General features: G+C 67.7%; 112 protein-coding genes, 2 tRNA genes and 1 riboswitch (1 of these 115 running past the window's edge). Of the genes, 48 read left to right on the plus strand and 66 right to left on the minus strand.

What is annotated here, in order from left to right; translation table 11 throughout:
* Window positions 1-184, minus strand: a 184-nt coding sequence (locus GGR33_RS25750) for a hypothetical protein (protein ID WP_210302115.1), incomplete at its 3' end; no start/stop codon positions are given.
* Between the two features lie 578 nt (window positions 185-762).
* Entirely contained in the window at window positions 763-1704 is a 942-nt protein-coding gene (locus GGR33_RS19615; RefSeq protein ID WP_183508398.1) for a LysR family transcriptional regulator, read from the minus strand.
* Between the two features lie 233 nt (window positions 1705-1937).
* Between GGR33_RS19615 and GGR33_RS19620 the strand changes: the two genes are divergently transcribed.
* From GGR33_RS19620 to GGR33_RS19635, 4 genes are read left to right on the plus strand one after another with little or no spacing between them, the layout of a single operon-like run.
* Window positions 1938-3275, plus strand: coding sequence for a dicarboxylate/amino acid:cation symporter (locus tag GGR33_RS19620; protein WP_183508401.1), 1338 nt, complete (start codon window positions 1938-1940; stop codon window positions 3273-3275).
* Window positions 3276-3334: 59 nt separating this feature from the next.
* Entirely contained in the window at window positions 3335-4765 is a 1431-nt protein-coding gene (leuC, locus tag GGR33_RS19625; RefSeq protein WP_183508403.1) for a 3-isopropylmalate dehydratase large subunit, read from the plus strand.
* A 3-nt stretch (window positions 4766-4768) separates the two neighbouring features.
* Entirely contained in the window at window positions 4769-5380 is a 612-nt protein-coding gene (gene leuD / locus GGR33_RS19630; RefSeq protein ID WP_183508405.1) for a 3-isopropylmalate dehydratase small subunit, read from the plus strand.
* Between the two features lie 19 nt (window positions 5381-5399).
* Window positions 5400-6293 carry an alpha/beta fold hydrolase gene (locus tag GGR33_RS19635; RefSeq protein WP_183508900.1) on the plus strand — a complete coding sequence of 298 codons (894 nt, stop codon included), beginning with the start codon at window positions 5400-5402 and terminating at the stop codon, window positions 6291-6293.
* Window positions 6294-6451: 158 nt separating this feature from the next.
* Here the strand turns inward: GGR33_RS19635 and GGR33_RS19640 are convergent, their stop codons facing one another.
* From GGR33_RS19640 to GGR33_RS19665, 6 genes are all read right to left on the minus strand, one after another.
* Window positions 6452-7153 carry an SDR family NAD(P)-dependent oxidoreductase gene (locus tag GGR33_RS19640; protein ID WP_183508407.1) on the minus strand — a complete coding sequence of 234 codons (702 nt, stop codon included), beginning with the start codon at window positions 7151-7153 and terminating at the stop codon, window positions 6452-6454.
* Between the two features lie 43 nt (window positions 7154-7196).
* Window positions 7197-7595, minus strand: coding sequence for a DUF6634 family protein (locus tag GGR33_RS19645; protein ID WP_183508409.1), 399 nt, complete (start codon window positions 7593-7595; stop codon window positions 7197-7199).
* The gene (locus tag GGR33_RS19650) at window positions 7588-7782 is read right to left on the minus strand and encodes a hypothetical protein (RefSeq protein ID WP_183508411.1); all 195 of its coding nucleotides are present in this window, start codon (window positions 7780-7782) and stop codon (window positions 7588-7590) included. The genes GGR33_RS19645 and GGR33_RS19650 overlap by 8 nt, the downstream gene beginning before the upstream one ends.
* On the minus strand, window positions 7782-9914 hold the full coding sequence (locus tag GGR33_RS19655; RefSeq protein ID WP_183508412.1) for an AAA family ATPase: 2133 nt from the start codon (window positions 9912-9914) through the stop codon (window positions 7782-7784). The genes GGR33_RS19650 and GGR33_RS19655 overlap by 1 nt, the downstream gene beginning before the upstream one ends.
* A 696-nt stretch (window positions 9915-10610) precedes the next feature.
* Window positions 10611-10684, minus strand: a tRNA-Gln gene (locus tag GGR33_RS19660).
* Between the two features lie 192 nt (window positions 10685-10876).
* Window positions 10877-11137, minus strand: a complete 261-nt coding sequence (locus GGR33_RS19665; RefSeq protein ID WP_183508414.1) for a hypothetical protein — start codon at window positions 11135-11137, stop codon at window positions 10877-10879.
* Between the two features lie 236 nt (window positions 11138-11373).
* On the opposite strand from GGR33_RS19665, the gene GGR33_RS19670 reads away from it, so the two are divergent.
* The 3 genes from GGR33_RS19670 (at window position 11374) to GGR33_RS19680 (ending at window position 12207) form a co-directional block, all read left to right on the plus strand.
* Window positions 11374-11580 carry a hypothetical protein gene (locus tag GGR33_RS19670; protein WP_183508416.1) on the plus strand — a complete coding sequence of 69 codons (207 nt, stop codon included), beginning with the start codon at window positions 11374-11376 and terminating at the stop codon, window positions 11578-11580.
* 104 nt (window positions 11581-11684) lie between these two features.
* A complete protein-coding gene (locus GGR33_RS19675; protein WP_183508418.1) occupies window positions 11685-11876 on the plus strand; it encodes a hypothetical protein in 192 nt (63 codons plus the stop codon).
* Between the two features lie 34 nt (window positions 11877-11910).
* Window positions 11911-12207: a hypothetical protein gene (locus GGR33_RS19680; RefSeq protein WP_183508902.1), complete on the plus strand. Its 297-nt coding sequence runs from the start codon at window positions 11911-11913 to the stop codon at window positions 12205-12207.
* A gap of 92 nt (window positions 12208-12299) precedes the next feature.
* Here the strand turns inward: GGR33_RS19680 and GGR33_RS19685 are convergent, their stop codons facing one another.
* The gene (locus GGR33_RS19685; RefSeq protein ID WP_183508421.1) at window positions 12300-12716 is read right to left on the minus strand and encodes a hypothetical protein; all 417 of its coding nucleotides are present in this window, start codon (window positions 12714-12716) and stop codon (window positions 12300-12302) included.
* 211 nt (window positions 12717-12927) lie between these two features.
* Here GGR33_RS19685 and GGR33_RS19690 point away from each other — a divergent pair, with 211 nt between their 5' ends.
* On the plus strand, window positions 12928-13710 hold the full coding sequence (locus tag GGR33_RS19690) for a phosphodiester glycosidase family protein (protein WP_183508423.1): 783 nt from the start codon (window positions 12928-12930) through the stop codon (window positions 13708-13710).
* Window positions 13711-13750: 40 nt separating this feature from the next.
* Here GGR33_RS19690 and GGR33_RS19695 read toward each other — a convergent pair whose 3' ends face one another.
* The gene (locus GGR33_RS19695; protein WP_183508425.1) at window positions 13751-14125 is read right to left on the minus strand and encodes a hypothetical protein; all 375 of its coding nucleotides are present in this window, start codon (window positions 14123-14125) and stop codon (window positions 13751-13753) included.
* Window positions 14112-15230 carry an NADH:flavin oxidoreductase/NADH oxidase gene (locus tag GGR33_RS19700; protein WP_183508427.1) on the minus strand — a complete coding sequence of 373 codons (1119 nt, stop codon included), beginning with the start codon at window positions 15228-15230 and terminating at the stop codon, window positions 14112-14114. Before GGR33_RS19700 ends, GGR33_RS19695 begins: the two co-directional genes overlap by 14 nt.
* Window positions 15231-15343: 113 nt before the next feature.
* On the opposite strand from GGR33_RS19700, the gene GGR33_RS19705 reads away from it, so the two are divergent.
* Entirely contained in the window at window positions 15344-15898 is a 555-nt protein-coding gene (locus tag GGR33_RS19705; RefSeq protein ID WP_183508430.1) for a chlorite dismutase family protein, read from the plus strand.
* A 15-nt stretch (window positions 15899-15913) separates the two neighbouring features.
* On the opposite strand, the gene GGR33_RS19710 is transcribed toward GGR33_RS19705, so the two are convergent.
* Window positions 15914-17830 carry a propionyl-CoA synthetase gene (locus GGR33_RS19710; RefSeq protein ID WP_183508432.1) on the minus strand — a complete coding sequence of 639 codons (1917 nt, stop codon included), beginning with the start codon at window positions 17828-17830 and terminating at the stop codon, window positions 15914-15916.
* 163 nt (window positions 17831-17993) lie between these two features.
* Window positions 17994-18176 carry a YdcH family protein gene (locus GGR33_RS19715; RefSeq protein WP_183508434.1) on the minus strand — a complete coding sequence of 61 codons (183 nt, stop codon included), beginning with the start codon at window positions 18174-18176 and terminating at the stop codon, window positions 17994-17996.
* Window positions 18177-18448: 272 nt separating this feature from the next.
* Here GGR33_RS19715 and GGR33_RS19720 point away from each other — a divergent pair, with 272 nt between their 5' ends.
* The 5 genes from GGR33_RS19720 (at window position 18449) to GGR33_RS19740 (ending at window position 22230) form a co-directional block, all read left to right on the plus strand.
* Window positions 18449-18667 (plus strand): YdcH family protein, encoded by a 219-nt coding sequence (locus GGR33_RS19720; RefSeq protein WP_210302129.1) that lies wholly within the window; start codon window positions 18449-18451, stop codon window positions 18665-18667.
* Window positions 18668-18961: 294 nt separating this feature from the next.
* Window positions 18962-19306, plus strand: a complete 345-nt coding sequence (locus tag GGR33_RS19725) for a hypothetical protein (protein ID WP_183508438.1) — start codon at window positions 18962-18964, stop codon at window positions 19304-19306.
* A 188-nt stretch (window positions 19307-19494) separates the two neighbouring features.
* On the plus strand, window positions 19495-19992 hold the full coding sequence (purE, locus tag GGR33_RS19730) for a 5-(carboxyamino)imidazole ribonucleotide mutase (RefSeq protein WP_183508440.1): 498 nt from the start codon (window positions 19495-19497) through the stop codon (window positions 19990-19992).
* 11 nt (window positions 19993-20003) lie between these two features.
* Window positions 20004-21122: a 5-(carboxyamino)imidazole ribonucleotide synthase gene (locus GGR33_RS19735; protein WP_183508442.1), complete on the plus strand. Its 1119-nt coding sequence runs from the start codon at window positions 20004-20006 to the stop codon at window positions 21120-21122.
* 247 nt (window positions 21123-21369) lie between these two features.
* The gene (locus tag GGR33_RS19740; RefSeq protein ID WP_183508445.1) at window positions 21370-22230 is read left to right on the plus strand and encodes a tetratricopeptide repeat protein; all 861 of its coding nucleotides are present in this window, start codon (window positions 21370-21372) and stop codon (window positions 22228-22230) included.
* Window positions 22231-22398: 168 nt separating this feature from the next.
* Here GGR33_RS19740 and glpX read toward each other — a convergent pair whose 3' ends face one another.
* The 3 genes from glpX to GGR33_RS19755 form a co-directional block, all read right to left on the minus strand.
* A complete protein-coding gene (glpX, locus tag GGR33_RS19745; protein WP_183508447.1) occupies window positions 22399-23394 on the minus strand; it encodes a class II fructose-bisphosphatase in 996 nt (331 codons plus the stop codon).
* 51 nt (window positions 23395-23445) lie between these two features.
* Window positions 23446-24837, minus strand: a complete 1392-nt coding sequence (locus tag GGR33_RS19750) for a homoserine dehydrogenase (RefSeq protein WP_183508449.1) — start codon at window positions 24835-24837, stop codon at window positions 23446-23448.
* 109 nt (window positions 24838-24946) lie between these two features.
* Complete coding sequence (locus GGR33_RS19755) at window positions 24947-25426, minus strand: hypothetical protein (RefSeq protein ID WP_246413302.1); 480 nt, start codon at window positions 25424-25426, stop codon at window positions 24947-24949.
* 115 nt (window positions 25427-25541) lie between these two features.
* Between GGR33_RS19755 and GGR33_RS19760 the strand changes: the two genes are divergently transcribed.
* A complete protein-coding gene (locus tag GGR33_RS19760) occupies window positions 25542-25877 on the plus strand; it encodes a hypothetical protein (protein WP_183508453.1) in 336 nt (111 codons plus the stop codon).
* A gap of 30 nt (window positions 25878-25907) precedes the next feature.
* Here the strand turns inward: GGR33_RS19760 and GGR33_RS19765 are convergent, their stop codons facing one another.
* Window positions 25908-27290 carry an MFS transporter gene (locus GGR33_RS19765; protein ID WP_210302116.1) on the minus strand — a complete coding sequence of 461 codons (1383 nt, stop codon included), beginning with the start codon at window positions 27288-27290 and terminating at the stop codon, window positions 25908-25910.
* Window positions 27291-27610: 320 nt separating this feature from the next.
* Here GGR33_RS19765 and GGR33_RS19770 point away from each other — a divergent pair, with 320 nt between their 5' ends.
* Complete coding sequence (locus GGR33_RS19770) at window positions 27611-30241, plus strand: DNA translocase FtsK (RefSeq protein ID WP_183508457.1); 2631 nt, start codon at window positions 27611-27613, stop codon at window positions 30239-30241.
* A gap of 33 nt (window positions 30242-30274) precedes the next feature.
* On the opposite strand, the gene GGR33_RS19775 is transcribed toward GGR33_RS19770, so the two are convergent.
* From GGR33_RS19775 to GGR33_RS19825, 11 genes are all read right to left on the minus strand, one after another.
* Window positions 30275-30994 (minus strand): cytochrome c biogenesis CcdA family protein, encoded by a 720-nt coding sequence (locus GGR33_RS19775; RefSeq protein WP_183508459.1) that lies wholly within the window; start codon window positions 30992-30994, stop codon window positions 30275-30277.
* A 34-nt stretch (window positions 30995-31028) separates the two neighbouring features.
* Window positions 31029-31436 carry a thioredoxin family protein gene (locus GGR33_RS19780; protein ID WP_183508461.1) on the minus strand — a complete coding sequence of 136 codons (408 nt, stop codon included), beginning with the start codon at window positions 31434-31436 and terminating at the stop codon, window positions 31029-31031.
* A gap of 71 nt (window positions 31437-31507) precedes the next feature.
* On the minus strand, window positions 31508-32488 hold the full coding sequence (locus GGR33_RS19785; protein WP_246413303.1) for a hypothetical protein: 981 nt from the start codon (window positions 32486-32488) through the stop codon (window positions 31508-31510).
* Between the two features lie 49 nt (window positions 32489-32537).
* Window positions 32538-33323 carry an HvfC/BufC N-terminal domain-containing protein gene (locus GGR33_RS19790; RefSeq protein WP_183508463.1) on the minus strand — a complete coding sequence of 262 codons (786 nt, stop codon included), beginning with the start codon at window positions 33321-33323 and terminating at the stop codon, window positions 32538-32540.
* The gene (gene bufB, locus GGR33_RS19795; protein ID WP_246413305.1) at window positions 33320-34258 is read right to left on the minus strand and encodes an MNIO family bufferin maturase; all 939 of its coding nucleotides are present in this window, start codon (window positions 34256-34258) and stop codon (window positions 33320-33322) included. Before bufB ends, GGR33_RS19790 begins: the two co-directional genes overlap by 4 nt.
* 139 nt (window positions 34259-34397) lie before the next feature.
* Window positions 34398-34652, minus strand: coding sequence for a BufA2 family periplasmic bufferin-type metallophore (gene bufA2 / locus GGR33_RS19800; RefSeq protein ID WP_210302117.1), 255 nt, complete (start codon window positions 34650-34652; stop codon window positions 34398-34400).
* Between the two features lie 233 nt (window positions 34653-34885).
* A complete protein-coding gene (locus tag GGR33_RS19805; protein ID WP_183508465.1) occupies window positions 34886-36697 on the minus strand; it encodes a DUF255 domain-containing protein in 1812 nt (603 codons plus the stop codon).
* Between the two features lie 115 nt (window positions 36698-36812).
* A complete protein-coding gene (locus GGR33_RS19810) occupies window positions 36813-37145 on the minus strand; it encodes a hypothetical protein (RefSeq protein ID WP_246413307.1) in 333 nt (110 codons plus the stop codon).
* Window positions 37142-39451 carry an FdhF/YdeP family oxidoreductase gene (locus tag GGR33_RS19815; RefSeq protein ID WP_183508468.1) on the minus strand — a complete coding sequence of 770 codons (2310 nt, stop codon included), beginning with the start codon at window positions 39449-39451 and terminating at the stop codon, window positions 37142-37144. The genes GGR33_RS19810 and GGR33_RS19815 overlap by 4 nt, the downstream gene beginning before the upstream one ends.
* A 278-nt stretch (window positions 39452-39729) precedes the next feature.
* Window positions 39730-40809, minus strand: a complete 1080-nt coding sequence (locus GGR33_RS19820; RefSeq protein ID WP_183508469.1) for a quinone-dependent dihydroorotate dehydrogenase — start codon at window positions 40807-40809, stop codon at window positions 39730-39732.
* Entirely contained in the window at window positions 40806-41162 is a 357-nt protein-coding gene (locus GGR33_RS19825) for a DUF952 domain-containing protein (protein WP_183508472.1), read from the minus strand. Before GGR33_RS19825 ends, GGR33_RS19820 begins: the two co-directional genes overlap by 4 nt.
* Window positions 41163-41377: 215 nt before the next feature.
* Between GGR33_RS19825 and GGR33_RS19830 the strand changes: the two genes are divergently transcribed.
* The 5 genes from GGR33_RS19830 to GGR33_RS19850 all read left to right on the plus strand — a co-directional run bounded on the left by GGR33_RS19830 (window position 41378) and on the right by GGR33_RS19850 (window position 46249).
* Window positions 41378-42010 carry a S24 family peptidase gene (locus GGR33_RS19830; protein ID WP_183508474.1) on the plus strand — a complete coding sequence of 211 codons (633 nt, stop codon included), beginning with the start codon at window positions 41378-41380 and terminating at the stop codon, window positions 42008-42010.
* Window positions 42011-42121: 111 nt separating this feature from the next.
* A complete protein-coding gene (locus GGR33_RS19835; protein ID WP_183508476.1) occupies window positions 42122-43219 on the plus strand; it encodes an ATP-binding protein in 1098 nt (365 codons plus the stop codon).
* A gap of 125 nt (window positions 43220-43344) precedes the next feature.
* The gene (locus tag GGR33_RS19840) at window positions 43345-44304 is read left to right on the plus strand and encodes a TIM44-like domain-containing protein (protein ID WP_183508479.1); all 960 of its coding nucleotides are present in this window, start codon (window positions 43345-43347) and stop codon (window positions 44302-44304) included.
* 245 nt (window positions 44305-44549) lie between these two features.
* Window positions 44550-45260 (plus strand): iron-containing redox enzyme family protein, encoded by a 711-nt coding sequence (locus GGR33_RS19845; protein WP_183508482.1) that lies wholly within the window; start codon window positions 44550-44552, stop codon window positions 45258-45260.
* Between the two features lie 158 nt (window positions 45261-45418).
* Entirely contained in the window at window positions 45419-46249 is an 831-nt protein-coding gene (locus GGR33_RS19850) for a GNAT family N-acetyltransferase (RefSeq protein ID WP_183508485.1), read from the plus strand.
* Window positions 46250-46281: 32 nt separating this feature from the next.
* Here GGR33_RS19850 and GGR33_RS19855 read toward each other — a convergent pair whose 3' ends face one another.
* From GGR33_RS19855 to xth, 5 genes are all read right to left on the minus strand, one after another.
* The gene (locus GGR33_RS19855) at window positions 46282-46488 is read right to left on the minus strand and encodes a Trm112 family protein (RefSeq protein WP_183508487.1); all 207 of its coding nucleotides are present in this window, start codon (window positions 46486-46488) and stop codon (window positions 46282-46284) included.
* Window positions 46489-46560: 72 nt separating this feature from the next.
* Entirely contained in the window at window positions 46561-47229 is a 669-nt protein-coding gene (locus GGR33_RS19860; RefSeq protein WP_183508490.1) for an LON peptidase substrate-binding domain-containing protein, read from the minus strand.
* A gap of 31 nt (window positions 47230-47260) precedes the next feature.
* A complete protein-coding gene (locus GGR33_RS19865; protein WP_183508910.1) occupies window positions 47261-48178 on the minus strand; it encodes a thioredoxin family protein in 918 nt (305 codons plus the stop codon).
* Between the two features lie 106 nt (window positions 48179-48284).
* Window positions 48285-48755 (minus strand): hypothetical protein, encoded by a 471-nt coding sequence (locus GGR33_RS19870; protein ID WP_183508491.1) that lies wholly within the window; start codon window positions 48753-48755, stop codon window positions 48285-48287.
* A 61-nt stretch (window positions 48756-48816) separates the two neighbouring features.
* A complete protein-coding gene (xth, locus tag GGR33_RS19875; protein ID WP_183508912.1) occupies window positions 48817-49614 on the minus strand; it encodes an exodeoxyribonuclease III in 798 nt (265 codons plus the stop codon).
* Between the two features lie 93 nt (window positions 49615-49707).
* On the opposite strand from xth, the gene GGR33_RS19880 reads away from it, so the two are divergent.
* Entirely contained in the window at window positions 49708-50400 is a 693-nt protein-coding gene (locus GGR33_RS19880) for a ceramidase domain-containing protein (RefSeq protein ID WP_183508493.1), read from the plus strand.
* Here the strand turns inward: GGR33_RS19880 and GGR33_RS19885 are convergent, their stop codons facing one another.
* From GGR33_RS19885 to GGR33_RS19895, 3 genes are all read right to left on the minus strand, one after another.
* On the minus strand, window positions 50401-51504 hold the full coding sequence (locus GGR33_RS19885) for an acyltransferase family protein (protein WP_246413309.1): 1104 nt from the start codon (window positions 51502-51504) through the stop codon (window positions 50401-50403).
* A 101-nt stretch (window positions 51505-51605) separates the two neighbouring features.
* Window positions 51606-51971, minus strand: coding sequence for a restriction endonuclease (locus GGR33_RS19890; RefSeq protein ID WP_183508497.1), 366 nt, complete (start codon window positions 51969-51971; stop codon window positions 51606-51608).
* A complete protein-coding gene (locus GGR33_RS19895; protein ID WP_183508499.1) occupies window positions 51971-52807 on the minus strand; it encodes an alpha/beta hydrolase in 837 nt (278 codons plus the stop codon). Before GGR33_RS19895 ends, GGR33_RS19890 begins: the two co-directional genes overlap by 1 nt.
* A gap of 132 nt (window positions 52808-52939) precedes the next feature.
* Between GGR33_RS19895 and GGR33_RS19900 the strand changes: the two genes are divergently transcribed.
* The 3 genes from GGR33_RS19900 (at window position 52940) to GGR33_RS19910 (ending at window position 56365) form a co-directional block, all read left to right on the plus strand.
* Window positions 52940-53710 (plus strand): site-2 protease family protein, encoded by a 771-nt coding sequence (locus GGR33_RS19900; protein WP_183508501.1) that lies wholly within the window; start codon window positions 52940-52942, stop codon window positions 53708-53710.
* Between the two features lie 57 nt (window positions 53711-53767).
* Window positions 53768-53875, plus strand: a riboswitch (TPP riboswitch).
* A gap of 75 nt (window positions 53876-53950) precedes the next feature.
* Window positions 53951-55843, plus strand: coding sequence for a phosphomethylpyrimidine synthase ThiC (thiC, locus tag GGR33_RS19905; protein WP_210302118.1), 1893 nt, complete (start codon window positions 53951-53953; stop codon window positions 55841-55843).
* A 186-nt stretch (window positions 55844-56029) separates the two neighbouring features.
* Window positions 56030-56365 (plus strand): hypothetical protein, encoded by a 336-nt coding sequence (locus tag GGR33_RS19910; RefSeq protein ID WP_183508503.1) that lies wholly within the window; start codon window positions 56030-56032, stop codon window positions 56363-56365.
* Window positions 56366-56397: 32 nt separating this feature from the next.
* Here the strand turns inward: GGR33_RS19910 and flaF are convergent, their stop codons facing one another.
* Window positions 56398-56778: a flagellar biosynthesis regulator FlaF gene (gene flaF, locus GGR33_RS19915; RefSeq protein ID WP_183508505.1), complete on the minus strand. Its 381-nt coding sequence runs from the start codon at window positions 56776-56778 to the stop codon at window positions 56398-56400.
* Between the two features lie 170 nt (window positions 56779-56948).
* Between flaF and GGR33_RS19920 the strand changes: the two genes are divergently transcribed.
* Complete coding sequence (locus tag GGR33_RS19920; RefSeq protein WP_183508507.1) at window positions 56949-57200, plus strand: hypothetical protein; 252 nt, start codon at window positions 56949-56951, stop codon at window positions 57198-57200.
* Window positions 57201-57454: 254 nt separating this feature from the next.
* Here the strand turns inward: GGR33_RS19920 and GGR33_RS19925 are convergent, their stop codons facing one another.
* From GGR33_RS19925 to GGR33_RS19955, 7 genes are all read right to left on the minus strand, one after another.
* Window positions 57455-57769, minus strand: coding sequence for a hypothetical protein (locus GGR33_RS19925; RefSeq protein ID WP_183508509.1), 315 nt, complete (start codon window positions 57767-57769; stop codon window positions 57455-57457).
* Window positions 57770-57871: 102 nt separating this feature from the next.
* Window positions 57872-58411 carry a metallophosphoesterase family protein gene (locus GGR33_RS19930; protein ID WP_183508512.1) on the minus strand — a complete coding sequence of 180 codons (540 nt, stop codon included), beginning with the start codon at window positions 58409-58411 and terminating at the stop codon, window positions 57872-57874.
* Window positions 58412-58469: 58 nt separating this feature from the next.
* Window positions 58470-59594, minus strand: a complete 1125-nt coding sequence (locus GGR33_RS19935) for an energy transducer TonB family protein (protein WP_183508514.1) — start codon at window positions 59592-59594, stop codon at window positions 58470-58472.
* 4 nt (window positions 59595-59598) lie between these two features.
* Complete coding sequence (tolR, locus tag GGR33_RS19940; protein WP_183508516.1) at window positions 59599-60084, minus strand: protein TolR; 486 nt, start codon at window positions 60082-60084, stop codon at window positions 59599-59601.
* Between the two features lie 144 nt (window positions 60085-60228).
* Window positions 60229-60921, minus strand: a complete 693-nt coding sequence (locus GGR33_RS19945) for a MotA/TolQ/ExbB proton channel family protein (RefSeq protein WP_183508518.1) — start codon at window positions 60919-60921, stop codon at window positions 60229-60231.
* 84 nt (window positions 60922-61005) lie between these two features.
* A complete protein-coding gene (locus GGR33_RS19950; RefSeq protein WP_183508916.1) occupies window positions 61006-61470 on the minus strand; it encodes a Tat pathway signal protein in 465 nt (154 codons plus the stop codon).
* Between the two features lie 619 nt (window positions 61471-62089).
* A tRNA-Pro gene (locus tag GGR33_RS19955) sits at window positions 62090-62166 on the minus strand.
* Window positions 62167-62330: 164 nt separating this feature from the next.
* Between GGR33_RS19955 and GGR33_RS19960 the strand changes: the two genes are divergently transcribed.
* The 4 genes from GGR33_RS19960 (at window position 62331) to GGR33_RS19975 (ending at window position 68577) form a co-directional block, all read left to right on the plus strand.
* Window positions 62331-63611: a glycosyltransferase family 4 protein gene (locus tag GGR33_RS19960; RefSeq protein ID WP_183508520.1), complete on the plus strand. Its 1281-nt coding sequence runs from the start codon at window positions 62331-62333 to the stop codon at window positions 63609-63611.
* 123 nt (window positions 63612-63734) lie between these two features.
* Window positions 63735-64058, plus strand: coding sequence for a rhodanese-like domain-containing protein (locus tag GGR33_RS19965; RefSeq protein ID WP_183508522.1), 324 nt, complete (start codon window positions 63735-63737; stop codon window positions 64056-64058).
* A 140-nt stretch (window positions 64059-64198) separates the two neighbouring features.
* The gene (locus GGR33_RS19970; protein WP_183508524.1) at window positions 64199-65338 is read left to right on the plus strand and encodes an efflux RND transporter periplasmic adaptor subunit; all 1140 of its coding nucleotides are present in this window, start codon (window positions 64199-64201) and stop codon (window positions 65336-65338) included.
* 44 nt (window positions 65339-65382) lie between these two features.
* Entirely contained in the window at window positions 65383-68577 is a 3195-nt protein-coding gene (locus GGR33_RS19975) for an efflux RND transporter permease subunit (RefSeq protein WP_183508526.1), read from the plus strand.
* A gap of 94 nt (window positions 68578-68671) precedes the next feature.
* On the opposite strand, the gene GGR33_RS19980 is transcribed toward GGR33_RS19975, so the two are convergent.
* Complete coding sequence (locus GGR33_RS19980) at window positions 68672-68974, minus strand: GCG_CRPN prefix-to-repeats domain-containing protein (protein ID WP_183508528.1); 303 nt, start codon at window positions 68972-68974, stop codon at window positions 68672-68674.
* A gap of 407 nt (window positions 68975-69381) precedes the next feature.
* Here GGR33_RS19980 and GGR33_RS19985 point away from each other — a divergent pair, with 407 nt between their 5' ends.
* The gene (locus GGR33_RS19985) at window positions 69382-69798 is read left to right on the plus strand and encodes an HIT domain-containing protein (protein WP_183508530.1); all 417 of its coding nucleotides are present in this window, start codon (window positions 69382-69384) and stop codon (window positions 69796-69798) included.
* 2 nt (window positions 69799-69800) lie between these two features.
* The gene (gene nudC / locus GGR33_RS19990) at window positions 69801-70715 is read left to right on the plus strand and encodes an NAD(+) diphosphatase (RefSeq protein ID WP_183508533.1); all 915 of its coding nucleotides are present in this window, start codon (window positions 69801-69803) and stop codon (window positions 70713-70715) included.
* A gap of 27 nt (window positions 70716-70742) precedes the next feature.
* Here nudC and modC read toward each other — a convergent pair whose 3' ends face one another.
* Window positions 70743-71855, minus strand: a complete 1113-nt coding sequence (modC, locus tag GGR33_RS19995) for a molybdenum ABC transporter ATP-binding protein (RefSeq protein WP_183508535.1) — start codon at window positions 71853-71855, stop codon at window positions 70743-70745.
* Between the two features lie 53 nt (window positions 71856-71908).
* On the opposite strand from modC, the gene GGR33_RS20000 reads away from it, so the two are divergent.
* Window positions 71909-72565 carry a glutathione S-transferase family protein gene (locus tag GGR33_RS20000; RefSeq protein WP_183508537.1) on the plus strand — a complete coding sequence of 219 codons (657 nt, stop codon included), beginning with the start codon at window positions 71909-71911 and terminating at the stop codon, window positions 72563-72565.
* Between the two features lie 8 nt (window positions 72566-72573).
* Here the strand turns inward: GGR33_RS20000 and modB are convergent, their stop codons facing one another.
* Together modB and GGR33_RS20010 are read right to left on the minus strand one after the other, a co-directional pair.
* Window positions 72574-73269 carry a molybdate ABC transporter permease subunit gene (gene modB, locus GGR33_RS20005; protein WP_183508539.1) on the minus strand — a complete coding sequence of 232 codons (696 nt, stop codon included), beginning with the start codon at window positions 73267-73269 and terminating at the stop codon, window positions 72574-72576.
* A 55-nt stretch (window positions 73270-73324) separates the two neighbouring features.
* Window positions 73325-74701: a TAXI family TRAP transporter solute-binding subunit gene (locus tag GGR33_RS20010; RefSeq protein ID WP_183508541.1), complete on the minus strand. Its 1377-nt coding sequence runs from the start codon at window positions 74699-74701 to the stop codon at window positions 73325-73327.
* Window positions 74702-74887: 186 nt separating this feature from the next.
* Here GGR33_RS20010 and GGR33_RS20015 point away from each other — a divergent pair, with 186 nt between their 5' ends.
* Complete coding sequence (locus tag GGR33_RS20015) at window positions 74888-75115, plus strand: hypothetical protein (RefSeq protein ID WP_246413311.1); 228 nt, start codon at window positions 74888-74890, stop codon at window positions 75113-75115.
* A 2-nt stretch (window positions 75116-75117) separates the two neighbouring features.
* Here GGR33_RS20015 and modA read toward each other — a convergent pair whose 3' ends face one another.
* Window positions 75118-75924, minus strand: a complete 807-nt coding sequence (gene modA / locus GGR33_RS20020; protein WP_425488805.1) for a molybdate ABC transporter substrate-binding protein — start codon at window positions 75922-75924, stop codon at window positions 75118-75120.
* Between the two features lie 218 nt (window positions 75925-76142).
* On the opposite strand from modA, the gene GGR33_RS20025 reads away from it, so the two are divergent.
* From GGR33_RS20025 to GGR33_RS20035, 3 genes are all read left to right on the plus strand, one after another.
* Window positions 76143-76301 carry a hypothetical protein gene (locus GGR33_RS20025; RefSeq protein WP_183508544.1) on the plus strand — a complete coding sequence of 53 codons (159 nt, stop codon included), beginning with the start codon at window positions 76143-76145 and terminating at the stop codon, window positions 76299-76301.
* Window positions 76302-76497: 196 nt separating this feature from the next.
* Window positions 76498-77436, plus strand: coding sequence for a 50S ribosomal protein L11 methyltransferase (locus GGR33_RS20030; RefSeq protein WP_183508546.1), 939 nt, complete (start codon window positions 76498-76500; stop codon window positions 77434-77436).
* 11 nt (window positions 77437-77447) lie between these two features.
* Window positions 77448-79280 carry an aminopeptidase P family protein gene (locus GGR33_RS20035; RefSeq protein ID WP_183508547.1) on the plus strand — a complete coding sequence of 611 codons (1833 nt, stop codon included), beginning with the start codon at window positions 77448-77450 and terminating at the stop codon, window positions 79278-79280.
* On the opposite strand, the gene GGR33_RS20040 is transcribed toward GGR33_RS20035, so the two are convergent.
* The 7 genes from GGR33_RS20040 to GGR33_RS20070 all read right to left on the minus strand — a co-directional run bounded on the left by GGR33_RS20040 (window position 79277) and on the right by GGR33_RS20070 (window position 86358).
* Window positions 79277-79447, minus strand: coding sequence for a hypothetical protein (locus GGR33_RS20040; protein WP_183508981.1), 171 nt, complete (start codon window positions 79445-79447; stop codon window positions 79277-79279). The two genes, GGR33_RS20035 and GGR33_RS20040, sit on opposite strands and share 4 nt — an antisense overlap.
* 44 nt (window positions 79448-79491) lie before the next feature.
* A complete protein-coding gene (locus GGR33_RS20045) occupies window positions 79492-80400 on the minus strand; it encodes a WecB/TagA/CpsF family glycosyltransferase (protein WP_183508549.1) in 909 nt (302 codons plus the stop codon).
* A gap of 2 nt (window positions 80401-80402) precedes the next feature.
* Window positions 80403-81971, minus strand: a complete 1569-nt coding sequence (locus GGR33_RS20050) for a GumC family protein (RefSeq protein ID WP_183508551.1) — start codon at window positions 81969-81971, stop codon at window positions 80403-80405.
* A 211-nt stretch (window positions 81972-82182) separates the two neighbouring features.
* Window positions 82183-82899: a polysaccharide deacetylase family protein gene (locus GGR33_RS20055; protein ID WP_183508553.1), complete on the minus strand. Its 717-nt coding sequence runs from the start codon at window positions 82897-82899 to the stop codon at window positions 82183-82185.
* 61 nt (window positions 82900-82960) lie between these two features.
* Complete coding sequence (locus GGR33_RS20060) at window positions 82961-83767, minus strand: class I SAM-dependent methyltransferase (protein ID WP_246413313.1); 807 nt, start codon at window positions 83765-83767, stop codon at window positions 82961-82963.
* A gap of 213 nt (window positions 83768-83980) precedes the next feature.
* Complete coding sequence (locus GGR33_RS20065) at window positions 83981-84931, minus strand: DUF6492 family protein (protein ID WP_183508555.1); 951 nt, start codon at window positions 84929-84931, stop codon at window positions 83981-83983.
* Between the two features lie 83 nt (window positions 84932-85014).
* Complete coding sequence (locus tag GGR33_RS20070) at window positions 85015-86358, minus strand: lipopolysaccharide biosynthesis protein (RefSeq protein WP_183508557.1); 1344 nt, start codon at window positions 86356-86358, stop codon at window positions 85015-85017.
* Between the two features lie 174 nt (window positions 86359-86532).
* On the opposite strand from GGR33_RS20070, the gene GGR33_RS20075 reads away from it, so the two are divergent.
* Genes GGR33_RS20075 through GGR33_RS20085 form a run of 3 tightly spaced genes read left to right on the plus strand, consistent with a single transcriptional unit; the run spans window position 86533 to window position 89890 of the window.
* Complete coding sequence (locus GGR33_RS20075; protein WP_246413315.1) at window positions 86533-87585, plus strand: endo-1,4-beta-xylanase; 1053 nt, start codon at window positions 86533-86535, stop codon at window positions 87583-87585.
* Window positions 87582-88526, plus strand: a complete 945-nt coding sequence (locus GGR33_RS20080; protein WP_183508561.1) for a glycosyltransferase family 2 protein — start codon at window positions 87582-87584, stop codon at window positions 88524-88526. The genes GGR33_RS20075 and GGR33_RS20080 overlap by 4 nt, the downstream gene beginning before the upstream one ends.
* Window positions 88523-89890 (plus strand): O-antigen ligase family protein, encoded by a 1368-nt coding sequence (locus GGR33_RS20085; protein ID WP_246413317.1) that lies wholly within the window; start codon window positions 88523-88525, stop codon window positions 89888-89890. The genes GGR33_RS20080 and GGR33_RS20085 overlap by 4 nt, the downstream gene beginning before the upstream one ends.
* A 13-nt stretch (window positions 89891-89903) precedes the next feature.
* On the opposite strand, the gene GGR33_RS20090 is transcribed toward GGR33_RS20085, so the two are convergent.
* Complete coding sequence (locus GGR33_RS20090; protein WP_183508563.1) at window positions 89904-91010, minus strand: glycosyltransferase family protein; 1107 nt, start codon at window positions 91008-91010, stop codon at window positions 89904-89906.
* A 387-nt stretch (window positions 91011-91397) separates the two neighbouring features.
* Between GGR33_RS20090 and GGR33_RS20095 the strand changes: the two genes are divergently transcribed.
* Entirely contained in the window at window positions 91398-92333 is a 936-nt protein-coding gene (locus GGR33_RS20095; RefSeq protein WP_183508565.1) for a cupin domain-containing protein, read from the plus strand.
* Window positions 92330-93505 (plus strand): GNAT family N-acetyltransferase, encoded by a 1176-nt coding sequence (locus tag GGR33_RS20100; protein ID WP_183508567.1) that lies wholly within the window; start codon window positions 92330-92332, stop codon window positions 93503-93505. The genes GGR33_RS20095 and GGR33_RS20100 overlap by 4 nt, the downstream gene beginning before the upstream one ends.
* Window positions 93506-93612: 107 nt before the next feature.
* On the opposite strand, the gene GGR33_RS20105 is transcribed toward GGR33_RS20100, so the two are convergent.
* Window positions 93613-94095 (minus strand): peroxiredoxin, encoded by a 483-nt coding sequence (locus GGR33_RS20105; RefSeq protein ID WP_183508569.1) that lies wholly within the window; start codon window positions 94093-94095, stop codon window positions 93613-93615.
* 137 nt (window positions 94096-94232) lie between these two features.
* Between GGR33_RS20105 and GGR33_RS20110 the strand changes: the two genes are divergently transcribed.
* The gene (locus GGR33_RS20110; RefSeq protein ID WP_183508571.1) at window positions 94233-94865 is read left to right on the plus strand and encodes a YqgE/AlgH family protein; all 633 of its coding nucleotides are present in this window, start codon (window positions 94233-94235) and stop codon (window positions 94863-94865) included.
* A gap of 24 nt (window positions 94866-94889) precedes the next feature.
* Here GGR33_RS20110 and GGR33_RS20115 read toward each other — a convergent pair whose 3' ends face one another.
* Window positions 94890-96560, minus strand: coding sequence for a cyclic peptide export ABC transporter (locus tag GGR33_RS20115; protein WP_210302119.1), 1671 nt, complete (start codon window positions 96558-96560; stop codon window positions 94890-94892).
* 352 nt (window positions 96561-96912) lie between these two features.
* Here GGR33_RS20115 and GGR33_RS20120 point away from each other — a divergent pair, with 352 nt between their 5' ends.
* Window positions 96913-97476 (plus strand): sigma-70 family RNA polymerase sigma factor, encoded by a 564-nt coding sequence (locus GGR33_RS20120; RefSeq protein WP_246413318.1) that lies wholly within the window; start codon window positions 96913-96915, stop codon window positions 97474-97476.
* Window positions 97477-97519: 43 nt separating this feature from the next.
* The gene (locus tag GGR33_RS20125) at window positions 97520-98572 is read left to right on the plus strand and encodes a siderophore-interacting protein (protein WP_183508573.1); all 1053 of its coding nucleotides are present in this window, start codon (window positions 97520-97522) and stop codon (window positions 98570-98572) included.
* A gap of 4 nt (window positions 98573-98576) precedes the next feature.
* Here GGR33_RS20125 and fhuB read toward each other — a convergent pair whose 3' ends face one another.
* The 3 genes from fhuB to GGR33_RS20140 form a co-directional block, all read right to left on the minus strand.
* A complete protein-coding gene (gene fhuB / locus GGR33_RS20130; protein ID WP_210302120.1) occupies window positions 98577-100583 on the minus strand; it encodes a Fe(3+)-hydroxamate ABC transporter permease FhuB in 2007 nt (668 codons plus the stop codon).
* A gap of 97 nt (window positions 100584-100680) precedes the next feature.
* The gene (locus tag GGR33_RS20135; protein ID WP_183508575.1) at window positions 100681-101559 is read right to left on the minus strand and encodes an ABC transporter substrate-binding protein; all 879 of its coding nucleotides are present in this window, start codon (window positions 101557-101559) and stop codon (window positions 100681-100683) included.
* The gene (locus tag GGR33_RS20140) at window positions 101556-102332 is read right to left on the minus strand and encodes an ATP-binding cassette domain-containing protein (protein ID WP_183508577.1); all 777 of its coding nucleotides are present in this window, start codon (window positions 102330-102332) and stop codon (window positions 101556-101558) included. The genes GGR33_RS20135 and GGR33_RS20140 overlap by 4 nt, the downstream gene beginning before the upstream one ends.
* Before the next feature lie 473 nt (window positions 102333-102805).
* Here GGR33_RS20140 and GGR33_RS20145 point away from each other — a divergent pair, with 473 nt between their 5' ends.
* Window positions 102806-103279 (plus strand): copper chaperone PCu(A)C, encoded by a 474-nt coding sequence (locus tag GGR33_RS20145; protein ID WP_183508579.1) that lies wholly within the window; start codon window positions 102806-102808, stop codon window positions 103277-103279.
* 52 nt (window positions 103280-103331) lie between these two features.
* On the opposite strand, the gene GGR33_RS20150 is transcribed toward GGR33_RS20145, so the two are convergent.
* Both GGR33_RS20150 and GGR33_RS20155 read right to left on the minus strand, forming a co-directional pair.
* Window positions 103332-104483, minus strand: a complete 1152-nt coding sequence (locus tag GGR33_RS20150) for a DUF2778 domain-containing protein (protein ID WP_183508581.1) — start codon at window positions 104481-104483, stop codon at window positions 103332-103334.
* A gap of 372 nt (window positions 104484-104855) precedes the next feature.
* Window positions 104856-105668, minus strand: coding sequence for a lytic murein transglycosylase (locus GGR33_RS20155; RefSeq protein WP_183508583.1), 813 nt, complete (start codon window positions 105666-105668; stop codon window positions 104856-104858).
* Between the two features lie 406 nt (window positions 105669-106074).
* On the opposite strand from GGR33_RS20155, the gene GGR33_RS20160 reads away from it, so the two are divergent.
* Entirely contained in the window at window positions 106075-107127 is a 1053-nt protein-coding gene (locus GGR33_RS20160) for an OmpA family protein (protein WP_284211628.1), read from the plus strand.
* Between the two features lie 11 nt (window positions 107128-107138).
* Window positions 107139-107819 (plus strand): AprI/Inh family metalloprotease inhibitor, encoded by a 681-nt coding sequence (locus GGR33_RS20165; protein ID WP_183508585.1) that lies wholly within the window; start codon window positions 107139-107141, stop codon window positions 107817-107819.
* A 27-nt stretch (window positions 107820-107846) separates the two neighbouring features.
* On the opposite strand, the gene GGR33_RS20170 is transcribed toward GGR33_RS20165, so the two are convergent.
* Both GGR33_RS20170 and GGR33_RS20175 read right to left on the minus strand, forming a co-directional pair.
* Entirely contained in the window at window positions 107847-108299 is a 453-nt protein-coding gene (locus GGR33_RS20170; protein WP_183508587.1) for a peptidoglycan-binding domain-containing protein, read from the minus strand.
* Between the two features lie 132 nt (window positions 108300-108431).
* Window positions 108432-108815 carry the 3' end of a M48 family metallopeptidase gene (locus GGR33_RS20175; protein ID WP_183508588.1) on the minus strand. Its footprint extends 609 nt past the window's final position, so the window shows 384 of its 993 coding nt (coding positions 610-993); its start codon lies off the right edge, out of view — the gene reads right to left on this strand; the stop codon is at window positions 108432-108434.

Genomic DNA, 108815 nt, shown 5'->3' on the forward strand with positions numbered 1-108815 from the left:
TTTTCGAGGGATCTGGTTTTTCGAACGGTCGTTCAGGAACGTCTTGAGGATCCGGCTGAGCAACTTCCTCAGCCGGCAGCGTCTCGCAAAGATCGTGAAGCCGCTGTTTTTGCGCATCAGGCGTGATGACGTCGATTTTGGATGGCGTCGTCGGTGGAATATTGTCGTTATCCGCAATCGACATAAACTTGAATCAATCAAAGAGACAACAGACGCTCTGTGTTAACAGCGACATGTTCGCGATATCCAGCGATCACCGTCTCTAACGTGCCGCCTGATAACAGTGTGTTGGTGGCCTCAAAGCCATGTCGGTTACCACCTCGATGGGTCGGCTGAGGTCGGCATCGGTATGCCAAGGCGAGATAAGGCGGTTCAGGTCGGCCTCGACCAAGCGCGCGAGGATCGTCGGCCGCAGCGCAGGCACGGGCTGGGCCGCGATCGTCCGACGTCCGCTTCCGAGTAAAAGGGAGGCTCCTGCTCAGAACGACGGGATGTGCGCTCCGCGGCCGTAGGGCTGGCAGGTGGTCCGCTTTCGGGAGCCGCGCGATCGCGCGTGTATGTCTCGGCTGGGCGCGAAGCAGCCGGCTGGACCTGGCCGAAAGCGGAACGGCAGCTTGCGGCGGTACGAGCGAGGAGGCGGACATTGCACCGTTGGCGGCTCTCAAGCGCATCTCGTGACGCATTGAGCGAATTTCGGACGCACGCAAATAAGGGGCGTTCAAGCGCCCGCGAACGTTGGTTCATGGCTGCAACTTATTAATTTTACTGAGAAGACATATTGCCTGGACTTAAATCGCTGGTGTTGTCGAACACCAGCGTCCAGAACTTTTCGGCAGCTGGGCTCTGTCGTGTTCGCGGGCGATACAGCCTGATCTCAATCTCGACATCGGCTTGCCTGCCCAAGGCCCTGTGGAGACGTCCGCGCTCCAGATCGTCCGAAACGACGCTCAACGGCGCCCAGGCTACGCCATGGGCGTCGCGGGCCATGGCCACCAGGACCGAGGTCAGGTGAGACGCGAAGACCGGCCGCATCACCGTCTCGCTTCGCTCCATCGCCCGTGAGCTGGCGAGGATGCGGCCGAGGCCTGACTCGCCCGTATAGGTGAGCAGTGGGATCGGTGCCGCCGCGCCGCCGCCGAGGGCGAAGAGCGGCCCGGAACCGTCCGGCCGCGGCGCGCTCACGGGCAGCAGCCGGTCGACACCGAGATGGACCGAGCGGAACTGGTCCGAGGCCAGCATGTGCGTGGTGGCGGGGTGGTCGTGGCAGAGAAGGAACTGCGCCTCGCCGCGCAACATCATTTGCTCGCAAGCCGCCATATGCGCGGCCGTGAGATTAATCGTCGCCTGGATCTGCTCGAATCCCTCGATAGTCCTGATCCAGTTCGGGAAGAAGCTGACCGACAGCGTCTGCGTCGAGGCGATCCGCACGGTGGCCGCGGCCATCCGGCCGGCCTCGCGCGCCGCCTCGCGCCCCAGATAGAGCCGCCTCAGAGTTTCTTCCGCCACCGGCCTGAAGCGCTCGCCGGCGGGCGTGAGCGTGACCGGCAGCACGTCGCGGGTGAAGAGCGGGGCGCCGACCCAATCCTCCAGCGCGCGCACGCGCCGGCTGAAGGCGGGCTGGGTGATGCAGCGCTGCTCGGCCGCCCGCGAGAAATGGCCGAGATCGACCAGGGCGAGAAAGTCTTCGAGCCAGGCGGCATCCATGTCTCGACCCCTTCGGCGCGGCGAGGCCGCGTCGAAGCCCTGCTCCCTCGATCCTGGCCGAGGATGGCCGGCCCGACAGGACCGGTCAACGGCGCGCGCCGGGAGCCGGCATCACCTGATGCCGGATCGGCATTGGCTTTGTCGTGACGATTGGAGTTCTTCCAAAACAGACAACAAGAGCCCCTCGCACCGCATGGGGGAGCCAAAACAGAAACCGATCAGGGAGGTTTTCCGTGCAGGCCGTCGCCCAGGCTGAACGCAAGCCGTTCTACAGAAGTCTCTACGCCCAGGTCCTCGCCGGAATATTGGCGGGCGTCGTCCTCGGCTACGTCGACCCATCGCTCGGCGTCGACATGAAGCCGCTCGGCGACGTCTTCATCAAGATGATCAAGATGGTCATCGGACTGGTGATCTTCTGCACCGTCGTCGCCGGCATCAGCGGCATGAGCGACATGAAGAAGATGGGCCGGCTAGGCGGCAAGGCCCTGCTCTATTTCGAGGTGCTCTCGACGGCGGCCCTCGTCATCGGCGTCGTGGTCGGCAACCTCGTGCGGCCCGGCGCCGGCATGAACGCCGACCCGTCGAAGCTCGATGCCGGCGCCGTGGCGAAATATGCCGGCGCCGCCAAGGAACACGGCGCCGTCGACTTCCTGACGAGCATCGTGCCGCACACGGTCTTCGACGCGTTGGCCAAGGGCGAGATCCTGCCCGTGGTCTTCATCGCCGTGCTGTTCGGCTTCGTGCTTTCGAAGATGGGCGAGAGCGGCAAGCCGCTGCGCGACCTCGTCGATGCGGGCTCGCGCTGGGTGTTCGGCGTGATCAACGTCGTGATGCGCTTCGCGCCCTTCGGTGCCTTCGGCGCGATGGCCTACACGATCGGCAAGTTCGGCCTGGGCTCGCTCGGGCAGCTGCTCGGGCTGATCGGCACCTTCTATCTCACCGGCGCGATTTTCGTGTTCGGCATTCTCGGCCTCGTCTCCCTCTGGGGCGGCTTCAGCCTGTTCAAGCTGCTGCGCTACCTCAAGGAGGAGTTGCTGATCACGCTGGGCTCGTCCTCGTCGGATGCCGCGCTTCCTTCGCTGATGGAGAAGCTGGAGCATCTCGGCTGCTCGAAATCGGTCGTCGGCCTCGTCGTACCCACCGGCTACGTCTTCAACGCCGACGGCACCTGCATCTACATGACGCTCGCCGCCCTGTTCGTCGCCCAGGCGACCAACATCGACCTGACCCTGACCCAGCAGCTCGCCCTGTTCGGCGTGTCGCTGCTGACCTCGAAGGGCGCGAGCGGCATCACCGGCGCCGGCTTCATCGCGCTGGTCGGCACGCTCTCCGTGGTGCCGGCAATCCCGCTCGCCGGCATGGCGCTGATCCTCGGAATCGATCGCTTTATGAGCGAGGGCCGGGCCATCGTGAACATCATCGGCAATGCCGTCGCCGCCGTGGTGATGGCGAAGCTCGAAGGCGAGCTCGACATGGCCCGCATGCGCGACGTGCTCGATGGGCGCTTCGTCGAGGACTACCCGGTCGGCGGCGAAGCCGAGACCCCGACCCGCGCCGCCCTGGCCGTCTGACCATTCTTCCGAGGCGCGGCCGTCCCGCCGCGTCTCGCCTTGCCTCAGGACTCGAGACGATGTCGCCCCGCACCCTCTACGACAAGATCATCGACAGCCACGCCGTCGCGCGCCTCGACGAAAGCTCGGGTCCTGGCGCCGAGGTGCTGCTCTACATCGATCGCACCATCCTCAACGAATACACCAGCCCCCAGGCCTTCAGCGGCCTGCGCGAGGCCGGGCGCCGGGTCTGGCGGCCGGACGCGGCGTTGATGGTCGTCGACCACGTGAACCCGACTGCGCCCCAGCGGAACGCCGAGATGCCGGATGCCGGGGGCGCTAACCAGGTGCGCTACTTCGCCGAGAACAGCCGCGATTTCGGCATCGAACTGCTCGACGTGCTGCACCCGCTCCAGGGCATAGAGCACGTCGTCGCGCCCGAGCTCGGCTTCGTCCTGCCGGGAATGGTGATCGGCGCGGGCGACAGCCACACCACCACCTACGGTGCGCTGGGCTGCCTCGGGTTCGGCATCGGCACCTCGGATATCGAGCACTACCTCGCCACCTCGACGCTCCGCTATCGCCGGATGAAGACGATGCGGGTGACGCTGAACGGCGCCCTCCCGCCGGGCGTGACGGCCAAGGACGTGGTGATGGCCCTGATCCGCACGATCGGCGCTTCCGGCGCCACGGGCTACGCGATCGAATTCGCCGGCGACGGTATCGCGGCGCTCTCGGTCGAGGGCCGGATGACCATCTGCAACATGGCCGTTGAGGCGGGCGCCCGCGGGGTGATCATGGCGCCCGACCAGGCCGTGTTCGACTACCTCGCCGACAAGCCGCGGGCACCGAAGGGGGATCTCTGGGACCATGCCGTGGAGCACTGGTCGGGCCTGCGCGGCGATGCCGATGCCGTCTTCGACCGTGAGGTCCGGCTGGAGGCCTCCGAGATCGAGCCCCTGGTCACCTGGGGCATCAGCCCCGACCAGGCCGTGCCCATCGGCGAGCGGGTGCCCGACCCGTCGGCGGAGCCCGATGTGGCGCGGCGCAAGGACATGCAGCGCGCTCTCGCCTACATGGATCTCACCCCCGGCACCGCCCTGGAGGAGGTCGCGATCCAGCGGGCCTTCATCGGCTCCTGCACCAATGCGCGCCTGTCCGATCTGCGGGAAGCCGCCGCCATCGTCCGCGGCCGGCACGTCGCTGCGGGGGTGCGCGGCATGGTGGTGCCCGGCTCGTCCAGCGTGCGCCGCGCCGCCGAGGCCGAGGGGTTGGACCGCGTCTTCATCGATGCGGGCTTCGAATGGCGCCAGTCCGGCTGCTCGCTCTGCCTCGCCATGAACGACGACGTGCTGGAGCCCGGCGAGCGCTGCGCATCCAGCACCAACCGCAACTTCGAGGGGCGCCAGGGCGCGGGCGGCCGCACCCACCTGATGAGCCCGGCCATGGTCGCCGCGGCGGCCGTCGCCGGCCATCTCACCGATGTCCGCCGCCTCGCCCGGGAGATCTGAACGATGCAGCCCTTCGACACAGTCACCGGCCCGGCCGCGTCTTTGCCCGCGGCCAATGTCGATACCGACGTGATCATGCCCAAACAATTCCTGAAAGGTATCGATCGCAGCGGGCTCGCCATCGGCGCCTTCCATACCCTGCGCTTCGACGCGGCCGGCGCACCGCGTCCCGACTTCGTGCTCAACCGGCCGGAATGGGCGGAGACGCGCTTCCTCGTGGTCGGCTCCAATTTCGGTTGCGGCTCCTCCCGAGAGCATGCGGTCTGGGGGCTGCTGCAGCTCGGCATCCGCGCCATCATCGGCACGAGCTTCGCCGGTATCTTCGCCGACAACGCCGCCAATAACGGGCTGCTCCTGATCAGCCTCGATCCGGAACGGGTCGGCATGCTCGCAGGCCTCGCCGCCGATCCGGAGCGCAACCGCCTCACCATCGACCTGCCCGGCCAGGTCATCCTCGCTGGTGATGCGACGCGCATGGCCTTCGACATCCCGGCGACGCGCAAGGACGCCCTGGTACGCGGGCTCGATGCGATCGGCACCACCCTCGATCAGGCCGGCGCGATCCGCGCCTTCGAGGAGCGCTATCACGCCGCCCGCCCCTGGCTCCTGCGCTGAGAACCCGACGATGGCCGAGATGGACCGCTTCCTAGCGGGTTTCGAACTCCGCGACATCGACGCGGACGGCATCCGCATCCGGGCCGCCACCGGCGGCTCTGGGCCGCCTTTGCTGCTGCTGCACGGTCACCCGCAGACGCATGCGACCTGGCACGCCGTCGCCCCGCGGCTCGCCGAGCGTTTCAGCGTCGTGGCGATGGATCTGCGCGGCTACGGCGATTCCGAGAAGCCCGAGGGCGGCGAGCGGCACGTCAATTATTCCAAGCGCGCCATGGCGGCCGATGCCGTTGCGGCCATGCGTACCCTCGGACACGAGCGTTTCGCCCTGGTCGGCCACGATCGCGGCGGCCGCGTCGCCCACCGCCTCGTCCTCGACCACCCGGACGCCGTCAGCCGGCTCGCGGTCTTCGACATCGCGCCGACGGCGACGATGTACGCGCGCACCGACAAGGCCTTCGCCACGGCCTATTTCTGGTGGTTCTTCCTGATCCAGCCGGCGCCGCTGCCGGAGCGCCTGATCGCGGCCGATCCGGAATTCTTCCTGCGCACCCATGTCGAGGGCCAGTCGAAGACGCCGGGCTCTCCGAGTCCCGAGCTCTTCGCCGAGTATCTGCGCGTCTACAGTGACCCGGCCACGCGCCACGCCATCTGCGAGGATTACCGCGCCGCCGCGACCATCGATCTCGAGCACGATGCCGCCGATGCGGACAAGCGCATCGAGGTGCCGCTGCTGGCGCTCTGGGGCGCCAAGGGGACGGTCGGGCGCACCTACGACGTGCTTGCGACCTGGCGCGAGAAAGCGCTCGACGTACGGGGCCACGCGCTCGAATGCGGGCACACGCTGCAGGAGGAGCGCCCGGATCTCGTGCTCGCGGCGCTGGAAGGCATTCTCAGCACCGAGTTCGCCGTGTGACCATCAGAAGGACCATCGGTAGCTGATAGCTAACCCGTGCACGTCTGCTTTCGGTCTTCGTTAATAGCTCGCCAAATGTCCAGACTGGGCGCGAAGCAGCCGTTGGCCCTACGAGGCGTTTGAAGGCGGCTGGGCCGAGAGGCGAGGTGTGAAGCTCGCTAGAAGCTTTCGACCCAAGGCCTGACCTCGATCTCCCAGGACCACGCACTCCGATGCTGGCGGAGGAGATCGACATATGTTTGGGCAATCGCATCAGGATGGAGAGTGCTGTCGGGCCGGTCTACCGGATCGGCATGGCCCACCGGACGGACGCCTCCATCGACGACAACATGCGCGACATGGATGCCCTTCGGAGCCAGCTCTCGCGCTGCGCTCTGCGCCAGCCCCCGCAGGGCGAACTTGCCCATCGCGAAGGGCGATGACAATGCGAAGCCCTTCACGCCGGCGGTCGCCCCGGTCAGCAAGATCGCGCCCTTGCCGGCCGGGATCATGCGCTTAGCCGCCTGCTGGACCGAATAGAAGGCTCCGAGCGCCGAGACCCCCACGGCCCGCTCGACCTCTCCAGGATCGAGATCCGCGATGGGGCCTCGTACCCGTCCGCTGGCGTTGTAGACCACGACCTCGGGCGCACCGATCTGGGCTTCGGTCTCGGCAAAGAGCCGCTCGACCCCAGTTGCATCGCCCGCGTCGACCTCGAGGGCGATGGCCCCCGTCTCCTCGACGAGCGGTGCCAGCTTGTCGGTGTTCCGCGCGGCAATGACAACCGGCAGGCCGGCCGATCGGAGAAGGCGGGTCAGGGATCCGCTGATGCCGGACCCTGCTCCGATGATCAGGGCGCTCCGATAGGGGATGTCCGTCATGCCTTCACCGTCCGGTAGTCGAAGGAAGCCTCGCGTATTGGGACTAGCATGTGGTGCTCGGTGGCGATCCTGCGAGACGCGGAGTGCCGAGCCGATAGAGCCGCGACGTCGTGCGTGCCCATGAGAGATCGAGGGCGAGGGCTCGAAGCGCACTCGTGTGGATGTTGGCGTTGCCGAGCAACGGATGGCCCGTCACCCGGCCGAGCAGCACGAAATATCCCCAGAGGGGATGCGCGACTTGCCACCAGTCGTCGAGGAGCGGCGCGCCGGCCAGGCTTTCATGCGTGGGTTCGCGCCCTTCCGCGATCGTCTGCATCTCCGAGGCCAGCGGTCCGCTTTCCAAGGGGGAACCGGGATCGAAAAACTCTGGCTGCAGGCACTCGTCATCAATGACAAGCTTGGGGCCGATCTTGGAGGCGAGACGTGAGATAGGGTCAGGCATCGCGGCCGCCTCCCTTTTCGACCTCGCGCAGCGCTTCTTCGAAGGCGGCGCGACGCCGGACGATGTCCGCCAAGCTCTCGATGACCGCTTCGCGGTCGACATCGAGGATCTCGCAGAGACCGTCGATCGCTTCCGCGAGCGGCTGCAATTCGCCGAGTTTCGGACCTTCCGGGGGAATGGCGAACATCACCGCCCCCCTTCCGAATTCAGGGCGTCCTGGGAAGCGGCCGCAGCCAGGATCCGTTCAACCTCGGCGCCAGCCAGATAACCATCGACCAAGAGAGCGTCCGCGATTGCCTCGACCTCCTTCCAGCGCTGCGTGAGGAGGACCCGAACGCGCTCTTCCGCGGCCAGCAACCGCTTGGCCACCAGTTCCAGGATGCCGTTCGGGACCAGCAGATCCCGCCCGGACACATCGACGAGAACCGGCCCCATTCCTCCAAGCCCGAACTTCGTCTCGATATCGCGTGCGAGCTCCGTCGCCTGCTGAAGGTCCGAGCCCCCGAGACCTCCAGCGCCGATCGAAGCCTCGCCAAAGCGGATCTGCTCCGAGACGCGGCCTGCGAGACAGACCTCCAGAATGGCTTCGAGCTGGGAAAGGGTGGAGCAGCCAGTGATCTGCTGGTCCCAGGCCAGAAGCCCGCCGCCATCGTTGAGAGAGACGTCGATGACCGCGTTGGATCGGACCGCGCGGCACGCGACGGCATGACCAGCCTCGTGGATGGCGACCCGATGCCGATGGTCTGCCGACAGCGGCGTGCTTCCCTCACGGACCTCAACCATCAGATCGTCGACGACGATCTCGCGCCCGGCGCGGCGCGCCCTTCCGCGTGCACGACGGACGAAGGCCTCGACATCGGCGCCTGTTCGGCCGCGGGCGGCAAGCGCGACCGGAGCCAGTGAGACGTCCGGCAACGCCTCCGCCCCCAGGTGATGGCGGAAGATCCGACCGAGCGTGGCGACGTCGGGCTTCTTAATCATGATCTCGCGATCGAGACGCCCCGCTCTTTTAACGGCCGCGTCGATCCGATCGGCATGGTTCGTTGCGGCGACGACGACGACCCCCGGGCGCTCCTCGACGCCGGCGAGCAGCTCCAAAAACAAATTCACGATCTGGGTCCAATACTGGATGTACTCACCCCGGATCTGCGAGCGGTCAGAGATCCCATCGAGTTCGTCGATGAAGAGGATGCAGGGCGCCTGCGCTCGCGCGCGGGCGAACGCGTTCCGGATCGCTTGAAGCGTGCCGCTCATGTAGTCGGCGGAATTCCACTCTGCGACGCTGGTCGCGACGAGCGGAACGCGGGCGCTCTTCGCCAAAGCCCTGGCGAAACTCGTCTTCCCGACCCCGGGCGGTCCCGACAGAAGGAGCCCGCGATTGTCGATGTCGGACCAGTCGATCTGGCCGTTACGATAGTCGTTCAGGTCCCGTGCGAGATCCAGGCCCCAATCTCTGGCACCCCCGTAACCGTGCAACTCCTCGAGTGACGGGCCGTATTCGAGGTAGTCGGCCTTCTGTGACAGCACCCGCGCGATCGCGTCGATGCCATCGTCGGCAGAACGCACATTGCGGAGAGCGACCGGGAGATCGCCAATGTCCAGCGTCCGAAGCAGCGCGTCGTCGATCCGGCGTGTCGGGACGTCCCCCGTGACGGCTTCGACCATCAGGGCAATCGCGCCATGGTCGATCGGCGGAAGGACGAGGCGATGCTCGGTAGAGCGCAGAAGGTCCCGCGGCAGTTGACGCTTCGGGTCGGGAGCGATCCCGATGAGCGCGGCGCCCGCGTGAAGCGCGGCGCCGATGGCCGCGTTGCCGATGTCGGGAGAATGCTCTCTGCCGGACCCGTCACGAACGACGAGGCCGACCTGGTCGCGTCTGAGGTCGTGGTACTTCGAGCCGTTCAACTCCTTCACGAAAGCGCCCGTCGCGAGCGCGCATTTCTCCATCACGTATCGCGTCGCATCGATTAGCTCCGGCATGTGGGTGGCAATGGTCACGACCGGGTTCTCGCGGCGCAGCCGGCGAAGAACGTCAGGGTCAGCCTCGATGGCGCGAGCGACCAGGACGGCGGTCAGCGCCCGGCCGGGAGCCAGCGGCAGGTGCTCCGACTTCCGGTCGGGTTCGTCCAACGCGACCATCCGTTCGACCGGATCATCGTCGTCGATGAATGCAACGGAGCTCGCCATTGCCTCGTGCCGGCGGCGTTCGCGTTCGCCGAGGGCAAGTCTCTTCAGGAAGGCTTGGGCGAGGGTATCGGTTGGCGGCACCACCGGATCCGGCGCACAGGCAACGATGTCGTCGAGGTAGTCGTCGAGCATGCGGATCTCCCGCGATCGCGCATCGGCGCAATCGTCAGCTTGAGGGCTGGATCGGATGATCGACGTGGCTGGCTCGATCAGATCGAGCGCTCGGCGGACGTCGCCTTCAGGAGATCGCCTGCTTCATAGGCGATAGCGGCTAATAGAACATATCAAGAACATTGACAACGGTACGCGCCGTTTTTTTCACGCCGCCGTTCATGCGAAAGATTTCGCCTGTTCGACGACGCCAACTGATGCTGTCCCGGATTGCATATCCGATTGCTAGCGACGGGCCCGGACCCTTCCTTTACACCCGAAGCACGCCCCAGACATGGAGCCCGTGCCAAACCGGCTCAGGGTCGCGCACTGGTGTTCCAGGACCCACGTTCGGATTGAGTCGCTCTTAGGTGTGGATGCAAAGACCACGCTGCATCGGCATACCGAGCCAGATGAGTCGGTCTTAACTGCGGAGCCTCAGAAGGCCAATTTCAACGGCGAAGAGCACGTTATTACTTGCCGTTACATTGGCGCATCAGGCTGCCTCGCGCGCAACAAATATGTAGTCGCGCTACAAAAATCAATTTTTATGAGCAATCAGAGCTTCGAACCAATATAAATCTAGGTTTATACTGAGTTGTTATTATCGGATTTATTGAGTCGATGTTAGGTGTGGAATGAGTCGGTCTTAGGTGCGGCCGATAGAGGGTTTAGAAGTGGCTGGGGGACGAGGATTCGAACCTCGACTAGAGGAGTCAGAGTCCACTGTTCTACCGTTAAACTATCCCCCACCGCCGAGAGCGGATGCTGCTCTCGAAACCCACCGTCGGGCACCGGCTTCGATGAGTTCATCGTCGGCCGGTCGGCGTAGCTCGGGCCGTTTAAGGGCTTCGCTGCCGCTTGTCCAGCCCAAGCTGTCCGGGTTCGGTCCGACGCCGCGACGGCCCTGTGGGAGAAGCAGGCGACGGGGCGGTCGCGTTCGGTCAGTCCGCCATTTCGGCAGGCCGGACACCATCGGTGACGGCAGGTACGACCGACGACATGCGACGCGCATGGTCGAGCACGCGCCAGGCAGCTTTGCGCGCGTTGACGGCACGCAGTTCGGGCCGGGGCATGCCGTCGACCCGTGCAGTGCGCGCAAGCGTTCGCAGGAAGCGAGCGTCGGCTGCGGCACGTGCACGGATCGCGGCAACCGGCCCGTTGGTCACGGCGCCGGTGAGTTCGTCTGAGATGGGGGCGGTCATTGGCGGTCGTCCACAGGACCGGCAGATGCCGCGTCCCGATATGACCTCGGCTTCTGTCACGCAATTCAGTGTTCGGCAATGATTCTATTCGGGTGTTTTCTACGGACCCGGCATCAAATTTTTGCATACCCAGACAATTAAAGTATTCGGCAACGACGCCGTTAACCGTGACGAATCGAGTCGCGGGCTGCACCGACCGGGGTGCATCGCACCAGGGGACGTGGCAGAAAGCCGTCATGGTCCCCGTTCTCGGCATCGTCCTGACCGGCGTTCTTCTGCTGATGGTGCTCTGGCGCAGGCACCTCGGCTCGCTGATGCAGGTCGCCAGCCTCGTCGCGGCGTTGCTGCTGATGATCTGGCTGCAGGATAACGGTTATCTCCGTACCAAAGGCCAACCACCGTCCGCTGCGGACCGCTCCATGCCGATGAGTGCGCCGCGTTAGAGCGCGTTTCGACGACAGGCCGCCGCTTGCTCGAACGATGGCCCGCCTGTGATAGGAGGGAGCGATTGCCCTGCGGATGGGCAGACCACCTCCTTGGAGACGTCATGCGCAACCTCCTCGTTCTCTTGATCGTCCTCGGCGCGGGCTTCGTGCTCGTCGGGATGTACGTTGCTCCCAATCAGCCGCAGTTGCGCGACTGGTACCTCGCCAATGCCTGTCAGTCGCTGGACAAGGTCAGCCCGCAGATCTGCGCCCCGATCCGCAGGGCCGATACGAACGGCTCCGACAAGACCTGATCCTCGCCGCGGCGGATGGATCGGGGTGAGCGGTGTGACGAGGGCGCTGAACTGGTTCTTTCGTGATCGCGCCACGGGCGAGATCGTGATCGCTCAGTGGCCGAACCTCCCGCTCTGGATCTTCGCCGGGGCTGCGGTGTTCACTTGGATCATCGAGGCCTCGGCCTGGCAGGCTCCGCCTTGGCTCACCATCACCCTGTCACTCGTCTCGATGGCGAGCCTCGCTTGGTGGGCCATCGACGAGGTCCTGCGCGGGGTAAACCCCTGGCGGCGCTGCCTTGGAGGCACGGTTTTGCTGTTCGGGTTGCTGCGCCTGTCTCACACGCTGTGAGGTTTTCGGGCTCACGACGCCCTGATCCAAACAAGAAAAAGGGCCGCTCGAGCGACCCCTCTTCTCGTGTTCTCGAAGTGCGAAGCTTCAGCTCAGTAGCAGCGCTGCACCAAGACCCGGCGATAGCCATAGGGCGTCCAGCGCAGGCGCGGGACGGCGTAGCAGCCACCGCCACCATACCCGTAACCGTACCCGTCATAGCCGACGTTCGAGTATCCGTAGGGGTAGCCGTAGCCGTAATAGCCTCCGTAGAGCCCGCCTGCGGCGAGGCCGAGGCCGAGGCCCAGACCGCCATAGCCCAAGCCGCGACCGCGCCAGCCGTAGCCGCGATAGCCGCCACCCCAGCCGGGCCGGAAGCCGCCTCCGAAGCCTGCGCCGCGGAAGCCACCGAAGCCGCCGCCATGGAATCCACCGCCGTGGAAACCGCCGAAGCCGCGCGCTTCCGCCGTGGCCGGCAGGGCAGCGAGCGCGCCGGCCACCAGGGCCGATGCCAGAATTACCCGTTTCATGATGCCATCTCCGAGGAGTTCCTCCCCCACCAGCCCATCAAACGTGCAACCCATGAAAACGGTTCATGCGGCATGCGGTCCCGGTTGCTGCTGCCGTCGTTCTCGGTTGCAGGGGCGCGCGACGGTCTTGAAAATGGCCGCGTTTTGCGGCGAGGAAAGCGTGGCCGGATCGGGTCGAGGACTCGTCGGGGCCGGAAGCGGGACTTCAGGGATGCGCTCACGTCTTGCTGGACTAGCGATCGGCTTCTGCGGCCTGGCGACCTTGTCCGCGGCAGCGCGCGAGGGGAGCGGAGCCCCCGCCGCATCGATTGCCGCCCCGGCCGCCAAGGGGCCGTGCCGCGCGACCGTTTCCGAGAACGAGACCTACACGGTCTGCGTCGTGGATCTGAGGCGCGAGCGGGTGCGCCTGTTCTGGCTCGGTGCCGACGGCACGCCCTACGCCTCGCTGTCGGGCCTGGCGCGGCAGCAGGGGCCGGCACTGAGCTTCGCCATGAATGCCGGAATGTACGACAAGGATCAGGCTCCGGTCGGGCTCTATATCGAGGAAGGGCGCGAGCTGAAGCGCGTCTCGACCGCCAACGGGCCGGGCAATTTCCACCTCAAGCCCAACGGTATTTTCTACGTGAAGGGAGACCGCGCCGGCGTGCTCGATACGGCACGCTACCTCAAGGCGAAGCCGAAGCCCGACTTCGCGACGCAATCCGGCCCGATGCTCGTGATCGACGGCAAGATCCACCCGAAGATCTCGGAGGATGGTCCGAGCCAGAAGGTACGCAACGGCGTGGGCGTGCGCGACGACGGGCGTACGGCGATCTTCGCGATCTCGGAGCGCCCTGTCAGCTTCGGTGCGTTCGCCAGGCTGTTCAAGGACGACCTCGGCTGCCGCAACGCGCTGTTTCTCGACGGATCGGTCTCGAGCCTCTACGCACCGGGCCTCGGCCGCTCGGATCTCAGCCGCCCGCTCGGGCCGCTGGTGGGGGCAGTGCCACGCTGAGCTCGGCATTGCCTCACTCACCACGGCGGGGCGGTGCACGTCATGCCTCCCGGACGCGATCTCCGAAGGCCTTCTTCAACGCGGATTTCACCGCGAGCCCGATCGCCTCGCGCGAGGTGACCCGAACCCTCGGCATCTGCGCTCCAACCGCGCTGGCGGGGTCCAGCGTGAAGTCGAGCCGATGATCACCGATCGCCAGCGCCTGGACCCCGTCGCGCTGGGTCAGCTCTTCACCCAGAAACTCCAGGCTCGCGCCAGCGGCATCGATCTGTACGATGAAGTAGCCGGCAGGCTCCGCCTCGTCGTCGGCGCCGGAGATCAGGCAGAGACCGTTCTCATCGTCGATGCGCACGCGCTCGACCGTGAAGGCGACGACGTCCTCGGGAACCGCTCCATTTCCTTCAGCGCTGGCCAAACTGCGTGTCCTTGAAGAGCTGTTTGAGGTCGCGCGGCTGGCAGCGCCAGTACTGCTTCGGCGCATGGACGTTGGCGCCGAGCTCGGCCGCAGCGTGCCAGGGCCAGCGTGGATCGTAGAGTATGGCGCGGGCGAGCGAGATCGCATCCGCCTTATCCTCGGCGAGGATCTCTTCGGCCTGGCGGGGCTCGGTGATGAGGCCGACGGCGATGGTGGACAGGCCCGTCTCGGCCTTGATGCGCTCGGCGAACGGCACCTGGTAGCCCGGCCCCAGCGCGATCTTCTGCTGGTTCGAGAGGCCGCCGCTGGAGACGTGGATCGCCGACGCGCCATGGGCCTTCAGCGCCTGGGCGAACACGACGGTTTCGTCGAGGCTCCAGCCATCCTCGACCCAGTCGGTCGCCGAAACGCGCAGCCAGACGGGCTTGCCGGCCGGAACGACCTCGCGGACCGCATCGAAGACTTCGAGAGGGAAGCGCATGCGGTTCTGCAGGCTGCCGCCATAGGCATCGGCTCGCTGGTTGGAGAGGGGCGAGAGAAATTGATGGAGCAGGTAGCCATGCGCACCGTGCACCTCGACCGCGTCGATGCCTAGCCGCATGGCCCGCTTGGCCGTGGCGACGAAGTCGTCGCGGATTTTCTCGAGATCGGAGGCGCTCAGGGCGTGAGGCGGCACCTCGCCGTCGCCATGCGGGATCGGCGAGGGAGCCACGGTGCGCCAGCCATGTGGGCTTTCCGGCGGGATCTGCGCACCGCCGGCCCAGGGAGCATCGCTCGATGCCTTGCGACCGGCATGGGCGAGTTGGATGCAGGTCGGGATTGGCGAATAGGCGCGGATCGCGTCGAGCACCCGGTCGAGCGCGCGCTCGCAGCCGTCGGAGTAGAGCCCGAGATCCCAATCGGTGATGCGCGCCTCGGGCGAGACGGCCGTGGCCTCCAGCGTGAGCAGCCCGGCGCCCGACATGGCGAGCTGGCCGAGATGCATCATGTGCCAGTCGGAGGCCTCGCCGGCCGACGCCGAATATTGGCACATCGGCGCAATCAGGATGCGGTTGTCGAGATCGAGATCGCCGAGGCGAAGCGGCGTGAACAGGCGTGGCGACATCGAGTCTCCGGGGATAGGCCGCACGGTCGACGACGGCGCTTCGGGATGACGCGAACGTAACGCTCGGCACGAAACTAGCGAAGGCCTGCCAGGACAATTCAGATGAGCAGCTCATGACCTCGCCGCTTCCCGTCGCCTTCGCAGCGGGCACATCCGGCATCTGGCAGATCGAGACCGTGAAGGCCGTGATCGGCGATGGCCTGCCGGCGGCCACGCGCCTCTCGGTCATCGAAGACGTCGGTCGGGCCGCTCGTGCCGACTGCGCCTGGGTCCTGCGAGGCGTGACCAGCAACATCCGCTACACCAACCGACGGGAGGCGGACGCGCTAGCCTCGCAGCAGCAAGGCCTCCACCGACCGGAGGCTGTGCGTGCCGCATTGATCCCGATTCGAAAGAATGCGGCGTGGTGGGCGTTGACGCAGGACGAGCGCCGCGCCGTCTTCGAAGAGCAGTCGCGGCATATCGGCATCGGCATGACGGTTCTGCCAGGCGTTTCGCGGCGCCTTCATCACGCTCGCGACCTCGGCGGCCCGTTCGATTTTCTCACCTGGTTCGAATACGCGCCGGCACAGGCGGATGCTTTCGAGACGATGGTTGCGCAGCTGCGCGCGACTCCCGAATGGCGCTACGTCGACTGGGAGGTCGACATTCGCCTGACCCGTGCGTGAGGGGGGCGCCACAGGCTAGGCGCCGACGCCCCGTGTCTTGAGGCTCTCGCCGATCTCCTCGAGCACGGTTGGATCCTCGATCGTCGGCGGCATCGTGTAGCTCTGGCCATCAGCGATGGCCTTCATCGTCGCGCGCAGGATTTTCCCGGATCGGGTCTTCGGCAGTCGGCCGACGGTGAGCGCGAGCTTGAAGGCGGCGACCGGGCCGATCTCGTCGCGGACGCGGGCGACGAGTTCCCTCTCGATGTCGCCGGGCTCCTTCGTGACGCCGGACTTGAGCACCACGAAACCACAGGGCGCCTCGCCCTTCACGAGATCGCGAATGCCGATGACCGCGCATTCGGCGACGTCCGGGTGCGCGGCCAACACCGCCTCCATTCCGCCGGTGGAGAGGCGGTGGCCGGCCACGTTGATGATGTCGTCGGTCCGCCCGAGCACGGTGACGTAGCCGTCCGCGTCGCGGATGCCGGCATCCGAGGTGTCGTAATAGCCGGCGAAGGTCTGCAGGTAGCTGGCGCGCATGCGCTCGTCCGAGCCCCACAGGGTCGGCAGGCAGCTCGGCGGCAGCGGCAGCTTCAGGGCGATGGTGCCCATCGTGCCGTCCGGCACCGGCTTGCCGGCCTCGTCGAGGACATGCAGGTCGTAGCCCGGCATCGGCACGGCGGTGGAGCCGTATTTCACCGGCAGCCGCTCGATCCCCAGGGGGTTGCCGGCGATGGCCCAGCCGGTCTCGGTCTGCCACCAATGGTCGATCACCGGCTTGCCGAGCGCCTTTTCGGCCCAGGCCACGGAATCCGGATCGGCCCGCTCGCCGGCCAGGAAGAGCGCGCGAAAGCCGGAGAGATCGTAGCCGTCGAGCTTTTCGGCGCGCGGATCCTCCTTCTTGATCGCACGGAGCGCCGTCGGTGCGGTGAAGAGCGTGCAGACACCGTATTCGGAGGCGACGCGCCAGAAGGCGCCCGCATCCGGTGTGCCCACCGGCTTGCCCTCGTAGAGCACCGTCGTGCAGCCGTGCAGGAGCGGCGCATAGACGATGTAGGAATGCCCCACGACCCAGCCGATGTCGGAGGCGCAGAAATACACCTCGCCCGGCTTCACGTCGTAGAGGTTGGCCATCGACCAGGTCAGCGCGACGCAGTAGCCGCCGGTGTCGCGCACCACGCCCTTCGGCTTCCCTGTCGTGCCCGAGGTGTAGAGGATGTAGAGCGGATCGGTCGCGGCCACCGCGACGGGATCGGCGCGGCGCCCTTCCGCTTTCGCCGCGGCGACCGCCTCCTCCCAGTCGTGGTCGCGGCCCTCGACGAGTTCGGCCTTGGCCTGTGGGCGCTGCAGGACGAGGCAGGCATCCGGCTTGTAGGAAGAACGCGCGAGGGCGGCATCGAGCAGCGGCTTGTAGGGCACGACGCGGGTCGGCTCGACGCCGCAGGAGGCGGCGAGTACCGCCTTCGGGCGCGCATCCTCGATGCGCAGGGCGAGCTCGTTGGCGGCAAAGCCCCCGAACACCACCGAATGGATCGCGCCGAGCCGGGCGCAAGCGAGCATCCCGAACAGGGCCTCGGGCACCATCGGCATGTAGATGACGACGCGGTCACCCCGGCCGACGCCGAAACCGGCGAGGACGGCCGCGAGCGTGGCCACCTCCTCGCGCAGCTCGGCGAAGCTGATCCGGCGTTTCGTCCCTGTGACGGGCGAGTCGTAGAGGATCGCGGCCTGCTCGCCGTGCCCCCGCTCGACATGCCGGTCGACGGCGTTGAAGCACGCATTCAGCCGGGCATCCGGGAACCAGCGGCCATAGACGCCGGCCTGCGGATCGAAGGCGCGGCTCGGCGCGCGCTCCCAGTCGAGCGCCTTGGCGGCATCGAGCCAGAAGGTCTCGGGGTCCGCGATCGAAGCCGCATGCACGGGGGCGTAGGCGGTCGCAGCGGCTGACATGGCGTTCCTCGGCGTTCTCGTACCGGTCGGCGCCGGCTATGCCGCATCCTTTCACGAAACGGGTGAGCGATGCCCAAAAAACAACCGCCGCGCCGGATATCCGGAGCGGCGGCGAACTCATCAGGCCTTTAGGAAAACGGCCGGGACCCACCGGCCGACCGGGTCAGTGGAGCGTGTCGCCCTCGTCCCGGAGGCGATTCATCTCGTCCTTGAGGTGGAGCTTCTTGCGCTTGAGCTCGGCGATCAGCAGGTCGTCGCTCGAAGGCGACTGTATCGCGTCGTGCAGTTCCCGCTCCAGGGCATCGTGCTTCCTGGCGAGCTGGCTCAAATGCGTATCCAAGGACATGAGGCGTCTCTCCTGTCTCGATTAGCGACTCGGGCAGACTGACACACGATGAGCCGGCTGTCGAAGCGATTCGGCGGTCAAGCTCTCGATTTCGTCATCGAAATGCCGCTGGTTTTCCGCATCATTGTCGGCATGCCCCAGGTGTGAAAAATCCCCCGGCACTGCGACGATATCGGCATGGATCGGCGCTTGGCCAAGCTTTGCCGCCTTGCCCGGAACCGAGGCTTGGCGCATGGTTTTTTCGAAAGCGTGATCGAGTTTTGCGGACCATGATGGGAGCCAACGACACCGGCGATGCCGCGACCGATCTCGGATCGGAGCTGGGCCGCTTGAAGGAAGAGCACCGCGACCTCGACGCGGCGATCGAGGCACTCAAGGTCGGCATCGTCAGCGACCAGTTGCAGATCCAGCGACTGAAGAAACGCAAGCTCTTCCTCCGCGACCGGATCAGCCACATCGAGGATCAGATCCATCCGGATATCATCGCCTGACGATCGTCCCGCTCCTCCGGCGCAGCGCTCCGCCTGACGAACATTGGCCCGACCTCAAGACACCTGGCAAAGCGCCGACAATAATCAGCAGAACGCGATGACGGCCGAACGCTGAAGCGTCTTCAGCAGTCTCCCCGTCGAGATTTGAGCTGATGAACATCCCACGAAGATTGAATTCATCGATAGGTTCGCACGCGATCTGTGGATAACGACGTCGGCTCTGAAACTTCGTCTGCCCGCGCATCGTAAGCGGCACACCAAGGGGAATGCTCACTGAATCATCAGGAGCATTCGATGCGTGTGTTAATCGCCGTTCTGCTGTCCTTTTTCGTCTCGACATTTCCCGCCGTCGCTCAAGACGGCAAAAAAACATCCGTCGCCTCTCGGGAGCAGCGGAAGATCGACGGCGACAAGCAGGCCGACGAAATCCGGGAGAACTTGGCCAAGGCCAGGAAACGGCAGGTCGCCATCGATCACCACAACAGTTCGCTGTGGACTCGCTGGACACATGCCGTCTGCCTAGGCTGCGACCCAACTCCGAAAGGCATCCGGATCGTGCACACGTACCCGCATCGCGTCCTGATCGGCATTCCCGCAGCCGAGGACGATGCCCGCGAGCGGCGCGGCCAACGCATCTGAGTGCCGCGGTCCGCCGCCCGCTGGGTCGAACTGGACTTTCAGATGCGGGCCGCATCCGGTACGGCCAGGAGCTCGAAACGTCGAACGGTCGGTCCCGCGTCTTGCCGGCTCGCGGCACCACCTGTATTCGACGGCACGACCCTGGCGCGTGATCGCCGGTCCATTTCCAGCAACCGAAAGTGACGAGGATGTCGGGATCGGCCCCCGTGGCGATCATCATGGGAAGCCAGTCCGACTGGGCGACCATGCGGCACGCCGCCGAGACCCTCGACACGCTCGGGGTCGCGCATGAGACGCGCATCGTCTCGGCGCACCGCACACCCGACCGGCTCGTCGCCTTCGCAAAGGGCGCGCGCGAGGCCGGCTTCAAGGTGGTGATCGCCGGCGCTGGCGGCGCCGCGCATCTGCCGGGTATGACGGCCGCCATGACGCCGCTGCCCGTCTTCGGTGTGCCGGTGGAATCGAAGGCGCTGTCGGGCCAGGACAGCCTGCTCTCGATCGTGCAGATGCCAGCCGGCATCCCTGTCGGCACGCTGGCGATCGGCCGGGCCGGCGCGGTCAACGCGGCGCTGCTCGCCGCTGCCGTGCTGGCGCTGACGGACCAAGACCTCGCCGGCAGGCTCGATGCATGGCGCGAGCGCCAGACGGCATCCGTCGCCGAATGGCCGGATACGACCGAACACTAAAGACAGACATCATGGCGAAGACGACCAAGGCAGGGCCCGTGCGGCCCGGCGGCACCATCGGCATTCTCGGAGGCGGTCAGCTCGGCCGCATGATCGCGCTCGCCGCCGCGAATTACGGCCTGAAGGTCCATGTCTACGCGCCCGACACCGACAGCCCAGCCTTCGACGTCTGCGCCGCAACCACCGTGGCCCCCTATGAGGATGCTGAGGCGCTCGCCGCGTTTGCCGACAGCGTCGACGTCGTCACCTACGAATTTGAAAACATCCCGCATGTCACTGCCGAGATCCTGGCCCGGCATGCCCCGTTGCATCCGAACCCGCGCGCCTTGCTGACCACTCAAGACCGGCTCGCCGAGAAGCGCTTCATCAACGGCCTCGGCATCCCGACCGCACCGTTCCGCTCCGTCGACACGGTGCAGGATCTGTCGGACGCCCTCGATGCCCTCGGCACCCCCGCGGTGCTGAAGACCCGGCGTTTCGGTTACGACGGCAAGGGCCAGCGCATGATCCGCGAGGGCGACGACCTCGCCGCGATCCTGGCCGAGTTCGGCGGCGCACCCTGCATCCTCGAAGGTTTCGTGCCCTTCGAGCGTGAGATCTCCGTGGTCGCCGCTCGCGGCACCGATGCCGGCTTCGCGGCCTTCGATCCCTGCGCCAACGAACACGAGAATCATATCCTCGCGGTCACCCGCGTCCCCGCCCCCGGCCTCGCCCGCGAGACGGGCGACGCGGCGGTCGGCATCGCCCGGCAGATCGCCGAAGCGCTGGACTATGTCGGCGTGCTCGCCGTCGAGCTGTTCGAGGTAGCCGGACCGGCCGGCGCCGCGCGGCTCGTCGTCAACGAGATCGCGCCGCGGGTCCATAATTCCGGCCACTGGACCATCGAGGGCGCGCTGACCTCGCAATTCGCGCAATGCGTGCGGGCCGTCTGCGGCTGGCCGCTTGGCGACTCCTCCCGAGTCGGCGGCCTCGACGTCGAGATGCGCAACCTGATCGGCGACCAAGCCGACGACTGGCGCACGATCCTGGCCGAGCCCGGCGCGCACCTGCATCTCTACGGCAAGGGCGACGCTCGTCCCGGCCGCAAGATGGGCCACGTGACCCGGCTCGTTCGGCCGCGCGAGTCGTAGCTCGCGCGCCACAGGCGGCCCCGATCGGACCCTCCGGAGCCCTCATTCGGCCTCCGCGGTCGAGGGGGCCACACCTTCGCCACATCGAAAGGTTTCAGCGGCAAAGTCGCGCCGCTTTAAGCGCGCGTTCACCGCATTCGGCGAACGTGCACTTGCACTTCCGACCTGACGTCGAGAGCGCGACGGGATCGTAGACAGTGTCGGCCCTACGCGATGTGCACGCGATGGCCGGAGGGGGAGCGGGTCGATGACGTCCATGAAGCCGAGGACGCACCAGGTTGGACTTTTCGGCGCGCTGGCGCTTGCTGCGGTCGGATTGGCCGGCTGCGAGACCTACAGCGCTGGCTCGCCGCGCCAATACGCGGTGCTCGAGGCCGCCGACACCACCGGCGCCACCAACACCAACATCAACTCGCTGAGCGAGGTGATCTCGCGCAACCCGAACGATGCCGGCGCCTATGTCACCCGCGGCGCGGCCTATGCCCGCTCGGGCCAGTATGGCGACGCAATCGGCGATTTCTCGAAGGCGATCCAGATCGATCCGAATTCGTCGTCGGCCTACAACAATCGCGGCCTCGCCTATCGCCAGACCGGCCGCAACGACGCCGCCCTCCAGGATTTCTCGAAGGCGATCGCCAACGACCCGAACTTCGCCGCTGCCTATATCGGCCGCGCCAACCTCGAGCGCGCCCAGGGCGATCTCGGCGGCGCGCTCAACGATCTCAACGTCGCGATCCGCCTCGCTCCGGAATCGGCAGAGGCCTATCACGCTCGCGGCCTCGTCCGTCAGAAGCAGGGGCACGATGCCGACGCGATCGGCGACTTTGCCGCCGCCATCGACCGCAACCCCTTCGTCGCAGCGCCCTATGCCGCCCGCGGCCAGAGCCTGATCGCGACGAACCAGTACGACAAGGCGATCGAAGACTACAACGCGGCGCTCAACGTGAACTCGAAGGACGCGAATTCCTGGGCCTATCGCGGCGTCGCCTACGAGAAGACGAACCGCAAGAAGGAAGCCCGCGAGAGCTACACCCAGGCCTCCTCGCTCGACCCGAACAACTCGGTCGCCAAGCAGGGCATGAGCCGGATGTCGGGCGGAATTTTCTAGGATTTCGGGAAGATCTGAAAACGAAAAGGGCAGCGGATCATCCGCTGCCCTTTTCGTTTGCGCCGTCATTGCGAGCCGAAGGCAAAGCAACCCAGGGCCAACAGGCCGATGCCGCGGGCTTCACACTGGATTGCTTCGCTGCGCTCGCAATGACGGGCGCGGCGAACCTCAGTGGTCCATCAGTTCCGGTCGCCGGTGCTCACAGGCGATGCGGCGTACGGTGCCGGTATTGGAACGGTAGACCACGGTCTCGGTCTCAATCATCCCCGGCTTGAAGCGCACGCCGCCGAGCAGCGCCCCATCGGTCACGCCGGTCGCCGCGACGATGACGTCGCCGCGAGCCATGTCGTGCATGTCGTATTTCCGATTGGGATCGGTGATGCCCATCTTGGCGGCCCGCGCGCGCTTGTCGGCGCTGTCGAGGATCAGCCGCCCCTCCATCTGGCCGCCGATGCAGCAGAGTGCAGCCGCCGCGATCACACCTTCGGGTGCCGCACCGGAGCCGAGATAGATATCGACGCCGGTCTCCTCGGGCGCCGTGGTGTGGATGATGGCGGCGATGTCGCCGTCCGAGATCAGGCGCACGCCCGCTCCGGTCGCCCGCACCGCGTTGATCAGGTCGATGTGGCGGGGCCGGTCGAGCACGATCGCGGTGAGCGCGGAGGGCTCGACACCCTTGGCCTTGGCGAGCGCGGCGATGTTCTCGGCCGGGCTCTTGTCGAGGTCGATCGTGCCAGGCGGGTAACCGGGGCCGATGGCGATCTTCTGCATGTAGACGTCGGGCGCCGCGAGCAGCGTGCCCTTCTCGGCGAGCGCCATCACGGCGATGGCGCCGGGCATGTCCTTGGCACAGAGGGTCGTGCCCTCCAGCGGATCGACGGCGATGTCGACCTCCGGCCCATTTCCGGTGCCGAGCACCTCGCCGATGAACAGCATCGGCGCCTCGTCGCGCTCGCCCTCGCCAATGACCACGGTGCCGACGATGGGGAGGGCCTTGAGCTCGTCGCGCATGGCGTCGACGGCGGCCTGATCGGCCTCGCGCTCCTTGCCCTGTCCACGCAGCCGCGCGGCTGCGATGGCCGCGCGCTCCGTCACGCGTACCAATTCCAGCGTCAGCCCACGCGCGGCGCGGTCGCTGAAGATCCCGGTATCGGCCAAGGGCATCGTGATGTCGTCCCCGTTCGAGTGGGCCGGCCGCCGCTGCGGTCTTGGCCCTTATTCGCGCTCGATGCGGATTAGCTGCGGCGCTTCCGCCAGCAGACCATCCGCAGCGATGGCGTCAAGAGCTGCACGAATGTTGCCCTCAGTTGCCGCATAAGTAATCAGCACCAGAGGCACCGGCGCGCGCGACAGCCCGCGCGGATCGTTGGCCGCAGCCTTGGCATCGGCGGCCTCGGCCTTGGCCGAGCGGCGCTGCACGATGCTCTCGATCGAGATCTCTCGCTCGGCCATCCGCGTCGCCACGCCCGCCGCGACGCCGGTTCGGTCATGCACGGTGAGGCGGATGTAGTAGCCGCCCTCATGGCGCTGCATCTCGACGCGGCGCGGCGCGGCGAGCCCCGTGACCGGTTGGCCGAAGGTCGGCCGCACCAGGCCCGCCGCCACGTCGGCAATGTCGGCGACGACCGCGGAAGCCGTCGCATCGCCGCCGGCACCGGGGCCGATCAGCGTCAGCTCTTTCACGGCGTCGGCATCGATGGTGACGGCGTTGGTGACACCCATCACCTGGGCGATAGCCGAGCCCTTCGGCACCATGGTCGGATGCACGCGCTGCTCGATGCCGGCCTCGGTGGCCTGGGCCACACCGAGCAGCTTGATCCGGTAGCCGAGTTCGTCGGCCATGGTCAGGTCGAGCGGCTGGATCGCGGAGATGCCCTCTACCGAAACGCCCTCGACGTCGATCTCGACGCCGAAGACGAGGCTCGTGAGGATTGCGAGCTTGTGGGCCGTGTCGAAGCCCTCGACGTCGAAGGTCGGGTCGGCCTCGGCGTAGCCGAGCGCCTGCGCGTCCTTGAGGCAGGCCTCGAAGGTCAGACCCTCCGCCTCCATCCGGCTGAGGATGTAGTTGCAGGTGCCGTTCAAGATTCCGTAGACGCGGCTGACCTCGTTGCCGGCCAAGCCCTCGCGGATCGCCTTGATCACCGGGATGCCGCCGGCCACCGAGGCCTCGTAGGCGAGCGAGACGCCGCGGCTCTCGGCTTCCTTGGCGAGCGCGTTGCCGTGATGGGCGAGCAGCGCCTTGTTCGCGGTCACGACATGCTTGCCGGCCGCGAGCGCCGCCTCGACGATCTCCTTGGCCGCGCCCTCCGAGCCGCCAACCAGCTCGACCACGCAATCGACCTCGCCCGAGCGCGCCAGCGCGACCGGATCGTCGAACCAGGTGATGCCGGCGAGGTCGAGGCCACGGTCGCGCTTCGGGTCGCGGGCCGAGACCGCCGTGACGGTGATCGTGCAGCCGGTCGCCGCCGACAGCGCCTCGGCACGGCGCGCGATCATCCGCACGACGGAGGCGCCGACGGTGCCGAGCCCGGCAATGCCGAGACGCAGCGTCCGCGGTCCGTCGCTCGAACCCGAGCGCGGCGAAAGGATGCGGGTCAGCAGGCTCATCGTCGTCATTCCACGTCACGCGGCCATCGCACGGCCGAAGGGTCACGCGCTGTAACGCGACCGGGACTGAGATGGGAAGATGCCGCGACGCGGAAGCCGCCTCGGCCGCTCAGCAGCCGCCGCTTGCCCTCAGGCTCTTTACGAGCCGGGAAACGATGGGATCGTAGACCGCCTTGGCACTCGCATCGTACTCGATCCGCATGAAGGCCGCCTGATCCCTGCAGCGCGCGATCGCCCGCACATAGAGGATCCGGTCTCCCTTGGACCCGGACCATGAGGCGGCGCGTGCCGTCACCGCGCGATAGCCGATCGACCAGCCTTTCTCGGCGTCGCCGGCTATCCGCGACCCGGCCTCCTGCCGAAACGTGGAATCGAGCAGGTAGGAGCCCCAGACCGAGAGCGCCGCGTGCCCTTCCGTGGAGGCGGAGACACCGCCATCGCCGTTGTCGGCCTCCCTGATCGGCGGGAAGCCCGGTGGCAGATCGACGAGGTAGCCGAAGCGCGCATTGCCATAGGCCGTCCAGGATGCCGCGAAGGCGGCGGAGGGGACGGCCAGGGCGAGGAGCGCGGCGGCAGCCTGGGCAATCATGGGCATTCGTCCTCGTCGCGCTCCGCCGAGCGGCATCCATGTGCTGCGCCGGGAGACATACCAGCGTGCTGAAGGTAGGTGGTACGGAATTCCGAACGGCTGGAGCCATCGTCGAATGAGGTCGTTGCTGCTGACAGTGATGCTCGCCGTGGCCCTGCAATCCTCCGCCGCCCTCGCGGCAGCGCCGCCCTGCGCTACGGACGCCGGCAAGCAGGCCCTCAAGCTGCTGCGCTTCCACAGCGACGGCGACGACCGGGCCACGATCGATGCCGCCGGCATCAAGCAGATCGGCACCGTCGCCTCGCTCGTGGGCAACCGCCGCTTCGACGTGATCGAGGTGGAGGGCAGCATCTACAAGGGCGAGTACCGCATGCGCCTGATCTACGCGCGGATGTCCGGCAGCTGTGTCCTGATGGGCCAGGAGATCTTCGAGCGCAGCGATCCCTACTGAGGGATCGAGACCCGCGACGGTCAGATCGCCTCAGCCCGGCCGAACGGCGAGGCGCGTAAAGCTCGCGATGCTCGCGGCGCCCGCGAAGATGCCGCCTAGCCCCATTGCGAGGGCCGGCCCATGCGCCTCCGAGACGGCGAAACAGGCCGCGACGAGGGCAGCACCCAGCGTCTGTCCGAGCAGGCGCGATGTCGCGACGATGCCGCTCGCCCCGCCTGCCCGCTCGGGCGGAGCGCTGGTCATCAGGGCGCGCAGGTTCGGCGCCTGGAAGAAGCCGAACCCGGCCCCGCAGATCATCATCCGCCAGGCGATATCCGCGACGCTCGGAGCCTCCGGCAAGGTGGCGAGGAGCCCCATCCCGACGGCCAGCACGGCGAGGCCGATGCCACCGAGCAGTCCAGGCGAGTGGCGATCCGAGAGCCGCCCCGCGACGGGCGCCATCAGCGCGACGACGACGGGCCAGGGCGTCATCAGGAAGCCGGTCTCCACCTGCGAGCGCCCCAGCTGATGCTGAAACAGGAACGGCAGGGAGACGAAGGCGAGGCCTTGCGCTGCGAAGGAGCAAATCGCGGTCACGGCCGAGAGCGTGAAGAGCGGCCGCTTGAGCAGGTCGACGGCCAGCATCGGCGCGGGATGGTTCGCCTGCCGGCGAAGGAGCAAGGTGCCAACGACAAGCGTCCCAGCGAGTTCGAGCGCGATCCGCCAGGGCGGCTGGTCGTGCGCGGCCTCGCCCAGCCCCAGGATCAGCAGCGAGAAGGTGATCACGTTGAGGAGTGCGCCGATCCCGTCGAAGCGATGCTTGGCGCGGCCAGTCTCCGGCAGGGAGGTCAGCGCCAGCGCCAGCGCGGCGAGCCCGATCGGCACGTTGACGGCGAAGAGCCACGGCCAGGACGAAGCGAAGAGGATGAGCGAGGCGACCGTCGGCCCCGCCACGAAGCAGACGCTGCCGGTCAGCGCGTTGAGCCCGACCCCGCGTCCGAGACTGTTGAGGGGATAGACGAAGCGGACCAGCGCGATGTTGACCGCCATGATCGCGCTTGCACCCAGCCCCTGAAGCACGCGGGCGGCCACGAGGGTCGGCAGCGACCAGGCCAGGGCGCAGACGAGGGAGGACGCCGTGAACAGGGCGATCCCCGCGACGAAGACGCGCTGTTGGCCGACGATCTCGCCGAGCGCCGCCATCGGAAGCAGGGTCGCGACCACGGCGAGCTGGTAGGCGTTGACGATCCAGACCGAGGTGCCGGGATCGACCCCGAGATCCGCGGCGATGGTCGGCAACGCCGTGTTCGCGATGGCGGTGTCGAGGACGGCGAGCCCGATCCCGGTGAGGATCGCAGCCATGGCCCGCCTGCGCTGCGCCGGGGGCACCCCGTCCCGTGCGAGGGCCTGCGGTGTCGGGTTTGCGGAGGACATTAATCGGCAGAGCTCACGGCATCGCCCGTTGGCACGGGTCCGGCAGCCCAGCCGTTCGGCTCGGCGTCAGGGCTCGTCGCCGATGAGATAGCGCGCCGCCACGGGTTTGGCCTCAGCCAAGGTTTGCATGGCAGGATCGTTTCCAACGTGAAGCGCCGCCCTCTGCGATCGATCGAATGGGAGCGGCCGTCGCGGCAACCCATCCACAGCGAAATGCGGCTCAAAGCAGCGGCAGCGCGGCCGCCCAGCAAGCTTAAAGGGCCGTTAACTGCACCGGGATAGCCTTAGCGAAAGATTTCTCGCTCCGCGTCCGGTCCCGCATGCGCTCGCTCCGCCGTTCCGCATCGCCGTACGACACGTTCGTCGACAGCTTTCGCCCGTTCATGGCGAAGCGACTGACGGAGTTCGGCGGCCTCGTCTTGTTCGCCGGAGCCATGGCCATGATCGTGGCCCTGGCGACGTGGTCGATCGACGACCCGAGCCTGAACCACGCCACCGAGCGGGCCGCGCACAACGTGCTCGGCCGCGCGGGCGCGGCGGTCTCGGATCTCGCCATGCAGCTCCTCGGGCTCGGCTCGTTGGCCTTCGCCCTGCCGCCGGTGCTCTGGGGCGCACGCCTGATGCGCGAGCACAACCTGCCCCGAGGCGGCCTGCGCCTCGCTCTCTGGGTGATCGGCTTCCTTGCCTCCAGCGCCGTGGCGAGCGCCCTGCCGCCGACGGCGAGCTGGCCGCTTCCGACCGGCCTCGGCGGCGTCGCGGGCGATGCGTTGCTCTCGGTCGCAAGGCTCGTGGTCGGCGCCATCGCCGGGCCGGCCGCGGCCCTGGTCGGCATCCTCTACGCCGCCATCGCCATTCTCTCCCTCACCGGCGCCTGCCGCGCCGGCATCCATGACGAGGACGAGGAATACGACGAGCCGGTCTATGCCAACGATCGCCAGAGCCGCCACGACGCCGACGAGCCGAGCCTCGGCATCCTGTCGCTCGGCGCGCTAGCCCAGGCCATGATGAACGGCCGCCGGGCACTCCGCGCGCGCCTGACCAACTTCCAGGCGGGGCAGCAGCCCGACGACCTCGTCTATGCCGGCTCCTCGCCCGGTGCCATCGCGGCCCGCCGCGCCTTCGAGGACGATCCGCCCTGGGCCGCGCAGGCCCAGGAGCGCGTGCCGGGATCGGTCGCGCGGCGCGAGCCGACCTTCGGTGAGCGCGGCGAGAGCCAAGACGAGCGCTTCGATCACGCCGCCGAGGCGCCCACGCCGCAGCCTGTCTCGCGCCGCATGCCTGCTGCGCCGATCCCGCAGGACGACGCCTTCGAGGAGCCGGCCGAGGCTCCGCGCGGCCGCGTCTCCGCTCCGTTGCCGCCGGCTCCTCCCGCTGGTCCGCGTCCGATGCCGCGCGGCGAGCCGAGCGAGTATCGCCACCCAGCCCTCGAACTTCTCGCCCTGCCGCGTCCCGTCGCGCCCGGCTCGGAGGTCTCGGCCGATGCGCTGGAGCAGAACGCCACGCTGCTCGAAGCCACGCTCTCCGATTTCGGCGTGCGCGGCGACATCCTGGCCGTGCGCCCAGGCCCCGTCGTTACCCTCTACGAGCTCGAACCGGCCCCCGGCACCAAGTCGAGCCGCGTGATCTCGCTCGCCGACGACATCGCTCGCTCGATGTCGGCGATCTCGGCGCGCGTCGCGGTCGTGCCCGGCCGCAACGCCATCGGCATCGAGCTGCCGAACGCCAAGCGCGAGACGGTCTTCCTGCGCGAGCTATTGGCCTCGCAGGATTTCGCCGAGACGAAGCAGAGCCTCGCTCTGTGCCTCGGCAAGAACATCGGCGGCGAGCCGATCATCGCCGACCTTGCCCGCATGCCGCACCTGCTCGTCGCCGGCACCACCGGCTCGGGTAAGTCCGTCGCCATCAACACCATGATCCTGAGCCTGCTCTACCGGCTGAAGCCGGAAGAGTGCCGCCTGATCATGGTCGACCCCAAGATGCTCGAGCTGTCGATCTACGACGGCATCCCGCACCTGCTTTCCCCCGTCGTCACGGACCCGAAGAAGGCGGTCATCGCCCTCAAATGGGCGGTGCGCGAGATGGAGGAACGCTACAAGAAGATGTCCAAGGTCGGTGTGCGCAACATCGACGGCTTCAATGCCCGGCTCGCCGAGGCGCGCGAGCGCGGCGAGACCATGACCCGCACCGTGCAGACGGGCTTCGATCGGCATACGGGCGAGGCGGTCTACGAAGACGAGGTCATGGACCTCAATCCGCTGCCTTACATCGTGATCGTGGTCGACGAGATGGCCGACCTGATGATGGTGGCCGGCAAGGACATCGAGGGCGCGATCCAGCGTCTCGCCCAAATGGCGCGCGCTGCCGGCATCCACCTGATCATGGCGACGCAGCGTCCCTCGGTCGACGTCATCACCGGTACGATCAAGGCGAACTTCCCGACCCGCATCAGCTTCCAGGTTACGAGCAAGATCGACAGCCGCACGATCCTCGGCGAGATGGGCGCTGAGCAGCTGCTCGGCCAAGGCGACATGCTGTTCATGGCCGGTGGCGGCCGCACCACCCGCGTGCACGGCCCGTTCTGCTCGGATTCGGAAGTCGAGAGCGTCGTCGCGCATCTCAAGCGCCAGGGTCGGCCCGCCTATCTCGACGCGGTCACGGCCGACGAGGGTGATATCCCCTCTTACGGTGGCGCAGCTGGCTCGTCAGAGGACGGCCCCGTCTTCGATGCCAGCCAGTTCGGCTCAGAAGGCGGCGATCTCTACGACCAGGCCGTGGCCGTGGTGCTGCGGGACAAGAAGGCCTCGACCTCCTACATCCAGCGCCGCCTGCAGATCGGCTACAACCGCGCCGCCTCACTCATGGAGCGCATGGAGACCGAAGGGCTCGTCGGGCCGGCCAACCATGCCGGCAAGCGCGAGATCCTGGTGGAGAGCGAAGAGCAGGGCTTCTGATACCGTTTCCGATCCCGTCGGTCGGGAACGGTGTCACACCCGCGTCGTCAAAGCGGTGAGCCAGTCGGGTGCCGTCTCGACGGCCCAAGCCTCGATCCGCTTGTCGACTCCGGTCAGCACGAGCAGCCCGAGCGCAACCAGAACCGCCCCCATCGCGGCCTTCACGATCTTGCTCGTGGACGCGAGATTGCCGCGCCAGCGCAGCAGCGCCTCGCGGGAGGCGAGGCCGAGGAGAGCCAGCGGAACCGCCGCACCGATGCCGAAGGCGAGCATGGTGAGTGCGACGCTGGCGAGGTTCTCGCCGCGCGCCGCCAGCAGGGACGCTGCGCCGAGAGTTGGCCCGACGCAGGGGCTCCAGGCGGCTCCGAGCAGCAGCCCAACCCCGAACTGACCGCCAAGACCGGAGGTCGAGAAGCCGCCGAAGCGCTCCTCCGCCCAGGCCCCGATTGGGCCGGCGGCGGTCGCGAAGCTCATCTGGAGCCGCGACAGCATCAGGACGAGACCAAGGCCGATCATCAGCACCGCACCGGCCCGGCGAAACAGGTCGCCATCGAGGCCGATCGCGAAGCCCACCGTCGCCACGAACAGGCCGATCGCGGTGAAGGACAGAGCGAGCCCGGCGGCCAGCGCGACCGGCCCGAAACGATGCTCGGAAGCGGCCGTGCCCAGCACGATGGGCACGATCGGCAGCACGCAGGGCGACAAGGTCGAGAGCAGGCCGGCGAGCGCGGCGAGGCCGATCGTGCCGATCATGATGGCGCTCCCTCGATCCTGTCCCAGCCTGCTCTCAGATCGCCTTGTCGAGCAGGGCCTTGATGCCGGTCTTGCTGGTGTCGCCGGTCGAGCGCCCAGCCTCCCGGTCACCCCGATAGACGATCAAGGTGCTCTGCGCGGTCACGCGGAGCGTTCTGAGCGCCGGCTTCTGGCTGTCGAAGTCGACGTCGAAGACCACGAGGTCCTTGTAGGCCGGATCGGCATAGAGCTCCGACAGGATCGGCTTCTGCGCCTTGCAGGTCGGGCACCACGGCGCGGAAACGTCGACCAGCACCGGCCTGCCCGAGGATTTCGCCGCGGCCAAAGCTGCCGGCGTGAAGGCCATTCGCTCGACCGCCCGGCTAGGGCTCGCGCCCAACAGCGATGCCGACACTGCGATGCTCGCGGCAATGGCGAAAAGGACGGGACGACGAGCGTGCATGGCTGAATCTCCACATGCGAAACGGGGTGGCTCAGGCGGGTACGGCAGGGATGGCCGTCCCGTTACGGAATTCACGGCCTTGTGATGGCGTTTCGAATGGCGGCGAGCGGAGCCGCGTCGTCGAAGCTCACGCCATCGCCGGCCTGGCGGATGCCGAGATCGCGCCACAGGCCGGGCAGATCAGGCGTTACGGGCCGACTGCCCATCGTGGCGTAGAGGTCGGCGAGCACGCTCAACCCGACCGCCTTGTCTGCGGTGGCGAGGACGCGGCGGACCGGCCAGTCGACCTCGTGGCTGCCGCCGGCGGCGAGGACGCCGCGCATGGCATCGCGCAGGCCGAGGCGATTGTTCGTGCCCTTCCGGATGCCGACATCCGCGAGCAAGCAGAACAACGCTCCGCCCCAATAGGTGCGGCCCCAGCTCTGCACGCCTTCGAGCCCGCCATCGCCTCGGCCCGGCAGGCCGGAGGGCATGTCTCGGACCATATCGGCCCAGATCTTTTCCGGCGTGAGGTCGCCGGCCTGAACACGGGCGATCGGCTCGATGTAGACGGCGAGCCCCTCCGACAGCCAGTTGGAGCGCTGGTCCATCTCCGGCAGAGCCGTGTGCACCATCTCGTGCACCATCATCCAGTCGCGGGTGAGATCGGCGGCGTCGGCCTCCGATCCGAGCAGGATGCGGATGGCCGCGCCGCGATAGCCCCAGGTCGTGCCGCCGCGAACGCCCGAACCGCCGACCGGCACGATCAGCAGGCGCAACGAGGCGACGGGGAAGCGGCCGTAATAGGCTGAGACGGCCCGGGCCGAGCGCTCGATCCAGGCGATGGTCTCCTGGCGCGACAGGTCCAGCGTGCCCGGCGCGAAGCCGACATGGACGGTCCCGCCCTTCACCGGCAGGTCGGTCTTCGGGAGTCGGTCGAAGGCGGCATAGGGCATGCCCTCGCCCGATAGGAATTCCGAGCCGGCGCCGGCGCCGCCCTTCAGCGAAGCGGCGAGTAAAGCAACGGCGCCACCGAGCAGGAAGGTGGTCCGGGTCGGCTTGAGCAACGCCATCGCCTTCCTCGCCTCGGGGCGTTCGACTATTCCGCCGTCGGGCAGACCGCTATGGGCCGATCGTGAAGCCACCGAGCATGCCGGCGCCGACCCAGCCTTGCAGGTAGCCGGCGGCGCGGCCGGCCGCGTTGTCGGGATCGTCGTAGGTCGCGGCCATCTCGCAGAGCACGCCGAAGGGGACCTCGGCACCGGCCTCGTCCCACATCATCGCCTCTTCCACGGACATCGCCCGGACCATCGCCGTCAGCTCCTCGCGCCATACGATCAGGCGCTCCGGCTCGGCCGGGTGCTCGACCTCCGGCGGCGTTGTCTCGTCCTTGAGCGCGTCCCAGATCGCGAAGGCATTGGTCTTCAGATCGAGACGGCGAGCACTCGGATGGGCGGCGAAAACGAGATCCTTGAAGCTGTCCGGCGCGACCTCGCCGAAATCCTCGAAGGACAGCACCGTGCCGTCGGGCGCGTCGAAAGCGTCGGAGAGCGCCGTCTCGATCGCCGAAAGCTCGGCGACCGCGGGGTAGTCGCGGTAGGGTTCGGCGGAGCCGAGGAAATCCGGCAGGCCCTGGCAGAACCAGCGCAGGTTCGGATGCCGCGAGGGCCGGGCCGCGATGTATGCGCGGGCCATGTCGTCGAAGGTGTCGTCGCCGAGATAGGCGTGAAGCAGGGGATTCTCGTTGCGCATGGCCTCGACGAGGCGCGCGCCATAGGCGTTGCGGTACACCGCGAACAGAGCGTCCCGCTTCTCCTTGTCGCTGTCGAGGAGTTCGGCGAGCACGCCCTCGTCGCCCTCCAGGATGGCACGCTGGAAGTCGGCCTGCTGGCGCGCGAAGTCGCTCATCCCTGGAGCCGTTGCCCGCGCGGGATCGCGGCATTGCCCAGGATCTCACGGGCGACGGCGCGGGTCTGCTCCATCTCGACCAGGAGTTCGGCGAGCGGCGGGATGTTGTCGTCGCGCTCGATAATGGTCGAGACCGGGCCGAAGCGCTTCAGCGCCGCCCGGTAGAGGTCCCAGACATCGTCGCAGACCGGCTGGTCGTGCGTGTCGATGATGTGCGTGCCCATGTGGCTGTGGCCGGCCATGTGGAACTGCACGACGCGATCCTGCGGAATGCCGGCGAGGAACACGTAGGGATCGTAGCCGTGGTTGAAGGCCGAGACGTAGACGTTGTTCACGTCGAACAGCAGCCAGCAGCCGGTGCGCTTCGAGAGCTCGGCGATGAACTCCCACTCCGTCATCTCGGAATTCGAGAACTGCACGTAGGTCGAGACGTTCTCGAGCGTCAGCGCACGGCCGAGATAGTCCTGCACGAGATGGACGCGGCTGGCGACGTGGTCGAGCGATTCCCGCGTGTAGGCGATCGGCAGCAGGTCGTGCAGGTTCTTGCCGTGGACGCCGGTCCAGCAGAGGTGGTCCGAGATCCATTTCGGCTCGACGCGCTGGGCCAGCGCCTTGAGGCTCTTCAGGTAATCGTAGTCCGGCGGGGCGGTGGAGGCGATCGAGAGCGAGACACCGTGCATCACCACGGGGTAGCGAGCGCGGATCCGATCGAGGATCTGCAGCGGGCGACCGCCCGGGATCATGTAGTTCTCGCTGATCACCTCGAACCAGTCGATCGGCGGGTCGCCGTCGAGGATGTCGGCGTAGTGCTGGGCGCGCAGGCCGAGGCCGAAGCCGAGGAAGTCGGGCTTGGCGGCAGGCGCCTTCTGGGTCTGGTGCTCGGAGACGGATCGAGCCTCGCCGTCGGGGACGGTCGTCAGGTCGTTCAGCATCATGATCGGAACCCTGTCGTGTCGAGGGCGACGCTCGGAGGCTCGGCCTCGTTCGTCAAGCCCGTTCGCGGGAGGACCAGGGTGATCCAGCCGCAGGATCGAAACGGGCCCGGCGGAAACCGCCGGACCCTGAAGAAAGGGATCAGCCCTTCGAGAACTCGCCGCCGGCCTTGGCGCAAGAGCCCTTGGACGACATCGTGAAGCCCTGGCCCTTGCAGGCGTTCTGGCCCTTGCAGGCGTTCTGAGCGGTCTTGCAGGCGCCCTGGCCCTTGCAGGCGTTCGCACCCATGCAGTGGCCCTTGGCGGACTTGGCGTAGGCGACCGGGGTCATGGCGACGCCAGCGAGGAACAGCGTGGCGGCGGCGGTGGCGACACCGGACTTGGCGTTCATCTTCATCGTGTTTGTCCTCTCTTGGGTCGTTGTCGTGCCGTCTTCGGTGAAGATCGGAGCCCCCTCTGGCGGCGACGCTCTTCGGTTCCGCAGCACGGTTGATCGAACCGGTCCGAACCCCCGATCCCGGGCGCGATAGCCCGAGGTGCCGGAGAATTCTTCCACCTGTTCATCAGCCCTTACGAAGTGGGTCTCCGAAAAGTTACAGACGTGGCCGAAATATTCTCTGCAGCCTCGATTCAGCGGGCTGGAGCCGTCGCGCGTTTCGCAGCTCGTGCGCGGTCCTGCTCCTCCATCTGGGCTACGGCGGTCTTGAGATCGGCAGCCGTAAATGTGGGGAGCGAGCAGAGATGGCCGCTGCAGGCGAAGGCCGCAGGCCGGTCGAGCTCCGGGTAGTCGACGTCGGGATTGGCGAGCCTGCCCTCGCCGCGATCCCACCAGTCGAGGCGTTTGTAGACCGCAGGGAGCGCCCGGGCCGCAGCCTGGAGCTGGCGCGCCGCCGGATCGCCCTTCGGACCCACCACGGTCAGGTGCGTCGGGGCCGCATTGAGTTCCCGGTCCGCCAGCAGCGCACCAGCAAGCGGGCGCTCGATCTCGGTAACGGCCCCCGCCACGTAGCGCATGGCATGGAGCGCGAGCGCGCGCTCACCATCCGATCCGGTATATTGCGCCAGCAGATTGAGGAAGCGGGCGATGGCGATCTGATCGTCGAGGGACTTCGGCGGGTTGGCAAGGACATCGGACTCGGCCTTGGCCGCACCGTTGAAGCCGCCCGCCTCATCCTTGAAGGTCTTGGCGATGAAGCCCCCCGCCCCTTGCGCCGAGGCAAGCCAGGCGCGGTCGCCCGTCGCCGCGTAGAGGTCGAGGAAGGCCTGGCCCATGGCGAGCGTATCGCCGAGGAAGGGACCGCCGCGATCCTCCGTGCCGTGCCGGAAGCCGCTGCCGGGCAGCGCGCGGTTGGCCTGGACCCAGCGCGCCGCCGTCTCGGCGGTCTTCAGCGCCTCCGCGTCGTCGAAGGCGTTGGCATAGGCGACGAGGCCCGCGATCGCCCAGCCGTTCTCGCGGGCATAGAGATGCGTATCGATCCGCGGGATGCCCTTGGCGCGGCGGTCGGCGTCACCCAACGCGTAATAGACGTGGCCGTCGACCTCGTGGCTAAGATCCGCATCCTGGCTGACATAGAACGCGCCCTCGGGGCTTTTTAGGAAGCCGGTGAGGTAGCCCGCGATCTTCGCCGCCGCGTCGCGATATTTCGGATCGTGCCAGCGGGCATAGGCCTGGCTGTATTGGCGCAAGTCTTGGGCCTGGAACGACATGATCTTCTCGAAATGCGGCGAGGACCAGTCGAGCTTGTCCGAGTACTGGTAGACGCCGCCCCAAACCGGGTCGATCAGCGCCAGACCCTTGTCGAGGGTGCGGCGCGCCCTCGCTTCGGCGGTCTTGTCGCCAGTCTCGGCGCGGGCCATGGCGAGATCGAAGCTGTCGGCATCGATGTATTTCAGAGGCTGGCCCCAGCCGGCATTCTCCTCGTCCCAGGCCTCTTCGTAGCTCTCGTTCAACGCAGTGAGCTGTTCCTTGCCGAGCGTGTGGCTCTCGGCCGGCACCACCTTGAGCGCCTCGCTCACGGACGGCCCCGGCGTCGGGTCCTCGATAGCGGCCTTCAGCAGCGCGGCCATCCGCTCCGGCTCGACGAAGCCGCGCAGCTTGGCGATCTCGGTGCCGTCGGGCGCGAACACGATGGTCGCCGGCCAGCCCCAGTCGCCGTAGCGGCTCGACAGGTCCGGGCTGGCGTCCTGGTCGGCCCGCACTGCGATGAACTTCGCCGAGATGAGCCCGGACACGGTCTCGTTGGCGTAGGTCTTCTGCTCCATCACGTGGCACCAGTGGCACCACACCGCCTCGAGATCGAGGATGACGAGCCGGTTCTGCGCCTTGGCGCGCGCGAACAGGTCGGCGCTCCAGCCGGTCCATTGGATCGGCTCGGCCGCCGAGGCTGGACCGCCCAGCATGATCCCGGCGATCAGCACCGCCGCTGCCAAAACTTTCGTCATGCTCCGTCCCCGCCCCAGCTGCTTCCTTCGGACGGTACGTGAGGGCGGCCGGAAAAGTTGCGGGATCAGGCGCCGCGGGGCGCCGATCGCGGCAGAGTCGCAGAGAGGGCAGCGCTCAGGAGTTGCGGCTGCGCTCGCGCTTGGCCTCCGTTCGGAGGCCGCCCAGCAGCAGCCGGCCCTCCTCCGACGCCTCGTAATGTGCTCGCTGCGTGCGGGCATGACGCGACGTCACCGTAAGGAGCCCGAGCTCGACGAGGATTTCCAGCGCCCGTAGCACCAACGCGTGCTCGATCGCGAAGATTCTCGCGAAGCTGCGGGTATCCGAGGCAATCTCCAGCGACAGGCCGGCGAGCATCCCCGCTTCCAATTGCGAAAGGTCGAAGCGCAACGCCGCGATGGTGTCCGTCGCAGCGAGGAAGGTTTCCGCGTCGGCGGGCGGCTCGCTCATGCCGCCTTGGCGAGCATGGTGCGGGCGCGGATCTTCACCAGCACCGACTTCGAAGTCGGCGTGTCCGAGAATTCGCCGAAGCTCGACAGCGGCACCATGACGTTCAATTCGGGATAGTAGCCGGCGAGCGAGCCACGCGGCATCTCGAAGGGAACCAGGCGAAAGTCCTCGGCCACCTCGCCGCCCTCCTCGTCGCCGGCCCGCACGATGTCGACGCGGTCGCCGAACTGCGCACGAAGCGCGGCGCAATCGTCGGGATGGGCGAAGACCACACGGCGCTCGCCGTAGACGCCGCGATAGCGGTCATCGAGGCCGTAGATCGTGGTGTTGTACTGGTCGTGGCTGCGGAAGGTCTGCAGCACGAAGGTGCCGTCGGCGGTCAGCGCCTTCTGGTGCTCGGTGGCCTGCGGGATCGGGCCGAAGGAGAAGCTCGCCTTGCCACTCTCCGTCTCGAACACGCGCTCGGCAGCGAGGTTTCGCAGCATGAAGCCGCGCGGTCGGCGGACTCGCAGGTTGAAGCCGGTGAAGCCGGGGATGGTCCTCTCGATCAGGTCGCGGATGCCGTCGTAGTCGTCGGCGAGCGCGGCCCAGTCGACATGGGCCGAACCGACGGTGGCGGCGGCCATGCCGGCGATGATGCCGATCTCCGAGCGCAGCTCCGGCGAGGCGGGCTTGTTGATGCCGCCCGAGCCGTGGACCATGCTCATCGAATCCTCGACGGTCACGATCTGGATCTTGCCCTTCGAGTTGCGGTCAATCTCGGTGCGGCCGAGGCAGGGCAGCAGGTAGGCGACGCGGCCCGGCAGCAGGTGCGAGTGGTTCAGCTTCGTGCCGATATGGACGGTCAGCTCGCAGGAGGCGAGCGCCTTGGCAACCAGCGTGCTGTCCGGCGTCGCCCGGGCGAAATTGCCGCCGAGGCCGATGAAGGCTTTCGAGGATCCGTCGAGCATGGCGCCGATGGAGGCCAGCACGTTGTGGCCATGTCCGCGTGGGGACTTGAAGCCGAATTCGCGATCGAGGGCGTCGAGGAAGGCCTCCGGCGGCTTTTCGTTGATGCCGACGGTGCGGTCGCCCTGCACGTTCGAGTGGCCGCGCACCGGGCAGAGACCGGCTCCGGGACGGCCGATATGGCCGCGCAGGAACATGACGTTGGCGATCTCGCGCACCGTCGCGACGGAGTGCTTGTGCTGGGTCACGCCCATTGCCCAGGTGGCGATGACCTTGTCGGCGCCGAGATAGACGTCGGCGGCGGTCTCGATCTCGTCGCGGGTCAGGCCGGACTGGTCGAGGATCGCCTCCCAGGAGGTCGCGTCGACGGCGGCGCGATAGGCTTCGTAATCGGAGGTCTGCCTGCGCAGGAAGGCGCGGTCGAGCAGCGAGGGCTTGCTGGCGGCAAGCGCGGCGTCATCACGCTCGAACACCACCTTGGCGATCCCACGGAAGGCCGCCATGTCGCCGCCGAGACGCGGCTGGAAATAATGGCTGGCGATGGCGTGGCTCGCGCCGCGCAGCATCTCGACGCTGTTCTGCGGGTCGGCGAAGCGCTCCAGGCCGCGCTCGCGCACGGGGTTGAAGGCGACCACCCGCGCGCCGCGCTCGGCGGCCCGGCGGAGGTCGGCCAGCATGCGCGGATGGTTGGTGCCCGGGTTCTGGCCGACGACGAAGATCGCGTCCGCCTTCTCGAAATCCTCCAGCAGCACCGTGCCCTTGCCGATGCCGATGGCCTGGGTGAGCCCAATGCCGCTGGCCTCGTGGCACATGTTCGAGCAGTCGGGGAAGTTGTTGGTGCCGTAGTGGCGCGCGAAGAGCTGGTAGAGATAGGCGGCCTCGTTGGAGGCACGGCCGGAGGTGTAGAACTCGGCCCGGTCGGGATGGTCGAGCCCGCGCAGGGTGGCGCCGATCTCGGCGAAGGCCTGCTCCCAGGTCACCGCGACGTAGCGGTCGGAGGCCGCGTCGTAGCGCATCGGATGGGTCAGACGGCCTTCGAGTTCGAGGGCGTAGTCGGTCCAGCCGCGCAGTTCGGTCAGCGTGTGCTTGGCGAAGAATTTCGGCGGGGTGCGCTTGTCCGTCGCCTCCCAGGAGACCGCCTTCACGCCGTTCTCGCAGAACTCGAAGGACGAGCCGTGGGCCGGGTCACCCCAGGCGCAACCGGGGCAGTCGAAGCCGTCGGGCTGGTTGGCCGCGAGCAGCACGCGCGCACCGGAGATGGGCGCACGGCTCTTGAGCAGATGCTTGCCGCAACTCTTCAGGGCACCCCAGCCGCCAGCGGCAGACGAGCGCTTGAGTGCCGGTTCCGTGGTGCTCATGAGGTCCGATCGCGGATGTCGGAGAATGTCGAGTGTCTGTCGCCCGGCGGCATCGTCGTGATGGTCCCGCAGCGGCTGAAAGCGCCACGCAATCTAGCAATTCGCAGATGCAAAATGATTTCGGCTGAGCGTTGGGATACCCATGCGTAAATCGCATAGATCTGGCATTATTCTACCTGAGCTGCCTGATTTTGGAATAATTCGAGAGCGTCGCACGGTGGGCGTGCGAGACCGGCCGCCAAAGCCGGTCTGGTTGCGGTGCCGAAAAGTGGGAGGCGTTATCCTGCCAGCTTGGTCAGTTCGCCGGCGTCGCGCCCGATCACCGCCGCGAGCCTGCCCGCGCCCTCGGCACTCAGCCGTGCCGAGAGTCCGGTCTTGATGGCCTCGACGAGGCCCGGGCCTTCGTAGACGAGTGCCGAATAGAGTTGGATGAGGCTCGCGCCGGCGCGGATCTTGGTCCAGGCCGCTTCCGCGGAATCGATGCCGCCGACGCCGATCAGCGGGATGCTCTGGCCGACGCGCAAGAACGTCTCGGCGAGAAGCCGCGTGGACGGCGCGAAGAGCGGGCGACCGGATAGGCCGCCGGTCTCCTTCGCGAGCCCTTTCTCGGTGAGCGCATCCGGTCTGGCGATGGTGGTGTTCGAGACGACCAGCGCCTGGACGCCGCGACGCTGGGCCGTGGCCGTCATCGCGTCGAGGGCTTCGAGGCCGATGTCCGGGGCGATCTTCAGCAAGATCGCCGTGCCCGGATGCGTCTCGTCGCGTGCCGCGACGGTGCGGGCGAGCAGATCGTCGAGGAAGGCCTCGCCCTGGAGATCGCGAAGGCCCGGCGTGTTGGGTGAGGAGATGTTGACGGTGATGAAGTCGACGAACGGCGCCAGCGCCCGGGTGCAGGCGACGTAATCGGCGAGCCGGTCGACGGCCTCCTTGTTGGCGCCGATGTTGACGCCGACCACGCCGCCCCTCCCCCGCCGCGCGCGCAAGCGATCGGCCACGGCGTCGAGGCCTTCGCTGTTCAGCCCGAAGCGGTTGATGACGGCGCGGTCCCCGGCCAGACGGAACACCCGCGGCTTCGGATTGCCCGGCTGAGGCTTGGGCACCACGCCGCCTACCTCCACGAAGCCGAAGCCGAGGCCGAGCATGGCGTCGGGCACCCGCGCGCCCTTGTCGAAGCCGGCGGCCAGGCCGACCGGGTTGGGGAAGCGCTTCCCGAACAGGTCGATCGTCAGCCGCGGATCGGAGGCCGGCGGCGTGCGCGGCGGCAGCAGTGCGAGCCCCCGCAGGGTCAGGTCGTGCGCCGTCTCGGCGTCGAGCCCATGCAGAAGCGGCCGCGCCAGCGGAAACAGTGCCGAGATCATGCGCCCTGCTCCTGGGTGAGCGCATCCGGAAACACGTGCCGGCCATCGGGTCCGAGCGGCAAAGGCTCGACGCTCCGGACGGCGCTGAGCGGCAGATCCCCGTAGAGATGCGGAAACAGGTCGCCGCCGCGCGAGGGCTCGAAGCGCAGGGCTTCTCCCAACGCCCCGCTCTCGACAGCGACGAGCAGCAAGTCGTCGATGCCGGCGAAATGACGCGCAGCCGTCTCGGCGGCCTGCGCGGCGGTGGAGAAATGGATGAATCCGTCGGCCTGGTCGACCGGGGCTCCCACGAAGCGCCCGGCGGCCTCGGCCTCGCGCCAGAGCGCGCGCGGACAGATCTTGTAGACGAGCATGAAGGGTCGGGCCTCTTCGGCATGCGGCGCGAAGCGCTTAGGACGGGCGCCGGAGGGCCGCAACCCGGCAAAGCCGGATGGACGAACGCGCCGCTTTCTCGGGCTGCCGGACCATGCGAGAATCGCCGTCGTTTCGCGTTGCGTTCGCCGCCCTGTAGTTCTACTTTCCTAGCGCTAGGCGGGTTGTCTCAACCTGCCCGATCCACGAGCTCGCCATGCTGTCGCACGACCAGATCTGGATGGCGATCGACCGTTTGGCAGAACGCCACGGCTATTCGGCCTCCGGGCTCGCCCGCCGCGCGGGGCTCGATGCCACCAGCTTCAACCGTTCCAAGCGAATCGGGCCCGACGGCCGCAAGCGCTGGCCCTCGACCGAATCCGTCTCGAAGATCCTCGCCGCGACGGGCGCGAGCCTCGACGACTTCCTGCGTCTCATCGTCGGCCGCGATGGGCCGCTGCGCACCATGGTGCCGCTGATCGGCATGACGCAGGCCGGTGCCGGACGACTCTTCACCGACGAAGGCATGCCTGCCGGCGGCCCGGGCTGGGAGGAGATCGAGTTCCCGGATCTCGGCGGCGACCGCGCCTTCGCTCTGGAGGTCCAGGGCGATTCGATGATGCCGCTGTTTCGCGACGGTGACGTCTTGATCGTCTCGCCCACGGCGAGCGTCCGCAAGGGCGACCGAGTCGTGGCCCGGCTCTCCTCCGGCGAAGTGCTCGCCAAAGAGCTGCGGCGCCGCACCGCCCGCACGGTCGAGCTGGCCTCGCTGAACCCCGAGCACGAGGACCGGGCCGTGCCCGTCTCCGAGATCGCCTGGATGGTGCGGGTGATGTGGGTGCGCCAATAGCGCCCGCCGCACGCAGCCTTGGGCGTTCGCGGGAATGCGGGTATCGATCGCTGCGATGCGAGCCCGGCCCAGCCGCGCGAGCGTGACGAGGTGCAGCCAGGGAAAGCGGCCATGCCATCGCCCGACGAGGACGGCCCATCCGGAACGGCTCTGTCGGCGGACGCGCTCGCCTTGCTCGACGCATCTCCGGTCGCGACCTTCATCGCGCAGGCGGGTCTGCTGCGCGCGGTCAATCCGGCGCTCGCCGTTTTGGCCGATCGGCCGGCGGCGGAATTCGGCAGCGGCATCGCGCTGCTCCAGGCCAGCCAGGGCGATGCCGCGGCCTGGGCGGCACTGCGGAACGCGATCGCGGAAGGCCGCGCGGCCGACGTCGATCTGCTCTGCGCGCGCCGCGACGGCTCGTCGTTCTGGGCGACGATCGCGGTGGCGCCGCTCGGCGAATCCGGGATGCTGGTCGGCCAGGTCGTCGACATCACCCGCCGGGTGGATGCGGAGGGCGCGCTCGTGCTGTCGCAGCAGCGCGAGGCTCTGGGGCTGCTCACCAACAGCGTCGCGCACGAGTTCAACAACTTCCTGCAGATCCTGATCGGCTACGTGGACGGGCTGAAGCGCCGGCTCGCCGATCGGCCGGAGCCCTTCATCCAGCGCGCCGTGACCCGCTCGACGGAGGCCGCGGAGCGGGCTGCCGTCCTGACGCGCCATCTCCTCACCCATTCGCGCCGGATCGCGCCGGACGTGCGCCCGGTGGACCTCGACGCCTTCCTGGCCTCGATCTCCGATTCGCTGGCCGCCGCGCTCCCGCCCCGGCTGAGCCTGTCGATCACCACGACGGACGGCCTGCCGCCGGCCCTTTGCAATCCGACCCAGGTGGAGCTCGCCCTCCGGCACATCCTCGCGAATTCCGCGGAGGCCACAGCGGAGACGGGCACGGTCACCGTCGCGACCTTCGCCGTCCCGCGCGGCGACAGCGCGCTGCATCGGCCCTCCGACGGCGCCGTCGGCATCGCGGTCTCCGATCGCGGGCACGGCATGTCGCCGGAGATGCTGACCCGCGCGCTCGCCCCCTTCGCCACCAGCCGCGAGGCGGGGCGCGGCGTCGGGCTCGCCATTGTGCACGGGCTGATGAAGCGCCAGAACGGGACCATCTCTCTCGAGAGCCGGTCGAGCGAAGGCACCACCGTGCGCCTCGTTTTCCCGACCGCGCCGTAGTTTCGGCGAGCGGGAGAGGCTTCGGCATGCCGATCGCCAGCACTAATCGGGACTAAAACTCGATCCAGGACGTTCCCATATCGTAGCGGGCAAATCCGCCCGTCTCGCTTTTGCAGAGGATGTCCATGGCAACCCCCAAGACCGGTCGCAGGCGTATGGCGACCATGCTCGCCCTCGCCGCAGCGCTGGCGGTCACCGCCGCGCCGGTCGTCGAGGCGCGCCCCGGCGGCGGTGGCGGCGGATTCGGCTCTCGCGGTTCGCGCACCTACAGCCCACCGGCGGGAACCGCCACCTCGCCGGGCGCCACCGCGCCGATCCAGCGCTCGCAGACGGCTCCGAGCCCGGGGATGAGCAATCCCGGTATGCAGGCGAATAGCGGGCGCCGGTTCGGCGGTGGCTTCTTCGCGGGTCTGCTCGGCGCGGGCCTTCTGGGCGCTCTCGTCGGCGGCGGCTTCTTCGGTGGCCTCGGCGGCATTGCCTCGTTCCTCGGCCTGCTCCTGCAAGTCGGCCTGCTGGTCGGCCTCGTCATGCTGGCGGTGAGCTTCTTCCGCCGCCGCCAATCGGGTGGACCGGCCATGGCCGCGAATGCGCCCTCCGCACGCTCGAACCTCGATGGCGCGAGCGCCAGCACGATGGGCGGAATGGGCCTCGGCGGTGGTGGCGGAAGCGCCGCGCCGCAGGGTCAGCCGGTCAATGTCCAACCGGCCGATTACGAAGCCTTCGAGCGCACACTCAACGAGGTGCAGACGGCCTATGGCCGCGAGGATCTCGGGACGCTGCGCCGCGTCGCGACGCCGGAAATGGTCGGCTATTTCGAAGAGGAGCTGCGGGCCAACGCTCAGCGTGGCGTCGTCAACCGCATCTCCGACGTCAAGTTGCTTCAGGGTGACCTGTCGGAGGCCTGGCGTGAAGGCCCGGTCGAATACGCCACCGTTGCCATGCGCTTCGCACTGAAGGACGAGACCTTCGACCGCAACACCCAGCGCGTCGTCGAGAACGGGCCGTCCGAGGCCAAGGAGTTCTGGACCTTCGCCCGCGAGCGCGGGGGCGCCTGGCTGCTCTCGGCGATCCAGCAGGGTCGCTGAGCTACCTCAAGTTTACTCGCGAATCGAAGGGAGGGCGTCGGGGCAACCCGGCGCCCTTTCTCTTGGCCTCAGACCTACAAGCAAAACGTGAAGAAATAAACCTAGAAGAAACTATGTGCAATTTCTCCTAGCAAATACAGATTTCAGGTAGTTTTTTCTGGACGCACGCTCATCTCAGATCATAGCCTCCGGGCGTTCCGATGCGCTGACGGCACGCGGAACAGGACACAACCGGGAGGATGAGAATGGCTGAAGCTGCTGTCGCAACGTCACAAGGTGGAGTCGTCGGGGATCTGCGAAACCAGTTGAGCCTGCTCGTTTCGGGCATCGATCAGGAGCCGACCATCGAGGCTTTCAAGAACGGCTCGGCCGACAAAAGTCTCTACGTCGCCTTCCTCGCCCAGACCCGTCACTACGTCGCGCTGACGTCGCCGTGCCTCGAAGCGGCCGGCCGCCGACTGAAGGCCCTCGGCGAGCACCCGGAACTGGCCGACCTGTTCTTCCAGAAGGCCGAGGAGGAGAGCGGCCACGACATCCTGGTCGACGATGACCTGCGCAGCCTCGGCCTCGATCCGGAAAAGACCCTGGCCGCGAACCCGCCTGGCGAATGGATCACCGCCTACAATAGCTGGATCACCGCGGCGACGAACGGGCGCCATCCGGCGGCCTTCCTGGGCAGCGCCTACATCCTCGAAGGGCTCGCGGTGGAGCGCGCCGGCAAGGTGGCGAAGGCGCTGGTGGCGTCGAGCAGCATCCCGAAGATCGCCGATGCCGTAACCTTCCTCGACCTGCATGCCGAGGCGGATGTCGGGCATGTCGACGACCTGGAGCGCATCCTCGCAGACCTCGACGATGCCACCGAACGCGACGCCATCGTCATGACGGCAGCGGCGACGCGCGGCGCCTATCTCGGCATGCTCGACGAAGTGGCTCGGAGCCGCGCGACGGCGAACTGAGATCGAGCTGCCACCATCGTCATTCCGGGTCTCGCCGCAGGCAAGAGCCCGGAATCCACCCGCGATGTCGACGCCCTGCACCGTCGCGCCCGATCATGCATTCCGGGATTGCGCTTCGCAGCCCCGGAATGCCGCGGAATGAGTTGAGCCCCTTCGCGATGGCAACGAACGAAATCGCATCCGGCAGCTACCGCGTCGCCAAGGCGGCCACGGTGTCCGAGCTCGACATCGCCGCGCGGGTGCGCTGGCAAGTGTTCTCGGAAGCGATGCAGCTCGAACCGGGCCTCCTGCCGGCGCTCCGCGAGATCAACGGCTTCGACGTCCTCGACACCACCGACAACTTCGTCTGCTACAAGGACGAGGAGGCGGTCGGAACCATCCGCCTGCTGCGACCGAACCCGTCGGTGGCGCGCGTGCAGCGCCTGCCCTTCGGCCTGCCGCTCGAATTGCAATGCCGGATCGAGGACATGCCGCCTCTCGCCCGGATCGCGGAACTCGGCCGGGCTGCGATCCTTAAGGAGCATCGCGGCTCGCCGGCGATCGGACGGCTCTACAAGGCGGCCTACGAAGCCTCTCGCCGCGACGGCATCAGCCATTGGATCGGCTTCAGCCTGACCGAAACCGACCTCCGCTCGGATACCGAGATCATCCTCTCGATCCTGGCGCGAAAAGGCCGCACCGCGTCGCGGCCCTGCCTGCGCTCGACCCTGCCGGAACCCGACCACGTCCCGAGCCGGCCGTTCTTCACCGAGGAGCAGCGCCGGCTCGCCGAAGCAGGCCAGTTCTACACGCTGCCGCTGCCGGCCATCGTCCGCTTCCTGCTCGGCATCGGGTTGAGCTTTGTCGGCGCACCCATCTTCGAGCCGACTTTCAAGGAATACGTCCTGCCGATCATGCTGCCGCTCGACGACTTCGCCCGCTCGATCTTCGGGCGCCGCGCCATCGGGCGAGCGGCGCTCGCGGAGCAGGACCGGACAGCCGCCGCCTGAACCGCCGTCGCGGCAGGCGTAGCGCCCCTCGATCAATCGGAGAGCGTGCGCGCCTCTTCCGGCAGCATGATCGGGATGCCGTCGCGGATTGGATAAGCGAGCTTGGCCGAGCGGCTGATCAACTCCTGACGCGCGGCGTCGTAGTCGAGCGATTCCTTGGTCAGCGGGCAGACCAGGAGTTCCAGAAGCTTGGGATCGACGCGGGTCGCCTCGACCGGCTGGGTAGTGTCGTCGGCCATTAAACAGATCTCATCGTTGAGGGGACGCGCGCCGCGTATAGCCTCACGGGCGCCGCGACCGCATCGAAAAAATCACTGCAAAGTCGGCTCAGATCCGTCGCCGCGGACGAGTTCCATCTCGGTGACGGCGATCAGCACTTCGGCGCGGGTTTTGAGGTCGACAGCCTCCAGCATGGCTTGCTTCTCGCGCACCCCGAAGGGGCTCATCATGCAGAGCGCGTTGACCAGCGCCTCGTTCGGCGCCTCCTCGATGCCACCCCAGTCGACCTTGAGGTCGTTGACCTCGACGAAATCCCGCAACGCCTTGAGCACGCCCTCGCGGTCGACTGCATCCTCCCCGGCACGCGGCTCGAAATCCGACGAGAAGCCGTCGTAGGAGACCTGGCAGCGGCGATAGGACGTGGCGGCAGCGAGTTCGCTCTCGACACGGAACCGGGCGACGCCGGTGAGCGAGATCAGCAGGCGCCCGTCCCCGGTCTCGGCATATTGCGTGATGCGGCCTGCGCAGCCGACCTTGTAGAGCCGTGGCGCCATCGGTGGCCCACCGCCCTCGGCATCCGGCTGGATCATGCCGATGATCCGCTCGGAGCGCAGCGCATCGTCGACCATGGCGAGATAGCGCGGCTCGAAGATGTTGAGCGGCATCTGTCCGCGCGGGAGCAACAGCGCGCCCGGCAGCGGGAAGACCGGGATGATGGCCGGGCAATCGCCCGGTCCCTTGTAGCCCGAATGCAGGCTCATCGGCCGGCCTCCCCGAGGCGCCGCGAATGGGTCATGAAAAGATCAGCGTCGAGAGCTGGCGGCGTCCGCGGATCGCAGCCGGATCCATCAGGCCCCAGGCCTCGAAGAACTGCAACAACTGCTTGCGCGCGGCCTCGTCGTTCCACGTGCGGTCGCGGCGGGAGATGGCGACGAGCTGGTCCACCGCCTCGTCGCGCTTGCCGTGCGCATTGAGCGCGACGGCGAGATCGAATCGAGCCTGATGGTCGTCGGCATTCGCGTCGACCTTGCTCTGCAGGCCGGCGAGGTCACCGAGGCTCTCTGCCTGGTCGGCGAGATCGAGGGCAGCGCGCACGCTGGCCAAAGCAGGGTCGGCGGCCTTGTCGGGTGGCACCATGTCGAGCAACCGGCGGACGTTTTCGGTCTCGCCCAGGTCGAGCTGGCCCTTGGCGAGGCCGGCGAAGGCGCGGACGTTGTCCGGCTCCTCGCGGATGATGGCCGTATAGATCTCGGAGGCCTGGGCATGGTCGCCTTCGCCGGCGAGCCGGCCGGCCTCCTCCAGCAACTGGTCGATCTCCGAGGGGCCGATCAAGCGCATCACGAAGGCCTTCACCTCGGCCTCCGGCAGCGCGCCGCTGAACATGTCGACGGGCCGGCCGCGGTCGATCGCGATCACCGCCGGCACCCCCTGCAATCCGAGTTGCTGGCCGATCTGGCTGAACACCGCCGGATGCTCATCCACGTTCAACCGGACGAGCTTCAGCTTGCCCCCCGCGCCGGCCACGACCTTTTCGAGTACGGCCGAGAGCGTCTTGCTGGAGGGTGCGCGGGGCGACCAAAAATCGACGAGAACCGGCTGATTCATCGACGCTTCAATGACGTCAGCACGGAAGCCGGCCGTCGTCGTGTCCTTGACCAGCCCGCCGGCTGCACCGGGATTGGCGCCGAGCGCGGGAGGATCGGTGAGCATGGAGCCCTCGGAAGCAATACGCATGATGTGGGATATTCGCAGGGTTAGATGGGGTCTGACGCACGTCTGACCAGACCGGTCGCACGCGCATCCGTAACGGCTGCCCTCAGGGCTTCGGCGCGTCCTTCGGCTTGGCATCGGTGATGAAGATGCCGACGTAGCTCTTGCCCTGCGAATTGGCCTCGCAGGCAATCTGTGTCTTGCCCGGCTCGGGCGATGAGAACTTGCAGGAGCCGACGCCGGGCGCGGGCGAACGGACGATGCCCTCCTTGCTCGAACGGCCCGGCGTGACGAGGTTGATCGGCTGAAGCTGTTCGGTGACCTCGGTCGCCTCCTGCTGGGCGCCGCTGCCCGCGAAGCTCAGCGTCTGGCCGTCATGCGCCGCGAAGTCGAAGCTGGTGCGTGTGCCGACGACGGTGTTGGTCAGCTTTTCCTTGCAGTTCTGCGTGATGTCCTGGCCGGCGATGACGAGCTTCTCGCAGCGGCCTTCCATGGTCACGACGGTCTGCGCCTGGGCAGCCCCGGCACATGCCGACAGGACGGCTAGGGCGAAAAGCGCGCGCAGCGTTGGCGTCATGGCGAGAATGTCCGTTTCCTCGGGGCTTGGTGGGGGAGTCTTGGGGCCGACGGCCGGGCTTTCAAGCGGCGGCGGCCAGCTCGACGGTCACCGGCACGTGGTCCGAGGGCTTTTCGAGCCCGCGCAGGTGCTTCTGGATCGAGGCCGAGACCAGCCGGTCGGCAGCCTGCGGCGAGAGCAGCAGGTGGTCGATGCGGATACCGGCGTTCCGCTGCCAGCAGCCGGCCTGATAGTCCCAGAAGGTGTAGAGCTTTTCGCGCGGGTCGCAGGCCCTGACCGCCTCGGTGAAACCCTCGGCGAGCAGCGCACGGAAAGCGCGGCGGGTCGCCGGCAAGAAGAGCGCGTCCTGAAGCCAAGCCTCGGGGTTTGCGGCGTCCTCCGGCATCGGGATGACGTTGTAGTCGCCGGCGAGCACCAGCGCCTCCTCCGTCTCCATGAGCCGGCGCGCATGCAGCCGCAGCCGCTCCATGAAGGCGAGCTTGTACTCGTATTTCGGGCCGGGCGCCGGGTTGCCGTTGGGCAGGTAGATCGTGGCGACCCGCACCGGCGTTTCGCCCTCGCCGACCACCAGGGCTTCGAGGTAGCGCGCCTGCTCGTCCTCCGGGTCGCCGGGAAGCCCGCGCAGCACCTCGGTCATCTCCAGCGGGCGACGGACCAGCAGCGCGACGCCGTTATAGGCCTTCTGTCCGAGCGTCTCGACGGCATAGCCCGCGGCCTCGACCTCCTCGCGGGGGAAGGCCGGGTCCTGGCACTTCAGCTCCTGCAGGCAGACGACGTCGGGCTTCGCCTCGTCGAGGAAGGCGACGAGGTGGCCGATCCGCTGCTTGATCGAGTTGACGTTCCAGGTGGTGATCCGCATCGGGTGCCGCGTGCTCGCCGCCAGTGATCGGGCTGCCGTCATCGGGCCTTCGCGCCGCTCTGGCAAGGCGCGCCGAGCGAAGGGCTTTGGACGATGGATGCTTCCTGGTTCGCGCCGGTGATGGCCTATTGCGAGCGCCTCGACGGCTCGTTCTGGGCCGAGCCGCTGAACGCGGTCTCGAACGGCGCATTCCTGGCCGCGGCGGGCGTCGCGGTGCTGCACGAGCGGCGTGCCGAGCGGCGCGATCCGGCCGCCCTGGTGCTCGCGGGACTGGTGGCCGTGGTCGGGATCGGCTCGTTCCTGTTCCACACCCTCGCGAACCGTTGGTCGATGCTGGCGGACGTCATCCCCATCGGCCTGTTCATCTACGCCTACCTGCTGCTCGCGCTGCGTCGCTTCCTCGACCTGCCGTCGCTCGCTGCGATCGTGGTCACGGTGGCCTTCGCCGCCTTCAACCTCGGCTTCGGCGCCCTGGCGGATATGGTGCTCGGCCAGTCGAGTGCCGCGCTCACCAACGGCTCGATCGACTACGTGCCGGCGGTGCTGGCGCTGGTGATCGTCGGCGGCGTGCTGGCGGTTTCCGGCGCGGCAGCGCGGCGCAAGGCGGGGCTGGCGCTTCTCGGCGTCGCCGCGCTCTTCCTGCTCTCGTTGACCTGCCGGACGATCGACCGCGCCGTCTGCCGGGAGCTCGTCAGCGGAACGCATTTCCTCTGGCACCTGCTCAACGCGACGGTGCTCTACCTGCTGATCGCCACGGCTTTGCGCTTCCGCGAGGCCGAGGCCTGATCAGGCCGGCTGCATCCGAAGCGTCTTCTTGGGCGCGTCGGCGATATGGAAGGCCGCCGGGCGGTGGAACAGGAAGGACAACCGCGTTCCGCGGATCAGCCGCGCGAAGGCCAGCGGCGTCACCACGGCCACAGCGGTCACGATCAGGCTGGCCAGTCCGACATCGAGATCGGCCCTGACCATCACCCCGCGCGTCAGGGCCATAGGCAGGAAGAAGGCCAGGTAGATCACGATCGAGCGCTCGCCGCAGGCGCGCAAGGCTCGCGTGACGGAACCGCCGGCCTCCGTCAGCAGCGCTGCCACCGCGACGATCGCCATCGCGCCGAGGCTGCCGATGACGAGACTGACGACGGGCAGGCTCGCCAGGGTCGGATAGTGCTCGAACCCCGTGTTGGTGAAGGCGAGCGCGGCGTTCAGCGCCGCCCAGAGCGCGAGCCCCGCCAAAGCCGGGCCGACATGTCCCCTCACCCACTGCGCGATGTCGAAGATGCGCTCGGCGAAAACGAAGCCGATCAGGAAGTAGACGTAGCGGCCGCAGAACTCTTCCAGCAGGTAGGGCACGCCATGCAGCGGCAGGCTCTGCAGAACGGCGGCTCCGGCAACGAGCGCGAGCGGGTGCAGGCGCTTGTGCAGGAACTTCGTCACCACCGAGAAGACGGCAAGCAGGTAGATGAACCACAGCGTCGAGTACGGTTCGACCAGCGCCCAGGCGAGATGCAGGCCGAAGGCCGAGAGTGCTCCGGCCGCGCCATCGGTGCCCTCGACGATCGGGCCGGCCTTCACCACCGACTGGATCAGCACCCAGATCACGTAGAAATACGCGAAATGCACGACGCGACGGTCGGCGAAGAGACGCCAGTCACGGCCGATCACGCGGCCGAGGAACAGTCCCGAGAGCAGGAAGAAGTCCGGGATCCGGAACGGCTTCGCGAAGGCGACGACGTGGTGCATGAAGCCCTCGCCGCCCATCGCTTCGCCGGTGCCGAGGGTGGAGTGCATCATCACCACGAGGACGATGCAGAGGCCCTTGGCGACATCCACCCAGGCGCAGCGGACGGCGTCGGAGGGCGCGAGGGTGCGGGTGGCGTTCAGCGATGCACTCATGTCGACTGGGTCCATGGGACAGGACCATCGTGCAGTGCGATCGTTAAGGAGGCAGCCGGGCGGGCGGACCGAGCGCGAAACGTCGGAAACGACGCGTTAAATCAATGCTCGCGTTTTGCCGCGCGCCGCCCCAGCGTCATGCGGGTGGGCGCGTGGAAGTCGTCGGGCTTGGTGCGGACCCAGGCGACGAACCGCGCGATCTCCGGATCGTCTCGCAAGGCCTCGATGTCGGTGAGGCGGAGAGCGATCTCGGCCTCGCTATAGCGCGCATGGATCGCCGAATGGCAGATCTGGTGCAGCCGCACGGTCATGCCGCGCGCACCGCCCTTCAGCTTGGGCAGCAGATGATGCAGGCTCTGCTGCGCCCGGGGCGGAATGGGCCGCTCGCAGAGCGGACAGATCACCGGCTCGGCCTGATCAATAGCGGCCTCGCTCTCGCGCCATCGCAGCGCGCGCCGGCCGACCATCAGCGCGCCGCCGCGCGGGCCGCCTCGCAGGCAGGCGGCAGCTTCACGCGAAACGACGCCTCCGCCTCGCGGTCGCGCAGGCCCAGAATGGAAACGTGGTCGCCCGGGATCACCTCGATCTTGGCGCGTGCTCCCGCGGCGGCGGCTAGGTTCCTGCCGAGTTCTGCCGGCACGATTGTGTCGTCGTCACCGTGTACGATCAGCACTGGGTCCCGACCCTGCGCGATCCGACGATCGGAGCGGAACGTATCGAGAAGGAACAAGCTCACCGGCACGTAGCTCACATGCGTCGCGGCGGCATGCATCATCGAGTCGAACGGTGCTTCGAGATAGAGGCCGAGATGCGGCTTCTGCTCACCGACGGCGACGGCGACGGCCGCTCCGAGTGAGTGCCCATGGAGCAGGATCGGTGCGCCCGGCGCCCCCTCGGTCACGAAGCGGTAGGCGGCGAGACCATCCTCGATCAGGCCCGTCTCCGTGGGCGATCCCGTCGAGCCGACATAGCCGCGATAGGCAATGGCGAGCACGCCCCATCCCGCCTCGCGCCACGGCGAGGCGGCGAAACGCGCCGCGTGCTCCTCCGGGAAGGAGCCGTTGCCATGGAAACTCAGCACCACGCCGCAGCCGGGTTTCGGCGCTGCCCAGAGAGCGTGCAAGCGCTCGCCATCCGGGGTGGCGACCAAGACGGCCTGCGTGCCGGCCGGCACCGCGCCATCGTGGGGAATCGGGTCGAAGGCACCCGGATAGATCATGCGGCGCTGGTAGGTGGCGAGAACGCCGACGCCCGCTCCGTAAAGGCACAGCAGAGCAAGGACGCCGTATCCGATGATGCGCATGGTCCCGCCAGGCTCAGGATCGCGAGGCTGCTTACACCGCCTCGTGATCCCGCGAAAACCTCGGCCTCTTCCCAAACACGGGGCGGATCGGGCAAACCCCCGATCACCGTTCCGGCGTCGACTCGGGTGACCATGGTGCAGATACCCGGAACCAGCAGGCTGAGCGGGGCCGTCGCCCCGAGCTTCAACTTCCTGATGATCCTGCTGACCTTCGCGCTGGCGGGGCTGGCGATCCAGTTCGGCATCGGCGGCCAGAAGGGCCTCGCCTTCGTCTTCGTGCTGGCCGGCTGGGTGCTCTCGCTCTGCCTGCACGAATTCGGGCACGCTTACGTCGCCTGGAAGGGCGGCGACCACGAGATCGCCCAGAGCGGCTACCTCACGCTCGATCCGCGCTACTATGCCGACCCGATCAACTCGATCGCCATGCCGGTCCTGTTCACCCTGCTCGGCGGCATCGGCTTTCCGGGGGGCGCCGTCCTCGTGAACCGGCACCTGCTCCGCTCGCCGCCTTGGCAGAGCGGTGTCTCGGCAGCCGGGCCGGCGATGAACGTGCTGTTCCTGCTTTTCCTATTGGTGCTCTACCAGCTCGCGGGTGAGAGCGCCGACGCGATCCGGGCCGTCATCGCGGTGTCTGCCCTCTATCAGGCGACAGCGATCGTCCTGAACCTGCTGCCGATCCCCGGCCTCGACGGCTACGGCATCATCCGCCCATGGATCCCCGAAGGCATGCGGGAGTCGGGCGACCAGATCGCCCGGTATTCGGGCCTGATCATCACCGGCATGTTCCTGCTCTCGGGCGCCTTCGCCCGTTCCGTCTTTCGGGCCGGCCTCTGGATCACCGTGCATCTCGGCTTCTCGCCGCAGGACGTGGTGATGGGCTACCGTCTGATGCGGCTCTGGTAGGAGACCGCCGCCTTTCAGAAGGCGCATTGACAAAGTTCTCCCAGACTCCGACTCTGGAACCGTTCCGAGGGGGGCCCCACGATGGGGGCTGAGATTGGGCGCGTCGCCCTGACCCTTGAACCTGATCCGGCTCGTACCGGCGTAGGGACGGGAACTGATGGCCGGCGCGGCGAGCGCGTCGATCCTCTTGCCGTATCGTCGCCGTGAAGCGGGTCGCCTCCAACGCCAGGAGCGACACTGATGAACGCACCCGTCCGTCCCAAGGACCTTCCGAACGGCACCCCCGCCAGCGTCACCACCGGCCCGATCCAGGGCTCGCGCAAGGTCTATTCGAGCGTGCCGGGGCGCGACGACATCAAGGTGCCGTTCCGCGAGATCGTGCTGACCGATCCGAAGGAGCCGTCGGTCCGCGTCTACGACCCGTCCGGCCCCTATACCGAGACCGATGCCCGCATCGATCTCGAAAAGGGCCTGCCGCTGGTGCGCGAGCCCTGGATCGCCAAGCGCGCCTACGCCACCGTCAAGCCGCGCGAGGTCAAGCCCGAGGACAACGGCTTCGCTGCCGCCGACAAGCTCGTTGCCCCCTGCCCTGCCGAGCGCGTCATCCGCCGCGCCGATGCTGGCCAGATGGTCACCCAGCACGAGTTCGCCCGCGCCGGGATCATCACCGAGGAGATGATCTACGTTGCCCACCGTGAGAACGCCTGCCGCGAGCAGATGCTGGAGCGCGCCCACGAGGCGCTGGCCGACGGCGAGAGCTTCGGCGCTTCGGTGCCGCCCTTCATCACGCCGGAATTCGTGCGCGAGGAAGTGGCCCGCGGCCGCGCCATCATCCCGGCCAACATCAACCACACCGAGCTCGAGCCGATGGCGATCGGCCGCAACTTCCTGGTGAAGATCAACGCCAATATCGGCAATTCGGCCGTCACCTCCTCGGCCGCCGACGAGGTGGAAAAACTCGTCTGGTCGATCCGCTGGGGCGGCGACACGGTCATGGACCTCTCCACCGGCCGCAACATCCACAACATCCGCTCGTGGATCGTGCGCAACTCGCCGGTCCCGATCGGCACGGTGCCGATCTACCAGGCCCTGGAGAAGGTCGGCGGCGACCCGCTCAAGCTCGACTGGGAGGTCTTCAAGGACACGCTGATCGAGCAGGCCGAGCAGGGCATCGACTACTTCACGATCCACGCGGGCGTCCGCCTCGCCTACGTGCCACTCACCGCACGTCGCACCACCGGCATCGTCTCGCGCGGCGGCTCGATCATGGCGCGCTGGTGCCTCGCCGGACACCGCGAGTCGTTCCTCTACGAGCGCTTCGACGAGATCTGCGACATCATGCGGGCCTACGACGTCTCGTTCTCGCTGGGCGACGGTCTGCGCCCCGGCTCAATCGCCGATGCCAACGACGCGGCGCAGTTCGGCGAGCTAGAGACGCTCGGCGAGCTCACCAAGATCGCCTGGGACAAGGGCTGCCAGGTGATGATCGAGGGCCCCGGCCACGTGCCGATGCACAAGATCAAGGTGAACATGGAGAAGCAGCTCCGCGAATGCGGCGAGGCGCCCTTCTACACCCTCGGCCCGCTGACCACGGACATCGCGCCGGGCTACGACCACATCACCTCCGGCATCGGCGCGGCGATGATCGGCTGGTTCGGCACGGCGATGCTCTGCTACGTCACACCGAAGGAGCATCTCGGCCTGCCGAACCGCGACGACGTGAAGACCGGCGTGATCACCTACAAGATCGCTGCCCATGCCGCCGACCTCGCCAAGGGCCACCCCGCCGCGCAACTGCGCGACGACGCCCTGTCGAAGGCCCGGTTCGACTTCCGCTGGGAGGACCAGTTCAACCTCTCGCTGGATCCGGACACGGCCCGCTCCTACCACGACGAGACCCTGCCGAAGGACGCACACAAGGTTGCGCATTTCTGCTCGATGTGCGGCCCGAAATTCTGCTCGATGAAGATCACGCAGGACCTACGCGCCGACGTGCTCGCCATGGAGGAGGCCGGCATCGTGATCGGCGAGGCCAAGCCGATGACGGAGGCCGAGCGCAAGGCCGGCATGGCTGCCAAGTCGCAGGAGTTCCTGGAGGAAGGCGGCAAGCTCTACGTCGACGCTGCAGAGTAAGATCGACGCGGGCCGGCGTGCTCGACAGCGCATGCCGGCCGCTTTTGCGGACAAATGTCCGAACGGACTTAACGTCGCGTCAACACTACTCGAGGTTGGCAGGGGACAAAGAGGTTGCGTTAAGACTCCGGCGACCTCGCGCACGGATTCCATGGACGTTGCTCACTCGCACCACGGGAGCATGCCATGGAGCCGATCCGTCCAGTTCAGTTTTCACCGCCGGTCCCCGCCATCGAACCGATCAGCCGCGCAACCGGCGTCAGCGATCGCGGAGACGGCGACCGCACGCTCGATCCCGCAGTTTCGCTCGACCTCAGCCCAGAAGCCGCCAATCGGCGCCGGGCCGACGAAAGCCGCGGCTATGTCCGCGACAAGGACTCCGAATCCGTCGTTTTCCGGATCACCGATACGGTGAGCGGCGACGTCATCGTTCAGATCCCGAACGAGATCGTCATCAAGGCGCGTGTCTACGGACGCGAGCAGAACCCTCCGGTCGGTGAACGGATCGAGAAGCACGCCTGACCGGCGTGCGTCTCTTCGCTCTACCGAGGTTTTTAGGCCGCCGAAGGAGTCGGGCTGCCCTGCAGGCCGGCTGCGAGATGGTTATTGAGTGAGACCAGCGCCTCGAGCTTGTGGGCGGCGGGCTCGATCATCGCGTCGATGATGGTGCGGAACACGAAGATCGCGATGTTCGTGACGTTCTGGCGGATGTCGTCGGGCAGCGGGTTGGCCGGGTCGGCAACCGCGCCGGCCAGGATCGTCCAGACCCTCTGATTGAACATCAGCGCTTCGTTCAGCTCAGTGGACCCCGTGACCTCACCCGTGGTGAAGGCCTGGAGGCGTCCGGCGGCTTTCAGGAGAACGGCGGCTTCGGCTTCTCGAGGCGTCAAGGCGCTGCGTGCAACCTTTGCGTATGCGTTGGCCCCTTGCATCATCGCCCCGGCATCTCCTCGCCCGGACGGTTGCCCCGTCCGGCATGCGAGTTCTGGCATGCCGAATATTAAAAATTGGAGTCAGCGCTCAGACTTGCCGCAATGGCGCCCGGATGAGCGGCGAGAGATCGACTCTCCCTCGTGCGGCACGACTGAGCCGGGATCCGGCCTGGATGATGAACTTCCTTCTCGGTCTGGTGGCAGGCGGGTTGATCGCTTGCATCGCGACCATTTCCGCTGCGCGCCATCCGGACATCCAGGCCCGCCTCGGGCTCATTCCGCCAGCCCAGGCCGCCCTGATCGAGCCTCCGGTCCGGAAGGAGGTCGCCTGCGCGCCGCCGGTGAACTCGCAGGCCTCGCAGGCCACCGCGGCGCAAGCCGACGCGCTCTTCTCGCGCCGCCGCTTCTGGTACGTCGCGCCCTGAGCGAGCGTGCCGTCAGAAGCTGCGGACGAGGAGCATCAGCATCGTCGTCGCGACGGTCGTGCTGAGAAAGCCGCATAGGGCCGCTGCGAAGGACGGGCCGGTCGGGATGGTGTCGGAAGCGGTGGTCATGGCCGTGCTCTTGAAATCTGTGCGTTGAGCGAATCGACGTCGTCTCGAACTTGACCGTGCCGTGTTTCGGGCCGGGCGGGCGTGCGGAGGCACACCCGACCACGGGCCTCGACGAACAGCCACGCTCAGTCGCAGCGGTTTACGTGCTTGGCGACGCGAAGGTTTCGCAGCTCGCTGCGAAGATCGATCGACGCGATGTCGGCGCCACAATCCTCGAAGGCGCCCTGCGCGTCGTGGTAGCGGTCGCCGATCTCGTCGAGCGTGTCGCAGACGCGGTCGTGACGACCGAGGCGGGCCTCCTGGCGGGCTTGGTAGCGCAGGGCGCTGGCCTCCTCGACCTTGCGTTGGCCTTCGACGCAGGCGGGAATGGCGTAGGCGGGGGCGGCGAACGGCGCGAGGAGGCTCACGGCGAGGCCGGCGGAGAGGATCGTGCGACGCATGGGCAGGGGACTCGATGCGGTGACTGCGGGATCGGCCCATCGCCGACAATCACGGCGCGGCCGATATGAGCGGTTCCGAACCGATGAACGGTCAAGCTGCCGTTAGGTTCCGCTTTTTTCGAGCCGAGATCTGGCGGAAGACCGGCCTCGTCTGGAGGCCAGGATCGCATCGAGCCTCACCGGCGCCAGCCCCTGCGCATCGATGCCGACGTCGTATTGGCGCGGGATCGGCGAGAGCTTGCCGTGCGAGTGCCCATGCAGGTTGACGACGCCGCGCCCCATGCGGTTCCAGGTCCGGAACGCGTAGTGGCAGAGCACCAGCCGGCGCCCTTCGACCTCGATTTCCGCATAATGGCCGACCGAGGCCCAGCCGGGTGCGGAGAGCGTCTCCGGCCCATCGTTGTTGCCGATGATCAGGTGCTTTGTGCCCGCGAGCGCGCCGAGCAGCTCACGGATGCGTTCCGGGCTTGGCCCGAGTGCGAAATCGCCGAGATGCCAGACTTCGTCGTCGGGTTGGACGACGACATTCCAGGCCTCGACCAAGGCCGCGTCGTGCGCGGCGAGATCGCCGAAAGGCCTGCGATCGATGCGCAGGATGCGCGGGTCGCCGAAATGCGTGTCGCTTGTGAAGTAGACGGCCAAGGCCACGCTCCCCCGGGGAAGCCGGGAGAACGCTCTGGATCCCTGCCTTGCTCCGCGATCAGCGGCCCGGGCTGAAGCGCAGCGGAACGGTGACCGCCAGGCTTGCCCCGCCGAAGCCGGCCGGCGCTGGGGGCACCGAACCGCGCACGGCGGCCAGGGCGGCGCTGTCGATAGCGCCGGAGCCGCTGCTGCCCGAAAGCCCGGCCCCGCTGACGGCGCCCGAACGGCTCACGGTGAAGTGAACGGTGGCGACGCCGCCCGCCGTACCGGAGGCGGCGTTGCGGTTCATGCGGCTGCGGATCGTGGCGGAAATCGATGCCTTCCACGCTGCCAAGGCGTTCGGATCGTTCCCACTCGCCCCCGCCCGACCGCCGCTGGCGCGCGAGGCCGCCGACGCCGCATTCTGGCGGCCGCGCGCGTCGTTCGCCGCCTGCGTCCGCCGGGCCGCATCCTCCCTGGACTTCGCGGCCGCCGCAGCGGCGCGGCGGACCTCAGCGGCCCGCTCCCGCGCTGCGTTGCGCTTCGCCAATTCGGCAGCCTCGCGCCGCGCCTCCACGGCGGCTTCGCGACGCTCCTCGATGGCCTCCTGACGCTTGGCCTCGGCAGCCGCCTTACGCTTGGCTTCGAGAACGGCCTTGCGCTTGGCCTCCTGCTGAGCCGCGACCACGGCCGGATCCGGCTCCACGGGCTTGGGCGGTTCGGGTGCCTCGGCGATGACGGGCGGCGGCGGCGGCGCGGTTTCCTCGGCCTCAGGAGCCTGCGAAGTGATGATCGACTCGACGGGCGGCGGCGGCGCGACCTCCGGCTCGACCGGCGCGGATTCCGGCGGCTTCACCTCGGTCGTCTCCTGAGGCTCGACCTTCGCCGTCTCCACGGGCTTCGCCTCGGTCGGCACTTCGGCGACTTCGGGCGCCGTGGCCTCGGGCGGATCGCCGACGGGCTTGGCCTCCTCGGGCACCTCTTCCTGGGCAGCCTGCTCGGCCGGCGCCTGGGCCTCCGCGGCCGTCATTTCCGGCGTGAGATCGATGCTGATCTGCTGCTCGCCGGGGGGGGCCGGCTGCGCAAGGTTCAGGAACATCAGCCCGGCGATCCCGACTGCATGGAGCAGCAGCGCGGCGAGCAGGGCCGCGACCAACCCTCCTTGACCGCGATCGGGTCCGGATGTCGAAGCGAGCGTCGTCATCGTGTCAGCGTGCCGTCCCACTCGCCGGGGCAGGCGTTGCCGGAGCAGGTGCCGCACCGGCGGACTGCGCGATCAGCGAGACCTTGGTGAAGCCGGCCTGGCCGACGAGCCCCATCACTTCCATGATCTTGCCGTAGGGCACGTCACGGTCGCCGCGCACCAGCACGACCTGGTCGGGGTTCTGGGCCTTCAGCTCGCGCAGGCGCGGCATCAGCGTCTCGTTGGTGAAGCCGTCCTTGGCGATGAAGGGATGGCCTTCCTTGTCGATCGAGACCTCGAGCGGCTTCTGCGACTGGGCCACCTTTGCGGCGGACGTCTTCGGCAGTTGCACCGGCACGCCGGTCGTCATCAGCGGCGCCGCGACCATGAAGATGATCAGCAGCACCAGCATAACGTCGACCATCGGCGTGACGTTGATGTCGGACATCGGGGTCGCGTCGAGGTCGTCCTCGTCGTCTCCGCCGCCTGCGCGGATCGAACCCATCGCCATGTGTCTGCCCTCCTGGGCGCCGGCGCCCTTGAGGCTGCCGCGATCGATGTGTGAGGCGCCCCGATCCTCGTGCTTAACGGGTCGGAATGGTCGCCGATGCTCGCTGGCCCGTGGCCGCGCAGAGAACGGGCGCGGCCCGGGAGGCTACTCGGCGGCGGCGCGGCTCGCGCTGCTGCGCTCGCGGGCCAAGCGGTTCCCGAGGATGCCGATGCCGGAAACGAAGGAGGATTGCAGGCGGCTGACGTCACCGCTGAGCTTGTTGTAGGCCATCACCGCCGGGATCGCGACGACGAGGCCGATGGCGGTGGCGAACAGTGCTTCGGCAATGCCGGGCGCCACGACGGCGAGGCTGGTATCCTGGCTCTTCGCGATGGACGAGAACGAGTTCATGATGCCCCAGACCGTGCCGAACAAGCCGATGAAGGGAGCCGTGGAGCCCGAGGTCGCCAGGAGCGGAAGGCCGGTCTGAAGGCGCTTCATCTCGAGGCTGAGGGCGGCGCGCATGGCGCGCTCGATACGGTCCCGGCGCTCGGCGCGGCTCTCGGTGGGATCCTGGTCGCGCCAGGCCTCGAGACCGGCCTGGACGATCTGGCCGGAGATGCCCTTGTCGTTGGAATCCAGAGAGCCGCCCGTCTTCACCTGCGTATTGAATGCCTTCACCTGGCTGCGCGCTTTGGCGAGCCGCACGATCTTCTCGAACACCACGGTCCAGCACGCGATCGATGCGATGATCAGGACGACCATCACACCCTTCACGATCGGATCGGCCTGCAAGAACAAGCCGAGGAACGAGAAGTCGGGCGTTGCAGCCTCGATCGGTGCGGCGGTCGGATCCATGGTCGGGCTCCTCAAGAGTGATCGGGTCAATGCGGATCCCATGAGGCCCGCATCATCGGTGCAGCCGGGGCTGCAGGAATAGGGCTAGCGCGCGAACTCTGTGCCGGTCTTGCTGCTCGTATCGATGCGTTCGAGGCAGCTCTCGCGGCTGGCCTCGCCGCCTTCGCAGGCAAGAACGTCGTTGAGCAGGACGTGACCGATCTTCGGGCAGGTGATGCCGGGGAAATCGAACAGGCGCACCACGGTCTTGCGCTCTTGAACCGGGCCGAGTTCGACCGCGAGGCGCTTCTGGGCGACGCCCTCGGTGTCGAAGGCGAAGAGATCGACCTTCAGCGACTTCAGGGCCGGACCCTTCGCGTTGTCGACGAGCAGGTAGGTGCGGCAATTCTCGCCCGCAGGCTCGAGGCGGTTCAGTTCGAGCTTCAGCGACGGCCCGGCGGAGGCGGCCGGCTTGGCGTCCTGCGCGACGGCGGAGCCCGCCAGCACGGAGGCGAGGAGCCATCCTGCGGCGGCGATGCGCCCGGCACGACGATAGAACTGACCGTTCATGGCCCCTACGAACTCCTGCACCACGGTGGCTGTCCTCCTCTAAGCGGCGGCCCTTGAGATGGGCCTGCCCTATCGAACCCGTCCCCGGCGCCCGTTGGCAGGCGGGCGGCGCATCGGATTGGGTTTCCCGCGCCGGATCGGCCGGTATCCCTTCACGGATCCGCTGCCGTCGAGATGCGCGGGTCGGGCGGACGCGACCGCCGCGAGGAAGACATCCGGCATCGGAGCAAGGGATCGAATAAGTAAAGCCACCCGGCACCGTCGGAGGCGGCGTCGGGTGGCTGTGCGCTGCAGTAACCGAGAAGCGGGGAACCGATCAAGAGCTGCCGCGAAAGTCAGAGTAATTCCAAACTGTTATTCAGGCTTGGCTGAAACAGGTCAGAGCACATATGCCTGATTGTCACGGTCAATGTTGCCTAATGTTCCCGGATTGAGCCGTGGCGACGTAGTCGTTTTTCCGGTCGGGGGGACGACAGAAGGGCGGCTCTTGATTCGATCCCCATCAAACTTCGTCGCGCTTCGCCGACCTTGGGCCGGAACGAAAAAGGCCGGGGCTTTCGCACCCGGCCCTACATCGGAAACGGAATGACCAGCACGAGGCTGGCTGCATCGTCGTCATTGGTCGGAGTAGCAGGACTTGAACCTGCGACCCCCTGTCCCCCAGACAGGTGCGCTACCGGGCTGCGCTATACTCCGTCACGTCCGTCCCGATACCCCCGGAGGGGTTCGGCGCTCTTAGCTTCGTGCCGGTTCCGGCGCAACCCCGAAAGCCGGCCGCGCATGGTCGTCGTGGACACCGGATCGGTCTATGAGCAGCCGCCGTCACCGGCGGCCGCAGCACGCTGCCTCAGCGGAGATCCATGTCCTCGCGTCCCATCGCCTTCGACCTCACCCGGCTGATCACGCGCCTGCGTCATGCCAGCCCGACCGGTATCGACCGGGTCGACCTCGCCTATGCGCGCCATGTGCTCGCCGGTGACGGGCCGCGCTTCGGACTGGTGACGAGCGCTGTCGGGCCACGGGTGATCGACCGGCGACAGGCGAGCACCATCGTGGAGGCGGTGGCTTCGGGTTGGGTGGAGGACGTGCGGCCCGAGGACGATCCCGTTTATCTCAGGCTCGCCGGTTCGCCCGGCGAGCGGCGGCCGGGCGCCGAAGGTGCACGCCGAAGCGCATTGCGGCGCCGGCAGATCCAGGTCGCCACGACGCTGCGCACGCTGCGAGGCCGCGGCGTCGAAGCGCTGCCGGAGGGCACGATCTACCTGCACAGCTCGCATCTGCGGCTCGACCGGCCGGAACGGTTCGACTGGCTCTATACGCGCCGCGACATCCGCCCGATCTTCTTCGTGCACGATCTGATCCCGATCTCGCACCCCGAATACGGGCGACCCGGCGAGGCCGCCCGTCACGAGCAGCGGATCGACACCATCGCCCGGCATGCGGCGGCGGTGATCGTGAACTCCTCTGATGTCGGCGCCCGCTTCAGCGCGCATCTCGCCGCACGCGGGTTTGCGCCGCGAGCGGTCACCGTGGCGCCGCTCGGCGTCGAGCCGATCTTCTCCGGGCGGGACGGCGCGGCTCCGGCGTTCGGGCAGCCGACCTTCCTAGTGTGCGGGACGATCGAGTCGCGCAAGAACCACCTGCTGCTTCTGCAGGTCTGGCGGGACCTCGCTGCACGGCACGGAGCGCAAACGCCGCGCCTCGTCATCGTCGGCCGGCGCGGCTGGGAGGTCGAGAACGTCGTCGACTTGCTCGACCGCTGCCCGTCGATCGCCCCGCACGTCACCGAGGTTTCGGGTTTGTCGACCCCGGGTCTCGCCCGGCTCATGCGCGGCGCGACCGCTCTTCTGATGCCGTCCTTCATCGAGGGCTACGGCCTGCCCGTGGTCGAGGCCGCCGCGAGCGGTCTGCCGGTGGTCGTCTCCGACATCCCGGTTCACCGCGAGATCGGCGGCGGCTTCGCCAAACTGATCGATCCCCTCGACGGACCGGGCTGGCGACAGGCGATCGAAGATCTGAGCGCGCCAGAATCAAGCCTACGGCATTCCCTGGCTGCGCGGCTCGACGGCTTTGCACCGCCGAATTGGGCCGATCACCTCGTCAAGCTGGACACGACGCTCGCAGCCCTGGACCAAACCTGAACGATAGCGCAGCTTGCCTCAAGCTGGGCTGACGAATATGGAAAAACGTCAGCACCCGCGGCAGGCCTCCGTAAGGCCTCGCGGATTTTCCCTCAACGCTCCGACCGGCGAGGCTCGCACGCGATGACGATCGTCGATCTCGACCGCGAAACCGTGAAGCAGGGCTTGGCCGATGGGTCGATTCTGTTGATCGACGTGCGCGAGGAGCACGAATTTGCAGCCGGGCGCATACCCGGTGCCGTGTCCTATCCGCTTTCGGATTTCGATCCGGCGACGCTCAAGGCACTGATCGACGGCGACGGGCGCCGGCCGGTCTTCTCCTGCGCCTCTGGCGTCCGCTCCATTCACGCGATCAACGCCGCTCGGCAGGCCGGGATCGACGTCGACGAGCACTACAAGGGCGCGTTCAAGGACTGGTTCGCCTCCGGCGAGCCGGTCGAACGCTGAGCCACCACCAGAGTCGAGGACGGCGTTGGGGACGCGCATCGATCATCCCCGACTCAGACGCCATTGCCGGCGGCAATGTGCGCAACCGCACTACACGACCCATCCCGAGCCTCTAGCGCGGGATCAAGGGAACATTAAAAATGCGTAACCTTCGGGTCTTCAGCCTTTTCACCATCGGCCTCGGTGCCGCGCTCGCTTCGCAGTCGGCGCTGGCGCAAGCTCCCGGCATGCCGCCGCCCGGCGTGACGGTGTCGAAGCCCGTGGTGAAGGAGATCATCGAGCAGGACCAGTATACCGGCCGCTTCGACCCGATCGAGTTCGTCGAGGTGCGCGCCCGCGTCACCGGCTACCTGGACAAGATCATGTTCCAGGACGGCGCCGACGTGAAGAAGGGCGAAACCCTCTTCATCATCGACCGGCGGCCCTACAAGGCGGCGCTGGAGCAATCTCAGGCCGCGCTGGTTTCCGCCAAGGCGCGGTTGTCCTTCTCACAGACCGACCTCGAGCGCGCCCAGGTGCTGTCGAAGGGCGGCAACATCTCCGAGCAGGTGACCGACCAGCGCCGACAGGCATCGCAGACCGCGCAGGCCGACGTCGACAGCGCGGAAGCTGCGCTGCGTAACGCCCAGCTCAACTACGACTTCACCGATGTGAAATCGCCGATCAACGGCCGCATCAGTCGCCGGTTGGTCACCGAGGGTAACATCGTCAGCGCCGACCAGACGATGCTGACGACGATCGTCTCGCTCGATCCGATCTATTTCGGCTTCACCGTCGATGAGCAGTCCTTCCTCAAATACCAGACGAGCATCGGCATCGGCATGGGCCAGACCCAGCGCGGCAAGGGCGCACCGGTGATGATCGCGCTGAGCGGCGAGAAGAAGCCGACGCACAAGGGTACGCTCGACTTCGTCGACAACCGCGTGGACAACCAGACCGGCACGGTGCTGCTGCGCGCCACCGTTCCGAATGCCGACAGCTTCATCAAGCCTGGCCTGTTCGGTATCGTCTCGATGCCGGCGACCAAGCCCTACCAGGGCATCCTGATGCCCGACGACGCGATCTCGGCGAACCAGGACAAGCGGATCGTCTACATCCTCGGCGAGGGCAACAAGGTCTCCGCCAAGCCCGTCACTCTCGGCCCCATCGTCGACGGCTACCGCGTCATCGCCGAAGGCCTGAAGGGCGACGAGACCGTGGTGATCAACGGCATCGCCAAGATCCGCCCCGGGATGGAGGTGAAGCCCGAGACGAAGCAGCTCCCGCCGACGAAGGAATGAGGCGCCTACCCGTGTCCTGCGGCCCGGCGGCGAGAGGTTAGCCGATGCGTTTTGCCCACTTTTTCGTCGACCGGCCGATCTTCGCTTCGGTCACGTCGATCGTCTTCCTGATCCTCGGCTTCGTCGCCTACGAGTCGCTGCCTGTCTCGCAATATCCCGAGATCGTGCCGCCGACCGTGACCGTGCGCGCCTCCTTCCCCGGCGCGAATGCCGAGACGGTGGCGGCCACGATCGCGACGCCGCTCGAACAGGAGATCAACGGCGTCGACAACATGCTCTACATGACGTCGTTGTCGACCAACGACGGCAACATGCTGCTGACCGTTACCTTCAAGGTCGGCACCAACCTCGATATCGCGAACGTTCTCGTTCAGAACCGGCTCTCGGTGGCGCAGCCGCGCCTGCCGCCGGACGTGCGCAACCTGGGCGTCACCGTGCGCAAGGCCTCGCCGGACCTGATGCTGGTGGTGCACCTGCGCTCGCCGAACCGCACGTACGACCAGAACTATCTCGCCAACTACATTTACCTGAACATCCGCGACGAGTTGCTCCGCCTCGATGGCGTCGGCGACATCACGATCTTCGGCGGCAACGAATATGCCGAGCGCATCTGGATCGATCCGAACAAGCTCGCAGCCTACGGCCTGACGACGACCGACGTCGTCAATGCGCTGCAGGAACAGAACGTCCAGGTCGCGGCCGGCCAGCTCAACGGGCCGCCCGCTGCCACGGGCGCAGCGTTCCAGTTCGTCGTTCAGTCGCAAGGCCGCTTCAAGACGCCGGAAGAATTCGCCGACGTCATCGTCAAGGCTCAGGACGGGCGCCTCGTGCGCGTGAAGGACGTGGCCCGCGTCGAGATGGGCCAGAAGGACTACACGACGAACTCGTTCCTCGACGACACCCCGGCAGTCGGCATCGGCGCCTTCCAGCGCCCGGGCACCAACGCGCTCGACGCGGCGGCCTCGGTGAAGGCCGTCATGGAGCAGGTGAAGAAGAACTTCCCGCCCGACGTCGAGTACGCCATCGCCTACAACCCGACCGAGTTCATCGAGGAATCGATCCACGAGGTCTACAAGACGCTGTTCGAGGCCGTCGGCCTCGTGGTGATCGTGATCCTGGTCTTCCTCCAGAGCTGGCGGACGGCGCTGATCCCGGTGATCGCGATCCCGGTGTCGCTGGTTGGCACCTTCGCGGCGATGGCAGCGTTCGGGTTCTCGCTGAACAACCTCACCCTGTTCGGGCTGGTGCTCGCCATCGGCATCGTCGTCGACGACGCGATCGTCGTGGTCGAGAACGTCGAGCGCAATATGCAGGAGGGCCTCTCCCCGGGCGAGGCGGCGCACAAGACCATGGACGAGGTCGGATCGGCTGTCCTCGCCATCGCCCTGGTGCTCGCCGCGGTGTTCATCCCGACCGCGTTCATTCCCGGCATCTCGGGCCAGTTCTACAAGCAGTTCGCGCTCACCATCGCGGCCTCGACGATCATCTCGGCCTTCAACTCGCTGACCCTGTCGCCGGCGCTTTGTAAGCTGCTGCTGGTGCCGCACCACGATCGGCCGAAGCCGAAGTTCTTCTTGACGCGGTTCGTCAACTGGCTCGCGGATCTGTTCAACCGCGGCTTCGACGCGGTCTCGAACGGGTATGCTGGTACCATCCGCGTGCTGACGAGCTCGGTGATCGGGCTGTTGCTGATGCTGGTCGTGTATGCCGGCGTCATCTTCGCGACGTTGCATCTGGCCAAGACGGTGCCGACGGGCTTCATCCCCGATCAGGACCAGGGCTATCTCATCGGCGTCGTCCAGCTCCCGTCCGGCGCGTCGCTCGATCGGACGACCGACGTCATCAACAAGGCTGCTGCCATTGCGCGGAAAGTCGATGGCGTGACCCACTCGGTCATCATCGCCGGCTTCGACGGTGCGACCTTCACCAACACGACGAACTCGGGCGTGATGTTCCTCACGCTCAAGGGCGCCAAGGAGCGCGCTGAAACCGGCCGCAGCGCAGCCGTCATCACCGGCGACGTGCTCAAGGCCACCGCCGGCATCCAGGATGCGCGGATCATCGTGATCCCGCCTCCGCCGGTGCGCGGCCTCGGCCAGGGCGGCGGCTTCAAGATGCAGATCGAGAGCCGGCAATCCTCGGCGATCGGCCCGCTGCTCGCCTCGACGGGTGAAGTGCTCGGCCAGGCGAACGCCGATCCGAACCTGACCCGCGTGTTCACGACCTTCACGAACGACACGCCGCAATACTATCTCGACATCGACCGTACGGTCGCGCGCATGCTGAACGTGCCGCTCGCCAACGTGTTCAACACGCTGCAGGCGGCGCTTGGCGGGACTTACGTCAACGACTTCAATACGTTGGGACGTATCTACCAAGTGCGTTTGCAGGGCGATGCGATCTACCGGCAGTCGCGGCGCGACATCGAGCAGCTCAAGGTCCGGTCCTCGACCGGTGCGCTGGTGCCGCTCGGCACACTCGCCAACATCCGCGAGATCACCGGCCCGCAGATCGTGCAGCGGTTCAACCTGTACTACTCGGTACCGGTCCAGGGCGTGGCGCGGCCGGGCATCTCGACGGGTCAGGCGCTCGACGCGATGGAGGCCGTCGCCAAGCGTGTGCTGCCAGACGGGTTTGCCTACGACTGGACCGAGATCGCCTTTCAGCAGAAGGCCGCCTCGGGCACGGCGGGTTATGTCTTCGCCCTGGGTGTGCTGCTCGTGTTCCTCGTGCTCGCGGCCCAGTACGAATCCTGGGCTCTTCCGCTCGCAATCCTTCTCGTCGTGCCGACGGGCGTGCTCGCCGCGCTCTTCGGCGTGCAGCTTCGGGGGCAGGACAACAACATCCTGACCCAGATCGGTCTCATCGTGCTCATTGGCCTCGCCGCGAAGAACGCGATCCTGATCGTGGAATTCGCGCACGACATCGAGGAGTCGGAGCACAAGGGTCCGGTGGCGGCCGCAGTCCAGGCCTGTCGTCTGCGCCTGCGTCCGATCCTGATGACGGCCTTCGCCTTCATCCTCGGCACCCTGCCGCTCGTCATCGCCACCGGTCCCGGTGCGGAGATGCGTCAAGCTCTCGGGACGGCCGTGTTCTTCGGCATGATCGGCGCGACGTTCTTCGGTCTGTTCCTGACGCCGGTCTTCTACGTGGTGATCCGCCGCTTCGTGCTGTGGATCGCAAAGCTGCGCGGGAAGACCGAAGACGACACACGCGGAGCCCATCCGGCGCACGGCTGAGCCCACCCGATAAACGGCACGAAAAAGGCCGGCGAGCTTAGCTCGCCGGCCTTTTTCGGTTCCGTGGTGTGTCAGGCACCTCGCGTGCCGGGTCCTAGAAGAACGGGCGCGGGCCGTAGAAGCCGTAAGGACGGTAATACGGGCGCGGACGGTAGTAGCCGTAAGGGCGATAGACCGGGCGGCCGTAGAACGGGCGCGGGCCGTAGAAGTTCGGACGGCACACGCCCCAGGGATTGGGGTGGAAACCGGGGCCGCAACCACCGGCTACGCGCTCGATCTGGGCGCCGTCCGTCGCGCCGAGCAACCCCGGGCTGAGCGGAGCGGCACTCGCCGACGTCGCGAGACCGAGACCGGCCGCGAGCGTCGCCGCGGCCGCGATAATCTTCAGGTGCGTCATACTGGGACCTCCTCAACCATCCGGCACGCGGCGACCGCTGCCGGAGACTTGATGAAACACGTTTTTCCCTGAACGCCCGCTGAGCCGATCACGGCAACATCATGTTGACCATCGGCGCCAGCACGAGACCCGCCAGGAAAGCCACGCTGAGAAGCCGGGTGTATTGAACGCAGCTGACCATGTGAACCTCCTCGGACGATCGGATCCAACGCGATGCCAGATCTGTGATCGGCACCGCGTTCGGCGGAACTCGATTGCGCCGATCTGGTCTCGCAGATCGAGGAAAGCTTGGGAGTGCTCGGGCACACGCGACACGGCCGGATGAATGGATGATCCGAGGCCGCTCGCCGTGCGACGAGGCGGAGCGCCAATTCCCTCGGGCCTGCCCGCGTCCTACATCGGTGCCGATGGAATCGGATTTCACCCTCGACCCCCGCTTGCAGGCCGACACCGCCGCGATCGGCGATCTCGCCCTGTGCTCCGTCCTCCTGATGGACGATGCGCGCTTTCCCTGGATGATCCTGGTGCCGCGTCGGCCAGGACTAAGCGAGCTAACCGATCTGTCACCGGAGGACGCGGCGACGCTGATGGACGAGATCCGCCTCGCCTCCGGTGTGATGCAGGCCCTCTCGAAGCCCGACAAGCTGAACGTGGCAGCGCTCGGCAACCAGGTGGCTCAGCTCCATATCCACGTGATCGGGCGCTTCCGCTCCGATCCGGCCTGGCCGAACCCAATCTGGGGCGTCGGCACGCGCGCGCCCTACCCGGCCCATGCCCGCGCACAGCTGCTCGAGCGCGCCGGCGCGCTGTTCGCGGCGGCCTGACCATGACGGACGTCTTCGACCGCCTCGGTTTCGTGAAGAGCGGGCTCGTGCGGCACAGCGCCGAGCGTGAGCATGTCGCCATCCCGCCCATCGATGCACCGGGGACCGGCATCCTGCTGTTTGCCGGCGACCGCGTGATCCTGCGCGCCAGCGACCCGCCGACGGCCCTGCTCGCCCCCGAAGATTTCGCGCCGGCTCTGCAGGGCGGGCTCACCGTGTTTCTCGGTCGGGTCGATGGCCGCCCGGTCTTTGCCGCCGCGCTGCCGGAGCAGGCGGCCGAGGAGGTTGCGGAGCCAGCGTTCCGCGTCTCGGACCTGCGCGGCATCGCCGCCGAGGGAGCGGTGGCGGCCGAAGAACTCGGCCTGCTGGCGACAGCCAAATCCGTGCTCGCTTGGCACGGCCGCAACGGCTTCTGCGCCAATTGCGGCTCACCGACCGAGGTGAAGGCCGGCGGCTTCCGGCGCGAATGCCCATCCTGCTCGATGTACCACTTCCCCCGCACCGACCCGGTCGTGATCATGCTGGTGCATCGCGGCGATGCCTGCCTGGTGGGACGCGGCCCGCATTTCCCCGGCACTATGTATTCTTGCCTCGCCGGCTTCGTGGAGCCGGGCGAGACGATCGAGGACGCGGTCCGTCGCGAGACCTTCGAGGAGACGGGCGTCGTCGTCGGCCAGGTCCGCTATCGGGCCTCGCAGCCCTGGCCGTTCCCGTCTTCGCTGATGATCGGCTGCATTGCCGAGGCGACGAGCGAGGCCATCACCATCGACCCGCTCGAACTCGCGGACGCCCGATGGGTGACGCGGGCCGAGCTGCGCACCATGTTCGACGGCAACCACCCCGAAGACATCACCGCGCCGAAGCCGCTCGCCATCGCCCACCTGTTGCTGCGCGATTTTCTGGACGGGCAAATCTGAGGATCACCGTATCACAGGATCCTGTGATCAGATCTCAACCGGCGCGCCATGCCCCACGCCGACGCCCTGCGGATCAAAGGCGACGCTCTTCACGATGGCGAAGACCGCGCGGCCCGGCGCCAGTGCGAGATCCTGTGCCGAAGCCCGCGTCACCCGCGCGGCGAGGATCGCGCCGTTACAGTCGATCTCGACCATCACCGAGGCGCCGGTCTCACGCATCGTCGAGACCTTTCCTGGGAAGACATTGCGGGCGCTCAGGCCGTGCGGCGGCTCGGTGGCGATCAGCACGTCGCGGGCCGGGACCCGAAGGCGCACCGCGCGTCCCGGCGCAGCGCCGAGCCGGGGCACGGTGAGGGGGCCGGCCGGGCCGCTCAGCCGGGTCAAGCCCGTCGCGTCGTCATGCGCGGCGACGGTCATCGTCAGGATCGCACCGGCCTCGGCGGCATCGGGGATGAGGTCGGGACGGCGCAGGACGGCATCGGCCGACCCGGTCGCCGCAACGCGCCCGGCCTCCAGCACGACCACGGTCGAGGCGAGCCGCGAGACCTCCGCGACCGAGTGGCTGACATAGACGATCGGCACGCCGACCTCGTCGCGCATCCGCTCGATATACGGCAGGATCTCACCCTTGCGGGACTCGTCCAACGCGGAAAGCGGCTCGTCCATCAGGAGCAGGCGCGGCTTCGACAGGAGGGCCCGGCCGATCGCTACGCGCTGGCGCTCGCCGCCGGAGAGGCCGGCCGGATGCCGCTCCAGCAGCGGTCCAATGCCCAGCATCTCGACGACGTTGTCCACCTCCGCCGCCGAGGTCTCGATGCCGTGCCGACGGGCGAACCAGCGGCCGAAGCCGAGATTGTGCCGCACGCTGAGATGCGGCAACAGCCGCGCCTCCTGGAAGACGCAGCCGATCCGCCGGAGATGCACCGGCACGCGGACGTGGCGCGCGGTATCCAACAGCACTGTGCCGTCCACGGCAATCCGCCCCTTGTCGGGTTGGGCGAGCCCGGCGATCAGGTGGATCACCGCGCTCTTGCCGGAGCCCGAGCGCCCGAACAGGGCGGTCAGCCCGGCCCCGGCGCCGAAGGCGACGTCCAGCGCGAAGGTACCGCGGCGCAGCGAAAGCTCGACGTCGATCGTCATGAACCGGGCATCCCCCGCCGGGCGTTGTCAGAGACCACAGCCAGGAGCCCTCGATGATCGTCGTCCACCATCTGGAGAACAGCCGCTCGCAGCGCGTGCTGTGGCTCCTGGAGGAACTCGGTCTCTCCTACGACGTGAAGCGGTACGCCCGCGATCCGAAGACCATGCTGGCGCCCCCGGAACTGCGCGCCGTCCATCCGCTCGGCAAGTCGCCGATCCTCGACGACGGCGGCACGGTCGTCGCGGAATCGGGCGCCATCGTCGAATACCTGACGGCCCGACAGGGGGGCGCCCTGGCACCCGCGCCCGGCACGCCCGAGCACCGGCGCTACACCTACTTCCTGCACTACGCGGAGGGCTCGGCGATGCCGCCGTTGCTCTTGAAGCTCGTCTTCTCGCGGCTCGCGCCGGGCAGCCCGGCGCTGGTGCGTCCCCTGGTTCGGGCAATCTCGGCCAAGGTCATGGGCGGCTTCGTCGATCCGGATCTGCGCCGCCACGCAGCGTTCTGGGAGAGCGAACTCGCCGACCGCCCGTGGTTCGCCGGCGACACCTTCACGGCCGCCGACATCCAGATGAGCTTTCCGCTCGAAGCTTTCGCCTCGCGTGGCACTGGGGCAGGACCGAAGCTGACGGACTGGCTGGCTCGCATCCACGCGCGACCGGCCTACCAGCGGGGCCTGCAGCGGGGCGGCCCCTACGCCTATGCGTGAGGCCGGGTTCATTCCGCCAGCCTCTTGCCGAGCCGCCGGGACAGCAGCTCGGACAGCAGCAGCGCGATCATCGACAGCCCGATCGAGATCAGGGTCAGGCGCATGGCCGCGGGTTCACCGCCGGGCACCTGGGTCAGGGTGTAGATCGCCGAAGGCAGCGTCTGCGTCTCACCGGGGATGTTCGAGACGAAGGTGATGGTCGCGCCGAACTCCCCCATCGCCTTGGCGAAGGCGAGCACCGAACCGGCGAGAATGCCGGGCAGGCTCAGAGGCAGCGTCACCGCCAGGAAGACGACGAGCGGCGATGCACCAAGCGTCGAGGCCGCCTGCTCGAGCTTGGTGTCTACCGCCTCGATCGAGAGCCGCATCGCCCGCACCATCAGCGGAAAGCCCATCACGGCGCAGGCGAGCGCCGCACCGGTCCAGCGAAACGAGAACACGATGCCGATCTCGTAGAGCCACGCGCCGAGAGTGCCTTTCCGCCCGAAGGTCACGAGCAGCAGATAGCCCGTCACCACCGGCGGCATGATCAGCGGCAGATGGATCAGCCCATCGAGCAGGGCGTGGCCTGGGAAGCGCTTGCGGGCGAGCAGCCATGCCATGGCCAGGCCGGGAACGAGGCTCGCGAGGGTCGCCACAGCGGCGACCCGCAGGCTGAGCAGGACCGCGATCCATTCGTCGGGAGTCAGTCCGAGGCGGTCCAAGGCGCGATGTCGGCTCTCAGGGGGATATGCGCTGTATCAGCCCGTACACAGCCCATCAGTCAACGGCTTGCACGCGCGTGATCGATGATTGCCGTGCATCGGGGATCCTGGCCTTGCGCATGACCGTCGCCCTGGCCGCCTCGATGGCGATCGTCGCCGCGCTCATGGTGCGTGCCTCGGCGTAGCGATGCAGCGCGAAGCGGGCGATGTCCGCGGCGAGCCCGTCGATCTCGTCCGCGAGCGCCGTGAGGCGCGCCGGCTCGGTCGTCTCTCCGGCCTCGTCGCGGATCTCCAGCAGCCTCTCCGTTGCGACTGCGATCCGCTCGCGTCGGACGCGCGAGAGCCGCTGCCTGAGCCACGCCAGGATCGAGCCGACACCGCCGCCGAAGAAGGCGACGAGGTAGATCCAGGTCTCGTAGCGCTCGATGAAGCTCTCCTGCTCGCGCTCGAAATAGTCGATCGCGCCCGGATGGATCGGCAGCTTGGCGCTCGTCGCCTCGGCCGTGCTTTCGTAGGCCGGGGCATGGATGGCGTTGGCCGCGGGATGGGTGTCGGCGAGGCCGCCGCGCATCTCGAACAGGTGCTGCGTCACGGAGGCCGCGACGCTCCGAGAGAGCGAGTCCCGCGCCATCAGCCGATACGAGGCGCCGACGGTCATGACATCTTCGGCGGGAACCCTCGGATTACCGCCGAACAGTCCCGCCGGGATCGTGACCGTGGAGAGTTTCGGCATCTGCTCGGCGAGCGCCGCAGTGTCCTGCTCGCCGATCACCCGGACGCGATTGTCCGGGCTAGCCTGCCGCACGATGCCAACGATGCGCCGTGCCGCGGGCGTCGTCGGCGTGGTCACGGTCACCACCGCGTCGATGCGCTTCTCGCTCAGCGCCGCGGCGAGATCGCGCTCCTCGAGGCCGACCAGGGCAACGCTGTCCTCGGGAACGGCCTGCCCCTCCGGCACGTCCGCGGCGGTGATGCCGTCATGTTCCAAAAGCTCGGAGATCAGGGCCTTGTCGGCAGAGCGCTGCGCGATGAAGCCGAGGCGCTTTCCGGCGAGATCCGGCATGGCGGCGATGCCGGAGGCCTCCGGCGTCAGGATGATCACCGCCTGCTCGCGCAGGATCGCCAGCGTCAACCCGTTCGCCGGCAAGGCGATATCCGGCCTGACCACGGCAAGGTCTGCTTTGCGATCGCGCAAGGCCTCGGCGCTCTCGCGCACGCCGTCGAAAGCCAAGATCTTGAGCCGGACGTCCTTGTTGCGCGCCTTCAAGGCCTCGGCGTAGGCCTGAAGCAGCGCCGGTTCGGTGCCGCCCTTCGGCGCGACGGCAACGGTCAGGGTCGTAGCCCGAGAAAAATAGAGGGCCGCGATGCCAACGACGGCAACCACCGCGGCGAGAACGAGGATGAACGCCTCTCGCCTGATCCTCAGCCCCACCGTCGACCTCGTCGTTCTTATGCGAGGTTACGAGATAGGGCCCTTCAGGTGCTCGCGTGAGCCCCTGCTTCCGGATCTTCACGAAGCCCTTATGGCGCGAGGTGCCGCACCCTCTCGCATCCTAACGGTCGAGTGCCCAGCTTACGGCCGCGGTTCCCAGTCGGATCGCGTGAACCCCGACGATCGATGTCCATCCCCCAACTCACCGCCGCACGACAGGCAGCGGCCATCGTCATGCCGAGCTTCGTCGTCGGCCAGGATGCTTCCGGCCGCTGGGTGGCCGTCGAGACGCATGGCCTCGGCGGCGGGCTCTTTCGCAGCAGGGAAGACGCCGTGCACTACGCACTCGCGGAAACCCTGAAACGGCCGGATGCGATCCTGATCGCATCCGGGCCGGTCGAGTTCAGGATCTAGGCTTACTTGGCTGCGCCGACAACGGTGAAGCCCTGTTTCTCGAAGAAGGGCTTCGCGGCCGGGCTCTGCAGCCACTTCAGGAGCGCGACACTGTCTTCGTTCGCGGATTCCTTGGTGCGGGCGATCGGGTAGACGATCGGCGGATGGCTGTCGGCCGGGAAGGTCGCGACCACCTTCACGCCAGGCTCCGAAACGGCGTCGGAGGCGTAGACGATGCCGAGCGGAGCCTCGCCGCGGGCGACGAGAAGCAGCGCGGCGCGGACGTTCTCGGCCTGCGCGACCTTGTCCTTCACGCCATCCCAGGCGCCGAGCTGCGTGAGCGCGGCCTTGCCGTACTTGCCGGCTGGCACCGCATCGACGTTGCCCATTGCGAGGTGGCCGCCGCCGAGGGCCTTGGCGAGATCGACGCCCGGCTTCAGATCGACGGCAACGGTCGAATCCTTGGCCGCGACGAGGACGATGGCGTTGCGGAGCAGGTCCGTGCGCGTGTCGGGACGGATGGTGTTGTTCTTCTGCGCGTAGTCCATCCAGGCCTGGTCGGCGGACCAGAAGATGTCGGCCGGTGCGCCGGATTCGAGCTGCTTCGCCAGGGCGTTGGAGCCGGCATAGGAGATCTTGGCGGTCTTGCCGGTTTCCTTGCCCCAGGTCGCGGTTGCCTCGTCGAGGGCATTCTTCAGGCTCGCCGCAGCGAAGACGACGACGGGGGCGTCTGCGGCCCGGCTCGGCGTGGTCGCCGGAAACGAGCCGAGTACCAGAGAGAGCCCTAGAAGACCTGCGAGCCAGGAGCGGCGGGTCGACACTGCATGAATCAAGATGATCGCGCCTCGATCGGAGCGCAGCCGCCGTGCCGGCAAACCGCGCATCATTGAATGCGACGAGGCGCCCCCCACGGCACGCCTCATTCCCGACGGGCGTTATATCCGCCCGGGAACGGCGCGACCATAGTTGTGAGGCGCGCTATCGCCAACCCATCGGCGGAGCCACAGCACGGATAAGTGTCGGATCAACCTGCAGTTTCGTCATCGAAATGATTCGTCCGGTCCGTGCGGGCGAGACGGCTCAGCAGGACGAGAAGCGAGCCGGGCATTGGTGCTTCGAGCGCCTCCGCACCGAGCACCTCGTCTCGTGGCGAACGAGCGCGGCGGCTGCGGAGGATGCCTCGGACGACGACGGGGCTGCGGCGTAGAGCTTTTCTTGCTTTCATGACGCATACTGTTGCTTCGACGCCAGCCCGATCTGGGGTTGGAAGGCCAGTATGCCAAGCGGCGCCGGCTCGTCCCCAATCGCTCAGGCATTGGACAATCTGCCCAGCGGTTGGGCGTTCCCTCGGCTTTTAGCAAAATTCGTGGAGGGTGCGGCGCGTCGGTGCTACTCCGCGCGGCATGCTCGAAGGTCTGCCCCCTCACCGCCCGACCCACATCCTGCGACTCTCGACGGACGAGTTGTCCGCGCGCGCCATGACCGACCTGCTCGGCGAGATGTTCGACCCCACCGAGACGGCCGTTGCCGCCTTCGAGGTCGAGGGCACGACTACCTGGAGACTAGAGGCCTATTTCGCCGACGAGCCCGATGAAGACTTCGTCCGCGAGTTGATCCGCCCGATAATCGGGGATCAGGCCGATGAAGCCGTGTTCGACACGATCGAGCGGCAGGATTGGGTAAAGGCCTCGCTGGAGGGTCTGAAGCCGGTACGTGCCGGGCGCTTCCTGATCCACGGCTCGCACGACCGCGATCAGATCCGCGCCAACGACCTCGCCATCGAGATCGAGGCGGCGCTCGCCTTCGGCACCGGCCATCACGGCACCACGCTCGGCTGCCTGCGGGCTTTCGCCGACCGGCTGAAGCGCGGCCGCCCGCGCCGTGTGCTCGACGTCGGCACGGGCACCGGCATCCTCGCTTTCGCCGCGGCGAAGGCGCTGCGCTCCACGGTGATCGCGGGCGACCTCGACCCCGAAGCCGTCTGGACCGCGAAGGGCAATGCTCGCCTGAACGGGATCGGCGCCCATCTCCGGCTTTATGAAGGACCCGGCGTGCGCCACGCGCTCGCCGACCGGACGCGCCGGTTCGAGGTGGTCTTCGCCAACATCCTGGCCAAGCCGCTGAAAAAACTCGCGCCGACGCTCACGGCCGTCGTGGCGGATGACGGCATCCTCATCCTGTCCGGGCTGATCGAGCGCGACGTTCCGGGGGTGCTCTCCACCTACCGGCACAGGGGTTTTCACCTGGCCAGAATGGGTGTGATCGAGGGTTGGGCGACGCTGGTGCTGCGCCGGGGCGGAGCGGCCCCACGCGTTGTTGCCCGGCGCCGGTACGCCGCGTAACGCTTCCGGGCATGACGAGCCCGCGCCGCCGCTTCCAGACCTTCGACGACCCGAGCCATCGCAAGGGTCCCGAGCGCGTCGCCGCCCTGCGCGCCGCCATGCGGGAGGCCGGTGTCGGCGGCTTTGTGGTTCCGCGCGCCGATGAGCACCAGTCGGAATACGTGCCGGCCAATGCCGAGCGGCTCGCTTGGCTGACGGGCTTCACCGGGTCTGCTGGTACAGCCGTTGTGTTGGTCGAGAAGGCGGCCATCGTCGTCGACGGCCGCTACACGCTGCAGGCGCCCGAGCAGGTCGACACCGCCGTCTTCACGGTCGTGCCACTGGCGGACAAGACGCCGGATGCCTGGATCGCCGAGACCATCTCGCCCGACACGGTGCTCGGCTATGACCCCTGGCTTCACACGGCCGATAGCGTGGCGCGGCTGGAACGTGCCGTCGCCAAGGCCGGCGCATCGCTGAAGGCCGTTCCGAATCTCGTCGACGCCGTCTGGGCCGGAAGACCGCCACAGCCCGCGGGTCGCGTGGGCCTGCAGCCCCTCGACTATGCCGGTGAGAGCGCCGAGGCGAAGCTAACCCGCATCCGGGACAAGCTCGCGGCGGCAGGGGGCGACGCGCTCGTCATCTCGGACCCGCACAATCTCGCCTGGGCTTTCAACATCCGCGGCACAGACGTGGCTCACACGCCCCTGGCGCTCGGCTACGCCATCGTCCCGCGCGAGGGCCAGCCGAGCCTCTTCCTGAGCTCGACCGACCTGGCGCCGGAGGTGCGGACAGCCCTCGGCGCGCTCGCAGAGCTGGAGCCACGCGCCTCCTTCGAGCAAGCGCTCGGCGCACTCGCCGGCCGGCCCGCCAAGGTCCGCGTGGACGTCGCGACGGCAGGATCTGCGCTGAAGGAAATCATCGTCTCGTCCGGGGGCGCCGCCGATATCGGCCCCGACCCCATCACGGGCATGAAGGCGGTCAAGAACGACGCCGAGATCGCCGGCACGCGTGCTGCCCACCGGCGGGACGGGCTCGCGGTGACGCGCTTCCTGGCGTGGCTGCAGCGGTCGGGCGGCAACGACGTCAGCGAGATCGAGGCTGTGGAGGCGCTGGAGGATTTTCGGGCCGAGAGCGGGCTGCTGCGCGAGGTGTCGTTTCCGACGATTTCGGGCTCGGGGCAGAACGGCGCGATCGTGCATTACCGCGTCACAATCGGCAGCGACCGGCGTGTTCAGCCGGGCGAACTCTTCCTGATCGATTCAGGCGCGCAATATGCCGACGGCACCACGGACATCACCCGCACCGTCTCTATCGGTACGCCGACGGAGGAGATGCGCGATCGCTTCACGCGCGTGCTGCAGGGGCACATCGCCATAGCGCGCGTGGTGTTTCCGAAGGGGACGACCGGGGCGCAGATCGATGCGTTCGCGCGCCGGGCCTTGTGGGAGGCCGGTCTCGACTTCGACCACGGCACCGGCCACGGCGTCGGCTCGTTTCTGTCGGTGCACGAAGGGCCGCAGCGCATCGCCAAGACCGGCGCGGTTGCGCTGGAGGCTGGCATGATCCTCTCGAACGAGCCGGGCTACTACCGCGCCGGCGCCTACGGCATCCGAATCGAGAATCTGATCCTGGTGGAGGAGCGCGCGATCACGGGCGGCGAGAGGCCGATGCTCGGCTTCGAGACGCTGACCCTCGCCCCGCTCGACCGCGCGCTGATCGAGCCGTCGCTGCTCTCCCCGGCTGAGGCAGAGTGGCTCGACGCCTACCATGCGCGGGTGCGCGAGACGCTCGGACCCGACCTCGATCCGGAGACGCGCGCGTGGCTCGAAGATGCGACTCGCCCGATCGGGCCGTCGGCCTAGACGCCCGCCCACTCCATCGCCCGCCACACGCCGCAGGCGATCAGCGCCCACCAGGTGATGGTCAGCGCGCCGGCACCGATCAGTCCGGTCTTGAACAGGCTGTCAGGGAGACCGTCCTGGCTTTTCGCCGGGGTCGGCTCCGTCGCGGTTTGAGCAGAATCGGTCACGGGCCGCTTTCCTCCGGAATGGGCTTTGGCTGAAACGAGGGACGTCACGCGTCCGTCGGAAGATCTGGGGCGATCGGATTCGGCACCGCGTCGGCGGCACGGCGCGCCCAGAGTGGCATCCGCTGAGCGAGTCGCCGCCGGAAGCCCGCGCGCATCTGCGCGACGGTGCCGCTGCGCGAGACCAGCAGCAGCATCGCGTGCGGATTGGTCGTGAAGTAGCGCCAGAACAGTCGGGCCGGCTCTTCCTTGATCCGCCAGGCCCATTCGAGCCCGAAGCGCTGCATCCAGTCCGGCGCGCGCGAGCGGCTGCCCGACAGGAAGTTGAACAGACCGCCCGAGGTCTTGATCAGCCCGACATTCGTGAGCAACGGACCGAACTCGTAGACGAAGACCTGCTCGCGCGGCACGCCGAGGGCCAGCCAGAGGATGTCCGGCGCCAGCGCATCGATTTCACGGATTTTTTCGCGCAGGGCCTCCCCCTCCAGGTAGCCATGCGAGTGGCCGACGATCCGGATGCCGGGATGGAGGCGCCGGACGTTCTCGACGGCCAGCCGGTTCTCCTCCTCGTTCGCGCCGAAGAGGTAGAAGGACAGGTTCCGCTTCACCGCACCGCGCGCGACGCTATGGAAGAGGTCGGTCGTCGCCACGCGCTCCGGCAGCGGATGCTCGCCGAAGAAGCGGGAAGCGACCACCATGGGCTGTCCGTCGGCGTTGATGAGATCCGCCTGCGCCAGCATCCGCGCGAAGTCGCGGTCGCGGGCGTAGCGCGAGAGGACCTCGCCGTTGGCCGAGGTCAGGAACAGCGGCAGGTTGGGCCTGGGATGGCTCTCGGCGGCGGAGAGCATCAGGTCTGCCATCTCCTGCATGCCGAGTACTGCGATCGGCATGCCGCCGAGCTTCGTGGCCGTGACGTCGCGAACGAGGTCCCGGGAATGAGGGGCGACGGGCGCCATGCTCACAGGTAGCCTCCCACGGTCGCGGGCAGGCGCTCGGCGCCGACGATGGCAACTGCATTCGGGCGTCGACGGCGCGCGGCCGAAATCGAGTCGAGCATGCCGTCGCCGGCCTCGCGCGAGGTGTGCATCTCGCCCTTCAGCCATTCCTCGGCGAGTGCCAGCGCGATGCCGAGCAGCAGGCCGGCGACGAGGCCGAGCATGGCGAGCGTGCGCGCGGGCGGCGGGTAGCTGCGATTGAGCGGCTTCACGGCCTGCGTGATGATGCGGGCATTGCCGACGTCGAGGCGGGCCTGCTGTCCGGTCTCGCGGGCGCGGACCAGGAAGGCCTCGTAGACGGCGCGGCTGGCGTCGACCTCGCGGTCCAGCTCACGCAGCCGGATGGAGGCCTGTGCGAGTCCGACCGTCCTGCCCTTGGCCGCGTCGAAGCTCTTTTCGAGTGACATCACCGTCGCCTGGGCGCGGGCGAGATCCGTCCTGGCCGCCTGCGCATAGCGGCCGATCTCCTGGTCGATCAGCTTGCGCGAGAGCTGCAGCTGCGAGGCGATCGAGGTCACCTGCGGATGGCGCGGCCCGAGATCGTGGGCGAGCTCGGCCTGCTTGCGCGAGAGTTCGGCATACTGGCCGCGAAGGGCCGTGATCGCCTGCGAGGCGAGCGCATCCTCGGTCGCACCCGCATCGATGCCGGCGGCCTGCATGCGCTGCACCTGGTCGACGCGAGCCTGCGCGTCGGCGGCGCGGACGCGAGCACCGGCGAGCTGGGCGTTCAGCTGCGTCAGCTGTTGGTCCGTGACCAGCACATCGCGGGTGCCGATCAGGCCGTTCTCGGCCTTGTAGGTCTGGACCCGGCTCTCTGCGCGGTTAACGTCCTCGCGCAGCTCGACGAGCCGGGACGAGAGGCCCGCGCTGGCGCGGTTGGCGGCCTCGGCCCGATTGGCGGCCTCCTCGGCGAGGTAGGAATCCACGACGGCGTTGGCGATCCGCGCAGCCTTGTCGGCATCGCGGGAGGACGCCTCGACATCCACGATGAAGGTGCGGCCGGTACGGCGCACGGCGACGCGCTTCGAGAGCGCTTCGAGTGCTGCCGAGAAGCTGGTGGCTGCATCGGGGGCGGCTGGCTGTGTCTGGCCGAGCTTCTGTGCCAACGAGCCGAGCAGTCCCGGCGAGGCACCTGCGCCTCCGAATTCGGGATCGTGCATCAGGTCGAGCGTTTCGACGACGCGGCCGAGCACGTTGCTCGAGGTGATCACCTGCGCCTGGCTCTCGACGATGGTCAGGAAGCCGCCGGAATCCTGCCCGGCCGCCGTCAGCTCCTTGTCGAGAAGGCGAAGATCGCGCGGGTCGATATAGAGCTGCGCCCCGGCCGTGTAGCGGGGCGTCAGCACCTTGCCGACCGCGAAGGCGAGCCCCGTGCCGATGATCGCGCAACCCGCGATCAACAGCGCACGGCGCCGCAGGACGGCCAGGACATGGCGGACCGAGGGACCACGGGGGGCCGTCGCTTCACCCGGCCCTCGGCGCCGCTGCAAGGCGGTGCTGTTGCGCGGATCGACGTCGTCGTAAACCAGCATCGAAAGGCTCCGGTCGAGACCGGCTACGGGACGAGTCCCGTAACCGGATCGTCGGCGCCTCCGTCGAACGGACCTGCCTCAGAGTGAGACAGGATCCGCGTTCGGGCGCCGCGACAGTCTCGAAGTCGCAACCTGCGAACCACCGGAGCGAAAGCTGAGGTTGGCAGGGACCGCTGCGATGCGAGGTGGTTAAGAGAGTCTTAAGTGACCGTCAGAGCGCGCGGCGCAGGGCCTCGGCGACGGGCACGCACGCAATGTCGCGGTCGCCGGCCGCGCGCAGGGCCGTCTCGAGCAAGCCGGGCGAACAGCCGTAAGGGCTCGGATTCTCGACGACGTCGTGGCCGTAGAAGACGAGCCAGCCCTTCTTCTCCAAGGCCTCGTCCATCAGCCGCGTGATCCCCGCGGCATCCAACCGTCCATCCATCAGCGGATTGGCCTTGAGAAGTTGGAGATCGGCCCTGCCGACATTCAGGCCGGGCCCGATGCCGCGGCTGGTCCGGTAGATCGAGGCGAGCGTCTTCTTGGCCGGGAGCGACCCGAACCCGAAGGGAAAGGCAAAGCTCTCCAGGGTCAGGCCCGGCACGACCGCGCGCAGGCATTCAGCGTTGCGCTGGGACTCCGCGACGATGCTCTCGGAGCGGAGGTTGGGCACGAAGATGTGCGAATAGGTGTGGCTGCCGATCTCGTGACCCGCCGTGTGAAGGGCCGTGATGTGATCCGCATCGGCGACGCGCCAATGTCGGGCCTGCGTCCCGATCAGGCCGCCGGAAATGTAGAAGGTGCCCCTGGCGCTGTGGGCCTCCAGCATCTGCGCGCCGGTGGTGGCGGCGCAGACCGGGACGTCGTCGAAGGTGAAGCTGACCAGTGGCGTCGCCGGAGCGAGCTCCACCGGGGAGGTGCGGATGTGCCGGGCGAGACGATGCGTCAAGCGTACTCGCCACGTGGCGGCACCGGCGACGTCACCATCCAGCGGTATCGTGAGCAAGCGACTACTCCGCTGCGACGCGCGCATCCGCCCGCTTGCGCAGGACGAGGTGATAGTCGCCGTGGCGGAGGTTCACCCGGTTGAGCAGCAGGCCGTTGACGAGGCTCGTGATCCCATCGACCACCGTCGCGAGCGCTCGCTGGCGCGTGCGCATCTCCGCGAAACGCGGGCTCTCGTAGACGCGCTCGTACACGGTCTCGAAGCCGCGCGCGGCCATGAAGGCCTTGAGGCGGCCCGGCAGCACGAGCGGATGATAATGGACCGGGAACGGCGCCTCGCCCGGCAGCCCAGCCCGATCGTTCCCACGGATGTGGCGGTAGAACCAGACGTGGAACCAGTGGGGCGAGTGCTTCGTCACCAGCCCCGAAAGCGAGCGCGGATGCGGCGCACCGATGAGGACGAGACCGCCGGGCCGCACGGCTTCCGCGAAGCGTTCCAGTGCGGCATCGACCTCGGGCAAGTGCTCGATGACGTTGTAGCTGGTGACGAGATCGATGCTCTCGGCCGGCAGGTGATGAGTCTGCACGTCGCCGCAGATCCGGGTCTCGGCATAGGCATTGTTGGAGATCTGCGTCGGATCGATGTCGACGACGGTGACGTCGGAGCGCTCCAGGAGCGCCACCGGCAGGTAGGATGCCGCACCGCCGCCGGCCTCGTAGACCGAGACCCGGCCCGCGGGCAGCAGGCGCTGCAGGATCGCGTGGACCTTGGACAGGCTGTCGCCGGCTTCGCCGGCCGGCATCTCGGTGTCGTGGTGCAGGTCGCCTTCGGCGATAGACATCAAGCCGTCCGTCATGATCGTCTGGTTCAAGATCAATCCTCCGTCCTCGCGTGATGTCGATCCCGGACAAGGACGAAGGGGCATCTGCCGAAACGAGGAAGGTGCCGAGTGAAAAGCCGAGCGCTGCTTTTTGCAGAACGTCGGTTATTTTTCTATCTACGGAACACAGATTTTGCCGTATTGGCTCATCTGCGTCCAGTATCGGTCACGCAACCAAGCTGTCGCCAGACGTTGCTGTTGCGCTTAAGCAGCTTCCATCCGGATTTTCTGCTCCGCATTTGAATTTTCGGAATAGAACGCGGCGAGAGCCGTACGGATCGTCGCGAGGGGCGTGGAACCGAACGACTGGATGCAGAAAGCGCATTCCCGTGGCGTCGCCGCTCGCAGCATCGCCAGGATGTCTGCGGCGCTCAACTCGTCCGCATCCCAATGCGTACGGGTGAAGCTCTCGCTGGTGCGCGTGTGCCGCGCCGCGCCGGCGGCCGAGCTTTCGACGAAGGCGCCGTAGATCATGTACTCGGAGAAATCCCGGTCTCGGCACATGGCGGCGACCCAGTCGCGCCCCGAGACGCTCTCCATCCGCGCAATCATCCCCTGCACCGTCGCCTGATCCCAGACGATGATCTGGTCGATGTAGTCGTCCGCCGGAAAGCTCGGTTCGACCGTGCCCAGCAAGCGGCTCGCAGTCTCGATCCATTTCATGTGACGCGGCCGATGCGCCCGGATGCCGCCCTCATAGACGTGGAGCGGTACGGAGTTCGGGAGAGCCAACGGCGCGAGATCGAAATCCTTGAAGAAGACGTTGTCGGAATCGACGATGCAGAAGCGTTGTTCCGGCAGGGAGGCCGCCGCCTGGATCTTGACGATCTGCTGGGAGTGCCAGCCGCTGATCGGCCAACCCTGCGACGTCCACCAGTATTGTCTGCCCTTCCACTTCAGGAACGGGATGTGGCGCAGCCATTGCGGCAGGAAGGCCGAGACCGGGAGGATCTGCCGGTCATGCCGTCGGAATCGTTCGAAGAGCGGCACGTCTTCGTCATGCACGATGACGTAGTGCTGGCCACGGACTGCGATGTGGCGGTCGATGCTCTCGAAGAGGAGCTCGCAGCGATCGAGGTCGCCTCGATAGCTCGGCGTGATCAGACCCACGGTCTCGGGTTGGCCGCGCTCGTTTGGTTCGGTCAGCGCCGGCATGCCTGCCTCCTTCGACCCCGTGAAGTCCGATGCACTGCGCCGCTCGTCCAGAGGGGAGAAACGCATTCTGGTCGTCGCGCCCGTCATACTCGCTTCGTCCTCATCGCGCCGTAAACGGCGATGAACGACAACAGATAGATCAGCGCGAAAACAGCATTCAGCCACACGAGCCAATTATCCGCTGGCGGCAACAGGATGATCAGCGCGGCGAGGGCGCCGGCCTTGATCGCCACCAATCCGGCAGTGAGTGCGGCCCGCAGGCCCATATTGCCGAAGGCGAAGAACAGTTCGCTGTGGAACTCGAGCAGGTTGCGCACGGCGGGCACGAGCACGATCACGGCCAGCATTCCGTAGGCCGATGCGACGTTGGCACCGAGGATCGTGGGCCAGACGCTGAGCAGTGCGACTAGGGCGAGGAGGCCGGCTGTCGAGACGCCGGCGACGAGCGCCTCGATCTTCAGGCTCTCGCGCACCATCGTTCCGGTTGCACGACCGACCTGGATCATCTTGCGCGAGTACATCATGAACATCGGCCGCAACGGCACGGCGGTGAGGTCGATGAGCCGGATCGAGATGGCGTAGATGCCCGCCGTGCGCTCGCCTGCAAGCGAGAGGATGACGAACTTGTCGACCTCGCCCTGGGCCAGGAACATGCAGTAGGAGACCGCATAGAACAGGCCGTCGCGCAGTTTCCCCCTCACGAGCTTCGGGCGAAAGCGCATGCGGATCCGAGGGTGGAAGACGGCCACCAGAATGGTCGCGGCCACGAGGTTGCCGGCGAGATAGTAGAGGCTCCAAGTCTCGGCACTGCCGCCCCCCATCGCCCAGAAGGCGACCGCGGCGGCGGCGCGAAAGCCCACCGGCAACGAGACCAGGGTCGAGGCTGCGCCGAACCGGCCGAGCCCGCTATTGACCTGGATGAGCAGCTCGATCTGCCGCCAGAGCGCGATCTCGACGAAGATGATCGCGGCGTAGGCCGGCAGCGCGATCACGGTGCGGAACAGGACGAGGTAGAGCACACCGGCCAGCGCCATCATGATCGGCAGGGCTGCGACGAAGCAGACGTGGTAGGCTGCGAGATAGGCGCCGAGGGAAGAGCGACGTCCCGCCGCCGAGCGCATGACGAAGGCCTGAAAGCCGAAGCCGGCAAAGCACCCGATCAGCACGCCGGCCGCCGAGACCGTGGCGAACACGCCCATGTCGGCGAGGCTGAGGGTGTTGGCGAGAAGGAAGAAGTAGACCACCTGCAGCCCGAGGCGGCCGCCCGATCCGGCCAGCAGCTGGACGTAGCCGAGCACGGCGTTCCGGTGCGCCGCCCACCGCTCCGGTACGAGCCGTGCCGGATTGAGGCGGTGTCCCGAAACGGGTCGCCCGGCGAGGGGCGGCGGTCCGATCAGGGTCGGATTTCGGGACAGGGTGGCGCTCATGGACGGGATGTCCGCAGGCCCCGTGCCAGACCGCCGCTCGCCGCAGCCGCCTCGCGCGGCGCCCGAAGGCCATCTCGCAGTGGCAATCGATCGGCGGACCCGAACTTGCAATTCGGGTGGCATGAGAGCCGCCGAGGTTTCGCAATGACACAGCCCTGTCCCACGCGACGGCAGATGCTGGCCAGCAGCCTGGCCGCGGCGGGACTGCCGTGCCTCGACCTGTCGGCTCGCGCTGCGGCGGGGCCGGGCGTCTTGGCACGCGCCGTCTACGGTGCGGCCGTGCGTGGAGACGCGCTGGCGAACGATCCCGCTTACGCCGAGGCCGTCGCAGCCCGCTGCCGCACCATCGTCCCCGAGGGCAGCTTGAAATGGCCGGTGATCCGGCCAAACCGCGAGACCTTCGACTTCGGAGACGCCGACCGCATCGCCGCCTTCGCCGGCCGCCACGGCATCGGCCTGCGCGGCCACACCCTGGCCTGGTACGGCGGCATGCCGTCCTGGACGGACGCCATTACCTCGCGCGCCGAAGCCGAGCGCGTGCTGAGCGAGCATATCGAGCGGGTGGTGTCGCGCTATGCCGGCCTGATCACCTCGTGGGACGTGGTGAACGAGCCGATCCCCGACGCGCCGTCCTCGCCCGGTGACCTGCGCCCCTTCGTGTGGACCCGGACGCTTGGCGCCGACTACATCCCGATCGCCTTCCGCGCGGCCGCCTCCGCCGACCCAACCGCCCGCCTCGTCCTCAACGAATACGACGTCGAGTTCGCCGGCGCCCGCTTCAAGGGCAAGCGCGACGCACTGCTGGCCATCGCGCGCCGGCTCGTCGATTCCGGCGTGCCCCTCCATGCAATCGGGCTGCAGGCCCACCTCTTCGCCGACCGGTCCATAGACCGGGACGGGCTGCAGGCCTTCCTGCGCGAGATCCGGGCAATGAAGCTCGACGTGCTCGTGACCGAGCTCGACGTGGTCGACGTCAGCTTGCCCGGAGACGTCGAGGCCCGCGACCGCCAGGTCGCCGAGATGGCGCGCGCGTTCCTCTCCGCCGTCGCCGAGGTGATCCCGCCGAGCACGATCCTCACCTGGGGCATCAGCGACCGCTACACCTGGGTGCCGACCTACTTCACGAGGCCCGACGGCCTGCCGAACCGGCCTCTGCCGCTGGACGCCGCCATGCGTCCGAAGCCGCTCATGGCCGTCATCGAACGCTATACGCGGAGCGCATCATGACCCCGAACCGCGAGATCGACATCGTCGTCTGCGTGCCGACCTTCCGCCGGCCCGACTGGCTCGCCCGCACCCTCGGCTCCCTCGTCGCGCAGAGTTGCCGTCGGCCCTTCGCCGTCGTCGTGGCCGAGAACGACGCGGCCGGACAACAGGGCGCTGACGTCGCCTCGGAGGTCTTCGCGACCGGTCAGCTCCAGGGCCTGACCGTCGTCGAGAAGCGCCAAGGCAATTGCCACGCGATCAACGCGGCCTTCGGCACGGCGCTCACCGCGTTCCCGGCGGCACGCTACGTCCTAATGATCGACGATGACGAATGGGCCGAACCGGGCTGGCTCGAGGCCATGGTCTCGACCGCCGAACGCACCGGCGCCGGGGTCGTCGGCGGCCCGGTTATGCCGCAGATCGCGCGGGGTGGGCCGGCGGCCCTGGTGAGCCACCCGGCGTTCCGGCCGGCTTTCGACATCAGCGGCCCGGTGCCGAAGATCTACGGAAGCGGCAACTGCCTGATCGCGCGTACCACCTTCGACCGGCTCGGGCTACCGGCCTTCGACCTCGCCTACAACTTCCTCGGCGGCGGCGACACGGACTTCTTCACGCGGGCCGAGCGCGCCGGCATCCGCTTCCAATGGGTCCAGGAGGCGGTGATCCGCGAGACCGTGCCCGTCGCACGCACGACGATGCGCTGGCTCGCGCGGCGCGGCCTGCGCATCGGCGCGATCAACCATCGGATCGAGCTGAAACATGCCGTCGGCGGCGCCGGCCGGCTCGCCGTCGCGGCGAAGTCGCTGGGCGTGCTGGCCATCTCGCTCGTCAGGGGCCTGCGGCTGCTCGCCGAAACCCGGCAGCCCAAGATCGCTCTGCACCCGCTGCTCGTCGCCATAGGGCGCTGCCTCGCGGCGGCCGGCATCGAGCCGCAGGAATACCGCGCGGCGGCGCCGAAATGACCCCGCAGCAGCCAGCCTTCGGTGCACGGCGGCCGGCCGCGTCCATGGGCGTCGCGGTGCCGACCTCGAACGTGCTCGGCCATCTGCGCGAGTTCGGTGCCGGACTATCGGTGCTGCGGCTGGCGCGGCAGGCGCTGTTCCTGGCGGCGCTTCTGCTCGCCTTGATCACGCTCAAGCCCTTTGCCGACCTCTCGCGGCTCGACGTCGGTGACCTCGTCACCGGCCAGGAGACGATGACCTACGCGACCTTCGGGGCCTTGGCGCTCGCTGGCCTGCTGCTCGCGATGCGCGACCATGGCCGGGCGCTGGCGTCGCTCGTCACGCCGACGCATCTGGCTCTCGTGGCCTGGCTCGGCGTCAGCGTGGTGCTGTCCCAGGACCACGCCACCTCCGGCAAACGCCTGGCGCTCACGGCGGCCGTCATGCTGCTGACCGCCTGCCTGCCGCTGCTGGCGCAGACCCGCACCGAGCTGCGCAACCTGCTGGCGATCGCCACGCTGGTCCTGCTGGCCGTGTGCTACGTCGGGATGATCGTGGCGCCGGAATTCGCCGTCCATCAGGCGCGCGACCTCCAGGAGCCGGGGCTGGCCGGCAACTGGCGCGGCTCCTTCGGCCACAAGAACGCGGCCGCCGCCGTGATGGCGATGCTGCTCTTCGTCGGGGTGGCCGTCTTTCGCGCGGGCGGCCGGGTCTCGGGGCTGGCGATTCTCGGGCTGTCTTGCGTGTTCCTCGTCGGTTCCGAGGGCAAGAGCTCCTTCGCGCTGAGCCTCACGGTCTTCGCGCTGACCGGCGCCTTCGCCGTCGTGCGGAGTTTCGGCGGCCGCATGCTGGTCGCGATCGGGCCCGTCCTCCTGCTGAACGTGTTCACGGTCGGAACGGTGATGAGCGACGGCCTGGCTTCGATCGTCTCGGCGCTTCCGATCGACTCGACCTTCACGGGGCGCACCGACATCTGGCGCTTCTCGATCGCGACCATCGCCGCGCGCCCCATCACCGGCTACGGCTTCGCCGCCTTCTGGGGCACACAGACCGTGCGCGACGTCTCCGACGAGGGCGCCACCTGGGCCGGCTATGCCAGCCACAGCCACAACGGCTACGTCGACACCACGCTGACGATGGGCGCCGTCGGACTCTTCCTGCTGCTGATCGTGTTCGTGCTCGGGCCGTTGCGCAACTATCAGCGGCTGCAATTCGAGGCCGGCAACACCGGCCCCTTCGCGACGATGTTCCTGCAGATCTGGCTGTTCGGCATCCTGCTGTCGTCGATGGAGAGCTTCTTCTTCGACCGCAGCGATGTGATCTGGGTCCTGTTCCTGTTCGCAGTGTTCGGGCTGCATTTCCTCGCGCGGTTCCGAACGCGCTGACCGGCCGGCTCCCTCACCTGGCCGGCGGCCTCAGCCTGTTGCGCAACGCATCCGCAGCGTCCCGAAACCACGTGCGCCGGTCGAGGTCGGGATACGTTGTCGGGCGCGAGCGCGAAGCGAGAACCTGGTCGGCATAGGCCTCTGCCCCGGCTCCCCGCGGCACGAGGACGATCGCGCCGCCATCGAGCAGCGTCCGGTAGCGCGGGTGGTGATCGAACTCGTCCGGCAGCGCGGGGGCGGTGACGACCACCGGACGGCCGGCCTGGACCGAGGCGAGCACGCTGGCGCGGCGCGCGGTCAGCCCCTCCGGCAGGACGTAGGCGAAGGCGTCGACCGTCTCGAACAGGCCAAACAGCTCCTCGGCGGAGGCCACGTAGCCGGAGACGATCACGTCCTCGGCGAGGCCCAAAGCCGCGACCTTCTCGCGAAAGACGTCCTCGATCCCATCGCTCGCCTTAATGAAGGAGCCGATGAAGACGAGAAGCGGGGCAGCGCCCCGCATCTTCAGGTTGGCCGCGATGTCGAGCACCGCTTCCGGCTGCTTGCCCGGATAGATCGAGCCGAAATGGCCGAGGATGAGCCGTCCCACATGCCGGGCCTCGATCAGCGTCCGGCGCAGTGCACTGTCGGCCACGTCTGCCGGCCTCGCCAGGTTCGGGGGCACCGGCATCAGCGCGGCCCGGCGCGCCAGGAAACCGACGAGGGGATCGGCAGCGAGTTCCTCGCGAACCTGCGGCGAGACCAGGAAGATCGTGTCGGACAGGAGCAGGATCGGCCTCAGCACCAGACGGCGCAGCCGGTGCAGGCCGGCCCATTCGTGCAGGATGGTGATCCGCCTGCGCCCGCGCAGCCCGGCGAGCGTGTAGATCGCGAGCGGTCCGAACAGCGCCCGCTTCCAGGCCACCACCGGAAAGTTGGCGACGACCGCATCGGCTCGGCCCAGGGCGCGCCAGGTTTCGGCAAAGCGAAACTCGCGCGGCTCGACCGTGAAAGCGGCGTGCGCGTTCGGCTCGCCCTCACGAAGGCTTTCGAGAAGCAGCCGGCTGAAGTCGCCGATCCCGCAGGGCGGGTTCCCGCTTCCGAGCAGGTGGAGGCTCGTCGCTGCAGGGTCGGAAGGCATGGACGATGTCACTTAGGCATCTCGCAGCGAGCATCGGGCCCACGGGGCGAGAGCCTGCCCGATTTGCCTTACGAAATGCTTCGGGCGATCGGCGGTTCGCTCGTGCTCACCCCATGAGCCCCCACCTGTTCCCGTCGAGCGTGCTTCAAGCCGGGACGGCTTCGCCAGCTCGCTGAGGCCGACACCTCGGCAGGAGCGCCATTAGGAGGCGCCACGACCTCCTCCTTCCCCGATCGCGGCGCTCCGAATTCAAGACAGATCGATCGGCATCGCGGTTGCGACTTGAGCGGCTCACGCCGCCTTTCACGGGCCGAATGTTCGAGAGCGGGTCAGGCGCGTCCCGGAACGAGACCAATGGCCGGCCACGTCGCGACGAACGAGGACAGCATGAGCAGCCCAGCCATCTTCACGGATTGGAACGACACCCATTCGGCGCTCTGGAGCCATCAGCCCCTGCGCCTGCAGCATCGGTTGCACGAGATGCCGGTCTTCTCGAAGCCGGCTCTCGCCGACCTGATCGATCGCTATCCGCGCGAGCAATACGGCCTCGTCCATATGGGCGCGGCGGGTCAGCGCCGATTTTGGCGCGAGGGCGAGATTGGCGACATGCCCGGTGCCGGGGTCATCGACGCGATCGAAAAGGGCCGGATGTGGCTCAACCTGCGCAACGTCGACACGGTCGATGCGCGCTACCGCGAGGTCCTCGACGCGATGTTCGCGGAGTTGGCCGGGCGCGTCCCCGGCTTCGAGCCGCCGGAATACACCTGCGGTATCCTGATTTCGTCGCCCAGCGCCCAGGTCTATTATCATTGCGACCTGCCCGGTCAGCATCTGTGGCAGATTATCGGACGCAAGCGGGTCTACGTTTACCCGTCCTCTGCGCCCTTCGTGACGCCGCGGCACCTCGAAGACATCGCGCTGTTCGATGTCGAGGTCGATATGCCCTACGCGCCCTGGTACGACGCGCATGCCCAGGCGCTCGACCTCGCACCGGGCCAGATGCTGAGCTGGCCGCTCAACGCACCGCACCGCGTCGAGAATCTCGATTGCCTCAACGTCTCGATGACGGTGTCCTTCAACGACGAGTCGATCCGGCGCCTGACCAAGGTCAATCTCGCCAACGGCATCTTGCGCCACCGCTTCGGCTATCAGCCGAAGAGCCGCGCCATCACCGGCCCGAGCTACTGGTCGAAGCTGCTCCTGCAGAAGGCGATGCGGAACACCAGCTGGGTCAAGCGCGAGCGCAGCAGCCGCCGCATGGTGGATTTCCGCCTCGATGCCGAGGCTCCCGGCGAGATCGTCGAGCTGAAGGTCGCCGCATGATCGCCCTCGCGCCCACCGCCGAGGCCGCCTCCGCCGCCCCGGCGGCCCGGCGCGCCGCCACCTACGTCGTCGAGACCAGCTCCGATTGGTCGGCCGTCTCGGCCGGCTGGACGGGAGCGGGAACGCCGTTCCAGGAATCGGCATGGCTCGGCGCCTGGTACGAGGCGCTGGGTGCACGTGCCGGCCTGACTCCCCTTCTGGTCACGGCCCGCGACGCCGCGTCCGGCGAGGTGGCGGTACGGCTGCCTCTCGTTCTCCTCCGCGAGGGACGCCGCCGGACCATCGGCTTCGCCGATCTCGACCTGACCGATTACAACGCCCCTGCCCTCGGACCGGCCGCACCGCGCGACGCGCAGGGTGCAGCCGCCCTCTGGAAGGCGATCCGCAAGGCGCTTCCGCGTGCGGATCTCGTACGCTTCGCCAAGATGCCGCTGACTTTGCGCGGCCGCCCGAACCCGCTGGCTTTGCTCCCGAACATCCAGCCCTGCGCCCTCAACGGCAACGTCGTCGTCACTGGCGAGGATTGGGATGGCTGGCGTCGCGGCCTGGAGAAAACCGTCCGCAAGGAATTGGAGCGGAGTTGGCGCGTCTTTTCGCGCGAACCGGAGACCTCTTTCGAGATCGTGACCGATCCCGAACGAGCTCGACGCATCGTCGACGCGATGGAGCACCAGCAGGAAACCCGCATGAGGGAGAAGGGCGCGAGTTACGTGCTCGACGACCCGGATTTCGCGCGGTTCTACCGGACGCTGATCGAGCGCTCGATCGAGGGTGGCGAGGTTCTGGTCTCGGCTCTGATGGCCGGCGATGAGGTCGTCGCCTCGCTCCTCGGGATTCGGGATGGCGAGACCTACGTGATGATCCGGATCAGCAATGCCGCGGGTCGCTGGAGCAATTGTTCGCCCGGCCGGCTGATCATCGAGCGCACCATGGCTGCACTGCATGCCGAGGGCTACCGCTCGTTCGATTTCAGCATCGGCAACTACGACTACAAGCGCCGTTTCGGCGTGACGCCGACCCCGCTCGTCGACTTCACCGAGAGCCTGGGCCTCGCCGGCATCCCGGCGACGCTTCGCGCTGCGGCGGCCGGAGGCCTGCGCCGGTATCCGGAACTCGATCGCAAGCTGAGAGGGTGGATCGGACGGCTGAGGGCTACCAAGATCACGAGCTGACGCGACGATCTCGGAACGCACCCTGCGAGCGTGAGCGAAGCAAGGATGGCTGCGGGCATGAAAAAGCCGGGGACATGCCCCGGCTTTCAACGCGTGCTCCGAAAAAATCAGATGACCTTGAGCAAAGCCTCGGCGCCGGAGACCTCGGCCTTGGAGGGCGAGTCCTCGACGTTGAGCACTTGGACGACGCCGTCTTCGACCAGCATGGCGTAGCGCTGCGAACGCGAGCCGAGGCCGAAACCGCTGCCGTCGAGCTCAAGGCCGATCGCCTTGGCGAACTCGGCATTGCCGTCGGCCAGGAATTCGAGGCCCTGGGCGCCGGTCGCCTCCTGCCAGGCGTTGAGCACGAAGATGTCGTTGACCGCCGTGATCGCGATGGCATCGACGCCGCGGGCCAGGATCTGGTCCTTGTTGGCGACGAAGCCGGGCAGGTGGTTCTTGTGGCAGGCGGGCGTGAAAGCGCCCGGGACGCCGACCAGGACGACGCGCCGGCCCTTGAAGACGTCGTCGGTGGTCTTCGCCTGCGGCCCGTCGGGCCCGTTAACGCGGAAGGTCACCTGCGGCAGGTGGTCGCCAACCTGAATCGTCATTCTCACCGTCTCCTCGATCGTGCGGCAGCGTTAGCTTGGCGAGACGACGGTGTCGAGGCGCGGGAAGAGCTCTCCCCGCGGTGGAAGGAACACCATCCCGTTATGGACAAAACCGGGCCTCGAACTAGCATGGGAGCATGCAGCCGTTCCCGCCGCCACGCACCGAGCACGACCTCGCCGAAGAAGACGGGTCGGGTTATCTCGATCGGCAATTCCTCGTGGCGATGCCCGGCATGGGCGACGAGCGCTTCGCCCGTTCGCTGATCTACCTCTGCCACCACTCGGCGGACGGGGCGATGGGCATCATCGTCAACAAGCCGGCGACCGACCTCACCATGCCGGATCTGCTGATGCAGCTCGAGATCGCGCCGGCGGCGGACGAGATCCGGCTGCGCGAGCAGGTCGGTCACATGCCCGTGCTGATGGGCGGCCCGGTCGACGCCAAGCGCGGCTTCGTGCTGCACTCGTCGGATGTCCGGATCGATCAGTCGACCCTGATGATCGACGACGGAATCTGTCTGACGGCCACGGTCGAGATCCTGCGCGCCATCGCCGAGGGTTGTGGCCCGGAGAGTGCGATCCTGGCGCTCGGCTATGCCGGCTGGCAGGCCGGGCAGCTCGAAAACGAAATCCTGGCCAATGGCTGGCTCAACTGCGCGGCCGACCCGGAGCTGATCTTCAACCCCGTCCTCGACGACAAGTATGACCGCGTCCTGCGCATGAACGGGATCGAACCGGCCATGCTCTCGCCCGTCGCGGGCCGGGCCTGAGGCCGCCCGTCGCCGCGAGCGACCTCACGCCGTCGCCGCAACTCGTTCTTCCGCCACGATCCGTCCCCCAGCGATCCGCACCACTCGGTCGGCAGCATCGAAGTAGCGGTCGTCGTGGGAGATCACGATGATGGTCTTTCCCAGCCGCTGCAGGTCGGGCAGCAATTCGCGGTAGAAGATGCCGCGGAAGGTCGGGTCCTGGTCGGCCGCCCATTCGTCGAAGACGAGGACCGGACGGCCCTCGAGCCAGGCGTTGAGCAGGGCAAGGCGTTTGCGCTGGCCGGTCGAGAGATCGACGGTGCTAAGTACGCCTTCGTTCACGCTGACCTTGTGGGCGACCTCGAGACGTTCGAGGTAGCGGTTGGCCTCCGGCGGCACGTCGACATCCGAGCCGACGAGGTCTTCGAACAGGTAGTAGTCCGAAAACACGGTGGTGAAGAGCTGGCGGTAGGCGTCGCGGGTCTCCGCCGTCACCGGCACGCCGTCGAGCAGGAGGCCGCCGGAGGCCGGCTCGTAGAGGGCGAGCAGCAGCTTGATCAGTGTGGTCTTGCCCGACCCGTTCTCGCCGACGACAAAGACGATCTCGCCGGCCTGGATCTCCAGGTCGACCGGACCGAGAACGAACGCCGCCGCAGCGCCGGTGGCCGGGAAGGCGTAGGAGGCCTGCCGAAGGGTGATCGATCGGATCTGCTTGCTCGCGTCCGGCTCGGTGGAATGGAGCGAGCCGAGCAGGCCGTGCTCGGAATTGGAGAACTGCGCCGTGAGATCGTTGACCCGGCGCAGGGCCACCAGAGTACGGCTCATCGCCGGCAAAGCGCTGATGATCTGGTCGACGGGTCCGCGCATATAGAGCAGCACCAGCACGAAACCGCTGGCGGCCGAGGCCTCCATGTCGGTCCAGACCCATTGGCGCAGCCCGAGGACGAGGCCGATCACGAGGAAAAACAGAGCCGTACCGAAGGCTCGGGCCGAAACGAACAGCGTGATGGCGCTGATCTGCTTCTCGCAGATCCAGTCGATGGTGGCCTCGAGCTGGCCAGCGTAGATGCGGCGTCGCCGGCCGCGATGGATGCGCAGCTCCTTCGCGCCCTCGGCGATGGCGCGATATCCCTTCTGCAGCCGGTCCTCGCCGTCGCGGGCGGCGTGGAAGCCGAGCACGCCGCGCACCTGCGCCCAGGCCTGCACGGCGACGCCGATCACCACCGCCAGCGCAACCACCGCGAACATCGGCAGCGACAGCATGGCGAGATAGATCAGGCAGCCGATGCTGATGGTGAGCGACACCGCGAAGCTCGAGAGCACGAAGGCGAAATCGCTGATCGTGTCGACGTCGTGGGTGAGCACCGGGATCAGGCGGTGGCTGCGGTAGCGCTCCAAAGCTTCGATCGGTGCCGCCAGGATGCGCGCCGCGAGCGCCTTGCGCAGGGCTGCGATGATGCGTTGGCCGACGAAATTGGTGCCGATGTCGGAGCCGATCGAGCCGACCAGGGCCAGGATACAGAGGCCTGCGAAGGCGAGCACCAGCCCTGAGCCCTGGTCCGGCCCCGCATGCAGCCCGCGATTGACCACCGCGAGGAGCCCGGCGACGCTGAGGCCGCCCAACCCGCCCAGCACGGCGCAACCCGCGATCAGGGGCGCGTAGGGACGCATCAGTCCGAGCACGGAAGCGTCGGGCGCACCGCGAAATGTCATCATGGGGTGTCCCGTTACGAGGCGGCGCTGTCCGGCTCCGGTGGGACCGGGGAGTACAGAGCCGGCGGCGGCGCGGCAAGATCAGCCGAGCCCGGGCGTCGCATTGAATTCATTTCCGACACTAACCAATGGTCCAGTTCTACATTGGAATAAGTACAATATGTGTATTTTGGCAGAACCATAGTGGCTGGATTGCCATTTCTTCTTATTGAATACGGAAAATTGCGCTGATAGACGGACCGGGATGAGCAAGCTCGGCAACCAAGCTGCCCGGAGCGGGTTTCCCGTTGGAACGCCGCCCCTCGATCGCAGCATCGGCGGGCGCTCCGCGCAGCTCGCGCGGAGGCGGCCTCCCATGGGCGACCCGATGCCGGCGATGCCAGTCAGCCCTGCGAGGCAGGATCTCCTCGATCTGTTGCTCGCGGACCGTGCCCGGTTCGTCGAGGTGGCGTACCGCATCCTGAAGTGCCGGGCCAAGGCCGAGGACGTGGTGCAGGATGCCGCCCTGCGGATCTGGCAGAACGGGCCGGGTCCCGAGTTGCACAGCCCCGCCGGCTACCTGCGCCGGATGATCCGCAACCTCGCCATCGACGCCGTCCGCCAGGTCGGGCTCGAATGCCGCCTGCTCGCGCCGATCGGCGACGTCGAAGAGGCAGCGAGCCCGTGTCCTTGCCCGCACGAGCGCATGGAGGCCTGCCAGGCGCTGAAGGCCGTGCTCGCGGCACTCGATCAGGCGCCCGCACGCACGCGGAACGCGATCCTCGCGCATCGCCTCGACGGCGTGCCCCAGAAGACCATCGCGGCCGAAAACGGCGTCTCGCCGACGCTGGTGAACTTCATGATCCGCGACGCGACCGCCCTTTGCCGCAAGGCGCTCGAAGACGAGGGTTCGGTGGCGCGCGAGGCCGTGGCCGCGTAAGGCTCCGCCGACCCTCGAGACCAGCGGCCGGGACCTCATCCGCATGCCCGTCACCGAAACCGATATCGCGCTCGCCGATCCGGCCACGCTCGCCGCCCGGCTGATCGAGCACATGGTCGAGCACGAGGTCGTGTTCGAGACGCGTGGCGTGAGTACGGTGGCCGATCTCGGCCGAGGCACCGGCACGCTGACCGTGCTGGCGCGCGCCCTGAACGTGCGCGTCGAGGCGGAGGATGCCGGCGACCTCGAGATGATCCGCGCGGTCTTCGCCCAGCACATCGTCGAGTTCGCCGAAGAGCCGCTGGAGATCCGCTGGACGGGCCTCGGCGAGAGCCCCGACGCCTTCGCCAATTTCCGGGAGATCCGGCTGATCTCCGCCGAGGATCTGACGCCTCATCTGCGCCGCCTGCGCTTCAGCGGGCCCGACCTCGCGCGCTTCGCCAGCGACGAGGACCTGCACGTGCGGCTCTACTTCCCGCCGGCCGGTCTCGCCGAGCCGGAATGGCCGAGGCCCGGCCCGGACGGGCGCACGCTCTGGCCGGCGGACGAACGCAAGCCGACACCGCGCTACTACACGATCCGCCGGATCGACCTGGCGGCAGGCACCCTCGACATCGACTTCGTGCTCCACGCCGATGCCGGCCCCGGCTCGGCCTTCGCGGAGACGGCACAGCCGGGCGCGCGGCTCGGCATGGTCGGCCCGCTCGGGCGGACGGTGCGTTCGGCCTCCTGGCACCTGCTCGCGGGATGCGAGACGGCGCTGCCGGCCATCGCGCGCATCCTCGAGGGCATGGCGCCGGATGCCCGCGGCGAGGTCTTCCTGGAGGTCGCCGGGCCGGAGGAGGAGATCCCGCTCGCGAAGCCCGCAGGCGTCGCCCTGCGCTGGCTTCACCGCGACGGCGCACTGGCCGGGTCTCAGGAACGGCTGCTCGACGCCATCACGGCGGCATCCTGGCCCGAAGGGGCCGAGCCCTTCATCTGGATCGGCTGCGAGTTCCAGATCGCCAAGGCCCTGCGCCGCCACTTCGAGAAGGAGCGCGGGCTGCCGAAGGAGCGGCAACTCATCGTGGGCTACTGGTCGGTCGACGACGACTGAACGTCTAACGCCGCCTGAGCAGCCACATCAGGTACGGACCGCCGATGATGGTGGCCAACAGCCCGGACGGCACCTGGTACGGGAAGATGGTCACGCGCCCTGCCCAGTCGGCGAAGGTCATGAGCAGCGCACCGAGGATCACCGCCCCGACGAGGTGATGCAGCGCCCGCTGCAGGCCCATCAGCCGGGCCATGTGCGGCGCCATCAGCCCAACGAAGCTCAGGGGGCCGACGATGAGGGTCGCGGCAGCCGTCATCAACGCGGTGACGCTCATGATGATCAGACGACAACGGCCGACATTCAGGCCGACCGCGCGGGCGGTCGGGTCGCCGAGCGGCAATATGTCGAGCCAGCGCGAGAGCATCGGCGTCAGCGCCAGCAGCACGGAGCCCACGCCGAGAAACCAGGCGGCCTCGCTGCCGGTGACCTGATAGGTCGAGCCGGCGAGCCAGGTCAGCAGCAGCCCGACGCGCGGATCACCGGTGGCCATGGCCACGGCGACGATCGCGCCGAAGGCCGCGCTGGTGGCGACGCCCGCGAGCAGCAGCCGTTCCGGCGCGAAGGCCGAACGGCGCCCGAGCAGGAGGATGCCGAACAGCACGGCGAAGGCTCCGAGCCCACCCGCCACGATCTGGACGCCGCGCGAGGGCGCGGCCGTCGCAAACATCGCGATGATGACGCCCATGGCAGCACCCGAGGACACGCCAAGCACCTCCGGCGCGGCCATCGGGTTGCCCATCATCCGCTGCAGCAGCGTCCCCGCGGCGGCGAGCAGCGCGCCGGCCGCGAGGGCGGCGGCGGTGCGCGGCCAACGCCAGGGCCACATCTCCTCGATGCCGGCGAGGCCAGCCCAATGCCAGCCGTCGGGGCCGTTCGAGAAGGCGAGCGCGCCCCAGAGCACCAGGGCAAGCGCCGCGAGGCTCAAGGTCAGCAGCAGGCCGCCGCGGGCGACGCGCGGCGCGACGGGCGGCGGCTCGGGCCGCCACAAGGTGCCGGTGCGCAGGCGCGGCAGCAGGATCAGCAGCATCGGCGCGCCGAGCAGGGCGGTCGCTGCGCCGGTGGGGATCTCGCGGTAGCCGGTCGGGATGAGCAGGACGAGCCCGTCGGTCAGCCAGAGCAATCCGGCCCCGCAGAGCGGCGCCCAGATCAGCCGGTCGCGGAATTTTCGCGCGCCGGCCAGCGTCACGAGTGCCGGCGCGGCGAGCCCGACGAAGCCGATCACGCCGGAGACCGTCACCACCGCCGCGCTCAGTGCGACGGCGACGACGAGCGCTGCGAGCCGCGCCCCCGTCAGGCCGAGGCCGAGATTGCGCGCGGTCTCGTCGTCGAGCCCCAACAGGGTCAGCGGCCGGATCATCAGCGCGATCAGAACCGCGGCTCCGGCGAGGCGCGGTGCCAGGTAGAGCACGTTTTCCCAACCCTGCTGCGTCAGGAAGCCCGCACCCCAGATGTAGATGCCGATCAGGTAGTCGCGGTGGAAAATGCCCAGCGAGCTGGCGATGGCGCCGCAATAGAGCGTCACGATCAGGCCGGCGAGGACGAGTGAGACCGGTGACAGCGCCCGGTTCCAGGCGAGCCCGAACACGAACAGGATCGCCAGCGCCGCCCCCGCGAGCGCCACCCATTCCTTGCCGAAAACGAAGAGCCAGGGCGCCCAGAGCGTCGCCGCCGACAAGGCGAGGCTCGCTCCGGCCGAGACGCCGAGCGTCGTCGGCTCGGCCAGCGGATTGCGCAGCACCTGCTGGCAGACCGTGCCCGCGAGCCCCAGCCCTGCCCCGCACAGAATCGCGACCATGATGCGCGGCAGCACCGTGTAATGCAGCAGCATCTGGCGGGTGTCGGTGACGTCCGGATCGAAAAACCCGGCGCGCCACTGGTCGTAGGGCAAGCGCAGGCTGAGGTCGCGGAAAGCCAGCGCCGCCGCGGCGGCAAGCAGCCCGATGACGATCAGCGCCGGCAGCCGCCAGCTGCCTTCGGACACGCGCACGACGGGACCGTTCACGCCGTGCATCGAAACGAGCTCGCGGGCTGGACGAAACGCCCGTCATTGCGCGCCGAAGGCGAAGCAATCACGGCTGTCTGGTGACCGGGGATCGGCGGCACCACTGTCACGACGCCCCCAAAGGCAATTTCTCCACCAGCAGCCTGGCGAAGCGATCGGCCGAGGGGAGGCCGCCGTAGAACAGGATGTCGGAGAGGATGGTGACGCGGTTCTCGCGCATCATCGGCAGGGCGCGCCAGAGCGGGCGGTATTTCATCAGCAATTCGGGATTCGGCACGCGAGCCGAGAGGATGCAGAGGCGAGTGTCCGGCGCCAGCCCGGCGAGCACGTCGAGGCCGACCGTGGCGTGGCCGTAGATGCTGGTGGTGCCGGTGAAGGCGTTCTTGATGCCGACCCGATCGAGCACGTCCTGGTAGAGGCTGTTCGCACCGAAGACGAGGGCGCGGTTGCCGAAGATGTCGCTGACGAGGCAGAGCGGGCCGCCGCGATAGGCGGCCAGCTTTTCCGCCGCCGAGGCCATGCGGGCATCCCAGCCGGCGAGATAAGTCTGCGCCACGTCGTCCCGGCAAAGCCGCTGAGCCAGTGCGACCGTCGAGGGGCGAGACACGTCGAGCGGCTTCTCGCCCGGGGCGAGGGCCTGGAAGTCCACCACCGGCGCGATCCGCTCCAGCGTATCGCGGGAGACCTGCACGCCGCCCTCGTTGACGATGAAATGCGGCGCGAGACGCTTCATCAGCTCGAGGTTGGGCTCGGAGCGCAACCCCAGCTCGCGCGTCTCCGGCGGCACGGCCGGCTCGACCACGAGGCTGCGATAGCGCTCGATCTCGGGCAGCGCGAGCGGGGCGATGCCGAGAGCGAGGAGGGCCTGCGCGCCGGCCCAGCCGACGGCGACCACACGAGCCGATTGATCGTCGGCGGCAGCGCGACCCGTTGCGGTGAGCAGGGCCGCGGAGCCGGCCAGAAAGGCGCGGCGTGAGGGGATCACAGCGCCACGCTGACCGGCTGGCCGCTCTCGGGGTGGCGCAGCACGGCCATGGGCACGTCGTAGATCGCCTTGAGCGTCTCTTCGGTCATCAGCTCGGCGCAGGGGCCGCGGCGGATGAGCCGGCCGGAATGCAGGGCGATCAGTTCGTCGCAGAATCGGGCGGCCATGTTCACGTCGTGCAGCACCACGACGACGCTCGGCCCCCGCTCGGCGAGCCGCCGCACGAGGCGCAGCACCTGGAGCTGGTGGCCGATATCGAGGGCGGAGGTCGGCTCGTCGAGCAGCATGCAGGAGGCGTCCTGGGCCACCAGCATCGCCAGCCAGACGCCCTGACGCTCGCCGCCCGACAGGCTGTCGACGAGACGGTCGGCGAAGGGCTCGACTTCGGTGAGCCGCATCGCCTCCGCGACCTTGGCGCGGTCGGCCTCGCCGAAGCGGCCGAGCGCCCCATGCCAAGCATAGCGGCCGAGCCCGACCAGCTCGCGCACGGTGAGGCCGGTGGCTGCCGGGGGCTGTTGCGGCAGGTAGGCAACCTTGCGCGCGAACTCCCGGCGGTTCCAGGAATTCAGCGGCTTGTCCTCGAAATGGATGGTGCCCCCGCTCGGGTCCTGCTGACGGGCGAGCAACTTCAGCAGGGTCGACTTGCCCGAGCCGTTATGCCCGATCAGGCCGTAGACGCGGCCCCGCTCCAGGGTGGCGCTCACTGGCTGCAGGAGGGTGCGGCCCTCGACTGCGAAGGTGAGATTGTCGAACTGGAAGAGAGGAGCGCTCATCGGGCGGTCTCGTGAAAATGGGAAGGCATGTCCTGCGATCGGCGATGTCCCGCACCACTCACGCCGTTGCCCTCTCGAATCCCTGTGGCAGCGCCTTCGCAATCTCGCGCTGCGCCGTCAACGCATCGTCCGTGACGCTTCGCATGCGCAGGAACTCATCGCCATTGGAGCTCGGCCGCACGAGCCCGCCGGCGCGTGCCGCAGGTGTGGGTCACGAATGAGACGCGCGGCCGGGCACGGAATTTAGAGCCGGCCGTCCTTTTCGAAGCGGCGCGACCGGCGCCGGCCATGCCGGTGCGGCGATGCGGCCTTGCCGAGATGTCGCAGCTCCGCCGGGATCACTGCCGCAATCTCGGCCGCAAGTCGCGCCATCTGCTGCAGCCGCAGGCGCCGCCGATGCGGAAAGCCGGTTGCACGAGACGTGCTTGCGATGACGGACCTGCCCGTCCACGTCGACCGACCCTGAGGACCCGATGAGACAGACCCACACCACGCTTGTCGCGATGACCCTCGCCCTCGTCCTCGCCGGTCCGGGCGCCGCGCTTGCGGCGGATGCCGAGATCGGCCCGTTCAAGATCTCCAACGCCCATGCACCGGCCACGGCCGAGGGTGCCAAGGATGCGCCCGGCTTTTTCACCGTCACGAATACCGGCAGCGCGCCCGACACCCTGGTCGGCGGCTCCTTCGCCGACGCCAACCGCGTCGCGATCGTGTCCGGCGCAGGAAAGGCGACCCGCGACATCCCGGGCGGCCTCGTGATCAAGCCGGGCGAGACCATCACCCTCTCACCGAGCGGGCCGCACATCATGTTCGTCGGTCTGATCGGGTCACTGGAGCCCGGCCTGACCGCACAGAGCATCCTGCACTTCGAGAAGGCGGGTACCGGTGTGGTGGAGTTCACGGTCGAAGGCGGCGCCCCGAAGGCGGCCAAACGGCACAAGCACTGACCGACAGCCGCTGCTCTCATTCCGGGCGCACGGCCCGGAATGACGGCATCGATTAATCGCCGGCCTTCGCCGTCCGCACGGTGCCGCGCGACGCGACGGCCGGCATCCTGTCCTGGCCATTGCCGGGCACCACGACCACCCGGGCGACCTGGCCGGAAAGATAGGCCTGCAGGAATCGGTTGTAGTCGCGGAACGAGATGCAGCCGTTCGAGGCTCCGCTTGGTCCGAGCATGAAGGTGTGCGCCAACAGTCCCGCCCGGCCATAGATCGCCCCGGCACCGCCGACGGGGTTGAGGCGGATCGCCCTGACGCCGTGGAAGAGCTGCTCGCGCTCGGTCAGGTCGTAGACGCCCGGCGGCGTCGCGCCGCGCATCTTGATCGCGACCGAGCTCGGGTTGTCCATGTGCTCGCCGAGGCCGGAATGGGCCTCAAGCTTCTCTCCGCTCGGGAGCGTCACGATCCGGGCGCTGATGTCGTAGACGGCGACGCCGCCACCCGAAGGCGGAGGTGTCGGCGCGACCTGGCGCGGGATCGCCGAGGCCACAGGCGGCTGGTTGAGCGCGGCATAAGCGAGCGCCGGGCTCTGCGGCTCGGGCGTGATGCCGAAGACCTTGTCGAAGAACGAGCGCGTGTCTTCCTGCGGTGCTTGGGACGTCGGGGCGACGGCAGCGACGCGGCGCGAGGCGCGGCGAGAATACTGCAGCGGGTTCGGCCCGCGCAGCTCGGGCGGACGCGGCACCGGCAGCGGCACGGTCTGCACGAGGCGGTCACCGGTCTGCAGATCCGTCACGGAGGGGGAGGCCGGCTCGGGCTCGGTGGCCGGCGGCGGCTCGACCATCGCCTGCTGCGTGAACGGGTCGACGGCCTCGGCCGATGCGATGTCGGGCGTGGCGTTGGAGCCGGTGACGGCGGCGGCCGATTTCGTCGGCTCGGATGCATCGGGCGGCTGCACGCTTTGCGCGATGAGCGCGCTGCGCAGGATGTTGATCGACTCGTAGTCGAGGGCCGGGAGGCTCTGGCGCAGCTCGGCGGCGGCCTGGGGGGCCGCGGGCGTGGCGCCGGAGGGCGCGATTCGGCTCGAATGGGTGAGACTGCCGACGACGCCGAGCCCGGCGAGCGCGACGAACGCGCTGCGCACCAGAATCGGGTAGCGGCCCGACAGGCGAGAGATCTCGGCCACCGATGGTTGGGGAAGCTTCGTCATCCGGAGCGCCGGCCCTCCTCGCCTCGCGAGATTCGCTCCGGGCCTGGCAGCCCGGTGAATCCGCCATGCATCAAACAGCCGAGGTCGCCGGGCATTTGTGGGGCAGGAGCATGGTGAATCTGGGCCGAACCGGGGCGTTTCACGTATCCCGAGGGGGAGGTGTCGCCTCGAAAGCAGAATTGCCGGACGCCCGCCGCGCAGAATCGGCCCGGCGGTAGCCTGTCAACAGGCCAAAGCCGAATCAAAAGAGACCCGGCGTGTACGCCGAGCCTCCCGAAACTTATCGCCGATCACCAGCCAAGCTTGGCTGTACGATCAGGAGATCGCCGCCCCTGGCCTCTCGCCTGTAGCGGGAGCGGAACGACTTGGACCTTACTCTTCGCCGCCGCCGGCGCCGTCGATCTGCCGGCCCATGATCGAGAGGGCTTGCTGGTAGACCGAGGCGGCGTTCCAGCCCTGGAGCGCGGCGAAGTTCGGCTGGCCGGGGGCGTAGCCCGCGCCGGCCTGCCAGCCATGGCCCTTCAGGAAGTTCGCCGTCGACGTCATCGCGGCGTTGACGTTATTGAGGTCACCGCCGGTTCCGTAGAGCAGAATGTTCTTCGGCAGGAACTGGGTGTGGCCGACCTCGCCATGGGCCGCACCGCGGGTCGAGGGCGTAAGCACGCCGCTATCAACGAGCTTGAGCGCAGCGTAGAGCTGGTCGGTGAAATAGGCCGAGCGGCGGCAATCATAGGCGAGCGTCGCCACGGCCGAGAGCGTGTTGACGTTGCCGCGCACCTTGCCGAAGCCGGTCTCCATGCCCCAGATCGCGATCAGCGGGCCGGCCGGCACGCCGTAGCGCTGCTGGATCGAGGAGAACAGCGCCGCATTCTGCGCCTTCATCCGGCGACCCTGTGAGACGATGGTCGAGGCGCCGCGCTTGGCCATGAACTGTTCGAGCGACAGCTTGAAGCTGTGCTGGCCGCGATCGGCGGCAATGGTCGGCGTGGAGTAGGAGGTCCCCATCAGGGCCTGCAGGCTCGACGCGCTGGCGCGGCCGCGCGCCTCAGCCGAGAATTCCTGCTTCCAGTTCTCGAAGCCGCCAGCCGAGTTGCCGCATTGCGCGGCCTCGGCCCGTCCGGCCACGCCGACGAGTGCCGCAAGCGCTGCGGCCGTGATGGTGATGCGCCGCTTGTGGTCGGTCACTGGAAACTCCCTGGCAGTTGGCCGGATTCGTCGGTGACGACCCGTCAACGCGGCCCAAATCGTTGCCGTTGTAGGCGAAGATATGACCGAGCCGCCACTGCGAAGCGACGCGTACACACGTCAAAGCACGCCGTCAGCCACCGGCCAACAATCGGCGGAAGCGCACCCTTAAGCACCGGCGATCACGCACGGACGAGCGATCGAACATCGAACAAGACAACGTGAGACTAGATTGCCGGCACAGTCCCTCGATCGCAAATTGCCACGAATTCAATGAAGCACCCCGCAGTGACAGTGGAGGCGCTACTCTGTAAAGCCAACTCCCGCGGGCAGGGAATCGAATCCCAGCCGAGACTTACGGCGGGGGACTGCGGGCGTGATCAGGTCGTCGACAATCAAAGCGTGCGTGTTGGCAACGTTGGCGCTGGGCGGGACGGCCTTCGCCGCCGATGCGCCGATCCCGACCAAGGACATCCCCGGCGCCAAGGATAGCCCGACCCTCAAGCGCTACGAGGGCTCCTACATCATCAGCAATACGGCCTTCGCCTACAGCGACTTCAAGGCGCCGCTCTCGAAGCTCGAAGAGACCGACCAGCGCGACGTCAACAACAACCGGCTCTTCGCACCCAAGCAGGAGCAGGAACTGGAGGGCCGTCTGACGCGGCTCGCCTACTGGATTCCGGACGGCCGCTCCCCCTTCGAGGTGATGCGCAACTATCAGGACGAGCTCGAAGCCGCGGGCGGCCAGGTGCTGTTCTCGTGCAAGGCCGAGACCTGCGGCGGCGACCACACGCGCTCGTCCTATGGCGGCGGCGGCACGTCGAGCCTGATGATGTATTTCTTCCACGCTGCCGACGTGAAGGACGCGCCTTTCTCGATCGGCCAATGCGCTCTGACCAGCAGCGTGTCGGACCAGCGCTACTTCACCGGCAAGAAGCCGGGACCGGACGGCGACACCTGGATCACCGTCCAGACCTTCCAGGCCGATGGCGGCGCCACCTGCAAGCCGGTCACTGGCCGCACCTTCGCCCTCGTGCACGTCCTCGAACCGAAGGCGCGCGAGAAGAAGATGACTACGGTGAGGGCCGACGAGATGGCCAAGAGCATCGGCTCGACCGGCAAGGTCACGCTCTACGGCATCCTGTTCGACACGGCGAAGACCGATGTGAAGCCCGAATCCGGCGCGACCCTGCAGGAGATCTCGGCCCTGATGAAGGCCGACACCAAGCTCGCCGTCATCGTCGTCGGCCATACCGACAACCAAGGGGGCTACGACTACAACCTGGACCTCTCGCGCCGTCGCGCGGATTCCGTGATCAAGGTGCTCGCGGCGAGCTACGGGGTGGATGGTAAGCGCCTGAAGGCAGCCGGCGTCGGCATGGTCGCGCCGGCGGCGAGCAACGACGACGAGGCCGGCCGCTCGAAGAACCGGCGCGTCGAACTGGTCAAGCTGAACTGAGGCCGCCCTGTATGCGCCGTCCCCTCCTCGCGGCTGCGGTCGTGCTCGTGCTCGGCACGGGCGCGAAGGCAACTCCCATGCCCGACTTCATCAAGGACACGCTCGGCGAATGGCTCGTCGCCACCGACGACGGTAAGCCGGGGTGCCGCATCACGCTCGGCGACGAGCCCGTCGGCAAGACCTGGCGCGCGAACCCGTCCGCTGAATGCGCCGAGCGCCTGCCGAACGTCGGAAAAGCGGTCGCCTGGGACTACGATGCGGGTGTCCGTCTCTACGGCGCCGACCGCAAGATCCTCCTCGCGTTCGGCGAGGACGAAACCACGCTCATGAAGACGAGCTTCGAGACGCCGCCGGTCCACTACATGGTTCGGGCCAAGCCCGGCGTTGAGCGCGCGCCTTACGCCCCGGCTCTGGTGGGCGCCTGGGTGCTGCGGAGGCCAGGAGGCCCGGCGCTGTGCACGATCACCCTTTCGAAGGGCGCCAAGGACGGCGATACGGACCTGACACTGAAGGCCGCCACGCCCTGCGATCTCGCCGTCGCGAAGCTCAAGCTCAACAGCGCTCATGTCGAGGACATTGCGCTGATGCTCTACGGCGAACCCGAGACCTCCCTGCGCTTCGAGGCTTCTGGGCCGGAGAGCTACGCCAAGGCCGAGGGCGGGAAGCCGCTGGAGATGGTGCGAGCGCCCTGACGCCTCTCCGATCGCGCGCAGAGGCCGCTATTTCTCAACGAATTTCTTGGTCTTGATTGAGGTCTTCAGCGGTTCGGGAAAATCGGCTTCCTCCATCATCTTTCCATAGAGGTCGCGATGGTCTCTGTTGAGATAGACGATGGTGTATTGGGCATCCCCCTTCGCCGTCCATCCGGTGGCGGAACTCGGCGAGACCTGACCGTCGGTGCTGATGAAGACCGGCTTCGCTTTCTTGACGCCTTGATAGGCTGCGATGGCATTTTTGGTCTTGGTGCCGAAAATCCCGTCTCTCTTCAGATATCCGACGAGCGTGCCGTTCGGGTTCTTGAGCGTGTAGTGGGCCGACAGCGTATTGAGGGCGTGCTGGACCAATTGGACGTCATCGCTTCGGTTGGGACATCCGGGACCGACCGCAAACTCGACGTCGTAGATCCAGCGGATGCCGACACTCGTATCCACCATGTTTCTCACGCGAGCCATTGCCGATTCCTCAATCTTGCGAGCGCAGATCGAACCTGAAGACCGAATACAGTCGCCCGAATGCGATGCGTGTTCATAGTCACGACGCGGCGATCTGCAATTCTGCCAACACCAAAACCAATGACGGGGCGCTCAGGCCGGCGGCGGCACCCTTCCGCCGGCATAGCGCACGAGTGCGTCGATGCGCGCCTCGATCGGCGGATGGGTTGCGAGAAGGTCCGTGAACCCCACGCGCGGATTGTCGAAGCACAGCTCCATCACGCCGGACGGGGCATGGGCGAGGTCGCCGCGTCCCGAAATCTTGATCAGCGCCGAGATCAGGGCGTCCGGATCTTTGGTCAGCTCCACGGCGCCGGCATCGGCGACGTATTCGCGCGAGCGGGACAGGGCGAAGCGAATCGCCTTCGAGAGGATCCAGGCGAGTGCGATCAGCAGCGCGCCGAGCAGCATGGCCGGCACCGCACCGGTGCGGTTCTTGCCGTCGCGATTCCCGCTGAACAGGCCGCGCAGCATGTC

Origin of the sequence: Methylobacterium brachythecii (assembly GCF_014196345.1) — a bacterium.
In the GTDB taxonomy this organism is placed as follows: domain Bacteria; phylum Pseudomonadota; class Alphaproteobacteria; order Rhizobiales; family Beijerinckiaceae; genus Methylobacterium; species Methylobacterium brachythecii.

What these genes read in the sequence shown, in the direction of transcription:
- GGR33_RS19705 (WP_183508430.1), top strand. Translation starts at nt 15,344, where the DNA reads ATGACCTCGCCGCTTCCCGTCGCCTTCGCAGCGGGCACATCCGGCATC.
- GGR33_RS19925 (WP_183508509.1), bottom strand. Translation starts at nt 57,769, where the DNA reads ATGCGTCGCACGATCCTCTCCGCCGGCCTCGCCGTGAGCCTCCTCGCG.
- GGR33_RS20115 (WP_210302119.1), bottom strand. Translation starts at nt 96,560, where the DNA reads ATGATGACATTTCGCGGTGCGCCCGACGCTTCCGTGCTCGGACTGATG.
- GGR33_RS19760 (WP_183508453.1), top strand. Translation starts at nt 25,542, where the DNA reads ATGAGGTCGTTGCTGCTGACAGTGATGCTCGCCGTGGCCCTGCAATCC.
- GGR33_RS19640 (WP_183508407.1), bottom strand. Translation starts at nt 7,153, where the DNA reads ATGACGGACATCCCCTATCGGAGCGCCCTGATCATCGGAGCAGGGTCC.
- GGR33_RS20015 (WP_246413311.1), top strand. Translation starts at nt 74,888, where the DNA reads ATGTCCATCCCCCAACTCACCGCCGCACGACAGGCAGCGGCCATCGTC.
- GGR33_RS19775 (WP_183508459.1), bottom strand. Translation starts at nt 30,994, where the DNA reads ATGATCGGCACGATCGGCCTCGCCGCGCTCGCCGGCCTGCTCTCGACC.
- GGR33_RS19900 (WP_183508501.1), top strand. Translation starts at nt 52,940, where the DNA reads ATGGTGCAGATACCCGGAACCAGCAGGCTGAGCGGGGCCGTCGCCCCG.
- GGR33_RS19650 (WP_183508411.1), bottom strand. Translation starts at nt 7,782, where the DNA reads ATGTTCGCCATTCCCCCGGAAGGTCCGAAACTCGGCGAATTGCAGCCG.
- purE (WP_183508440.1), top strand. Translation starts at nt 19,495, where the DNA reads ATGTCGGGATCGGCCCCCGTGGCGATCATCATGGGAAGCCAGTCCGAC.
- GGR33_RS19985 (WP_183508530.1), top strand. Translation starts at nt 69,382, where the DNA reads ATGGAATCGGATTTCACCCTCGACCCCCGCTTGCAGGCCGACACCGCC.
- GGR33_RS19765 (WP_210302116.1), bottom strand. Translation starts at nt 27,290, where the DNA reads ATGTCCTCCGCAAACCCGACACCGCAGGCCCTCGCACGGGACGGGGTG.
- GGR33_RS20035 (WP_183508547.1), top strand. Translation starts at nt 77,448, where the DNA reads ATGACGAGCCCGCGCCGCCGCTTCCAGACCTTCGACGACCCGAGCCAT.
- GGR33_RS20030 (WP_183508546.1), top strand. Translation starts at nt 76,498, where the DNA reads ATGCTCGAAGGTCTGCCCCCTCACCGCCCGACCCACATCCTGCGACTC.
- fhuB (WP_210302120.1), bottom strand. Translation starts at nt 100,583, where the DNA reads ATGCACGGCGTGAACGGTCCCGTCGTGCGCGTGTCCGAAGGCAGCTGG.
- GGR33_RS20085 (WP_246413317.1), top strand. Translation starts at nt 88,523, where the DNA reads ATGACCCCGCAGCAGCCAGCCTTCGGTGCACGGCGGCCGGCCGCGTCC.
- GGR33_RS20100 (WP_183508567.1), top strand. Translation starts at nt 92,330, where the DNA reads ATGATCGCCCTCGCGCCCACCGCCGAGGCCGCCTCCGCCGCCCCGGCG.
- leuD (WP_183508405.1), top strand. Translation starts at nt 4,769, where the DNA reads ATGCAGCCCTTCGACACAGTCACCGGCCCGGCCGCGTCTTTGCCCGCG.
- GGR33_RS19970 (WP_183508524.1), top strand. Translation starts at nt 64,199, where the DNA reads ATGCGTAACCTTCGGGTCTTCAGCCTTTTCACCATCGGCCTCGGTGCC.
- GGR33_RS20095 (WP_183508565.1), top strand. Translation starts at nt 91,398, where the DNA reads ATGAGCAGCCCAGCCATCTTCACGGATTGGAACGACACCCATTCGGCG.
- GGR33_RS19815 (WP_183508468.1), bottom strand. Translation starts at nt 39,451, where the DNA reads ATGAGCACCACGGAACCGGCACTCAAGCGCTCGTCTGCCGCTGGCGGC.
- GGR33_RS19935 (WP_183508514.1), bottom strand. Translation starts at nt 59,594, where the DNA reads ATGACGACGCTCGCTTCGACATCCGGACCCGATCGCGGTCAAGGAGGG.
- GGR33_RS19645 (WP_183508409.1), bottom strand. Translation starts at nt 7,595, where the DNA reads ATGCCTGACCCTATCTCACGTCTCGCCTCCAAGATCGGCCCCAAGCTT.
- GGR33_RS19860 (WP_183508490.1), bottom strand. Translation starts at nt 47,229, where the DNA reads ATGAGCCTGCATTCGGGCTACAAGGGACCGGGCGATTGCCCGGCCATC.
- GGR33_RS20075 (WP_246413315.1), top strand. Translation starts at nt 86,533, where the DNA reads ATGCTGGCCAGCAGCCTGGCCGCGGCGGGACTGCCGTGCCTCGACCTG.
- GGR33_RS19805 (WP_183508465.1), bottom strand. Translation starts at nt 36,697, where the DNA reads ATGACGAAAGTTTTGGCAGCGGCGGTGCTGATCGCCGGGATCATGCTG.
- GGR33_RS19700 (WP_183508427.1), bottom strand. Translation starts at nt 15,230, where the DNA reads ATGTCGCCACGCCTGTTCACGCCGCTTCGCCTCGGCGATCTCGATCTC.
- nudC (WP_183508533.1), top strand. Translation starts at nt 69,801, where the DNA reads ATGACGGACGTCTTCGACCGCCTCGGTTTCGTGAAGAGCGGGCTCGTG.
- glpX (WP_183508447.1), bottom strand. Translation starts at nt 23,394, where the DNA reads ATGCCCTTGGCCGATACCGGGATCTTCAGCGACCGCGCCGCGCGTGGG.
- GGR33_RS19790 (WP_183508463.1), bottom strand. Translation starts at nt 33,323, where the DNA reads ATGAGCGACTTCGCGCGCCAGCAGGCCGACTTCCAGCGTGCCATCCTG.
- GGR33_RS19890 (WP_183508497.1), bottom strand. Translation starts at nt 51,971, where the DNA reads ATGGTCGGCCGGCGCGCGCTGCGATGGCGCGAGAGCGAGGCCGCTATT.
- thiC (WP_210302118.1), top strand. Translation starts at nt 53,951, where the DNA reads ATGAACGCACCCGTCCGTCCCAAGGACCTTCCGAACGGCACCCCCGCC.
- GGR33_RS19685 (WP_183508421.1), bottom strand. Translation starts at nt 12,716, where the DNA reads ATGAAACGGGTAATTCTGGCATCGGCCCTGGTGGCCGGCGCGCTCGCT.
- GGR33_RS19770 (WP_183508457.1), top strand. Translation starts at nt 27,611, where the DNA reads ATGCGCTCGCTCCGCCGTTCCGCATCGCCGTACGACACGTTCGTCGAC.
- GGR33_RS19850 (WP_183508485.1), top strand. Translation starts at nt 45,419, where the DNA reads ATGGCAACGAACGAAATCGCATCCGGCAGCTACCGCGTCGCCAAGGCG.
- GGR33_RS19635 (WP_183508900.1), top strand. Translation starts at nt 5,400, where the DNA reads ATGGACCGCTTCCTAGCGGGTTTCGAACTCCGCGACATCGACGCGGAC.
- tolR (WP_183508516.1), bottom strand. Translation starts at nt 60,084, where the DNA reads ATGGCGATGGGTTCGATCCGCGCAGGCGGCGGAGACGACGAGGACGAC.
- GGR33_RS19675 (WP_183508418.1), top strand. Translation starts at nt 11,685, where the DNA reads ATGCGCAACCTCCTCGTTCTCTTGATCGTCCTCGGCGCGGGCTTCGTG.
- GGR33_RS20120 (WP_246413318.1), top strand. Translation starts at nt 96,913, where the DNA reads ATGGGCGACCCGATGCCGGCGATGCCAGTCAGCCCTGCGAGGCAGGAT.
- GGR33_RS19735 (WP_183508442.1), top strand. Translation starts at nt 20,004, where the DNA reads ATGGCGAAGACGACCAAGGCAGGGCCCGTGCGGCCCGGCGGCACCATC.
- leuC (WP_183508403.1), top strand. Translation starts at nt 3,335, where the DNA reads ATGTCGCCCCGCACCCTCTACGACAAGATCATCGACAGCCACGCCGTC.
- bufB (WP_246413305.1), bottom strand. Translation starts at nt 34,258, where the DNA reads ATGATGCTGAACGACCTGACGACCGTCCCCGACGGCGAGGCTCGATCC.
- GGR33_RS20125 (WP_183508573.1), top strand. Translation starts at nt 97,520, where the DNA reads ATGCCCGTCACCGAAACCGATATCGCGCTCGCCGATCCGGCCACGCTC.
- GGR33_RS19780 (WP_183508461.1), bottom strand. Translation starts at nt 31,436, where the DNA reads ATGCACGCTCGTCGTCCCGTCCTTTTCGCCATTGCCGCGAGCATCGCA.
- GGR33_RS19980 (WP_183508528.1), bottom strand. Translation starts at nt 68,974, where the DNA reads ATGACGCACCTGAAGATTATCGCGGCCGCGGCGACGCTCGCGGCCGGT.
- GGR33_RS19885 (WP_246413309.1), bottom strand. Translation starts at nt 51,504, where the DNA reads ATGAGTGCATCGCTGAACGCCACCCGCACCCTCGCGCCCTCCGACGCC.
- GGR33_RS20090 (WP_183508563.1), bottom strand. Translation starts at nt 91,010, where the DNA reads ATGCCTTCCGACCCTGCAGCGACGAGCCTCCACCTGCTCGGAAGCGGG.
- xth (WP_183508912.1), bottom strand. Translation starts at nt 49,614, where the DNA reads ATGCGGATCACCACCTGGAACGTCAACTCGATCAAGCAGCGGATCGGC.
- GGR33_RS19715 (WP_183508434.1), bottom strand. Translation starts at nt 18,176, where the DNA reads ATGTCCTTGGATACGCATTTGAGCCAGCTCGCCAGGAAGCACGATGCC.
- GGR33_RS19670 (WP_183508416.1), top strand. Translation starts at nt 11,374, where the DNA reads ATGGTCCCCGTTCTCGGCATCGTCCTGACCGGCGTTCTTCTGCTGATG.
- GGR33_RS19725 (WP_183508438.1), top strand. Translation starts at nt 18,962, where the DNA reads ATGCGTGTGTTAATCGCCGTTCTGCTGTCCTTTTTCGTCTCGACATTT.
- GGR33_RS19895 (WP_183508499.1), bottom strand. Translation starts at nt 52,807, where the DNA reads ATGCGCATCATCGGATACGGCGTCCTTGCTCTGCTGTGCCTTTACGGA.
- GGR33_RS19615 (WP_183508398.1), bottom strand. Translation starts at nt 1,704, where the DNA reads ATGGATGCCGCCTGGCTCGAAGACTTTCTCGCCCTGGTCGATCTCGGC.
- GGR33_RS19835 (WP_183508476.1), top strand. Translation starts at nt 42,122, where the DNA reads ATGCCATCGCCCGACGAGGACGGCCCATCCGGAACGGCTCTGTCGGCG.
- GGR33_RS19840 (WP_183508479.1), top strand. Translation starts at nt 43,345, where the DNA reads ATGGCAACCCCCAAGACCGGTCGCAGGCGTATGGCGACCATGCTCGCC.
- GGR33_RS20070 (WP_183508557.1), bottom strand. Translation starts at nt 86,358, where the DNA reads ATGAGCGCCACCCTGTCCCGAAATCCGACCCTGATCGGACCGCCGCCC.
- GGR33_RS19665 (WP_183508414.1), bottom strand. Translation starts at nt 11,137, where the DNA reads ATGACCGCCCCCATCTCAGACGAACTCACCGGCGCCGTGACCAACGGG.
- GGR33_RS19865 (WP_183508910.1), bottom strand. Translation starts at nt 48,178, where the DNA reads ATGCTCACCGATCCTCCCGCGCTCGGCGCCAATCCCGGTGCAGCCGGC.
- GGR33_RS19820 (WP_183508469.1), bottom strand. Translation starts at nt 40,809, where the DNA reads ATGATCTCGGCACTGTTTCCGCTGGCGCGGCCGCTTCTGCATGGGCTC.
- GGR33_RS20065 (WP_183508555.1), bottom strand. Translation starts at nt 84,931, where the DNA reads ATGCCGGCGCTGACCGAACCAAACGAGCGCGGCCAACCCGAGACCGTG.
- GGR33_RS19830 (WP_183508474.1), top strand. Translation starts at nt 41,378, where the DNA reads ATGCTGTCGCACGACCAGATCTGGATGGCGATCGACCGTTTGGCAGAA.
- GGR33_RS19960 (WP_183508520.1), top strand. Translation starts at nt 62,331, where the DNA reads ATGTCCTCGCGTCCCATCGCCTTCGACCTCACCCGGCTGATCACGCGC.
- GGR33_RS19690 (WP_183508423.1), top strand. Translation starts at nt 12,928, where the DNA reads ATGCGCTCACGTCTTGCTGGACTAGCGATCGGCTTCTGCGGCCTGGCG.
- GGR33_RS19755 (WP_246413302.1), bottom strand. Translation starts at nt 25,426, where the DNA reads ATGATTGCCCAGGCTGCCGCCGCGCTCCTCGCCCTGGCCGTCCCCTCC.
- GGR33_RS19945 (WP_183508518.1), bottom strand. Translation starts at nt 60,921, where the DNA reads ATGGATCCGACCGCCGCACCGATCGAGGCTGCAACGCCCGACTTCTCG.
- GGR33_RS20000 (WP_183508537.1), top strand. Translation starts at nt 71,909, where the DNA reads ATGATCGTCGTCCACCATCTGGAGAACAGCCGCTCGCAGCGCGTGCTG.
- GGR33_RS19870 (WP_183508491.1), bottom strand. Translation starts at nt 48,755, where the DNA reads ATGACGCCAACGCTGCGCGCGCTTTTCGCCCTAGCCGTCCTGTCGGCA.
- GGR33_RS20145 (WP_183508579.1), top strand. Translation starts at nt 102,806, where the DNA reads ATGAGACAGACCCACACCACGCTTGTCGCGATGACCCTCGCCCTCGTC.
- GGR33_RS19920 (WP_183508507.1), top strand. Translation starts at nt 56,949, where the DNA reads ATGATGAACTTCCTTCTCGGTCTGGTGGCAGGCGGGTTGATCGCTTGC.
- GGR33_RS19720 (WP_210302129.1), top strand. Translation starts at nt 18,449, where the DNA reads ATGGGAGCCAACGACACCGGCGATGCCGCGACCGATCTCGGATCGGAG.
- GGR33_RS20140 (WP_183508577.1), bottom strand. Translation starts at nt 102,332, where the DNA reads ATGAGCGCTCCTCTCTTCCAGTTCGACAATCTCACCTTCGCAGTCGAG.
- GGR33_RS20050 (WP_183508551.1), bottom strand. Translation starts at nt 81,971, where the DNA reads ATGCTGGTTTACGACGACGTCGATCCGCGCAACAGCACCGCCTTGCAG.
- GGR33_RS19965 (WP_183508522.1), top strand. Translation starts at nt 63,735, where the DNA reads ATGACGATCGTCGATCTCGACCGCGAAACCGTGAAGCAGGGCTTGGCC.
- GGR33_RS19785 (WP_246413303.1), bottom strand. Translation starts at nt 32,488, where the DNA reads ATGGCGTTGCTCAAGCCGACCCGGACCACCTTCCTGCTCGGTGGCGCC.
- GGR33_RS20110 (WP_183508571.1), top strand. Translation starts at nt 94,233, where the DNA reads ATGCAGCCGTTCCCGCCGCCACGCACCGAGCACGACCTCGCCGAAGAA.
- GGR33_RS19975 (WP_183508526.1), top strand. Translation starts at nt 65,383, where the DNA reads ATGCGTTTTGCCCACTTTTTCGTCGACCGGCCGATCTTCGCTTCGGTC.
- GGR33_RS20165 (WP_183508585.1), top strand. Translation starts at nt 107,139, where the DNA reads ATGCGCCGTCCCCTCCTCGCGGCTGCGGTCGTGCTCGTGCTCGGCACG.
- GGR33_RS20105 (WP_183508569.1), bottom strand. Translation starts at nt 94,095, where the DNA reads ATGACGATTCAGGTTGGCGACCACCTGCCGCAGGTGACCTTCCGCGTT.
- GGR33_RS20045 (WP_183508549.1), bottom strand. Translation starts at nt 80,400, where the DNA reads ATGGCGCCCGTCGCCCCTCATTCCCGGGACCTCGTTCGCGACGTCACG.
- GGR33_RS19825 (WP_183508472.1), bottom strand. Translation starts at nt 41,162, where the DNA reads ATGCTCGTCTACAAGATCTGTCCGCGCGCGCTCTGGCGCGAGGCCGAG.
- GGR33_RS20170 (WP_183508587.1), bottom strand. Translation starts at nt 108,299, where the DNA reads ATGGCTCGCGTGAGAAACATGGTGGATACGAGTGTCGGCATCCGCTGG.
- GGR33_RS19845 (WP_183508482.1), top strand. Translation starts at nt 44,550, where the DNA reads ATGGCTGAAGCTGCTGTCGCAACGTCACAAGGTGGAGTCGTCGGGGAT.
- GGR33_RS19750 (WP_183508449.1), bottom strand. Translation starts at nt 24,837, where the DNA reads ATGAGCCTGCTGACCCGCATCCTTTCGCCGCGCTCGGGTTCGAGCGAC.
- modC (WP_183508535.1), bottom strand. Translation starts at nt 71,855, where the DNA reads ATGACGATCGACGTCGAGCTTTCGCTGCGCCGCGGTACCTTCGCGCTG.
- bufA2 (WP_210302117.1), bottom strand. Translation starts at nt 34,652, where the DNA reads ATGAAGATGAACGCCAAGTCCGGTGTCGCCACCGCCGCCGCCACGCTG.
- GGR33_RS19910 (WP_183508503.1), top strand. Translation starts at nt 56,030, where the DNA reads ATGGAGCCGATCCGTCCAGTTCAGTTTTCACCGCCGGTCCCCGCCATC.
- GGR33_RS20025 (WP_183508544.1), top strand. Translation starts at nt 76,143, where the DNA reads ATGATTCGTCCGGTCCGTGCGGGCGAGACGGCTCAGCAGGACGAGAAG.
- GGR33_RS19855 (WP_183508487.1), bottom strand. Translation starts at nt 46,488, where the DNA reads ATGGCCGACGACACTACCCAGCCGGTCGAGGCGACCCGCGTCGATCCC.
- GGR33_RS20080 (WP_183508561.1), top strand. Translation starts at nt 87,582, where the DNA reads ATGACCCCGAACCGCGAGATCGACATCGTCGTCTGCGTGCCGACCTTC.
- GGR33_RS19880 (WP_183508493.1), top strand. Translation starts at nt 49,708, where the DNA reads ATGGATGCTTCCTGGTTCGCGCCGGTGATGGCCTATTGCGAGCGCCTC.
- GGR33_RS19710 (WP_183508432.1), bottom strand. Translation starts at nt 17,830, where the DNA reads ATGTCAGCCGCTGCGACCGCCTACGCCCCCGTGCATGCGGCTTCGATC.
- GGR33_RS20150 (WP_183508581.1), bottom strand. Translation starts at nt 104,483, where the DNA reads ATGACGAAGCTTCCCCAACCATCGGTGGCCGAGATCTCTCGCCTGTCG.
- GGR33_RS19810 (WP_246413307.1), bottom strand. Translation starts at nt 37,145, where the DNA reads ATGAGCGAGCCGCCCGCCGACGCGGAAACCTTCCTCGCTGCGACGGAC.
- GGR33_RS19950 (WP_183508916.1), bottom strand. Translation starts at nt 61,470, where the DNA reads ATGAACGGTCAGTTCTATCGTCGTGCCGGGCGCATCGCCGCCGCAGGA.
- GGR33_RS19740 (WP_183508445.1), top strand. Translation starts at nt 21,370, where the DNA reads ATGACGTCCATGAAGCCGAGGACGCACCAGGTTGGACTTTTCGGCGCG.
- GGR33_RS19655 (WP_183508412.1), bottom strand. Translation starts at nt 9,914, where the DNA reads ATGCTCGACGACTACCTCGACGACATCGTTGCCTGTGCGCCGGATCCG.
- flaF (WP_183508505.1), bottom strand. Translation starts at nt 56,778, where the DNA reads ATGATGCAAGGGGCCAACGCATACGCAAAGGTTGCACGCAGCGCCTTG.